Origin of the sequence: Streptomyces californicus (assembly GCF_000717645.1) — a bacterium.
GTDB classification, from domain to species: Bacteria; Actinomycetota; Actinomycetes; order Streptomycetales; family Streptomycetaceae; genus Streptomyces; species Streptomyces californicus.
On record NZ_JNZZ01000010.1, the window covers coordinates 1 to 113,868 of the forward strand.

Below are 113,868 nucleotides of genomic sequence, written 5' to 3' on the forward strand. Positions count from 1 at the left end.
CTCCAGGACGACGGTTCCGCACGCCCGGTCGCGCATGTGCCCCAGCAGGTACTGGAGATCGGGCGATTCCGGAGTGCTGAGCACCGAGGGCGGCATCGGGATGACCTCGTCCCCGATCCGGCTGCCCGCGGTGCCGATCACTCCGACGCGGGCCTGCTCGGCGAGCCGCAGCACCGACTCGGTCATGTACGAGACGGATGTCTTTCCGTTGGTCCCGGTGATGGCGATCAGGTCCATCGCCCGGCCCGGTTCGCCGAAGTAGCGCGAGGCCACCACTGCGGCGGCCTTGCGGACATCGGGGACGCGGACGGCGCACACGTCGCCCACCGCGGCGGGCAGGGGTGGCGCCTGTTCGTCGACGAGTACGGCGACCGCGCCGCGTGCGACGGCCGGGGCGACGGCGTGCGGGCCGCCGGCGGCATGGCCGGGCACCGCGGCGAACACGGAGCCGGGGGTGACCCGGTCCGCGTCGAACGTCACGCCGGCGGTGACGTCCGTGCGGTCGGGGGTTCCCCGCAGCACGTGGTGGTCCTGTCCGGCCATGAGGTCGCTCAGCTTCACGGTGATCCCTTCGAGTGCGGCGTCGGCCGGGTGGTGCGCCATTGCCGGGAAGCGGCACGGGCGGGTGCGCCGTGGGCCGCGTGGTGCTGTGGAGCCGATCGTGGAACGCACGCCTCCGGCGGACGCCGGAGGCGACGGAGGCTCCGGAGCTCGGCGCGCCGGAGCGGTGGTGTCGGTGTGGGGGCGGCGGGGCGGGGCGGTCACGCCAGGGGCGTGGAATGCCGGATGCCGCTGCCGGGAACGGTCGCGAAGATCGCTAGCCGTGGCCGTGCAGCGCGGTACGGCCCGTTCCGGGCGCCGCGTCCGCGGGCGCCGGGGGCACGGCCGCGCGGGCGGCGAAAGGGGGCAGCGCGGAGCAGGCCCGGTGCGGGCACTTACTCGGCTCGGCGCTGTGTCCCATGGGCCGAGTGTACGGGGTCGAAGGAACGGGCCCCCTCCGCGTCGGTCCCCCCAGCGGCACCTGTGACCCGGTGACCTCGGTGATGCCCGACCGGCAGGGCCGGATCTGGTGGGTCACCGGGCTCGGCGGGCCCGGGGACGGCAGGCGGTTCTGCCGATGATCTCGGAATCACCCGGTGCGGCAGCAAAGAAGTGACCTGTGACGGCAGGAACGTGGGAGGCGATCAATTTGGCTGCTCAACAGCGGAGCCAGGTGCCTCATCGTGAGGTTCGTCCGCACATACGCGGTGACCAGCAGCGCCCGGTCCTCCAACGACACTCTCCACACGGCCGCCCCCAGCCTGAGGAGCCAACATCCTCACGACGCGGCGCGGTCAGCAACTTGCCGAAGGCGCCCGGACTCAACCCGGTAGAAGTGGCTGCCCGGAACGGCGCGCAAGCTGTGCTCACACCTGGCACCGGCGAGGTCACCGCAGAGCGAGATCACTTACGGGACAGCCCTCAGTGCCGGGCCATGTCCTCGATCAAGTGCCCGCGTTTGCTGAAAACGCGGTGCGTGCTGTGGCGGCCGCCTTTCGTCGGCTTCGTGATGAGTGGCAGCGAAGGTAAGGCCCGGTCGCAGCGCACGTCCCGGGTCTGTCCTCGCCCGGCGATGCGCTCCTCAGCGGAGCTGAGAGGGCAGGCGAGGGCAACGAGCCCACCCGCCCTTGCTCGCGCCGGCGAGGGCTTCCATCGCCGAAGCCGACAGGCGAGGGCTATCCTCGGGTTGCCTCAACGGAGTTTGGTGGACACGAACCGGGACAACCCGGAGCGCCAGGTCCGTCTGAGCTTTCTCGGCTGACCGAGATCGTTCAGCTGGGGCGTGCCGCCGATTACCGGTGATGGTGCCATCTTCGGTCGCGACCTCTCCGGGGACGGGCGCCGAGGTCTGCCGGACCGGATCCGCCCGTTCGGTGGCCGGTAGGAGGTGTCCTGCCGTCAGCCTTCCGTGGTGGTACGGGTCGCCTGGACCGCCTCCTCCGGTTCCAACCCGGTGCCTCGTTCGTACGCTTCACGGAACGCGGCCGGGCCCAGCGTGGCTCGGGTCGCCGTCGTGATGCGGTCGACGTCGGTGCGTTCGGCGAGAGGCAGCGGGGCTCCGGCTCGTCGCCGGGCTGCCGCTGCCGCGCCCAGGAGGATGGCCGCTCGGGTGGCGGTGGAGGTGTGGGCCGGGAGGGCGGACGCGCCGGCCAGGCCTTCCAAGGAGAGAGCCAGGGCCCGAGGTTCGCGCAAGGTCCTGGCGATCTCCAGGCCGGCGAGATGGTGGGCCTCCGCCGCGTGTGCGTCGCCGCGCAGCTCGGCGACGAAGCCGAGTTCGGCCAGGAGGAGGTGGTCGCCCGCCTGGGAGGAGACGTCTGCGTAGCCGTCGCGGAGGTGCAGCAGGTGGGCCTCGGCCGCGTCGAGGTCGCCCGAGCGGCGGGCGCCGAGGGCCAGGCCCATCCCGGAGTGGATCTCGCCGTACTTGTAGCCCTGCTCGGTGGCGATCCGGCGCGCCTGTTCGTGGAGGTCGCGGGCGCGGTCGAAGTCGCGGGCCAGCAGCGCCAGCCGGCCGAGGCCGGAGTGCCGCGCCGACACCTCCGCCTGCAGCCCCAACTCGCGCGCCATGACGAGTCCTTCGTGCTGGCGGCGCTCGGCTTCCTCGTAGGCTCCCTTGATCTCCGCGAGCGCGGCGAGCGGCGAGACCGTCTGCAACTCTCCCCACGGGTCGCCGAGTTCGCGGAGCATGCGCGCGCTGCGGCTGCCGTCCCGGCCGAGGCCGGCGAGGTCGCCGCTGACCAGCGCCAGCGTGGCGCGCAGGCCGAGTGCGGCGGCGGTGCCCCACGGGTCGCCGGCGGTGGTGAACAAGGTGAGTGCGCGCGTGTTCAGCGCGGCGCTGCCAGTCGCGTCACCCGCGCTGAACAGGCCGTACGAGAAGAGCCAGAGAGCGCGAGCCCGGCGCACGGGGTCGGGGACGGCCTCGGACGTGGAGGTGGCGCCGCGGCCGTCCGCCGTGTCGGCCGCGGCGGCTTCCGGGGCGCCGGTGAGGAGCGCGAACGCGGAATGCAGGAGCACGAGTTCAGCGCGGCCCTCGGTCGCGCCCAGCACTGCGGCCAGGCTGCGGCGGGCCTCGGTCAGGCGGCCGCGCAGCAGCCACCACCAGGCCAGCGCGGTGACCAGCCGGACAGCCTCCTCCGGCTCCGTGCCCGCCCTGCGCACCGCCTCGTCGAGCGCGGTCCGCAGGTTGCCGGCCTCCGCGTCCAGCCGGGCCAGCCAGGGCCGTTGTCCGGCGCCGCGCAGCCGAGGCCCGGCTTCTTCCGCCAGTTGCCGGTAGTGCACGAGATGGCGGTCGCGTACGACGGCGAGGCCCTCCGTCTCGTTCAGCCGCTCTGTCGCGTACGCGGTCACGGACTCCAGGAGCCGGTAGCGCGGGCCGGTCGGTCCGTGTGTCACGACCACCAGGGAGCGGTCGACCAGCCGCGTGATCAGGTCCAGCACCTCGCCCCGGGCAACGCCGTCCCCGGCGCAGACCGCTTCGGCTCCCGCCAGGTCGCAGCCGTCGCTGGGGCGGCGAGGCGGCGCAGGATGATGCGTTCGGGCGCGCTGAGCAGCTCCCAGCTCCAGTCGATCACCGCTCGAAGCGTCTGCTGGCGGGCCGGTGCGCCGCGCTGCCCGAAGGTCAGGACCCCGAAGCGGTCGTTGAGCCTCGCGGCCAACTCCCGTACTCCAAGGGCCCTTACCCGGGTGGCGGCGAGCTCCAGCGCGAGCGGGATGCCGTCCAGGCGCCGGCAGATCTCGGCTACGGCCCGGCGCTCGGGCTCATCCGGCGCGTCCGGGTCGCGCGGGAAGCCGGGTGCGGATGCGGCTGCCCGTTCCATGAACAGTTCCACCGCGTCCGCCGGTTGCAGCGGTTCGACGAGGAAGACCGCCTCGCCCGCCAGGCCGAGCGGCTCCTGGCCGGTTGCGAGGACCCGCAGGCCCGGGGCGGTGTGCAGGAGGAGTTCGGTGAGTTGGGCGGCGGAGTCGACGACGTGCTCGCAGTTGTCCAGGACGAGCAGGGCACGGCGGTCGCGCAGTGCGGCGGTGAGACGGTGCGGCAGGGAGGGCGTGGGGACGCCGGTGCCGGGGAGCGCGCGCGGTGCGTCGTCGCGGATGCCGAGTGTGGCGGCGACGACCTGTGCGAGGTCGGCGGGAGTGCCGTGGCGCATACCGGAGAACTCCACCAGCCAGGTTCCGTCGGGCAGTTCACCCAACCGCGCACGGTCCTGCTCGGCGGCGGCCGCCGCCACGGCGAGTCGGGTCTTGCCCACGCCACCGGGGCCGGTGAGGGTCACCAGACGGGTCGCGGCGAGGAGCCGGGCCAGGTCGGTGAGGGCCTTGCCACGACCCACGAGGTGGGTCAGAGGGGCGGGGAGGTTGGAGCGGGGCGTTGTGGTGGAGGGCGTGAGCGTCGCTGTGCCCGTTGAGCCGTGCACCGGAATCCGCAGGCCGTCCTCCCCCTCGCAAGCGCCCGCGCTCAGCCCCGGCTCCTGCCTCAGCATCGCTCCGTGCAACGTGGTCAGTTCGGGGCCGGGGGCGACGCCCAGCTCCTCGGCCAGCCGCGTGCGCAGGGACTCGTACGACGCCAGAGCCTCGCTCTGGCGGCCCGTCGCGTACAGGGCCCTCATGCGCAACGCGTGCAGGCGCTCCCGTAGCGGGTGGAGTGCGACGAGGCCGGCCAGCTCCGCGGCCAGGAGCGCGTGGTCGCCCGTCTCCAGGCGGGCGCGGGCCTGGTCCTCCAGGGCGGTGAGGCGCTGCTCCGCGAGACGCTCGGCCGCCGGCCGTACGAAAGGGGCGTCGGCGAAGTCCGCGTACGCCGGTCCCCGCCACAGCTCCAGGGCCTCCGTCAGCAGCTCCGCCCGGACGCGCGGGTCTGCGACAGGACGGGCCCGGGCCACCAGGGCCCGGAAGCGTACGGCGTCCGTCTCGTCGTCGGTGTCGCCGAACCGCAGCCGGTAGCCCGGAGGCTGGCGCACCACGCGGTCGCGGCCGATGGCCCTGCGCAGCTGAGAGACCTTGGCCTGGAGAGCGCCCGCCGGGTTGGCAGGGGGCGCGTCGGCCCACAGGTCGTGGATGAGCCGGTCGGCGGAGACCGGTCCTCCGTCGTTCGCGAGCAGATCAGCCAGCAGGGCCCGGACCCTGGCCTCCGGGACCTTCACCTCTCGTCCCTCGCCGTCCCACACCACCAGTGGCCCGAGCACCCCCAACCGCATAGGCGCCACCGTACAGGCCCGGGAAACCGCGCCCCGGCCGCCGAGCACCGCCACTCCGGGCGCCGGACGGCCACGAAGGCCGCCCGAAGGCCGCTCGAAGGTTTCCCGAAGGTTCTCCGAAGCGGCCGGGCGCAGAGTCGTACCGACCGGGGGAGCGGAAGGAGCGGCAGGCCATGACCGAGTACGCGCGCCGGAAGGCTCTGGTCGTCGGTGAGTCCACCGGTATCGGCCCGGCCGTCGCCAAGCGGCTCGTGGAGGGCGGAGCGGGCGTCCTGCTGACCGCGCGCACCGAGGAGGAGCGTGCCCACGCGGTCGGTGAACTCGGCTCCGCCGCCCGTGCCGTCCCCTGTCCTCGGTCGTGAGCGGTTCCGGCTGCCCCTGAACCGTCCTCCGCCCCGCCCACCATCACCCCGTCCCTTCAGGAAACCTGGAGCACACCCCATGAGTACCGCACCCGACACGGCGTCCGCTCCCGCGGCGGAACCGGGCCCCACGGGTAGTGGCGCGAAAGCGCGCGAGCTCCCGCTCTTCGCTCTCCTGGCCCTCGCCACCGCCGTCTTCATCACCAGTCTCACCGAGACCCTACCCGCCGGTCTGCTGCCGTCGATCAGCCAGGATCTGCGGGTCAGTGAGTCCGCCACCGGGCAGACGGTCACGGTTTACGCGATCGGCACCGCTCTCACCGCGCTCCCGCTCACCGCCGCCACCGCTGGCTGGCAGCGCAAGAAGCTGCTGCTCACGGCCATGGCCGGGTTCGCCGTCGCCAACACCGTGACCGCCGTGTCGTCGGTCTACGAGCTGACGATGGTGGCGCGGTTCGTCGCCGGTGTGGCCGCCGGTCTCGCCTGGGCCCTGCTCGCCGGTTACGCCCGCCGCCTCGCTCCCGTACACCTCCAGGGCAAGGCGATGGCCGTCGCCATGGCCGGTATCCCCGTCGCGCTCTCCCTCGGCGTGCCCGCCGGTACGTTCCTCGGCGAGTGGCTCGGCTGGCGCGCGGCGTTCCTGTCGATGACCGGGCTCACGGTCGCGCTGCTGGTGTGGATCTTCGCCGGTGTACCGGACTTCCCCGGCCAGGCCCGCGGCGAGCGGCCGAAGCTCCTGCGCACCCTGACCGTCCCGGGCGTCGCGCCGGTCCTCTTCGTCACGCTGGTCTTCGTCCTGGCGCACACCATCCTGTACGCGTACATCGCCACGTACCTCGAGGACCTCGGCCTGGGCGGGCACACCGGCCTGATCCTGCTGGTGTTCGGCGCCGCCTCTCTGGCGAGCATCTGGATCGTCGGCGCGCAGATCAACCGCCGGCTGCGCGGTCTCACCGTCGCCGGCGCGCTGCTGGTCGCCGTCGCCTCGCTGATCCTGGCCGTCCTCTCCGACACCACCGCGCTCGTCCATGTGGCGGCGGTGCTGTGGGGCCTGGGCTGGGGCGGTGTGCCGACGCTGCTGCAGACCGCCGCCGGTGACGCGGGCGGCGAGTCGGCGGACGCGGCGCAGGCCATGCTCGTCACGCTCTGGAACGTCGCGATGGCCGGCGGCGGCATCGTCGGTGGCATCCTGTTGGACACCCTCGGCAGCGAGTCCTTCCCGTGGGCGGTCGTGCTGCTCCTGCTGCCGGTGATCGTGGTCGTGCTCCACGCCCGGAAGGCCGGGTTCCCCGCCCGCCGGCCGTCCCCGGAGGCGGAGGCCGAGGCCGGTGCTCCCGCGGCCTGACAGCCCGACCGCCGGAGGGCGCCCCTCCCCGTTCTTAGGGGGTCGGCTGCCCGTACGAGCCCAGCCCGCCGCCGGTGCGGACGGCGGCCGCGTACGCCTCAGGGGAGCCGTCGGCGGTCGCCGTGGTGAAGAGTCACGGGGTCGCCTTCGAGAACCGGGTGCGGTACGTCTCGCCGGTCCCGTCCACCAGTCAGGCGGCGGCTTCCGCGCCGGGGTCCGCCGAAGGCTCCGCGCCTGCCGCGACGGCATGAACAGCTCGTGAAGTAGGGCCGGTCGACCTGTGCAGACGGCACAGGTCGCAGGCACGCTCTGAGAGCCACCACCTCAACTCGGCACGCAGGCCGAGGACTTCGCGGAAGGAGACCGCACCGTGCCCGCCCCCGTCAAGAAACAGGTGCATCTCGCAGCGCAGCTGCCCGGCATCCACAACGTGACCGTCTGGTCGGACCCCCGCTCCGAGAGTCAGATAGCCATCGACTCCTTCATCCGGCTCGCGCAGACCGTCGAACGCGGCAAGTTCGACTTCTTCTTCCTCGCCGAAGGGCTGCGGCTGCGCGAGCACAAGGGGCAGATCTACGACCTGGACATCGCCGGCCGGCCGGAGAACCTGACGGTGCTCAGCGCCCTGGCCGCCGTCACCACGCACCTGGGCCTGGCCGCCACGGTGAACGCGACCTTCAACGAGCCGTACGAGGTCGCGCGCCGGTTCGCCACCCTGGACCGGCTCAGCGCCGGGCGGGCCGCCTGGAACGTGGTGACCAGCCACGACGCGTTCACCGGCGAGAACTTCCGCCGGGGCGACTTCCTCCCGGAGGCCGACCGCTATACTCGGGCCGCCGAATTCCTGACCACAGCGCGGGAGTTGTGGGACAGCTGGTCGGCCGGCGCTCTGAGGGCCGACGCGGCCTCGGGCGAGTTCATCGCCGCCGACGCCGGCCGCTTCGCCCACCGGGGCCGGCACTTCGACATCTCCGGCCGGTTCACGACTCCGCCCGGACCGCAGGGCCACCCGGTGATCATCCAGTCCGGCGAATCCGACGCGGGCCGGGAGTTCGCCGCGTCCGACGCCGAGGTCGTTTTCAGCAAGCACAACCGGATCGACGTGGCCCGGGAGTTCTACCGGGACGTGAAGCGGCGCCTGGCGACGTACGGCCGGAGCCCCGACGATCTGCTGATCCTTCCCACCGCCAACGCGGTCGTCGCGGACACCGACGAGGAGGCGGCGGCCTACGCGGAGGAGATCAGCCGCGAGCTGGTCAGCCCGCAGACCGCGATCGCCCACCTGGAGGCGGTCTGGGGTCGCGACCTGTCCGCGTACGACCCGGACGGGCCGCTGCCCGGCATCGAGCCCGAGGACGACGCCCACTTCCTGAAGGGGCACTCCGTCTTCCGCAAGGACCGGGCGGAGACCGCCCGGCAGTGGCGCGAGCTCGCGGAGGAGCGGAACCTCTCCATCCGGGAGCTGGTCATCGAGGTCGGCGGCCGCCAGACCTTCGTCGGCAGTCCGCAGACGGTCGCGGACGCCATCGACGGCTACGTGCAGAGCGACGGCGCCGACGGCTTCGTGCTCGTCCCCCACCTCACGCCGGGCGGCCTGGACGACTTCGTGGACCGGGTGGTGCCGATCCTCCAGGAGAGGGGCGTCCACCGCGACGACTACTACACCGGCACCACGCTCCGCGACCACCTGGGCCTGGCCACCGCACCCCGCCCGGCCGCCTGGGGCGGCCCCGGCCGGCCCCTGCGCACCGGGCACGACGAGAAGGAGAACACCGTATGACCGGCACGACGGGTGACGCATCAGGTGCCGCGCACGGTACGACCGGTGCCACCGACCCGACCGGCGCCCCGGCCACCGCCTCCGAACCCACCGCCTCCCTCCATCTCGCCGTCGCGCTCGACGGCGCCGGCTGGCATCCGGCCGCCTGGCGCGAGGAAGGCGCCCGGCCCGGCGAGCTGCTCGACGCCGACTACTGGGCCGATCTGGTCACCGAGGCGGAGCGCGGCCTGCTCGACTTCGTCACCTTCGAGGACGTGCTCGGCCTCCAGTCCGCCGCCTTCCACCTGCCCGACGACCGCACCGACCAGGTCAGAGGAAGCATCGACGCGGTGCTGCTCGCCGCATACCTGGCACCGCTCACCCAGCACATCGGCCTGGTCCCGACCACCAACGTCACCCACACCGAACCGTTTCACCTCGCCATCGGCATCGCCACGCTCGACCACGCGAGCCGGGGGCGGGCCGGCTGGCGCCCGCAGATCGCGTCCCGGGCCGCCGACGCCGCACTCTTCGGGCGCCGCACCACACCTCAGCTCACCGAGCACGACGTGGGCGACTCCGCGTCGATCTCCGCACCGCTGCGCGCGCTCTTCACGGAGGGCGCGGAAGTGGTGCGGGCGGCACGGTTGCTCTGGGACAGCTGGGAGGACGGAGCGGAGATACGGGACGCGGCGACGGGCCGCTTCCTCGACCGCGACAAGATTCACCCCATCGACTTCCGGGGCACGAACTTCAGCGTGAAGGGCCCGTCCATCACCCCGCGCACCCCCCAGGGGCAGCCGCCGGTGGTGAGTCTGGCGCACGCCGCCGTCCCCTACGAGTTCGCCGCCCTCAGCTCCGACGTCGTCGCCATCACCCCGCACGGCCGGGCGGGCACGGTGGCGATCCTCGCGGAGGTGGCCGAGGCGGTGGAACGCACCGGCCGGGACGTGAGCGAGCGGCCCCTGCGCACGTTCGCGGACCTCATCGTCCTCCTCGACGACGAACCGGGCGCCGCCGCCCGGCGCAAGGCCCGCCTGGACGAGCTGGCCGGGGCCGAACTCGTCTCGGACGCCGAGGTCTTCACCGGCACCCCCGCCGAACTGGCCGACCTCCTCGTCGACCGGCACTCCACCGGCCTGGACGGCTTCCGCCTCCGCCCGGCCGGGCTGCCGCACGACCTCACGGCGATCACCCGGGGCCTGGTCCCTGAACTCCAGCGGCGCGGAGTGTTCCGTACGGAGTACGCGTCCACCACCTTGCGCGGCCACCTCGGCCTGGCCCGCCCCGCCAGCCGCTACGCGAAGGGGGGTGACGCGCGGCACCCGGAAGACAGCGCGTGACAAGTCGACCAGGTCCTGCTGGTCCACACCCCCGACGGAGGGGTCAAGAGGCCCGGCGCGACCGGCTCGCGGCGACCGCGCCCAGGCCGCCGCCGACGGCCAGCACGATGAGCCCCCTCAGCCAGACGTCGTGTTCGATCCGGGTGGCGAGCAGGACGCAGGACAGGGCCCCGAGGACCGGTACGGCGGTCGGCACCCGGAAGTGGGGCCCGGGCGTCGTGTCACGGCGCAGGACGAGGAGCGAGGTGTTCACGAGGAAGAACACCACCAGGAGCAGCAGCACCAGCGTGGAGGCCAGCGTCGACACGTCCCCGGTCAGCGCGAGCAGCAGCGACAGCGCGGTCGTCGTGGAGATGGCGGCCCACGGAGTGCGGCGGCCGGGGAGAACCTTGGTCAGGAAGCGGGGGAGCAGGCCGTCCCGCGCCATGCCGTACGCCAGACGCGAGGACATGATGCCCGTCAGCAGAGCCCCGTTCGCGACGGCCACCAGGGCGACGACGCCGAAGAGCCCGGGGGGCACCCCGCCGGCCGCACGGACGACTTCGAGCAGCGGTCCGCTCGAGTCCGTGAGCTTCTGCTGCGGTACGGCGGCGGACGCGGCCGCGCCCACCAGGGCGTACACCGCGCCCGCGGTGAGCAGTGCGCCGAAGAGCGCCCGGGGGTACGAGCGGCGGGGCTCACGGGTCTCCTCGGCCACGTTGACGGACGTCTCGAACCCGACGAACGAGTAGTAGGCGAGTACGGCCCCGCTGAGCACCGCCGCCGCCGGGCCCTCGCGTGACGTGCCGAGCTCGGTGAGCCGGCCGGGGTTCCCGTCGCCGCGCAGCACGATCCAGACGCCGAGGCCGATCACCAGCAGCAGTCCGCCGACCTCGATCACCGTGGCGACGACGTTGGCCCGGGTGGACTCGCTGATGCCCCGCGCGTTCAGCAGCGCCAGCAGGACGAGGAAGACGATCGTCACCAGCACGACGGGGAGGGTGACGAACTCGGTGAGGTAGTCGCCGCCGAATCCCCGGGCCAGGGCAGCCACCGACACCACGCCGGCGGCCAGCATGCAGAAGCCGGCGAGGAACCCCAGGAACGGACCGTAGGCCAGGGTCGCGTAGTGAGAGGCGCCGCCGGCGCGCGGATACTTGGTGACCAGCTCCGCCTAGGAGGCGGCGGTCAGGAGGGACAGGCACATGGCCACGAGCAGGGGCACCCAGACGGCGCCCCCGGATTCGGCGGCGACTTGGCCCACCAGAACGTACACACCGGCGCCCAGGACGTCGCCCAGGATGAAGAAGTAGAGCAACGGGGTGGTCAGGGCCTTTTTGAGCGGTGCCGGAGAGCTCGTGGACGGGGCCGGCGCGGGAGGCGTTTTCACGGAGCGCCGGGTACCCGGGCGCCCGCCCGGCAACCGCTCGCCCCTCGGATGCTCTGCTGTGCCGCGCTGCCGCTCGTCACGAACCGCCGTGCGGTCCGACCGGTGTCGGCCGGTCGGAGCCCACACCAGATGGCTCACTCCGGGGCAGCGCCGTCCCGTTCCTCGAACACACGGCGTGCCGAAGCACCCTCGTCGTCGACCAGGCCGCCGCCGGCAGGGGAGAACACGGCACCGCAGTGTTCGCAGAGCTTCTCCGTTCCGGCGGGGGTGCCGCACGCCTTGCAGAACCGCTGCTTGCCCTCTGCCTCCGATATGGCGTTCATGGCGTTCCTCTCGGTTGGTGGCTACGTCTCGTACCCGTATCCGGCGGGACGAGTGACCGGAAGGCGGTCGGCGGCCGTGGGCGCCGCCCGCCTCGGGCCGATCCCCCGCCGAGGGGGACGGGCCCCGTGTTCGCGTCCTTCGCGGCCCCGGCGGTTCCGCACGTGGGCGGGACCGCCGGGAAGGGGTCAGACAGCGGGGGTGAACCGCTCCCAGGCCCGGTGTCGGGCCAGTGCGTCGGTGAGCGCCTCCAGGACCGCGGTCGGATCGGCGGCGGTCACGACACCGGCCGCGTCGGGCACGATGCCGGCGGTCCTGAGCGTTTCGAGGCCGTCGGACCAGGCGCCGATGGCCTTGCCGTGCCGGAACGCCTCGGTGAGCAACAGCACCACCCGGGGGTCGATACCGGTGGATACCGCCACTCTGTCATCGACCTTGGCGTCGCGGGCGCCGTAGCCGTCGGCGCCGGGAGCGGGTGCGCCGGCGACGAGGAGGGCGTCGAACTCGATCGAGCGTGCGGTGGTGAAGGTGCGCTGAACGGTGACGGGGTCGTCATCCGGTCCGAGGGCGCCGCCGGCCGGGGCGATGACGAGCGGGACCATGCCACCGTCCAGTACTGCCTGCCGTACGGACCTGACGCCGTCCAGGTCCGAGTCGGCGTCCGCGACGATGCCGATGATGCGGCCGTCCAGCGGCCAGGTCTGCCCGAGCTGGGAGAGTGCGGGGCTGGGGGCGGGGTCGGTGAGCCGGGCTTCTGCCGCCGGTGCGGGAAGGCCGAGACCGGCGGCGACCTGGGTGCAGAGCTCGGTGTCGATGTTGGCCAGGACGGTCAGGGCGCGTTCCTTGACCGCCTGTTCGTAGCACTTGCCGAGCTCGAAGGTGTAGGCGGCGATGATGTGTTCGCGCTCGGTGGGGGTCATGCTGAGCCAGAACAGCCGCGGCTGGCTGTAGTGGTCGTCGAAGGACGCCGGCGCCTTGCGCTCCTTGACGCTCGCGGCGATCTCGGCGGGCACCTCGACGAACGCGCCGGTGTCCTCGCCGGCGAGGAAGGGGCAGCCGCCGTCGAGGCTGTTGGGCCGGTAGGGGGCGACGCCGCGGTGGACGGCGGTCTGGTGCATGCCGTCGCGCAGCATGTCGTTGACCGGGGCGTGGGTGCGGTTGATCGGCAGCTGGCCGAAGTTGGGGCCGCCGAGCCGGGTGAGCTGGGTGTCGAGGTAGGAGAAGAGACGGCCCTGGAGCAGCGGGTCGTCGGTGACGTCGATGCCGGGGACGAGGTGGCCGAGGTGGAAGGCGACCTGTTCGGTCTCGGCGAAGTAGTTCGACGGGTTCGCGTTGAGGGTGAGCAGCCCGATCGGCTGGACCGGGGCCATCTCCTCGGGCACGATCTTCGTCGGGTCGAGCAGGTCGATCCCGGCGAAGTTCTGCTCCGGGGTGTCGGGGAACGTCTGGATGCCCAGCTCCCACTGCGGGAACGCGCCGGCCTCGATCGCGTCGGCCAGGTCGCGGCGGTGGAAGTCGGGGTCGACTCCGGCGGCGATCTGTGCCTCTTCCCAGACCAGGGAGTGCACGCCGAGTTTGGGCTTCCAGTGGAACTTCACCAGCGTGCTGTCACCCTCGGCGTTGACGAGGCGGAAGGTGTGGACGCCGAAGCCCTCCATCATCCGGTAGGAGCGCGGGATGCCCCGGTCGGACATGTTCCACAGGGTGTGGTGCGTCGCCTCGGTGTGGAGGGTGACGAAGTCCCAGAAGGTGTCGTGGGCGCTCTGAGCCTGCGGGATCTCCCGGTCGGGGTGGGGCTTGCCGGCGTGGATGACGTCGGGGAACTTGATCGCGTCCTGGATGAAGAAGACGGGGATGTTGTTCCCGACCAGGTCGAAGACGCCTTCCTGGGTGTAGAACTTCGTCGCGAATCCACGGGTGTCGCGTACCGTGTCGGCGGAGCCGCGCGAACCCAGGACCGTGGAGAATCGGACGAACACCGGGGTCTCCACGTCCTTGGCCAGGAACGCCGCCTTGGACACGGTCGACGCCGTACCGTAGGCCCGGAACACCCCGTGGGCGGCCGCGCCCCGGGCGTGTACGACGCGCTCCGGAATCCGCTCGTGGTCGAAGTGGGTGATCTTCTCCCGCAGATGGTGGTCCTGCAACAGCACCGGCCCCCGGGCCCCCGCCTTCAACGAGTGGTCGGTGTCGTACAGCCGCGCCCCCTGAGCGGTCGTGAGATACGCCCCGCGCTGCGCCACGTCCTGCTGGGGGGTTCCGGTCTCCTGCCCGGTCGGGCTGTAGGTGTCCGGTCCGCGCTGGTCGTGCTTGGGCGGCAGGGGCTCTGTCGGAGAGGTCGGCTCGTCGACGGGAGGCGGTACCGGCCCGGGGGCGCCGGGGATGTCGTTCCCGGGTGCGACGGCGTCCTGGACCTTTTCGACGACCTTCTCGGCCGCGGCCTTCACGGGGTTCTTCTTCTCGCTCATGAGATTCCGTTCGTTGCGGAGGGTGTGTCACCGGAGGGCGGGCGCCCTTCCTGCGTGTACGGGGGGCCTGGGTGCCACTCGCTGCGTCCACCGGCCTGTTCGGGCTTGGGGCCGGGGCACCAGCGGCCCGTGGCCGGGTCCCGGTGGGCGAGGCCACGGGCGGCGAACGCGTCGAGCCAGTCGGCCATCGGCCACCAGCCCCAGCGGCGGTGGAAGGTCGCCGCGTTGCGCAGGATGTCGTGCACGTGCGCCACGGGAGGGTCGGAGACGGGATGGTGCTGGTGGTAGGCCGGGGCGCCGCCGACCCAGGCGATCGGGACCCCGGCCGCACGGGCCTGCTGCCCGTAGTCCGTGTCCTCGCCGCCGTACCCCTCGTACTCCTCGCAGAATCCGCCGACGGCACGCCAGGTTTCCGCCGTCACGGCGAAGGACAAGGACCAGAACAGCTGGTGGTCCTCGCTGCGGCGGACCTCCCCCGACGCGGGTGCGGGTCGGCCCGGGTGAGGACCGGCGAGTGCGGGTAGGTCGGTCAGCCGGTATCTGCCCGGGCCCGGAGGCGGCAGGTAGGAGACGGTGCCGCAGAGCAGCGAGTGCTGGTGCTCGGCGTCGAGCGCGACCTGTCGGTAGCGCTCCAGCAGACGTTCACCGGGGACGCAGTCGACGTCGAGGAAGACCAGCAGTTCGGCGCCGCCTTCGAGGGCGCGGAACGCTCCCATGTTCCGGGCGCGGGCCAGCGGCAGGCGCCCGTTCTCCATGGGGCAGTCGACGACCGTCGCGGCAGGCTTGCTGCAGTCCACCACGGCACCGAGTTCCGGGTCGTCCATCGCGACGACCACGTATTGTTCCGGCGGACGTGAGCCTGCCGCGAGCCCGCGTTGCTGCAGTGCCAGGTGGCGGTGGCGTCCGGAGACCGGGGTGATGACCGCTGTCCGCATCAGGCGGCCTCCCTACGACTTACCACATCGGCGAGAGCGCGGGCGGCGCGGGCGGCTCCGTCACCGGGAGCCCATCGGGACCAGCGGTCCCCACCGCGGGCGTATGCCTGTTCGAGGAGTGCGGCCCAGTCGGCGGCGTCCGGCCACCGGGTCGCGACGACGGCCAGACGGTCGCGGGCGAGGGCGCGTCCGGTGGCCGCCTGCTCGCCGAACGGGCGTTCCTGTGGCACCACGACGTCCGCCGCACAGAGCGCGGGCCACGGGTCCGCCTCCCACCGCCCGTCCGGGCCGCCGAGGGTCGTCCACCGCCAACCGGGACTGGCGGCCCGCGCCGCAGCGATCTCGGCGGCGGAGACATCGCGTCCGCCCGACCCCATCAGCAGGAGCACCCGCCGGGCCCGTGTCCGGTCCGCCCGCGCTTCCGGCGGCGCGGGGGAGCGGCCGTCGAACCGGGAGAACGCGCCCGTGTGCACGGTCTTGGCCCTCCAGTGCCGCGGCCACCCGGGTTCCGGCAGTGTCGACGGCCACGGGGCGAGAAGCAGCTCGGCCAGGTCGTAGGCGGTCCGGTGCGGCGCGTCCCCGCGCTCGCCCCGCATGGCCGCGACCGCGGTCGGTGTCCCCAGGAGACGTGCCAGCAGAGCGACTTCGACGGAGACGTCGGACACCAGGAGCGCCGGTGACGTCGCCGCGACCCATTCGGCGATCCGTGCCATACGTCCTCGAAGTCCCGCGTGCAGGACCGGTGCCCAGTGCAGCCGCCCGCCGGCAGTCACGTCGCCGAACGTGGCCGGATCGCCGTCGTCGTCCCTCGGCAGGCTCACCCAGGGGCCGGGCCAGCCTTGGGGGGCCGGGAGCGAGGAGAGCCCGGTGACCGGGAAGGGGGAGTGGGCCGCGATGGACCGGGCGCGGTGGAGATGCCCACTGCCGTGATGGTGCACGTAGTAGCCGATCATGCCGCCACCGACCGGTAGAGCTGCTCGTAGCTGCGGGTCATGGCGTCCATGGAGCAGAAGGTTTCCGCGTGCCGTCGGGCATCGGCCCGGGAGAGGGCGATCGTGGGCTCGACGGCTTTCGCGAGGGCCGCGGTGTCGCCGGGCGGCACCAGGCGGCCGCACTCACGCGTGACGACCTCCGGGAGTGCGCCCCGGGCGAAGCCGCAGACCGGTGTGGAGCAGGCCAGTGCCTCCGCCACCACCAGTCCGTACGGCTCGTCCCAGCAGGGCGTGACGACGGCCGCGGCCGAGGACCCGACCAGCTCGCACAGATCCGGCTGGTGGAGGTGGCCCTCGTAGGTGATGGTGCGGCCGAGCCGGGGACGCACGAAAGCCTCGAAGTAGTCGGTGTCGCCCATCGGTCCGGCGATCCGCAGCCCCCGGCCGGACAGCTCCGCGGCCTCGATCGCCAGGTGTGCGCCTTTCTCGGGGACGATCCGGCCCGACCAGACGAGGTCCTCCCCGCCGGGGCCGGGCGTCCAGCGCCGGGTGTCGACGCCGTTGTGGACGACTGTGGCCGAGGGCACGATGTGCCGCCAGGCGTCGGCGGTGTGGGCGCTGACCGCGCTGAAGTGGACCGGGCAGCGCGGTGCGACCTGGATGGCCGACTCGATCCAGGGCGTGGGCGGGGTGTGGAGCGTGGTGACGACCGGGACGGAGAGCGCGGCGGCCATGGCCACCGGCAGGTAGTTGAGGCTGTTGTTGTGCACGAGGTCGAACTGCGACGGCTCGTGCGCCAGTTCGAGCATCAGCTGGAGGTACGCGTGGTGCTCCTCCAGCCAGGGCGCTGCCACCATGCTCGTGTCCCGGCAGGCGCTCTCACTGATCCGGGCCGCCCGCAACGGCATCTCGATCACGCCCAGCCCGGGATCGGAGCCGGGCCCGGCGAAGACGGTGACCTCGTGGCCGCGAGCACGCAGGGCCGTGGAGAGCGTCCAGGTGTGCGCTTCGAGACCGCCGGCGAAAGGCTCGGCGATCGGGTGCCGCGCTGAGGCGATCAACGCGATGCGCAGGGGTGCCGTCGAGGGTGCGGCCTGCGGGAAGCCGGTCACAGCAGGTCCGCGTAGAGGAGCTCGTGGGCCCGGGCGATCCGGACGCGTTCGGCGCCGCGCTCCACCGGGTCGGCACGCGGGCCGGGGCGCTCCTCGTAGGCCCTTCGCAGCGCGTCGCGCAGGGAGGCTGCGTCCAGACCCCGCCGGTCGTGTCCGTAGGTGAAGCACGGGCGCTGCTGGGCGTAGAACCCGCAGGACGGGGCGATGACGGCGGTGCCGAGGTCGTAGCACGCCTCCAGCCATCCGGAGTGGGTGCCGAAGCGGTAGGGCAGGACGGAGACGTCCAGGCCGATCAGGTAGTCCCACAGCGCGTCGTCGTCGAAGTAGTCGTGCACGCTGAGTTCCAGCCGTCCCTCGCGGCTCATACTCCGCAGTTCATCCAGGACTCCGGGCGCGTACCAGTGGCTTTCGGCATCGTCGACGTCCGGGTGGCAGTCGACGCGGAGCACCGCGCCCGGGAGTTCGGCCACCGCGTCGGCGAGCACGCGGACCACGGGCAGGGGGGCCATGTTGGGGCGGATGCTCTTGGCGTGCAGGCCGACCCTGAACGTGTCGTGCGGGGGCCGGGGGCGCAATAGTCCGTCGGGTTCCACGACGTGAGGGTGCGGCAGGACCGTGGCGGTGCGGCCCCAGCGTGCGGCGATCTCCCGGGCGGCGCCCGGGGTGAGGGTGATGAGCCGGTCCGCTCCGGGCACGAGTACGTCGAGCTGTGCCCGGTGCTCGCCTTCGTCGTGGTGGTGGGGGTTGGCCAGGTCATGGACGGTGTAGACCAGCGGCTTCCCGTTCCCGCGCAGCGCTGTGAGGAGGTCGTCCAACCTCGACGGGGTCTGCGCGTCGAAGCCGAAGTGGAGGTGGAAGACGTCGAAGGAGTCGGCGTGTTCGTCCACCCAACCGGGGTCGAGCATGACGGGCGGCCACCACTGCTGTGAGCCGCTGGGGGCGCCGCACGGACGCGGGTCGGCGAGCCGTGTCACGCGGTCGCCCTCGGGCGGGGACAGGTGGCGCACATAGACATGGCCGGCCGGGACCGACGCGACCCGAATGGTGCCGTCCGCCGGCGCGGCAGCCGACCGGCGCCCGGGAGCATCCGCCGTCCGCTCGCCCCGCCGGACGCCGGGGGTTCGTCGCGGTGAGTGGCCCGGACGGTGATGGCCCGGCGGTTCGGCCACGGTGGTCTCCTCGTCTCTTCGGTTGCTTCACACCTCGTCCACCCCGCCTGCCCCGCCGCAGAGGCGAGGGCCGATCCGCGCACACGAAGGCGGAGGCGCCGACGCGCCCGCTGCCGGCCCGCTCAGCGGCGGATCGGAGGAGGCGAAGGGCCCGGGTGCGCGTGCTCGGGGTCGAGTCCCCCGGGTTCCCAGAACGCAGGGTTCAAACGCGCTCCGGCGAAGGAGTCGCGAGGCAGGCGAAACCAGCACTCCTTCGGCTCCTGCCGGGGAGGGGACGAGAACGGGACTCCGAAAGCTTCCGTCTCCGCCGCTGGACGCCGGCGCCCTCGACCGCCTGGGACCCGGTCCGGGCACGGGTGGCGAACCGACTGCTCGCCCTGACCCTGACGCTGTGGGAGACGGCATCCGAGCACCGGGGCCTCCCGCGCGGCCCCCGGCCTCCGCGCTGGGCGTGCTCGGGCGGCTCCGTCGGCAGCGGTACAAGGAGGTGAAGCAGGTCGGTCGATCATGGTGGACGGGGCGGTGCGGGCCAGGACCGGCGGAACTCGGCCCTGGCCGAAGCATTCCAGGTGCTCGGCCCCCTACCAGGTCACTCCGCCCGCAGACGCGGTGTGCGCGGCGGTTCCGTGCGCCGGTCGCCGGTCTTCTCGAAGGCCGCCGCGAGGGACAGCAGGGCGTTGTCGTCGTAGGCGCGCCCCGCGAAGGTGAGCCCGACGGGCATGCCGGTGTCCGTCATGGTGCCCATGGGCACGGTCACGGTCGGGATGCCGAGATGGCGGGGGACCAGGTTGCCGTTGGCGACCCAGACGCCGTTGCGCCAACCGAGATCGGCGGACGCCGCGTCGACGTCCATGTCCGCGGGGCCCACGTCGGCCACGGCGGGGAAGACCACCGCGTCCAGACCCAGGTCGTCCATCCACAGCTCCAGGTCGACGCGGCGCGTCTCCTCCAGGCCGCGCAGTCCCTCCTCCAGAAGCGGCATGTCGGCGAGGGACGCGTACGGCCGCTCGCGTGCGAAGCGCGGGTACTCGCTGATCGTGTCGTCGAAGCCGTCGTACCGGTCGGGCAGTTCGCCCTCCTGCTTGGGCCAGATGCGGTCCCCGTCGACGTCGGCCAGGGTCGAGAGCGCGGGGTCGCCGTTGGTGCGCAGGAAGTCGTCCCAGGACCAGGCGGACAGATCCTCGATCTCGAAGGTGAGGTACTCACGGCTGACCAGTCCGCGGGTGAACACCGAAGGAGCTCCGGGGCGGTCGGACTCGTAGTTGGTGACCGCGGGGAAGTCGACCTCGACCACCTCGGCGCCGGCGGCCTCCAGGTCGCGGCGGGCCGCTTCCCACAGGGCGATCACGGAGGAGCGCGTGTCGACGCGTTGTCCGGTCTGGCCGCCGATCCCGCCGTCGGGGTTCGTGCCGGCGGCGGGATCGGCGTTGATGTACATCCGGGGTACGCCGATCCGCTGGTCGGCGAGCGCGTCGGACGCGGCCCCGGCGTCGGCGGGCGCGAGGGCCGGGTAGGACGCGGGGCGCACCTGCGAAGGCGAGGGCAGCTTCACCCACGGCTGGGCGCGCCACAGGTCCCCGCGCGTGTGCGGATCGTCGGCGACGACGACGTCGAGCAGTTCGAGCAGGTCGGCCATGGTGCGGGTGTGCGGGACCACGACGTCCATGGTCGGTACGAGGGGCCAGTTGCCGCGGACCGAGATCACGCCGCGGCTCGGGGTGTAGGCGCACAGCGCGTTGTTCGAGGCGGGGGCCCGGCCCGAGGACCAGGTCTCCTCACCGAGGCCGAACGCGCCGAAGGACGCCGCCGTCGCCGTGCCGGAGCCGTTGGAGGAGCCGGAGCCGTACGCGCTGGTGAGCCAGTCGGCGCTGTACGGGCTCTCCGCGCGGCCGTACACGCCGCGCTGCATGCCGCCGTTCGCCATCGGCGGCATGTTGGTCAGGCCGATGAGGACCGCGCCGCCCGCGCGCAGCCGCTCGACGGCGAAGGCGTCGTGCTGGGCGACGAGGTGTTCGAACGCCGGAGAGCCGGAGGCGGCCGTGAGCCCCTTGGCGAGGTAGCTGTTCTTGGCGGTGTACGGGATGCCGTCCAGCGGGCCCAAGGTCTCGCCGCGGGCGCGGCGGGCGTCGGACGCCTCCGCTTCGGCCATCGCGTGCGGATTCATCACGACCATCGCGTTCAGGGCGGTGGCCGTACCGGGCCGGTCGTACGCGTCGATCCGTGCGAGGTAGGCGCCCAGCAGCTCCGCCGAGGTCGTCTCGCCCTTCTCCAGCGCTGCGCGCAGGTCGGCGATACAGGTCTCCACGACGTCGAATCCACGCGTCATGCGGGTGCCTCCTGGGGTGGGTGGGGTGGGCGGGACGCCGACTGCAGAGGCGACCGACCGTGCACGGGGCGGCTGTGACGCTTCCTGTCGTGCCCGTCTAGATTTTCAGTCTAGATTAAGGATCTAGACTGCTGAAACCTAGACTGGGGGCCTGGAATCCCGAGCCGGAAGTGAGCCCATGCCGACGTCAGAGACCGGATCCGCGCTGCCCGGCCCCCTTTCTCCGCCGAGTCGCGGGATCGGGGCGGCGGGCGTCGGGGGCCGGGCCGACTCGCGGCCCGCGGCGCGGGTGCCGATCGACAGGAAGCGTCAGTCCAGCGGGGACGAGGCACGCGAGCGGGCCATGCGGGCCGCCATGGGCGTCATCGCCGAGAAGGGTGTGGCGGCCGTGCGGATGTCGGACATCGCCGCGCGGGCCGGTATGAGCACCGGGCACATCCTTTACCACTTCGGCAAGAAGGGCCGACTCCTGCTGGAGGTACTCGCCTGGAGTCAGGCGGACCTCTGGGGCCGGTTCCAGGAGGCCGTCGACCGGGCCGCGTCCCCTGCCGAGAAGCTGGACCTGTTCGTCCGCTTCTATCTGCCCCGCCATGAGGGCGACGAACGCTACGCGCTGTGGACGCAGGTGCTGGCCCAGCGCCATGACGAGGCGGGTCGGCAGATTCTCACAGAGCTGTTGGACGGGTGGGACGCACGGCTGGAGGCCATTCTCCGTGAGGGCCGGGACGCGGGGGACTTCGCCGACGTGGACCTCCCCGAGTTCACCGTACGGGCCGTGGCCATGTTGAGCGGGCTCTCGGAAGACGTGATGTTCGGGCGCTCCCGCTGGCGGCACGCCTCCGTGAACGCGTTCGCCCTGTCCGCCCTCCGACGCGAACTGTGTCCTGCCGGTCAGGAGTGATGACGGGGAGCCGCCGACGGCGACGGTACGGCGATCCGCGACCGGGCCCGCTGGAGGACGGGCCTGGTCGGATAGCGTGACCGGCTGCCGCGCGGAACGTCCACGCGGCAGCAGGCCGGCCCGGACGCGGGGCCGCGGCCGTGAACGGGAGGCATGCGATGAGTGGACCGACGAAACCCGTGGTCGAGGTTCCCGAGGGAGCCGCGCCCCAGGAGCTACTGGTGCGGGACCTCGTGGTCGGGGAGGGGGACGAGGCGCTGCCGGGCCGCGTCGTGCGGGTTCACTACGTCGGCGTCACGTTCGCCTCCGGTAAGGAGTTCGACTCCTCCTGGGAGTCGGGAGCACCGTTCAAGTTCGCCGTGGGCGGCGGCAAGGTCATCAAGGGCTGGGACCGAGGCGTGCGGGGGATGAGGGCCGGCGGCCGGCGCGAGATCATCGTTCCGCCGCGGCTCGGTTACGGCAAGCAGTCGCCCACCGCGTCGATCCCGCCCGGCTCGACGCTGGTCTTCGTCGTGGACCTGCTGACGGTGGTCGGCCCGCCCACGCGCCCGGGCGGCGCCTGACCACAGCCCCGTCGCCCTCCACCCGCGTACCGCCCCGGCTCGCACCCGCCACGCGATGCCGGTGCCCGCCCCCTCGCACACTCGTCCCACCCGCGCCGTGTGTTTCACGGGGCATGCCCAGGGAACCCGGCTCTCTCGTTCGCGAACAACGGCGAGAGAAGGAGCGGGACCGTGCGCGCATTGACGTATCAGGGAAAGCGGGACGTCCGGGTCGAGACGGTCCCGGACCCACGGATCCAGGAGCCGACGGACATCATCGTCAGGATCACGTCCACCGGGATCTGCGGGTCCGATCTGCACCTCTACGAAGTGCTCGGGCCGTTCCTCGACCCCGGCGACATCCTGGGGCACGAGCCCATGGGAGTGGTGGAGGAGGTAGGGCCCGAGGTGAGCGCCGTCGCGCCGGGGGACCGGGTCGTGGTCCCCTTCAACGTCTCCTGCGGGCGCTGCCACATGTGCGGGCGGGGACTGCACTCCCAGTGCGAGACCACACAGGTTCGGGAGTACGGCACCGGCGCGTCGCTCTTCGGGTACACCAAGCTCTACGGGCAGGTGCCCGGCGGCCAGGCCGAGTACCTGCGGGTGCCCTTCGGCAACGATCTGCCGGTCAAGGTACCTCACGGCCCCTCGGACGATCGGTTCGTCTACCTCTCCGACGTCCTGCCCACCGCCTGGCAGGCCGTGGAGTACGCGGACATCCCGCCCGGCGGCAGCGTCACCGTCCTCGGCCTCGGCCCGATCGGCGCCATGGCCGCCCGCATCGCCCTGCACCGGGGCGCCGGTCTCGTGATCGGGGTGGACCTGGTCCCCGAGCGCCTCGACCGGGTGAGCGGGTACGGCGCCACCTGCCTCGACCTGCGTCGCCACGGCAAGGACCTCGGCGACGCCGTCCGCGACCTCACCGACGGCCGCGGTACGGACGCGGTGATCGACGCCGTCGGCCTGGAGGCCCACGGCGCACCCCTGGCCAAGGCCGCGCACGCGGCGGTCGGCCTGCTCCCCGACGCGGTGGGGCAGCGTCTGATGGAGACGGCCGGGATCGACCGGCTCACCGCCCTCCACACGGCGATCGACCTCGTCCGCAGGGGCGGCACCATCTCCGTCTCGGGGGTGTACGGCGGCGCCGCCGACCCGATGCCGCTGCTGACCATGTTCGACAAGCAGATCCAGCTCCGCATGGGGCAGGCCAACGTTCACCGCTGGGTGGACCACCTGCTGCCCCTGCTGGTCGACGACGATCCGCTGGGCGTCGACTCCTTCGCCACCCACCACCTGCCGCTGGAGGAAGGGCCGAAGGCGTACGAGACGTTCCAGAAGAAGGCCGACGGCATGATCAAGACCCTGCTCATCCCGTGAGACCCGCGGTGCCGCGCCCGGGACGCCCGGGCCGCGACGCCCGTGACGCGACCGCGCGTGCCGTACGAGCAGCTCCACGATGGGGAAGAGGACAGTCATGGCGAGCAACAGTGAACAACCGCAGGACCCGAACCGGCTCCACCCCCGCCCCGACTTCCCGCAGCAGGACCAACAGCATCCCGGCTGGACCGGCCCCATGGACCCGCCGCCCGACCACGGTGAGGAGTCCTACCGCGGCTCCGGCCTGCTCGACGGCCGGAAGACGGTCATCACGGGAGGCGACTCCGGCATCGGCCGCGCGGTCGCCCTGGCGTACGCCCGCGAGGGCGCGGACGTGATGCTGACGCACCTCCCCGAGGAGGAGAAAGAGGCCCACGAGACCGTTCGGCTGGTCGAACAGGCCGGCCGCAGGGCGATCGCCGTCCTCTGCGACATCCGGGACGAGAAGCAGTGCCGCTCGCTCGTCGAGCGCGCCGTCTCCGCGTTCGGGCGCATCGACGTCCTGGTCAACAACGCGGCCTACCAGATGTCCCAGCCCGACGGGATCTCCGCCATCTCCACCGAACAGTTCGACCGCGTCATGCGCACCAACCTGTACGGGATGTTCTGGCTGTGCAAGAACGCCCTGCCGCACATCCCGGCGGGCGGCTCGATCATCAACACCACGTCGGTGCAGGCGTACAAGCCGAGCCCCCACCTGCTGGACTACGCGATGACGAAGGGGGCGATCGTCACCTTCACCCAGGGGCTGGCCCAGATGCTGGCCTCCGACGGCGTCCGCGTCAACGCCGTCGCCCCCGGCCCGGTCTGGACCCCTCTCATCCCGGCGACCCTGCCCGACACCGCCGAGTTCGGGAAGCAGAGCCCGCTCGGCCGGCCCGCCCAGCCGGCGGAGATGGCGCCCGCCTACGTCTTCCTCGCCTCCGCGAACGCCTCCTACATCACCGGCGAGGTCATGAACGCCACCGGCGGCACCCCGATCCCGTGAACCCCTCTCCCGTGACCCGACGGCTCGGACCGCGTCCGGCGCTCCGGAGCCGCGCGGACTCCGCGCTGTTACGCGTCGCCCCCCACCGGGAAGCCGGACTGTATGGACCACTCCACCGCTCCCGTACTCGACGCGCTCCAGGCGTACCACGACCAGGACCAGCTGCCCTTCACGCCGCCCGGACACAAACAGGGGCGCGGGGCCGACCCGCGGGTGCGGGCCGTGCTGGGGGACGCGGTGTTCCGTGCGGACATGCTGGCCGTGTCCGGCCTGGACGACCGCACCACCTCGCACGGGGTACTGGAGCGGGCGGAACGCCTGATGGCCGACGCCGTGGGCGCCGAGCACACCTTCTTCTCCACCTGCGGCAGCTCGCTCTCGGTCAAGGCCGCCATGCTCTCCGTCGCGGGGCCGCACGAGAAGCTGCTGGTCAGCCGCGACGCGCACAAGTCGGTGGTCTCGGGCCTGATTCTGGCGGGCATCCGCCCCGTATGGGTCGATCCCCAGTGGGACCCCCGACTGCATCTGGCCCACCCGCCGGCCCCGGACGCGTTCCGGGCGGCATTCGAGGAGCACCCCGACGCACGCGGGGCACTGCTGACCAGCCCGACCCCGTACGGGGCCTGCGCCGACATCGGAGCCGTCGCCGCCCTGTGCCACGCGCGCGGGGTGCCGCTGATCGTGGACGAGGCATGGGGCGCGCACCTGCCCTTCCACCCCGACCTGCCCACCTGGGCCATGGACGCCGGGGCGGACGTGTGCGTGACGTCGGTGCACAAGATGGGGTCCGGGCTCGAACAGGGCTCGGTCTTCCATCTGCAGGGCGACCTGATCACCCCGCAGACCCTCGCCTCTCGCGCCGATCTCCTGGACACCACCAGCCCCTCGGTCCTGGTCTACGCGGCCCTCGACGGCTGGCGCCGCCAGATGGTGGAGCACGGCCACGAACTCATGGAGGAGTCCTTGGCACGGGCCCGGCGGGTCCGGGCGGCCGTCCAGGACATCGACGGGCTGCACGTCAACGGTCGCGACGACTTCTGCGGACCCGGGCGCGCCCATGACCTGGACCCCCTGCAGATCTTCATCGACCTCAGCGCCCTGAAGTTCAGCGGCTACGACGCCGCCGACTGGATGCGCCGCCACCACCGCGTCAACCTGCACACCTCCGACCACCGGCGGATCAACGCCCAGCTCACCCACGCCGACGACGAGACGACCGAGGCCCGCCTCCTCGACGGCCTGCGTGACCTGGTGGCCCACGCGGACGAGCTGCCGCCGTGCCCCGGCATCCACGTCCCGGACCCGGGCGACCTGCGCCTGCGGCAGGTGACGCTTCCCCGGGACGCGTTCTTCGGGGAGGTGGAGCAGGTTCCGGCGGACGAGGCGGTCGGCCGTGTCTGCGCGGAGATGCTGACCCCGTACCCGCCCGGCATCCCGGCCGCGCTCCCCGGGGAACTGCTCGACCGGGCGGTGGTCGACTACCTGCGCACCGGAGCGGACGCGGGGATGCTGATTCCCGACGCCGCCGACAGCACGATCGCCACCATCCGTGTCTCCGTGCACGACGTGGACGCCGACTGAGCGGGGCCCGCCCGTCACTCTAAGCGGTCGGGCCGGCCGTCCCCCTCGCCGTACCGGACAGGGCCGGGGCGGCGCTGAACAGGGCGTGGACGGCGGAGGTCACCTGGGCGGCGACGGTCTCGGGCGAGGAGGAGTCCAGCTTGCCGTCGAGGTGCAGGAACGCGAGGCCGTGGACGAGGGCCCAGACCGTGGTCGACAGCGCCTCCGCGTCCACACCGGGGAAGGCGGCCCCGACGATAGTGCGGACGTACGCCGAGATGGCCTCGGTCGCGGCGACCCGTTCCTCGCTCGTGGGGTCGCAGGGTTCGGCGAACATCGCCCGGAACAGGGCGGGGTGCTCCAGCGCGAACCGTACGTAGGCCACGGCCACGGCGGCGAGTTCGTCGGGGGTCGACGGCGCAGGGTGGGCCCGGGCCAGGTGTTCGGCGAGCTCCCGGTACCCCTCGGCGGCCACGGCCGAGACCAGCGCCTCGCGGTCGGAGTAGTGGCGGTAGGGGGCCGTCGCCGACACCCCGGCGCGCCGGGCCACCGCACGCAGCGAGAGGGCGGCGCTGCCGTCCTCCTCCAGGAGCTCGCGCGCGGCACGGAGGCAGGCGGCCCGCAGATCCCCGTGGTGGTACGTGTTGGGCCGGGGTCGAGGCATGGGCACGCTCCTGTGTTCGCCGGGTTCACATCTCCTCCCAGATGTGAACGATGCATACACCGTAGGTGATCGGCACGGCAGAGGAAAGCCGCTCCCGGCCGGAGCGCGGCTCCAGGAGTGGGGGCGCTGTGCCGGCTCTGGCGGCACGGAAATGTAAGCTTTGTAAACATGGTCGCGTGCGCAGCGTGTCGCGCCGCGGCGTACGGGTGGGCCGTGAGGCCGTTTCCGTACGCGGGTGCGGAGGTCGCCCGCCGAGGGCTCCGGGCGGATGATGGGGGCGTCGGGATGTATGGCGCATATCGGACGGCCGGTGGTGGGGAAGTGACTGCAGGGGCGGCGAGCGGCCCGTTCCGGGACGGGCAGAAGGAGGGGTTGTCATGACGAAGGCGCTGTTCGTGGTGTCGGCGGCCGACCGCTGGACGCTGAGGGACGGAGAGGTGCATCCCTCGGGGTACTGGGGTGAGGAACTGGCCGTGCCGCACAAGGTCTTCACCGAGGCCGGATGGGACGTCACCATCGCGACCCCGGGCGGGAAGCGCCGACGCTGGACCGGCTCAGCATGTCGAAGACGGCGGGATGGCCGTCGAAGCTGCGCGAGGTGGCCGCGTATCTGGACGGCATCGACGCGGAGCTGCGGCGTCCCCGGGTGCTGGCCGAGATCGACCCGGACGAGTTCGACGTCGTGTTCTACCCGGGCGGCCACGGCCCGATGGAGGACCTCGCGGTCGATCCGGTCAGCGGCGCGCTGCTGACCCGCTTCCTCGCGTCGGGCAAGCCGCTCGCGCTGCTGTGCCACGCTCCGGCGGCGGCCTTCGCCGCGAGGAACGAGGACGGGTCATGGCCGTTCACGGGGTACCGGATGACCGGCCTGTCGAATCTGGAGGAGAAGTTCAACAGCTTCGGCCGCAAGGCGATCTGGCTGCTGGAGGACCGGCTGCGGGAGAGCGGGGCGGTGTACTCCAAGGCCCGGCTGCCGCTGCGGCCGTACGTCGTCGTGGACCGCAACCTGTACACGGGGCAGAACCCGCCGTCCTCCGAGAGCCTCGCCGAACGCGTCGTCGCCGACGTGAACGCGACGGCGACGCGGTAGACCACACCGCGGGGCGACCCGCCGGGTGACGCAGCACGGCAGGCCCTAAGCTGCCGCCGTGAGCAAACGGGGGAGCGGCTGCCGGCGCGTCGGACCGGCCGAGCGGAGGGACGCGGTCCGGCCGGGCGGCGGGCACGGGGACGGCCGGGCCGAGCGCCTCGCCGCCACCGCCGACCGGGTGCGCTCGGTCTTCGGTCTGACGGGCGTCGTCCTCTTCCCGCGCCACGACGCACCGCACCACCGTCTCGACGACCGGACCGCCCTCTTCCTGAGCCGCGTCGGCCTCCCCGACACCGTGTGGTTCATGGCGCGGGCGAGCCTGCGCGCGGACGACCCCGTCGACCTCGCCGGCTGGTACGGCGGTCGGGGCTCCGTGCCGGCCCGGTGCCGGCACTGGCTCGTTCTCGCCCTCTTCGCCGACACCACGCTGGCGCTCGACCCGGACGACGGAGCCGTGTACGCCCTGGCCGAAGGGGAGGAGCACCTGGAGTACCGGCCGCTCCACCGCGACGTGGCGTCCCTGGTGTGTGCCCTGACCGCGTTCGAGGTGCTGCTGGGGGAACGGGAGGAGGACGGCGGGGGCGTCGGGGAACGCGCGGACGCGCTGCGGGAGGAGATCACCGCGTTCGACGCGCTTCCGTTCGCCGACGAGGATTCACCGTGGAACCTCGCCCTCGAAGAGGTCGTCGACGGCATCTGGTAGACCGGCGGAACGGAACGCGCGCCCGCCCGGCCGCCCCGTCCGTCAGCGGTCGGCGAGGCGGAGGCTGAGCTGGAGGCCCGTCTCCTGGAAGCCGAGGCTGTGCGCGATCCGCCGCGAGGCCGGGGAGCGCGCCCTCCACTGGGCGAGGAGGCCCTGGTCGAGCGCGTCCGCGACGGCGGCCGAGGCGACCTGGGCGGCCAGGCCGCGGCGGCGGAAGCCCGGGTCGGTGAGGATGCTCAGGTGGGCCGTCCCGTGCGGCCAGAGCTCGTGCCCCGCCGCGGCGACGATCACGCCGTCCTGCCGGACCGCCTTCGCCGTGCTCGTGATGCCCGCGAGCGCGCTCTCGGCGGCGTCCCCGGGGCCGCAGCGGTCCAGCAGGGCCGGCAGCTCCGGGTCGTCGCCGGAGACCCGCTCGACGTCGGCGGTGCGCGCGGCCGGACGGAAGAGGGCCGGCGCGAGGAACAGCAGGTGCGCGGGGCCCAGCAGATCGTGGAACGGCAGCCGCTCGCGGAGCCGGCCGGGTTCCGCCAGTTCCCCGGCCAACTCGTCGGGGCCGAGGCCCTGGAGGGCCGCGGTGACGAGGCCGGCCGTGGGGGAGTCGGGCACGGTCACCAGCGCGGCGTCCCCCAGGACGACCAGGCCGGTCCAGCCCGGCGGGCTCAGCAGGGAGGCCGGGGCGACGGCCACGTTCGTACGGCCGGGGGCGAATTCGGCGTCCGTTCCCGTCAGACGGGACCAGACCGCACGAGCGCGGTCCAGGACCGAAGGGGAGACGGCCGCGGGATCGTGGGTGGTCATCGGCTCCTGTGCTCCTGGTGTGCGGCCGGAGATGGGCGCCTCCGGGGCGTACGGGTCCAGGCCGAGCGTACCCACCGGACGGTTTCCCGGCGCTGATCGGCCGCCCGGCGGCGCCTTCGTACGGACGCTCGCAGGCGCCGGGCCGGCGGCGGTCACGGCCCGTCGACGTCTCCGAGCCGAGGCTCGCGGTCGGAAGGCTCAGAGAATGCTCTGAATTCGGGTGCGTCCGGGCCGGGGCGGCCCCGCCGGGGAAACCATCCGGGGAAAGGGGAATCGGGGGGATCGGTATGACACAGTCCGAGGACCGGGCCGAAGCCCGTGACGGGGAAGGCGGGCCGGGCCACTTCGCCCATGCCTTTCTGGCAGGTGGCCGTCGTCGCGTCGTCGAGTGCGCCGTCGTCTCGCTCGTCGAACAGGGGGCGCTGTCGCTGCGGGCCGCCCGGCTCCGCCCGACGGGCGACGTACGACCCGGCCACGCGATCGAGCAAGCGGTTCTGGCCGCCTGCCCGCGCAGCAGACGGGTCCGGGACGTGCTCGACGCCGCCGCCCGGTCGCAGGCCGTGGACGACCTCGCCCGACGCCTGGCCGACCTCGGCCTGCTGAGCCGCCGGCGGCAGCGGCCCACCCGTGCGGGCCGGCGACTGCTGGCGGCCGCCGCCGCGGAGGAGTCCCTTCCCCCGTACGTACGTCACGGGCCGGCCGCGCTCGCTCCCGGGCCGGTCCGTCAGGGGCTGCTCGGCGGCGACACGGTCCCCGACGGCCTCGGCCGCGCCCTCCGCCGGATGGGAAAGGCCCTCGACGACGACCACGGCCGGGACGCGGACGGGACCGGAGAGGGCGCGTCCGGCGGAGGCTTCGGCTGCGGTGGCTCGTCGGGCGGCGGCGACTGAGGCACGGTCGGCGGGTCCCGACCGGCCGGCCTGTCCGCGATCGGCCCGCCGGTCGGGCGGGGAGGGGCTTCGAGCTCTTCCGGCAGGGCGGTCGTCCGGGGCGGCGAACGTGCTCCGGCCCTTCCGCGGAGGCCGTACAGGGCGATGGGGCCGGTGCGGGTGTGCACCGGCCCCATCGCGGGAGCCGTACCGGCCGACCCTGACGGATCAGCGGGGGCCGGACGTGATCAGACCAGGTCGAAGCGGTCCAGGTCCATGACCTTGGCCCACGCGGCGACGAAGTCCGTCACGAACTTCCGCCGCGCGTCGTCGCTCGCGTAGACCTCGGCGAGGGCACGCAGCTCGGAGTTGGAGCCGAAGACCAGGTCGGCACGGGTGCCGGTCCACTTGACCTGGCCGGAGGCGTCGCGGGCCTCGAACTCGTCCTGTGCCGACGACGTCGACTTCCAGGTGATGCCCAGGTCGAGCAGGTTCACGAAGAAGTCGTTGGTCAGCGTGCCGGGACGCTCCGTGAGGACGCCGTGCTTCGAGCCGCCGGTGTTGGCGCCCAGCACCCGCAACCCACCGACCAGCACGGTCGTCTCCGGGGCGCTCAGCGTCAGCAGGTTGGCCCGGTCCAGGAGCAGGTACTCGGCGGGCAGCCGGGCGGCCTTGCCGGCGTAGTTGCGGAACCCGTCGTACGCCGGCTCCAGGGCGGCGAACGACTCGACGTCCGTCTGCTCCTGCGAGGCGTCGACGCGGCCCGGCGTGAACGGGACCTCGACCTCCACACCGGCGTCCGCGGCCGCCTGCTCGACAGCCGCGTTGCCCGCCAGGACGATCAGGTCGGCCAGCGAGACCTGCTTGCCGCCCTTGCCGTTGAAGGACTCCTGGATCCCCTCCAGCGCGCGCAGCACCTGGGCCAGCTCGTCCGGGTCGTTCGCCTCCCAGCCGCGCTGCGGCTCCAGGCGGATCCGGGCGCCGTTGGCGCCACCGCGCTTGTCGCTGCCGCGGAAGGAGGCGGCCGAGGCCCAGGCGGCCGAGACGAGCTGTCCCACCGTCAGGTCGGTCGCGAGCACCTGCTCCTTGAGCGCGGCGGCGTCCGCGGCGTCCAGCGTCTCACCCGTGCGCTCGGGCAGCGGGTCCTGCCACAGCAGCACCTCGGAGGGCACCTCGGGGCCGAGGTAGCGCTGGACCGGGCCCATGTCGCGGTGCGTCAGCTTGAACCAGGCGCGGGCGAAGGCGTCCGCGAACTCCTCCGGGTTCTCGTGGAAGCGGCGCGAGATCCGCTCGTACGCCGGGTCGAAGCGCAGCGACAGGTCGGTCGTGAGCATCTGCGGCTTCTGCTTCTTCGACGCGTCGTGCGCGTGCGGGATGGTCGCCTCGGCGTCCTTGGCGATCCACTGGTGCGCGCCGGCGGGGGACTTGGTCAGCTCGTACTCGTAGGCGAAGAGGTTGTGGAAGAACTCGTTGCCCCACTGGGTCGGCGTGCTGGTCCAGGTCACCTCCAGACCGCTGGTGATGGCGTCCCCGCCCTTGCCGGTCTTGTACGAGCTGCGCCAGCCGAGGCCCTGCTCCTCCAGCGGGGCGCCCTCGGGGTCCGCGCCGACGTTCTCCGCCGGGCCCGCCCCGTGCGTCTTGCCGAAGGTGTGGCCGCCGGCGATGAGGGCGACGGTCTCCTCGTCGTTCATCGCCATCCGGCGGAAGGTCTCGCGGATGTCGCGGGCGGCCGCGATCGGGTCCGGGTTCCCGTTGGGGCCTTCGGGGTTGACGTAGATCAGGCCCATCTGCACCGCGCCGAGCGGGTTCTCCAGCTCACGGTCGCCCGTGTAGCGCTCGTCGTCGAGCCAGGTGGTCTCCGGGCCCCAGTAGACGTCCTCCTCCGACTCCCAGACGTCCTCGCGGCCGCCGGCGAAGCCGAAGGTCTTCAGCCCCATCGTCTCCAGGGCGACGTTGCCGGTGAGGATCAGCAGGTCGGCCCAGGAGAGCGCCTGGCCGTACTTCTTCTTGACCGGCCACAGCAGGCGGCGGGCCTTGTCCAGGTTGCCGTTGTCCGGCCAGCTGTTCAGCGGGGCGAAGCGCTGCTGTCCGGCGCCCGCGCCACCGCGGCCGTCGCTGATGCGGTACGTGCCGGCGCTGTGCCAGGCCATCCGGACCATCAGCGGCCCGTAGTTGCCGAAGTCGGCCGGCCACCAGTCCTGCGAGGTGGTGAGCACCTCGGCGATGTCCCGTTTCACCGCCGGCAGGTCGAGGGCCCGGAACGCCGCCGCGTAGTCGAAGTCCTCGCCCAGCGGGTTCGCCACGCCGGGGTTCTTGGCGAGGATCTTCAGGTTGAGGCGGTCCGGCCACCACTGGCGGTTCCCGCCGCCCTGCGTGGGGTGCGGCGCGCGGCCGTGGGCCACGGGGCAGCCGCTCGCCTGCGCCTCGGGCACCTCGGGGACGGCCGTCTCGGGCGAATCCGGGGTGACGGGGTCGAAGACGTGCGACTCGTGGTTCTCGGTCATGAGATGTCCTTCCGGACCCGGCGGCGGGTCGTGGGGCGCTGAACGGGGGAGGAGGGTTCGGGCCGTGCGGGAGGGGCACGCTGTTGTCCAGGACGTCGCCGCGGACCGGGCCGGTCGCCTCACGAGCCGGGGGGCCGGGCGGCCCCGGGGCGGTGCGGACGGCGCCGGGCCGGCAGTCGGCACCGCCCGGTCGAACGGCGGTGTCCCGTCAGGTGTCTCTGCTGCCGTGCCGGAGCCTTCCTGTCTCTTGGATGTCGCCGGGATCGATCCTACAATGGACTTCGTCCAAGTCAAGAAGCAGGCTAAAGCCATGACGGCCGGGGCATGGCGCTGCCGCACATCTGGCGAGAATCGAGCCCCGGCGGAGCGAAGCGGAGCGGGTGAAACGGATGAGCGACCTCCTTGAACGGCTGCGGGGCCGCGGCTGGCGGCTGACCTCGCAGCGCCGTGTCGTCGCGGAGGTCCTGAACGGCGACCACGTGCACCTGACCGCGGACGAGGTGCACGTGCGGGCCGCCGCCCTGCTGCCTGAGATCTCCCGCGCGACCGTCTACAACACCCTGGGCGAGCTGGTCGCGCTCGGCGAGGTGCTGGAGGTCTCCACCGTGGGCCGGGCCAAGCGCTACGACCCCAACGCGCGCCGCGCGCACCAGCATCTGGTGTGCTCCGGCTGCGGCACGGTCCGCGACGTCCACCCGATGGGCGACGCCCTGGGCGACCTGCCCGAGACCGAGCGCTTCGGCTTCACGGTCGGCGCGGTGGAGATCACCTACCGCGGCCTGTGCCCGGCCTGCGCCTGAGCGGGGCGGGGCATCCGCGCCGGATGGGAGATCAGGCGCGGGCGTCGCGGATGGACGTCACGTCGTAGACGAGCGCCGAGCCGTTGGCCGGGCCGCGGCAGGTCAGGCGGCGCGGCGGTGTGCGGTGGGAGCGCACCTCGACGTCGAACTCCCGGGCGCGGTCCGTCCGGTCGCTGACGCGGATGCGCCAGCCCTGCTGGTCGCGGACCGTCCCGACGACGTCGTACGCGTACCGGCTCGCCGGGCCGAAGCGCCCGAGCACCCCACCCACGGCCGCCTGCTGCGGCGGGTAGAGCGTGGTGTAGCCGCGCAGATGGTCGGCGTGGACGCGGTCGGCGAGGTGCTCCTCGACCACGGTGACCGCCGACGCCGCGTCCAGGTTCCCGTAGTAGACCCCGTCGGGCACCACGACGACGTTGGCGGCGAACCGGTCGCCGCCCACGTGCGTGCACTCCCACACCAGGTCGGGCCAGCGGGCGCTGAGCGCCGCGCCCACCGGCCGGCCGCGCACCGCGCAGCAGGTGTCGTGCGTGCCGTGGGCGCAGACGAGGACGACCGGCGGGCGGCCCGCCTCGCCGGGGGAGTCCAGTGCGGTGGCGATGTTCAGCAGGTCCTCGTCGCGGCGCCAGTGGCCCCACTGCTGGCGCGGACCGCCGAGGCCGTCGTGGCGCAGCACCGCCCACCGGCCGCCCTCCTCGACGCGGCGTCGCCCATGCCGCCGGACCAGCAGGATCCTGGCCCGGTGCGTCTGGGCGGCGGAGTACACGAGGGCCTTGGTCCCCGGATCGAGGGCGAGGCCGTCGTAGCCGTTGGCGGGCCAGCCGCGCCGGTACTCGATGAGCACCCAGACCGTGCCGTACGGAGCCGTGCCGACGAGCGCGTCGCCGCGCTCCCGGGCGGCGTCGGCGCAGAAGAACCGGCCGGGCTGGATCACCGGTCCGCGGGCACCAGCACGCCCGCCCGCAGCAGCCGCCCGGCCAGGGGCAGACCGAGGTCGCCGGCGGTCCGGACCCGGCCGTCGAGCAGCCGGGCCACGGGGGCGACGTCGTCTGCCGGAAGGTCCAGATAGCCCACACGGGTGAACAGGCGGGCTCCGTCCAGCCGTGGCGCCAGCGCCTCCCGCAGCCGGATCGGCGAGGCCGGGCCGAGGCGGTGCAGAGCGGCGAGCTGGGCCAGCGGCCCCAGGGGCGCCGGTCGGGCGCCGGAGCGGTGGGCGCGGTGGAACAGCGGGGCGGGGTCGGCATCGGCGACGGCGGCCAGCAGGCGTTCACGGACCAGGTCCGTCAGGACGTCCGGGGCGTCCGTGCCCAGCGGGAGGCTGCGGCGCATCGACGGATCGGCGGCCAGCTCCGCCAGGGCCGCTCGCATCAGGTGTTCCGCCAGGGCGTAGCGCGTTCGGACGTGGATACCGAGGGTCAGATGGACCGAGACCTCGCCCTGGGCCCGCGCGGAGTGCAGCCAGCCGCGCGGCAGATACAGCACGTCGCCGGGCCGGAGCATCGTGTCCAGGTGCGGGGCGACGTGCGCGGCCCGCTCGGCGACGGCCGCACGGTGACCGGTCCACGGCTGGTCGCGCAGGGGGTCGGGCACCACCGGCTCGTGGACGACCCACCGCTTCGATCCGGCGATCTGCAGGACGAAGACGTCGTGCACGTCGTAGTGCGCGTCGAACCCGCGGTTCTGCGGCGGGGTGATGTACGCGTTCGCCTGTACGGGGTGCCCCAGCTCCGTACCGAGGGCGGAGACCAGCTCGGCCACCGGCTCCCAGGTGCGGTGCAGCGCCTGCAGGACCAGCGTCGCCCCGTCCTCGAACGCTCGCCACAGCGCCGTGTCGTCGAGCTGGTCGGCGACGGTGGCCCCCACCCCGGCGGGCGCGGTGAACGACGACTCGGGAAGCGTGGAGCCGTCCTTGGCGACCCGGAGGAACGGCGTGCGCAGCCCGCGCCGGGAGATCAGCTCGTCCACGGCGCCCGGGGAGAAGACGTCGGAGAAGTCGCTCGCCCCGCGCGTCAGCACCGCCGTCCGGCCCCAGACGTCACGGGCGAACTCCTCGCGGCCGAGCCGGGTCAGGCGGGACTCCAGGATTCCGGCGCCCTGACGCGCGCCGGAATCCTGGGCCTCGGTCCGGGCCATGCTCAAGAGCGGCTGCCCCCGTCGGCGCTGCCGTCCGCGCCGCCGTCGTGGACACCGGGGGTGCCGGCCGCTCCGCCGTCCGCGGGTCCTTCGGCTCCGCCGTCCGCGGGTCCTTCGGCTCCGCCGTCGGCGCCGCCGTCGTGGACACCGGGGGTGCCGGCCGCTCCGCCGTCCGCGGGTCCTTCGGCTCCGCCGTCGGCGCCGCCGTCGTGGACACCGGGGGTACCGGCCGCGCCGCCGTCCGCGGGTCCTTCCGCGCCGCCATCGGCTCCGCCGTCGTGGACGCCCGGGGTACCGGCCGCGCCGCCGTCCGCGGGTCCTTCCGCGCCGCCGTCGGCTCCGCCGTCGTGGACGCCCGGGGTGCCCGCCGCTCCGCCGTCCGCGGGTCCTTCGGCTCCGCCGTCGGCTCCGCCGTCGTGGACGCCCGGGGTGCCCGCCGCACCGCCGTCCGCGGGTCCTTCGGCTCCGCCGTCCGCGCCGCCGTCGTGGACGCCGGGGGTGCCGGCCGCACCGCCGTCGGCGGGACCTTCCTGTCCGCTCGCGTCATCGTGCCGGGTCATCGTGCCTCCTGTGGATCGCACCATGGACGGCCGGCTTTCCGCTGAACGGAAGCCGGTGCACCCAGGGCATGGATATGCGGGTGAATTGCCCGTAATCACCGTATATCCGTGTCCCGGAACTATCGATTCGGGCCGCGAGCTGTGCTCCGAATGCCGAAAGAGGTCCCGGGCGGGATGCCGAAGAGGTCTCTGGCGGGGCGCTGCCCGTGCACGGTCCGACCCCTTCCCGCGCATGCGAAGGCCCCGGTGGTGGCTCCGTTCGACGGAGCCGCCACCGGGGCCTTACGTGACAGCGGCGCTCAGGGCTTGACGCCGACCCCCGCCAGCAGGCTGATCTGCGCGTCCGGGATCTCCTTGCCGTCCGGGTCGAGCCCGTCCGACCGCCACCGGTGGCAGCAGGTGATGCCGGGTTCGATCAGATCGAGCCCGTCGAAGAAGCGGGCGACATCGGCGTGCGAGCGGAACTCCACCGGCGTCCCCGAGTTCGTGTACGACTCCGCGACCCGGTTCCAGGTGTCGGGGTCGAAGTCCGGGGTGCAGTGGTTCATCGCCAGGGCGCTGCCCGGAGCGAGCCGGTCCAGCAGCCGGCGCACGATGTCGTACGGGTCGTGCGGGGCGGTGACGAAGTGCATGAGCGCGTTGAGCGTGAGGGCGACGGGCCGGTCGAAGTCCAGCACGCCCGCTTCCTCCACCGCGCCCAGCAGGGCGTCCGGCTCCCTGGCGTCGGCCTCCACATAGGCCGTGCGCCCCTGCGCCGTGCTGCGCATGAGGCGTTCGGCGTACTTGAGGACGAGCGGGTCGTTGTCCGCGTACACGACCCGGGCCTCGGGCACCACCGACTGGGCGATCTGGTGCAGATTCGGCTCGGTCGGGATGCCGGTGCCGATGTCGAGCCACTGCCTTATGCCGTGCTCCTGCGCCAGGACCCGGGTGGCCCGGCGCATGAACGCCCGGTTCTCGCGGGCGGTGACGTAGAGACCCGGGTGCGCCTCGGCGGCGGCCAGGGCCGCCTGCTTGTCTATCTCGAAATGGTCCTTGCCGCCGAGGAAGTAGTCGTACATCCGGGCCGAGTGCGCCCTGCTCGTGTCGAGGTCCCGGCCGGCCTGCCTGGTGGTCATGTTCTTCCCTTCACGTGTGTCTCCGCCGGCCCGCCTGGCCGGGTCGGGGTCGGGGCCCACGGGGCGCCCCTGCCGCTCCCGCCGGGTCATCCGACGGCAAGATGGTCAGCCAGCCCCTCCTTGACGCCCCGGACGAACGCGGCGATCTCCTCCGCCGCGTAGATCAGCGCCGGTCCGGCCGGATCGGTCGACTGCCGGAAGGCGACACGGCCGTCGGCGAGCTGCTTCGTCTCGACGCACTGGCCGCCGTTCGGCCCGCTCCAGGGGCGCTCCCAGCCCTGCTCCCCGAGGTCGGCGGCCGGCATGCCGTTGTAGATGCTCCCGTCGTGGGCCGTCATGAGTACTCCTTGCGCATGCGGTTCAACAGCGCGGTGCTGTCCTCGGACGACGTCATCAGCGCCATGCGGGTGTGCGCCTCCAGGTGGGAGACGACGTCCGCGCGCTGGTCGAAGTAGACGGCGGCGGACAGAAGCTCGCTGTAGACGATGTCGGGCAACTCCGGTTCCTCGAACCGGAAATACGTGAACGGAGCGCACGCGCCGCTGTGGGCACCGGCCGAGAACGGCACGATGTCGATGCTGACGTGCGGCAGTTCGGAGAATTCGAGCAGCCGCTCCACCTGCTCCCGCATCACGTCGGGACTGCCCACGGCCCGGTGCAGGACGGCTTCCTCCATCACCACCCACAACGTGGGGGCGTCCTCCCGCTCCAGCAGGTTCTGGCGGCGCAGCCGCAGCTCCACCCGGCGGGTCAGCTCCTCCTCGCCGCCGTTCGGCAGACCGCCGCGCAGCACGGCGCGGGCGTAGTCCGGGGTCTGCAACAGCCCGGTGACGTACTGGGGTTCGTAGGTGCGCAGCGTCTTCGCGCCCGACTCCAGGCTGACGTAGGCGGTGAACCAGTCCGGGACGGCGTCGCGGTAGGAGTGCCACCAGCCGGGCTTGTTGGCCTGCTCCGCCAGGTCGACGAACTCGTCGATCTCCCGGCGGTCCGCGCCGTAGGTCTCCAGCAGCTTCTCGACGTAGAGAGGCTTCAGCGCGACCTCGGCCTTCTCCAGCCGCCGGATCGTCAGCGTCTTCACGCGCAGCGCCCGCGCGGCGTCCTCCAGCGAGGCACCGGCGCCCAGGCGCCGGTCCTGCAGCCGTCGGCCCAGGATCATGCGCAGGACCGTCGGCGCGCTGGTGCCGGAACGGGCTTCGCTCACGCCCCACCTCCTGAGGAGCCGTCAAGAGAGCCATTGTGACATCGACTTGTTGGGGAGACCAGGTTGATACGGGCGCTGCTGAAATTATCAGGGAGTCGGTTGCAGCATGAGTGTGATCACGCGCATAGTGGTCGCGTGAGCGGTCACGTCATATCTCCGACGCAGGATCCGGACCGGAGGGGACGCGCGATGCCGATGGTGTCGCCGGCGCCCCGTCGCCGGGACCCTGCCCCGGCGCACACCGTTCACCGAACGAGCGGAAGCCCTCACCCCCTCACCGCGCCCACCCCCCTGAACGGCGCTGGAAGGCGACACCCGTGACTCTCTCCACGCCCGCAGCCCAGGCCTCACCCCCCGGCTTAGCCGGAATCGCCCCGCGCCGGGAGCACTGGTTCGGGCTGCCCGCCCTGCGGACCAGCGTGAGATCCGCCCGCGACACCGCGCGCGACCTGCTGCGCGCCTGGCAGCTGCCCGGCGACACCTGCTGCGACGCGGTCCTGCTGATCTCCGAACTGACCACCAACGCCGTGCTGCACACCAGCAGCGGCCAGGTGCTGTGCGGCCTCACGCTGACCGGTGACGGGCGTCGCCTGCGCATCGAACTGCACGATGAGGACAGCACCCCGCTCAGCCCGCCCGAGCGCGAGGCCGGCCCCGCCGAGGAGAACGGGCGGGGGCTGCTCCTGGTCAGGCAGCTCGCGGCGAGTTGGGGCTCCACCCGCTCCACGAGAGCCGGGGGAAAGGTCGTCTGGGCGGAACTGGCGGCGCACTCCTGATGGGACGCCGCGACGATCCGGCCGGGGCGGCCGCTCGGGCGTGTCCGGCCGATGGAGGAGCGCCCACGGCCTCCCGCGGCGGCGGCGCGCCCCCCGTCGTGCTGTACGTGTGCGCCGACCGGAGTCCGGGAGCGCCGAGCGAGGCGACCCGCCGCGCGGAGCGGGAAGGGTACGCGTTCGCCCGGGAGCGCGGGCTGGCGATCGCCGAGGTCGTCACCGACACCTACGGCGAGCCCGACCCGGTCCGGCGCAGCGGGTGGCGGCGGGTGCGGCACCTGGCCCGGTCGGGCCGCATCACGGCGGTGCTCGTCCGCTGGCCCAGCGCCATCGCCCCGGAGTCGGCGTGTGAGCTCCGCCACCGCGAGGCGGCCTGGCTCCGCGACCGGGGCGCGCCCGTCCGCTACACCTGGGCCCCGTTGTCCGCACGGAGCGCCCGGGTCGGCTGACCCGCTTCCGTCGTGTCCGCGTCGACCAGTACCGCCTGTGTGCCGAGGCGGCCCGGCGCTGATGCCCCGACCGGGGGTGGACCGCTGCCCGCCCGGGGTGCGTCATGCCGTCAGCCGGTCACGTCGAACCGCAACTGGAAGTCGCCCTGCACCCTCTTGATGGCGCCGCCCGAGATACGGAACTCCCGGTCGCCGGCCAGGTGCTTGATCTGGTTGAACGTGTGGACGATGTTCATGGTCAACTTGCCGTTGACGGTCTTGAGGACCGATTGGTAGACGGTGTCGTTCTCCTGGAAGGTCACGGTGTCGGCCCCCTCGGGGATCAGTGCGCCGAGGGTCTCCTTGGCGGCGTCGCCGGAGACGTTCTGCCGGAAGATGCTGTCCGGCAGACGGTCCGGCACGTCCTCGGGCTTCGTCGGGACCTTGAGCGCCCCCTTGTCGAAGCCCCCCCCCGCGTTGAACATCGCCACGGCTCGAGACCACTGGTGAATGAAGGCCTCGCTCGCGGTGTACTTCTCGTCGCGGCTGCGGTCGTTCTCCATCATGACGGCCAATGCGCCGTCGTCGTTCCGGCCGTAGAGGTTCTCGAAGTGCCCGCCGGCCTCCGGGGGCTTGCTCTGCGGACTGTCGGAATCCGGCGTGTAGTCGGCGCTCTGCTCGTCCATGTCGACCAGGTTCTGCGGAATCGCCCGTCCGAACGCGGTGAGCGCCGGCGACCGCCTCGCCTCGCTCACCGAGCGCCCGCCCTTCCCCATGGTCTCGACGTACGTCCCCAGACGTTCGTCCGCAGGGGGAGAGCGCGTTGGACGGTCGCGTCCCGGGCGGCCCGCTCGCGCCCCAGTGCGACGCCGACGGCGGCGTTGCCGATGCTGTGTTGCAGGGCCGCCAGACCCGTCCGGGCCGGTGAGGTGGCCGACGCCGGGCGCCGGCTGCCGTTGCGGTGACCGGGGCGGAGGTCATCCGATCGTTCGTCGTGGGCGCGCATGGCTGGTCGGTCTCCCTGGAGATGGCTGGACGTCCGTCCAGGGTCGGTGTGCGAACGGCCGTCGGGAAGAGGCGAGCGGGCAGTGGTGGGGCAGGGTGGATGCCTGTTGCGGCAGGCCGTGTTGCCCCGGGGCCGGGCGAATCCCGAACCGGGGCGCACCAGCTGCTCGCTCGGCCTCCTCGCCGTGTCGATCCCGGCTCCTCCCAGCGCCTGCGCCCTGCCGCTCCTCGTCGACCTTCCCGCACACCGCACGGTCGGGACGACGCTCCCCGCCCGTCCGCGCTTCCGGCTGGAGCACGGCACGCCGGGAGGCGTACGTGAACGGCCTCGGGCAGGGCACCGGCCCGGGGGCGGCCACCCGCCCGCAGGGGACCGGCGCCGGTCCTGCCGTCAGGGCTTGTGGGCGAACACCCACCGGTTGCCGGCCAGCGCGTCGTTCGGCTCGGGCAGCGGCCCGCGTCCGAGCAGGCGGGTGAAGTCGAAGGGAGTGCGGACCGAGGTGGACCAGCCCCGGCCCGCCAGACGCCCCGCGGAGTCGGGTCTCGGCTCCCGGTCGAACAGGTCCAGCAGGTCGATGCCGATCCGCCGCCGCGTGGCCGTGTACAGGGGGCTGTCGCGGTACGCCAGCAGGTCCTTCTCCAGCTTGACCTCGTACGCCAGCGCACCGCCCCCGGGGGTCAACCGGTCGACCGTGTCGATGAGATACGTCTCCGCCGCGGGCGGCAGGTAGAACAGCAGGCCCTCCACCAGCCAGACGCTCGGCGCGGCGGGGTCGAAGCCGGCTCCGGGGAGGGCGCCCGCCCAGTCGGAGCGCAAGTCCATCGCGAGCGGCACGCGCGCCGCCGACGGGACGGCCGAAAGCCCGCCGAGGACCCGGTGCTTGAACGCCAGCACCTCCTCCCGGTCGATCTCGAAGACCACACAGCCGGTCGGCCACTCCAGCCGGAACGCCCGCGTGTCGAGACCCGCCCCGAGCACGACCACCTGGCGGGCGTTTCCGTGGTGCGTGGAGTGCAGGAGGAAATCGTCGAGGACCCGCGTCCGCAGCCCGAAGTACCGGGCGAACCGCCCCCACAAGGGGTCCGTCTCACCGTCCCGCACCTCCAGGGGACGGACGGGCCAGCCCTGGGACGCCTGCGCGGCGAGCACGAAGTGCTCCGCGTAGACGTCCCGCGCCAGAGCGTCGGGCCGGTGGGTCTCGATCGCCCGGGCGGCGGCCACCAGGAGAGCCGTCACACCGACCCCTCCCGCCACGCCCTCCGTACCGGTGTTCGCCTGCGCTGTATCGACCATGTGCACTCCCTGGGGACGCGTGGGGACCGGTCACGGAAACGGGAACCGGCCGTGGATGCGGACGCCGCCGAACGACGGCTAAGGGCGCCGACGGCGAAGGGCGACGCCGATGGGTGACCGCCGATGAGTGACTGCGGAGAAGCGGCCACGGGGAACGGCGGCCGGGGAATCCGGCTACGGAACGAGGACCGGTTTCACCACCCGGCCCGCCTCGCAGTCGCGTTCGGCCTCATTGACCTCGGCGAGGGGGTACGTACGGATCAACCGGTCGAAGGGGAAGCGGCCGGCCCGCCACAAGCCGGTCAGCCGGGGGACCATCAGGGCCGGCACCGCGTCCCCCTCGCAGATGTGGGAGATGCTCCGGCCCCGGTCCAGCGTTCCCGGCTCCAGCGCGAGAGCGGTGTGCAGCCGCGCCACCAGCCCCAGACGGCCCATCGGACGCAGCCCCCGCAACGCGTCGTTGATCAGCCGGACCGAGCCCGTCGTGTCGAGGGCGTACCGCGCGCCGCCGTCCGTCAGCCGCCGGACGCGGTCCGGCAGACCGGGGGAGTCGCCGTGCACGGGAGCGGCGCCGAACTCCTCGGCGAGCGCGAGACGTTCGGGGTGCCGGTCGACCGCCACCGTCACCGCCCCCGCGGCGGCCGCCGCCATGACCGCCGCCAGCCCCACCGCCCCCGCGCCCAGGACCACGACGGGGTCGCCGGGGCCCGCGCGGAAGGAGTTGAGGACCGCCCCCGCCCCGGTGAGGAAGCCGCAGCCCAGCGGCCCGAGCAGTTCGAGGGGGAGCGAGGGATCGACCCGTACGGCGTTGCGGGCCGGGACCAGCGCGTACGCGGCGAACGACGACTGGCCGAACCACCGGGGGGCCAGCGCGCCCCCGGCGGCGTCGGTGAACCGGTCCGCGTTCCCGGGGCGCCCGCCGAAGAGGTTGAGCGCGGCGAAGGTGTCGCAGTAGGCGGGGGAGGCGCCCAGACAGCTTCGGCAGCGCCCGCAGGAGTCGAAGCTCAGCACCACATGGTCGCCGGGGCTCAGGCCGGTGGCCGGGCCGCCCGTTTCCACGACCACCCCGGCCCCCTCGTGGCCGAGGACCGCGGGCAGCGGGGAGCGGCCCGCGGAGCGGCGGACGGCGAGATCGGTGCGGCACATGCCGGACCCGGCGATCCGGACCAGGACCTCGTCCTCGGCCGGACCGGTGTGCAGGACGACCTCCTCGACGGTGAACGGGTCCTCGTACGAGCGCAGCACCGCCGCGTCGAATCTCACGACGGGTCCGGTCGGAGACGGTGGACGACGAACGGGCTGAGGTTGCCGTACAGCCCCCACGGCCCGCCCGCGACGCCGACCCCGCTCTCCTTGACGCCCGCGAACGGCTGGGCGAGGGAGAGCTCGGCGTGGTGGTTGATCCACGCCGTACCGCATTCCAGCCGTCCGGCCACCTCCTCGGCCCGGTCCTCGTCGGTCCCCCAGACCGAACCGCCCAGGCCGAACCGGGTGCCGTTGGCCGCCTCGACCGCCTCGTCGAGACTCCCGTACGGCAGCACCGGCAGGACCGGTCCGAACTGCTCCTCCACCACCACCGGGCTGCCGGGCGGCACGTCGGCCAGGACGGTGGGGGCGTGGAAGTAGCCCGGCCGGTCCAGCCGGTGGCCGCCCGCCGCGGCCCGCGCCCCGTCCGCCAGGGCCCGGTCCGTGTACCGCTCCACCCGGGCCAGCTGGGCCGCGTTGTTCACCGGCCCCAGCTCCGTACCGGGGTCCAGACCCGGCCCGACGACCGCGGCCTTCGCGCGTTCCGCCAGCGCCTCGACCACCCGGGGGTACAGCCGCCGGGGCGCGTAGACGCGTTTGACCGCCATGCAGACCTGCCCGCAGTTGCGGAAGGCCGCCCGGAACAGCCGGTCCGCGATCCGCTCCACGTCCACGTCGTCCAGCAGGATGGCGGCGTCGTTGCCGCCCAGCTCCAGGGTGACCCGAGCGAGACCGCCCGCCGCGCCCGCCGCGACGGCCCGGCCGGTGGCGGCCGAACCGGTGAACGTCACATGCCGGACCCCCGGGTGCGAGGCGAGGAGGGCGCCGAGCGGGTCACGCCCGGTGACGACCGTCAGTACGCCCTCGGGAAGGACCGAGGACAGCACGGACCCCAGCAGCCGGGTGGCCAGCGGGGTGTACGGGGAGGGCTTGAGCACCACTGTGTTGCCCGCCGCGAGCGCGGGGGCGAACTTCGCCGAGGCGAGCTGGAGCGGGAAGTTCCACGGGACGACGGCGGCGACGGGACCGAGCGACCGCCAGCGCAGCTCGCTGCGCACGGGCCGGCCGTCCGTGATCGCCCGGGGCTCGGGGGCCGCCGCGGCGAAGTGGCGCAGCCGGGCCGCCGTACGGGCGATCTCCGCGTACGACTCGGGCAGGGGCTTCCCCTGCTCCCGGGTGAGCAGGGGGGCGAGGTCCGCCCCGGCCGCCTCCACGGCGTCGGCGGCGGCGAGCAGGGCCGCGGTCCGCGCGGCGGGGTCGGCGCGCCAGCTCCGCCAGGCGTGGTGCGCCCGGGCGACCGCCGCGTCCACGTCCCGCGCGCCCTGGTCGGGAGCCTCGCCGAACGCCTCGCCCGTGGCCGGGTCGAGGACGGCGAACCGCCCGCCGGCAGGCGGCCGGCCGGAGCCGTCGCGTCTCAGCTCCACGCCGGCGGTCAACGCGCGGCCGTGGTGGCCGCGAACTCCTGGGCGTGCCGGTCCATCTCCGCCCGGAAGGAGGCCACCAGCCGCGGCTGGATCCTTCCGGTGTCGCGGTCGCCGCCCTCGCAGACCGCTCCGCGCACGCCGACGATGTCCGTCCCGATCCGGGTGAGCGTGGCCAGGTCCTCCCGCTTCACGCTGCCGGCGAGGGCGGCGAGCAGACCGGCCGCGTGGGCCTGCTGGACGAACCGGGCGCAGGCGTCCGGCGGCACGTGGTCGAACAGCCGGGTGCCGTCCTTGACCGCCGTGTCGAGCATGGCCGCGTCGGCGCCGGCCCGGTGGGCGATGTCGGGCAGCGCGAGCGGGTTCACACAGCCGATCCGGTGGGCGTCGGCGTAGCCCGAGGCGACGACGAACGCGTCCGGCCGGAAGTCCTTCACCGCCCGGACGACCCCGCGCATCACCTCGATCGCCTGGTCGGGCGTACCGCATCCGTAGAGGCCGACTTTGATGTACGTGGCTCCGGAGACGGCCGCGCCGAGCGCCGCCTGGGCCACCGTGCCGGGCTTGTAGGGCACGTCGCCGACCGTGGCGGAGACCGGCTTGTCCGCCGGGACCGCCGCGCGGATCTCCCGGATGACCCAGGGGAAGTTCGCGCCGAGCGAGCCCTCGTCGGGCTTCTTCACGTCGACGATGTCCAGGTGTTCCGCCGCCTCGGCGCACGCCAGGGCCTCTTCGACGCCGTCCGGGGAGATGAGGAGCAGCAACGTGGATTCCTTCCACCGCGGAGCCACCCGCCGCGGGGGCGGGGCGCGGATTCGACGGGAGGTGTGCGGTCGGCCCACATCCTCACCGTTCGCCGCGATCACCCGGCAGGGCGCGAGCGATGGCGAACGGGGCACTGCCCCGACGAACTCACGCCCCCCGCGGTGCGCCCTTCACCTCGTACGGCGCACCGCGCTGCCCGGCGCGCCGTACGCCTCGCCCCGGCGGGATCTTCGCCCGTGCGGCGGGCCGCCGGACAGGTCCGGCGGCCTCCACCTGCGGCGGGGACCTGCTTGATCGTTCCCGGGTGGGGTAGCGAAACGGTATGACCACTGACAGAACACCGCCCGCGCCCACCGGATACGTGCAGCCGGAGATCGACGTCAAGGCGCTCGGCGCGCTGCTGGACGGCGAGTACGCCGAGATCCGCGACCTGGTCCGGGCCAACCTGGTGACCCACGCCCCGGTCCTCGACGAGGCCGAGGAGCTCGACATCGACGCGTTCCGCGAGCGGGTGCGCGAACGGGTGGTCGAGATGGCGGCGACGGGCCAGACCGGTATGGGGTTCCCCACCCGGTACGGCGGGGGCGGGGACGTCGGGGCCTCGATCGCCGCGTTCGAGACGCTGGCGCTCGGCGATCTGTCGGTGCTCGTCAAGGTCGGCGTGCAGTTCGGCCTCTTCGGCGGCGCGATCCTGCACCTGGGCACCGAACGCCACCACGACGCCTATCTGCCCGACCTGATCACCGGGAAGCTGATGGGCTGCTTCGCGATGACCGAGACCGGACACGGCTCCAACGTGCAGGCGCTCGGCACCGTCGCGCGGTACGACGCCGCCGCCCAGGAGTTCGTCATCACCACCGAGGGCGACCAGGCGCGCAAGGACTACATCGGCAACGCGGCCCGTCACGGAGAACTGGCTGTCGTGTTCGCCCAGTTGGAGATCGACGGCACGAGCGAGGGCGTGCACGCGTTCGTCGTGCCGATCCGGTCCGGCGGCGAGAGCGCCCCGGGCGTCGCCATCGAGGACGACGGCCGCAAGATGGGCCTCAACGGCGTGGACAACGGACGCATCCGGTTCGACGGGGTACGCGTCCCGCGCGAGGCCCTCCTCAACCGCTTCGCCGACGTCACCCCGGAGGGCGTCTACGAGAGCCCGATCGACAACCCCCACCGCCGCTTCTTCACCATGCTCGGCACCCTGGTGCAGGGCCGGGTCTGCGTCGGCGGCGCCGGGGTCAACGTCTCCAAGACCGCGCTGGCCATCGCCACCCGGTACGCGCTGCGCCGCCGGCAGTTCGCCGCGGGCGCCGAGGGCGAGGAGCAACTGCTCCTGGACTACGGGCTGCACCAGCGGCGGCTGCTGCCGCTGATCGCGCGCACATACGCGCTGCACTTCGCGCAGGACATCGTCCGCACCCAGCTGCACGACGTCTTCTCCGGCGCCGAGGACGACCCTCAGGCGCGCCGTCAGCTGGAGGCCCGCGCCGCCGGGACCAAGGCGCTCGCCACCTGGCACGCCACCCGGGTGGTCCAGGAGTGCCGGGAGGCGTGCGGCGGGGCCGGATACCTGGCCGTCAACCGGTTCGCCGCGCTCAAGGCCGACAGCGACATCTTCACCACCTTCGAGGGCGACAACCACGTCCTGCTGCAACTCGTCGCGAAGGGCCTGCTGACCCACTACGCGAGCGAGTTCGAGGACCTGGACCAGCTCGGCATGGTCCGCCACGTCACGGGCCTCGCGGTCGAGGCGGTCATCGAGAAGACCTCGGCCCACAAGCTGCTGGAGCGGGTGCGCGACCTGCTGCCCGGCGGCGACGAGTGGGACCAGGAGGCCGGCCTGCTCGACTCCGAGTACCAGCTCGCCATGGTCCGCTACCGCGAGGAGCACATGCTCGCCGGGGTGGCCCGCCGGCTCAAGCGCGGAATGGACCAGAAGCGGGACCCCGGCACCGTCTTCTCCGAGGTGCAGGACCACGTCATCGCCCTCGCCCACGCCCATATGGAGCGGCTGGTGCTGGAGGCGTTCGTCGACCGGGTCCGCGCGCTCCCGGACGGCGGCGACAAGGTGGCCCTCGGCCTGCTGTGCGACCTGCACGCCCTGACGACGATCGAGGCGGACCGGGCGTGGTTCATGGAGCACGGCCGGCTGACGGTCCAGCGGTCCAAGTCGATCACCCGCGAGGTGAACGACCTCTGCCGCAAGATCCGGCCGCTGGCGGGCGACCTCGTGGACGCCTGGAACATCCCGTCCGCGGTGCTGCGCGCCCCGGACCTGGTGGGCGAGGTCTGACAGGGCCCAGCCGGGCCCTGTCCCCGCCCGGCCCGGCTTTCGACGGGCCGGGCGGGGACAGGCTCACGCTCAGCCGGTGAACAGCTGGGTGGCCTTGCGGACCAGCTCGTACAGCCCGTAGGCGAGCGGTACGCCCACCCACAGCCAGGTGAACGCGATCAGCGGCCGCCGGTCCTTCCCGGTTGACGCCTCAGGCGGACTCTGCGCGTTCGTGCCGGACATCGGGCGCTCCCTTCCGCGCCGTCGCGGCGCCGACGTGGTGGGACGGATGGACGGGGCGGACCAGCTCGTTGGCGACGAAGCCGACGACGAGCAGGCCCATCATGATGAGGAGCGAGGTTCCGTACAGCTCCGCGCCGTGCTTGCCCGCCGCCTCCTGCCGGTCCGCGATCCAGTTCACGATCAGCGGCCCGAGCACACCGGCGGTGGACCAGGCGGTGAGCAGCCTGCCGTGGATCGCGCCGACCTGGTAGGTCCCGAAGAGGTCCTTGAGGTAGGCGGGGATCGTGGCGAACCCGCCGCCGTAGAAGGAGAGGACGACCAGCGCGCACAGCACGAACAGCGGCTTGGAGGAGCTGCCCACCAGGGCGATGAGCGCGTACATGAGCACGCCGACGCCGAGGTAGACGCGGTAGACGTTCTTGCGTCCGATCAGGTCGGAGGTGGAGGACCAGCCGATGCGCCCGGCCATGTTGGCCGCCGAGAGCAGGGCGACGAACCCGGCGGCGGAGGTCGCCGACACCGGGACGGAGGTGTCCGCGAAGAAGTCCGTGATCATCGGCGTGGCCTTCTCCAGGATGCCGATGCCCGCGGTGACGTTCATGCAGAGCACCACCCACAGCAGCCAGAACTGCGGGGTGCGCAGGGCCTGGCGGGCCGACACCTGCGGCCCGTCGGCCGCCGGGGCGGGGCCGCCCCCGTGCTCGGCGGGGCGTGGGCGCGGCACCCGGACCAGCAGGACGCCGAGCAGCATGAAGACGGCGTAGGCCAGGCCGTGGACGAGGAAGGCGGCCGCGATGCCGGAGCTGTCGCCGCCGAAGGACTCCAGCATCCCCACCGACCAGGGCGAGGCGATCAGCGCGCCGCCGCCGAACCCCATGATGGCGATGCCGGTGGCCATGCCGGGCCGGTCGGGGAACCACTTGATGAGCGTCGACACGGGCGAGATGTAGCCGATTCCGAGGCCGATGCCTCCGACGAACCCGTATCCGAGGACGATCAGCCAGAACTGCTGGGTCGCCGCGCCGAGCGCGGAGACCAGGAATCCCGAGGAGAAGCAGATCAGGGCGACCGTCATGGCCCAACGGGGCCCCCGGCGTTCGACGAGCGTGCCGCCGAACGCGGCCGAGAGGCCGAGCATGACGATGCCGAGCTGGAAGGGCAGGGCGCTCTGCGTGCCGCTGAGGCCGAGCGTGTCCTCCAGCGGTGTCTTGAACACGGACCAGGCGTACGCCTGTCCGATGGAGAGGTGGATCGAGAGCGCGGCGGGCGGGACCAGCCAGCGGCTCCAGCCCACGGGTGCGATGGGGGGACTCATGGGTCCCTCACCGTAGTGATCGTGAAGGCGGTTGAGAAGGCTGATGGTTCATCCTTCACCTTCTCTGCCCGGTGCCGTACGTCCGCCTCTTCGTCCGGCGGCGTGCGCTGCCGTCCCGTCCTGGAGTACACGCGGTGAGCCCGCGGGCGTGGGCGCTGTCGGGCTACCGCCGTTCCATCGCCGCGAGGACCAGCTCCACGCAGTGCGCCTCCAGCCGCTCGCGCGGTACGGCGAGCGTGCCCCGCAGCCATCCCGCGAAGAGGCTCGCCAGCCCGCCGACCAGGGCGTGCGCGGCCATCCGGCGGTCGGCGTCGTCCACCGCCCCGGGGAGCTGGCCCCCGACCAGCTCGGTGAAGACGGCCATGAGCCGGTGGCTGTGGGCCCCGAGGGCTGGATCGGCGAACGGCTCCAGGAGCAGCAGACGGCCCTTGTGCGGCGCGGCCAGGACCAGGGCGACGAAGGCGGAGACGGCGGCGCGGGCCCGGACGTCGGGCTGCGCGGCGCTGAGCGCCACGGCCTCCTCCAGGGCGCTCCTGGCCTCGTCGGCCACCCGCTCGAAGGCGGCCAGGAGCAGATCGTCGCGGCCGGCGAAACTCTCGTAGAAGTAGCGGTCGGTCAGCCGTGCGGCGCGGCAGACGGACCGGACCGTGACGGCCGCGGCGCCCTCCTCGCCGGCCAGCCGTTCGGCGACGTCGAGGAGGCTCCGGCGGCGGGCGGCGCGGCGATCGGCGAGCGTGGTGCCGCCCCAGCTCCGTTCCGTCAACGTCCTTTCCTCCACGTCCTGTTGAAGCGATTGACGACACCTGTCCGCACATCTTAACCTGATGACAGGTGTCCTCAGATTGCTCTCGTCGCAGCTGCGGACCACCGCCCACGCCTCTGCGCCGACGCCCCGCCGCGCACCGCCACGAACAGCGCCACGCACCGTGCCCGGAACAGCGCCACGCACCGCTCCGTGCTCCGCACCGCTCCGTGCCCGGAACGGCTCCGTCTCCCGTAGCGCTCCTGAACCCCCAGCCAGCGGAGGTACACGTGACACCGTCAACTCCCGGCCCCGACCGCCCGAGAGCCCCCGGGCCCCCCGAACCCCTCGGCCCCGACTCCCTCACCTGGCGCTGGTTCGGCGACTGGCGAGGGCTGCTGCTCGCCCCCTGGGCCGGGTCGATGCAGAACATGCACCCCGGACTCGGCGCGGGCGTCGCCGAGCACTCGCGCTTCTTCGAGGAGCGCTGGGAGCGCCTCTTCCGCTCGCTGTACCCGATCGGGGGCGTGGTCTACGACGGCCCGCTCGCCGCCCGGACCGCCCGCGAGGTGCGCGGCTACCACGCCGCGATCGGGGGGACCGACGCCCGGGGCCGCCCGTACCACGCGCTCGACCCGGACACGTTCTACTGGGCCCACGCCACGTTCTTCATGCTGACCGTGCACATCGCCGAGCGCTTCGACGGCGGCCTCACCGAGGCGCAGCGGCGCACGCTCTTCGACGAGCACGTCCGCTGGTACGCGCTCTACGGCCTCTCGATGAGGCCCGTACCCGGGAGCTGGGAGGAGTTCCAGGCGTACTGGGACCACATGTGCGCCGACGTCCTGGAGGACAACCGGCCCACCCGGGACGTCCTGGACATGCGCCGGATCGCCCGGCCGCCCCTCCTGCGCCGGCTGCCCGCGCCACTGTGGGCCGTGCTCCGCGTCCCGCTCGTCCGCTCCACCCTGTGGCTGACGGTCGGCCTGTACCCGCAGACGGTCCGGGACCGCCTCGGGCTGCGCTGGACGCCCCGCGACGAGCGGCTGCTGCGGCTGGTGGGCGGGCTGATCCACCACGCCTGGCGGTACGTCCCCGAGCGGCACCGCTTCCACCCGCGCGCCCGCGCCGGCTGGGACCGCGAGCGCGGACGGCCCGCGGCGGCGCCGGTGGAGACGCCCGCCCGGAACCTGCCGCCCGGGGAACGGCAGGGGCTGCCCCAGCACTACGTACCGAAGCGGCACGGCGTACCGCGGGGGCACGGGGCCCAAGGAGCACGGGGAGCCCGAGGAGTACGGCGTAGCTGAGCATCACCGTGTGCCGACGACGGACCGGGCCGGGCGGTCACCGCGCTGACCGCCCGGCCCGGTCCGCGCCGCCGCGGGGCCGGGGCCCGCCGCGCCCTCGCGGCGGACGGTCCTTCCGGCTCCGGAGCGCCACCCGCTTTGCCCGCCCCCACCTGCCTGCGACTAGTTTGTGTGCAGGACGGACGAGTGGGCCCGGTGCGGCGAAGACGCACGGGGGACGGGAGGTGGGGGAGCGTGTCGCTGCGCGGAGGCGATCCGGAGGAGATCGGCGGCTACCCGCTGGAGGAACGGCTCGGCTCGGGCGGCATGGGCACGGTCTTCCTGGCCCGTACGAGCTCGGGCCGGCCCGTCGCGATCAAGCTGATCCACCAGCATTTCGCCGGGGACGACGAATTCCGCATCCGGTTCCGGCAGGAAGTGGCCGCCGCGCGGCGGGTCAGCGGCGCGTTCACCGCCGCCGTGGTGGACGCCGCGCCCGAGGCGGACCAGCCGTGGATGGCGACGACGTACATCGAGGGGCCCACGCTCGCCCAGCGCATCGGCGACCGGGGACCGCTCGACGGCGCGGAGTTGCGGAGGCTGGCCATCGGGCTGGCCGAGGCGCTGCGTGACATCCACCGGGTGGGCGTCGTCCACCGCGATCTGAAGCCCTCCAACGTCGTGCTCTCGCCCGAGGGCCCCCGCGTCATCGACTTCGGCATCTCGCGCGCGGCCGACCAGGAGACCCTGACGATGACCGGGCGGGTCATCGGCACGCCGCCCTTCATGTCGCCCGAGCAGTTGCGGGCCCCGCGCGGGGTGGGGCCGCGCTCCGACGTCTTCTCGCTGGGGACGCTCCTGGTGTACGCGGCGACGGGCAGCGGGCCCTTCGACGCGGACAGCCCCTACATGACCGCGTACCAGGTGGTGCACGAGGAGCCGTCGCTGGACGCCGTGCCGCCGGCCCTGCGGGCGGTCGTCGAGCCGTGCCTGGACAAGGAACCCGAGGGACGCCCCTCGGCGGACGAACTCCTGGTCCTGCTGCGGGACCTGCCGGCCGACCTCGGCGGGCCGGTGCCCGCCTCCGGAGGGCCGGCCGCGGGCCGGACCCGCGACATGATCACCCAGCACCACCAGGCCACTCCGTCGCCCGCCGCCCCGGCCGTGCCCGAGACCTCCGAAGCCATCCCCGAGCCCTCCGAAGCGGCCCCCGCCCCCGACCCGGCCGTCGCCGTCCCGGCCGTCCCCGCCACCCCGGCGCCCTCCGGCACGGGGAGCACCCCGGCCCCGGTCGGCGGCCGGCTGCGCCGCCGGTGGCGGCCCGTGCTCGCGGCGGCGGTCGCGGTGACCGCGATCGCCGGGGGAGTGGCCGCCCTCAACGCGAGCGGCGGCGGCCCGGACGGCGGCGGGGACACCGCGCCGACCGCCCCGGGCGGCACCCTTCCGTCCGGCTTCGAGCCCTGGCGTACGACCGTGCTCGGCGGCCGCGAGGACATCCCCGACGAGCTGCGCTGCGTCACGCACGACGACGACGCCCTGTTCTGCGGGGGCGGCGGCGTGATCGCGACCCGGCTGAACGCCGAGGACGGATCGCCGGTGTGGACGGCGAAGAGCCCGGGCGTCCCCGCCCAGGGCATGCATCTGGTGGGGGCCACCGACGACACCGTGGTCGGCTACCGCATCGCCGACCAGGACGATCCGCAGGGCCCGCCCAACGAGGTGGTGGCGCTCGACGCGGACAGCGGGAAGGAGCTGTGGGCCACGCCGTCCGGCGCCCAGTCGACGGCCGTCACCGGCCGGACCCGGGACGCCGTCGTGGCCGGCTCCGCCGTGGTGACGGTCGACGCCTCCAACTCCCGCTTCGAGGCCCGGGACGCCCACAGCGGCGAGGTCGCCTGGACGGCGCCCTTCCCCGACGGCACGCAGTGCGCCCCCGTCCCCGAGGGCCCGCGGCTCCTCGCGATGTGCGCGACCGACGCGGAGGTGGACGACCTCGGACCCGGCCGCTCCACCCTGCGCACGATCGCCCTCGACTCCGGGGAGTTCGGCGGGGCCATCGAGATCGAGGGCCCCGCCGAGCCGGTCGGCGAGGCCGACGGCTCCCTCGTGCTGCTCTCCCCGCACTACGAGGGGACCGCGCGGGTCGGGTACGACCGGGTGGTCCGGGTCGATCCGGCCTCGGGCGAGGTCGCCTCCTCCCGGTTCGACAAGGTGTACGCGGGCACGCCCGGCATGGCGGACGGCACTCTCTACGTGAGCGGGCAGACCGGCCTGGTCACGGCGTTCGACCCGGTGTCCGGCCGGAAGAAGTGGGTGCGGCAGACGGGCGTGGAAGGGGCGTCGGGGCCCGCGGCGGGCGAGGGCGCGGTGTACTTCAGCTCGGCCACCGGCCGGGTGGCCGCGCTCTCCCCGGACGACGGGACGTCGCTGTGGGCGACGGATCCGCAGGCCGACGGGCTGACCGGCCAGGAGGGCGCCAGCCCGCGGGTGGCCGTGGCGGGCCGTGCGGTGTTCGTGGCGGCGGCGGACAACACCCTCTTCGCCTTCGACGCGCGGAACCCGCCGAAGTCCGGCTGACCCCGGCCGGGCCTCCTCCGCATACGGAAGAGCCGCCGGGATCCCAGCGATCCCGGCGGCTTTCCGCCCGCCCCACCCCCGTGAGGGCGGTGCTCAGGCCCGGCGCAGGACCGTGGCCTCCGTGCCCCAGCCCAGGGCGACGGTCCGCTCGACCCGCCAGCCCGACCGCTCCGCGAGGGCGGCGACGGCCGCGGAGTCGCGGAGCGGGCTGCCGGTCGCGGTGTACGCGTGCAGCGCCGCCTCGGCCGCGTGCGGGCTCAGGTTGTCGGGGCGCGACGCCTCCACGAGGACCGCGGTAGAGGTCCACTCGGCCAGCCGGGCGAGGAGGGCGACGGCCTCCTCGTCGGTGCGGTGCGCGAGGGCCTTCGCGGCGACGGCCACATCGGCGGGCCCGGCCGACCACGCGACGCGGTCCGGGGCCGGAACGTGGCCGCGCAGCACCTCGGCCGGTCCGGCGTCCTCCGCGATCAGCAGCCGGGGCCGTCGCCCGGCGTCGTCGAGCGCGGCGGCCACCGAGGCGCTCCCCGGGCCGGTCAACAGGCAGCTCCCGACGCCCTCCCACAGCGGATCGGCCGTCAGACCGTCCAGCAGGAAGACCAACTGCTCGCACTCCTCGACCAGTTCGCCGTAGCGTTCCGCGTCCCCGGTCACCGCCTCGTGCAGGGTCGTGCCGGAGGCGAGCCGCCAGGGCGACGTGCCCTCCTTGAGCGCGGGAGCCAACTGGGAGAGAGCGAGCAGCAGTTCGGCCTCGTGGCCGGTGTACTCCTCGCGCTCGTGGTCGTCCAGCAGCTCCTCGCCCGCCGCGCCCAGGCGCAGCCCGGTCCCGTCCCCGGCGTCGACCACCACGTCGTACGAGGCGAGCAGCGGGAGCAGGACGCCGAGACCCGGTCCGGCCACGCCCACCCGGGCCGCGAGAGCGTCGGCGGAGAGCCCCGGCGCGTCGGCCACCGCGTCGACCACGCCGAGCCGCAACGCGGCCCGCGCGACCAGCCACGGCAGGGGAGAGGGGATCGGGGCGGCGGCCTGCGCGCCGGGAGCCTCGGCCGCGTCCGGGGCCTGGGGGGCGGCGGCCTCCTCGCGGTGCCAGTACCCCGTGATGTTCACCCGGTCCTTGGGGAGCTTCCGCTCCCGCTGGAGGTACCGGCGTACCGGCAGCAGCGCCCGGCTCTCCGCCGCCGCCCAGACGTACCCCTCGCCCGGCGGTACCGGGAGAGCGCGCACGGCGGCCTCCAGCGCGGCCGCGTCGCCCGGCTCCGCGACCACCCAGGTGACCGTGTCGCCGTCGCGCAGCGCCAGCTCCTGGCGCGCCTCGTCGTGCGAGACGGTGACCAGGACGTGCGCCGGGGCGTCGAGCGGGCGCTCGTCGAGGAACCGGCCGATCGCGGGCAGCGCCGTCTCGTCGCCGACGAGGTGGATCCAGTCCAGCCGTTCCGGAAGCCGGAGCGAGGACTTGGGGCCGACGAACCACAGCTCGTCGCCCTCCCGGGCCGACGCGGACCAGGACTCGGCGGGACCGTCGCCGTGCACCACGAAGTCGAGGTGCAGCTCACCCGCCTCGGTGTCCACCCGCCGCGGCGTGTAGTCGCGGGTCACCCGGTGCTCGGCCGGCGTCCACTCGATGCCGTGCGGCAACTGGGCGGGGAGCGCCGCCCGCACGTCCCCGTCGGACGCCAGGATCAGCTTGACGTGGTCGTCGAAACCGGGGGCGGCGAAGGCGGGGCGGTCGATCCCGTCGCGGGTGAACGCGGCCAGGTCCGCGCCGCCGAGGACGACCCGCCGCATCCGGGGGGTCACCTCGTGGACGCGGCGGACGGTGACCCGGCGCAGGACGAGCGGGTGCGTCGTGTACGCGCGCTGGGCGGCCATCAGGAGAACTGCTTCTCGATGATGTCGAGCAGCGCCATCGACTCGTCGTAGTCGCCGCGCAGCACCCAGTACGGCAGGTCGTACGCCTGGTTCGCCTTGAAGGCGGGCAGCGCCCTGTAGACCGGGTTCTTCTTGAGGGTGGCGACGTCGGTGGTGTCCGCGTTGAAGCCCATCACGAAGACGGACGGCTGCGTGATGGTCTGGCCGACCTTCTCGGTGGACAGCTCGAACATGTCGCCGCCCTGGCCGTACACCTTGAAACCGCCGTCGGCGAAGACCGGGGCCGGCTCGATGCCGACCTTCTTCAGCTCGCTGGGCAGGCCCACGCTCTCGACCAGGCCGAAGGCGGTGCCGTCACCGGTGTAGGTGAGGTAGGAGACCGGGCCGGCCGGCGGCTTGATCGCCTGCTTCACCTCGTCGATCCGCTTGTCGTAGGCGGCCAGGTGCTCCTTGTAGACGTCGGGCTTGCCGAACACGTCGTCGGCGAGGAACGAGAACTGGGCCCGCCAGTCGCCGAGCTTCTTGCCCACGAGAACGGTCGGGGCGATGTCGGAGAGGTCCTTGTACACCTTCTCCGCCTGGAACAGCGGGAAGCCGATGCCGCCGCCGACGATGAGGTCGGGGTCCAGGGCGAGGATCGCCTCCAGGTCGAAGCCGTCGACGCTCCACGGCAGGAACGTCGTGCCGTCCGCCTTCGCCTCCTTCTCCCAGTACGGGGAGAACTCGCCCTTGCCGTCGGCGTCCTCGGGGATCGTGGCCGTGACCGGCACGTCGAGGTCGTACATGTACCCGGCGAGGGCGTGGTTCAGCACGACCACCCGCTTGGGCTCGGTCGGCACCTTCACCTTGCCGTAGTCGGTCGTGACGGTTCGGGTCTCGGCGGCGGACGTCTTGTCCCCGTCACCCGAGAGGTCGGAGGCCGAGCAGCCGGTGAGGGCCAGCGCGGCGACGACCGCGACGGCGAGAAGGCGGGCAGGAGCATACATGGGACCTCATGAGAATGGGCAGGCTCGGAGATTCGAGCTGTTGGTAAGGTGAGGCTAACCTCGCTGGTCCCGCTGCGTCGATCCGAGTACGACATCGTCAGTGACGGACACGACGCATCGCACAACGGGAGGCACCCTTGCCGACGACATCCCTCGGCACCGTGGTCGCCGAGAACGCCATCCGCTTTCTGGGACACGACACGCACCAGCACGACGAGCCGCACCTCGTCTACGTGGTCACCGGCAGCGCCCGGCTCACGGCCGACGGCGGGCAGTGGCGACTCGGCCGGAACGAGGCGCTCTGGCTCGCCCCCCGCGTCCCGCACGCCCTGCGCATCGACCCGGGCGGCATGGCGCTCGGCCCCTTCCTCGACCCCGCTGACCAGCCACGATGCCGCATCCAGCCGCTCGGGGCGGTTTTTGCGCTTACCGAGGTCATGACCACCGCGCTCGGGGCCGCGCCCACCACTCCGGAGCAGGTCGAACCGTTCCGGCAGGCGCTCGGACGGGTGCTGCGCGGGATCTCCCGCCAGTACTTCCCGGTCGTCCTGCCCGTCCACCCCGCCGTCCGCGCCCTCGCCCGCGAGGCGCTGCGCACCCCCGCCGCCACGCTGGAGAGCCTCGCCGAACGGCACCGGATGAGCGCCCGCCAGGTGCAGCGCGTCTTCCTCGACGAGACCGGGCTGCCCTTCACACGGTGGCGCAACCGGGCCAGGATGAACGCGGCCGTCGAACACCTCCGCGGCGGGGGCGAGCTGACGGCGGCCGCCCGGGCGGCCGGCTACGCCACCCGGGCCGGACTGCTGCGCGCGCTGAGCCGCGAGTCGGGGGTGCCCGTGAACGCGCTCACCGCGGACGCGGTGGGGGCGCTCGGCGGCGGCTGAGCCGACGCCGGAAACCCCGTACGGTCCCGGCGGACCCCGCAGTACATGTACGTCGATCACGCGCGCCGCTCCGGCCTGCCCGGGGGCGCGTCGCTCAGGGAGAACAGATGGCACAGGCGCTCGCGCCGACGACCGCGCCCCCACCGACGGGGCCGTCGCACTCGGCACGCCGCAGGACGCGCCGCCTCGTCGGGCTGGGCGTCGCGCTCGGCCTGCTGCTGGTGGCGGTGGTCCTCAGCGTCGCGATCGGCTCCGCGCTGCTTCCGCCGGACGTGGTGTGGCAGGCGCTCACCGCGCCCGACGGCTCCGCGTCGCACGCCACGGTCAGCGGCTCCCGGGTGGACCGGACGCTGCTCGGCATCGTCGTCGGGGTCGCCCTGGGCGTGGCGGGCGCGCTGATCCAGGCGCTCACCCGCAACCCGCTGGCCGACCCCGGCGTCCTCGGCGTCAACGCCGGGGCGAGCTTCGCCGTGACCCTGGCCGTGGCCGTCCTCGGCGTCACCCGCATCGAGCAGTACCTGCCGTTCGCCTTCGTCGGGGCGATCGCCGGCTCGGCGGTGGTCTACCTCGCCGCGAGCGGCGGGCGCGGCGGGCCCACCCCGGTGCGGCTCACCCTGGTCGGGGTGGCGTTCACGGCGGTCCTGGCGGGCATCTCCCAGACGCTCGCCCTGATCGACACCGACACCTTCGACCGCATGCGGTTCTGGGGAGCGGGCACCATCACCGACCGCCCCGCCGGCACCGTCGGCGACATCCTGCCCTTCGTCCTGGCCGGCCTGGTGGCCGCCGCCCTCTGCGCCCGCCCGCTCAACGCCATCGCCCTCGGCGACGACGCGGGGCGCGCCGTCGGGCTGCGGGTCGGCGCGGTCCGGTCCGGCGTGGTGATCGCGGTCGCCCTGCTCTGCGGTGCGGCGACCGCGGCCGCCGGACCGCTGATGTTCGTCGGCCTGATGGTCCCGCACGCCGTGCGCTGGCTCACCGGCCCCGACTGGCGCTGGATCCTCGCCTACTCGGCCGTCCTCGCCCCGGTCATCGTGCTGGCCGCTGACGTACTGGGCCGGCTGATCGTGATCCCCGCCGAGCTGCAGGTCGGCGTCATGATGCCGTTCATCGGCGCTCCCGTCCTGATCCTCCTGGTGCGCCGGAACCGGGTGAAGGAACTGTGAGCGGAGCACTCGTCCTCAGGGCGGGATCCCTGAGTCTGCGCGCGTCCCGGCGCTCGCTCCTCGTCTGCGGGGCGCTCACGGCCGCGCTGGTCGCCCTGGCGCTGTGGGCGTTCACGCTCGGCAGCTTCACGCTGAGCCTCGCCGACCTGGCCTCGGTCGCCTCCGGTACCGCCCGCGGCAGCGTCCGCACGGTCGTCCTGGAGTGGCGGGCCCCGCGCATCGTCGCGGCCGTCCTGTTCGGGGCCGCCCTCGCCGTGGGCGGCGCGGTCTTCCAGTCCCTCACCCGCAACCCGCTCGGCAGCCCCGACGTCATCGGCTTCACCACCGGCTCGTACACGGGCGTCGTCCTCATGCTGCTGGCGGGCGCGACCAGCTACACGGCGCTCGCCGCGGGCGCGGTGACCGGCGGGCTCGTCACGGCTCTCGTCGTCTACCTGCTGGCGTTCCGGCGGGGGGTGCGCGGCTTCCGGCTGATCATCGTGGGCATCGCGGTCGGTGCGCTGCTCTCCTCGGTCAACACGTGGTTCTCGGTCAAGGCCGACGTGGACACCGCGCTACGGGCCGCGGTCTGGGGCGCCGGCTCCCTGAGCGCGGTCGGCCTGCCCGCCCTGGCGACCGCCGCCGTCCTGATCCTGGGCGTCGCGGTGGCGGCCCCGGTGGCGCAGCGCCGGATGCGATGGCTCGAACTGGGCGACGACACGGCGGCGATGCTGGGCGTACGCGTCGAGCGCACGAAGCTGCTGCTGGTGGTCCTCGGCGTGGCAGCGACCGCCGCCGTGACCGCCGCGGCGGGCCCCATCTCCTTCGTCGCCCTGGCCGCCCCGCAGATCGCCCGCCGCCTCACCGGGCGCGGCACCTCCGTGGACCTGGCCGCCTCCGCTCTCGTCGGCGCGCTCCTGCTCCTCGGGGCGGACATCGCGGCCCAGCACGCGATCCCGGACGTGGTCCTGCCGACCGGCGCGGTCACGGTGTGCGTGGGCGGGGCGTACCTCCTGGTGCTGCTGGTACGGGAGTCCCGCCGGGGGGTGTGAGGGGACGGGGGCGGAGCCGGTGCGGCCTCACCTCGCGGCACCTCGCCCGGCCCCGTTCAGTCGCCCAGGACGCGCTCCCACAGCAGCCCGTCCCGCCAGGCTCCGTCGAGGAGGATCGCGGCGTGTGCGACGCCGTACGGGGTGAACCCGTTGCGGCGCAGCACCCGTTGCGACGGCAGGTTCTCCAGGTTGGTGGACGCCTCCACCCGGTGCAGGCCGAGTTCCTCCCGCATCACCCGCAGGGCGAGCCCGACGGCGTCGCCCGCGTGTCCGCGGTTCTGGGCGACGGTGGCGATCCAGTAGCCGAGCGAAGCGCGCCGCAGATGCGGCTGCGGCAGGATGCCGCCGACGGTGACCTGACCGATCACCTCTCCGTCAAAGAGCACCACGCCCGGCCAGACCGTGCCGGCCCGGTGTCCGGCCAGCAGCCCCTCGATCCGCTCCGCCTGCCCCCGGGCGGTGAAGTAGTCGGGCGGCTGGGCCGGCTCCCACCGCCGGAACGCCTCCGCGTCCCGCACCCGGTGGGCGGCGATCGGCGCGGCGTCGGCGGGCTCGATCAGGCGGATCGTGGTGCTGGTGCTGGTGCTGGTGCTGGTGCTGGTGCTGGTGCTGGTGCTGGTGTCGGACATGCGTCGGGCCGGTCCTTGTCGGAAGGGGACGGGACCGGCCCAACCTACGTGCGGGGATCCGGCCTCACCCGCACGGGTGGGGCCGGACCGGCCTCGGCGACGGGTCAGGGCACCTTCACCCAGTCCAGGGTGCGCTCCACCGCGCGCTTCCAGCCCTCGTACCCCTCCGCGCGCTGGTCCTCGGTCCACTGGGGCGTCCAGCGCTTCGACTCGTGCCACTGGCTGCGCAGTTCGTCCGTGTTCTGCCAGAAGCCGGTGGCGAGTCCGGCCGCGTAGGCGGCGCCGAGCGCGGTCGTCTCGGCGACGACGGGGCGGCTGACCGGGACGCCCAGGACATCCGACTGGATCTGCATGCAGAGGTCGTTGGCGGTCACGCCCCCGTCCACCTTGAGCACGTCGAGATGGACCCCGGAGTCCTGCTCCATGGCCTCCACCACGTCGCGGCTCTGGTAGCAGATGGCCTCCAGAGTGGCCCGCGCCAGATGGGCGTTGTCGTTGTACCGGGCGAGGCCGACGATCGCGCCGCGGGCGTCGGAGCGCCAGTACGGGGCGAACAGGCCGGAGAACGCCGGGACGAAGTACACCCCGCCGTTGTCCTCGACGCTGCGTGCCAGCTCCTCGCTCTCCGGCGCCGACTTGATGATCTTCATCTGGTCGCGCAGCCACTGCACCGCGGAGCCCGTGACGGCGATGGACCCCTCCAGCGCGTAGACCACCGGGTCGTCGCCGAACTGGTAGGCCACCGTGGTGAGCAGGCCGTTCTGCGAACGGACCAGCTCGTGGCCGGTGTTCAGCACCAGGAAGTTGCCGGTGCCGTAGGTGTTCTTGGCCTCGCCGGGGGAGAAGCAGACCTGGCCGACGGTGGCCGCCTGCTGGTCGCCGAGGACGCCTCCGATCGGGACGGCGGCGCTCAGCGGCCGGGACGTACGGGTGGAACCGTAGGCGTCCGCGTCCGAGGACGGGTTGATCTTCGGGAGCATCGACCGGGGGATGCCGAAGAAGCCCAGGAGTTCGTCGTCCCAGTCGAGGGTCTCCAGATCCATCAGCATGGTCCGGCTCGCGTTGGTGACGTCGGTGGCGTGGATGCCGCCGTTCGGCCCGCCGGTCAGGTTCCACAGGACCCAGGCGTCCGTGTTCCCGAAGACCGCGTGACCGGCCTCCGCCGCCTCCCGCACGCCGTCGACGTTCTCCAGGATCCACTGGATCTTGCCGCCCGAGAAGTACGTCGCCGGCGGCAGCCCGGCCTTGCGGCGGATGACCTCGCCCTTGCCCGAACGCTCCAGCTTCGCCGCGATCGCGTCCGTGCGGGTGTCCTGCCAGACGATGGCGTTGTAGTAGGGCCGCCCGTTGCGGCGGTCCCACACCACCGTGGTCTCCCGCTGGTTGGTGATCCCGATGGCCGCCAGATCGGTCGGGGACAGACCGCCGTACCGCAGCGCGTTCTGCATGACCGAGTTGGTGCGCTCCCAGATCTCCACGGGATCGTGCTCCACCCAGCCGGACCGGGGCAGGATCTGCTCGTGCTCCAGCTGGTGCTTGGCGACCTCGTTGCCGCCGTGGTCGAAGATCATGAATCGGGTGCTGGTGGTCCCCTGGTCCACCGCGCCGATGAAGTCCGCCATGATGTGCTGCCTCTCCGGCCGGTGTGGGTCAGTCCTTGCCCGCCGGGACACGGCCCGGCGGTTCGGGCTCCGCGGACGGCAGGAAGCGTCCGACGAAGACCTTGTAGAGGCCCGCTCCCAGCAGACCGCCGATCAGCGGGCCGATGATGGGCACCCAGAAGTAGAGATTCCCGTACTGATCGCGCCACGCCCCGCCGTACCCGGTGAGGAAGCTCGCCAGCCGGGGCCCGAAGTCACGGGCCGGGTTGATCGCGTACCCCGCGTTGGTGCCCCACGCCATACCGATCGCGACCACGATCAGGCCGATGACGAACGGCCCCAGGTTCGAGCCGGGCGGGGTGTTCAGCAGGTCGGTGACGGCCAGGATCAGCAGCAGCAGGATCGCGGTGCCGATGACCTGGTCGCGGAAGGCGCCCCACTCGTGCACCGGCAGTGCCGGGTTGCCGTTGGCCGGCAGCGTGGAGAACACCGACTGCGTCTTGATGGTGTGTCCGGGGTCGGCCTTCGCCAGCGCCTCGCTGTAGTTCCAGCGGACGACGAGCGCGGCCACGAAGGCGCCCGCCGTCTGCGCCAGCGCGTACGGGGCGACCTTCTTCCAGGGGAACCCCTTGAACGCGGCCAGCGCGAGCGTCACCGCGGGGTTGAGATGCGCCCCGCTCAGCCGCGCCGCCACGTAGACGCCCAGCGTGACGCCGAGCCCCCAGGCCCACGCGATGCTGTCGTGGTCCCCGAGTCCGCCGGCCGGATCGGTCAGGGCTCCGCCCGCCGCCACCTGGGCCACGACACCGCATCCGAAGAGGATGAGGATCAACGTGCCCGCGAACTCGGCGGACAACTCACCGAGCAGTCCGGACTTCTTGCGTGGTTCGACCATGGAAGCTCGCCCTCCGCCGACGGCGCCGGCTGTCTCCTACCCGAGCAGTGTCAGCAGGCTAAGCCGATTCGCGAAAGCGGGCATATCGGGGCGAATTTCTGAGCAGGCGGGCAAGGGCGGCGGTGGACTGATCAGGTGAGGGCCGGGAGGGCATCAGCCGGCCGTCGCGGCCGCACGGCCGGGAGCGCCCGTACGCCGGTCACCCCGGTTCAAGGACCGCCGCACCCGTCTGAAACGCTGGCCACCCGCTCACCAGGCCCGCTGTGCCGCGCGCCCCCGATCCACCAGCTGGGAAGACATGCAGGGAGTCCTCACCGGATTCACGGTGATCGCCACCGTGATCGCCGTCGGATACGTCATCGGGCGGCGCGGATATCTGGGGCAGGACGGCCGCACCGTACTGACCCGGCTCGCGTTCAACGTCGCGACCCCGGCCCTGCTCTTCACGATGCTGGCGGGCGCCGACCTCTCCGTCGTCCTGTCCGGGCGCCTGCTGGTCACCGCCGTCGCCATGGCCGCCACGGCCGGGATCTTCGCCGTCGTGGCCCGGTTCCTCCTGCGCTGGCGGGCCGACCGGATCACCATCGGCGCCCTGTGCTCCTCCTACGTCAACGCCGGGAACCTGGGCATCCCCATCGCCGTGTACGTCCTCGGCGACGCCTCGCTCGTCGCCCCCGTCCTGCTCCTCCAGCAGATCGTGGTGACCCCGCTGGCCCTGACGGTCCTCGACCTCAGCCGCCCGGGGGAGCCGGTGTCGGCCGCCCGGCGGCTGACCACGCCCCTGCGCAACCCGATGGCGATCGCCTCCCTGGCCGGGGTCGCGGTGGCGGCGTCCGGACTGCCCCTGCCGGGGCCGCTGCTCGAACCGCTCGTCCTCATCGGCAACATGTCGGTCCCCGCCGTCCTCCTCGCCTTCGGGATATCCCTGTACGGCGGCGAGCGGCCGGGGCGCGGGGAGGACCGGGGCGCACTCCATCTGTCCGTCGCCCTGAAGTCGCTCGTGCAGCCGGCCGTGGCCTGGGCCGTCGGCGCGGGACTGTTCGGACTGCGCGGCGAGGCGCTGCTGGACGTCGTCGTGATCGCCGCCCTCCCCGCCGCCCAGAACCTCTTCACCTACGCCACGCACTACCGGGTGGCCGAGCGGTTCGCCCGGGAGTCCGTCCTGCTGTCCACCCTGCTCTCGGTCCCGGTGCTCTTCACCGTCGCGGCGCTGCTGGGGCCCTGAGGCGTGTTCCGAGAAACGACCTGATCACTGGGGACATGGACCTGGACTCCACCGCGGCCCGGGCGCACCAGCACGCCGAGGATGCGCGGAAGAGGGGGTCCCCGAAAGGAGCCGCCCGGCGGCGTCGCCGTCGAGCCGGACGACCACGGGCTCGGCCGCTCGCGCGGCGGCCGGCCGCCCGGGTTCGACAAGGCCGACCACAAGGAGAGGCACGCGGTGGGGTGCGGCGTCAACCGTCAGCCGGCGTGGAGGAGCCGCAAGCGGTCGGGTTCCGCCGGGTCCCGGTCGACGACTTGGGCGGGTGCCCAAACCCATTGCCACACGCCGATGCCCGGCGTGCGGGAGAACCGGATCGGCCCGCGGGTGCCCTCGACCGCCACGCGCGGCCATGACGCGGCGACGGCCGCCCGGTCCGTGCCGTGGGAACGCAGCACCGCGGCGAGGACGGCGACGGTGTCCCAGCCCTCGAAGGCGACGAAGGAGGGCGCTTCGCCGAGCCGCTCGCGGAGCTCCTTCCCGACGCGTTCGCCGAGCGGACCGAGGCGCTCGGGCAGGTAGCGCAGGAACGGGACCCCGGCGCCGTCCTCGCCCAGCGCCGCGGCCCATTCGGCGAACTCCGGTTGTCCGGCCGGCGCTCCGATGAGGATCTCCGCGAGCCGCCGGTCGCTCCGGACGGCCCGGACGACCGGCACCGCCGGCTCCGGGTGGCCGACCAGCAGGAGGAGCGCCGTCGCGCCATGGTCGACGAGCGCGTCGCACAGGGCCTCGGGCGTGAGCGACGCGTCGAGTTCGAGGACGGTGCCGCCGCGGGGGGCGAGGTGGTCCCGCAGGACGCGGGTCCCGGACGTCCAGTAGACGCTCGGCTGGGTCGCCACGGCGATCCGGCGCCGGCCCGCGCCGAGGAGGAAGTCGGCGTAGATCCGCCAGCCGTGGGACTGGGCCGGGGCCAGACGCGCGACCCACTCCGTCGGCTCCTCGGTGAGCGCGTCGAGCACCGCGGACGAGCAGAGGAACGGCACGCCGAGGGCGTCGGCGCGGGCGGCGGCGGCGCGGGCGACCACGCTGTGGTACTCACCCACCACGGCGGCCACGCCCAGGTCGGCCAGTTCGTCCACGGCCGCCGCGGCCCGCTCCGGATCGGCCGCGGTGTCCCGGACCACCAACTCCAGCGGTCTGCCGTCGATCCCGCCGGCGTCGTTGACCTCACGAACGGCCAGATCGAGTCCTGCGAGCAGGTGCCGGCCCGCCTCGGCCCAGCCGGGCCGCGTCAACGGGACGAGAGCACCCAGGCGGATGGGCGACCCGCCCGTGTGCTCCGCTCCGGACGGCGATGGTGGCGTGTTCATCGGGTGGCGTCTCCTCGGGGGCGATGCGGTCGCGGTCTGCCCGGATCGCGCGTCGGCCGCTGACGGTGCGCGATCATCGCGTCCCGCCGGGGCGGACCCGCCCGGGTGAGCATGCCGGTCATTGGATCCAACACCCGCGCCCCTGCGCAACCGGGATTCTCCGCGCTGAGCTGCCGGGCTTCACCGTCATCGGCACCGGCGGGCCCGCGCCCGGACGGCCGCTTCCGGAACGCGCCCCACAGCCCGTCGGTCAGGAACGCGTCGCGGTGTCGCAGCGCCCGTCCTCCCGCTGCCGGTCCTCGATCGGCCCGCTCCGGTCGTATGGGTCGACGGACCGCCCGTCGTCGCTGGCGGCGCCGGTGCGGTCGACGCGGAAGGCGGGGTGCAGATAGCCGTCATGGACGTCGCAGCCGCCGTTGGTGGTGTCCAGCTTGTAGGAGACGATGGAGAACGTCCCCGGCTCCGTGACGATCTTCTCCGGGTCGTCCCAGTTCACCACCGTCTCGCGGCGCACGATGACGCGCGCCACCTCGTCGTCGTTCCCCGAGGCGCGCCTGACCGGGTAGACGTAGGTGACGTCCGCGGAGACCCGCACCGCGCCCTTCTCGCCCTCCCGGAAGGAGATCCGGCCGCGCGTCCTGACCACGTCTCCGACCGGACGGACCTCGGCGGAGCGGAAGCGGCTGAACAGGAGGAGGGGGTCGTTCTCGCGGTCGGGCGCGGTGAACGCCCTCTTGAGGTAGGCCCGGACGTCCGTCTGGTGCGGGTTGACGAGCGCGATGGCCTTCTCGGGCTTCTCGCCGCTCAGCACGGCGGAATCGAGGCTGGAGGAGACGAGGAAGTCCCGCGTCCGCTCCAGTGCCCGGGCCACCTCCGCCTCGCTCATCCAGCCGGTCGCCCGCGCCTGCGGCAGATGGATTCCGGCCGCTCCGTCGCTCCAGCGCTCGGCCGGCGATCCTCTGAACGGCTCGGCCGGCGTGGGCTCCTGATCCGAACCGCCCGCTGCGGGCGGCCCGTCCGGGCGCTCCGACTCCGCGGCGAGCGGGGTGGTGTCCGCCGTGCCGCCGCCGTCGGACAGGCCGGGAATCCGCCCCGGGGCGGCGAAGACCGCGATCAGCAGCACCACGGCGACCGCCAGGCCGAACACGTACCAGCCCTTGCCGCGCCGCCGGGCCGGGGCGTACGTCCGCCACGCCTCCGGGCGGCCCGGCTCCTCCTGGAGCCGCCTCGTCACCATCCGGGCCCGTGCCGACGGCTCCTCGGGCGCCCCCGGGCTCCCGGCTTCGGACTCCCTGAGGAAACGCTCCCACTCGTCGTCCGGTATGGACGTCCCGCCCCTGCTCAACCCGCCGCTCCCGTCGCCCGGTTCGCCCCCGGGCCCTCCCCGGGCCCCGGCGTCGTACGGGGCATCATCACACGGGGCGGTGACAGCGGGCGCCCGGCCGGTGGCCGGTCACCGGCCGGGCGCCCCCGCGCGCAGGCCGTCCATGACGAGGTCCAGGAGCCGGCCCGCCCTCGGCTCCCAGTCCTCGTGCGGATCGATCTGCCACAGACCGGCGATGGCGAGGAAGAAGTCGTCCGGACTCACCCCGGGGCGGACGGCTCCGGCGGCCTCGCAGGCCTCCAGGAGCGTCCCGGCGGCGTCCATGACCGGGGTGGGCCCCGGCTTGGCGGGACCGCCCGGTGCGCTGGTGACCAGCCGGATCGCGTCCGCCAGACCCGCCTTCGTCATGGCGAAGGCGGCGAGGCGGTCCATCCACTCGCGCAGCGCCCGCTCGGGCGGACGGTTCTCCAGCAACTCGTGGGCGGCCTCCGCGACCTGGCGCATCTCATAGCGGTACACCTCCAGCACGAGCGCCTCCCGGTGCGGGAAGTGACGGTAGAACGTGCCCTGCCCGACGCCCGCCTTCTTCGCGATGGCGCTCAGCGGTACGTCGGCGCGGCGCGTCAGCTCCACCGTGGCGGCCCGCAGGATGCGCTCCCGGTTGCGCTGCGCGTCCGAACGCCGGTTGCGCCGCACGTCCGGGGGCGGAGGAGCGGCGGAGTGCGGGGGAGCGGCGGAGGGCGGAGTAGGGGAGGGGGGCGGAGGAGCGGCCGGGCGCGCGGGAGCCCCGGAGCCCGCGGGGGCGTCCGGGCTCGGGGGAGCGTCGGAGCTCCGAGTGGTGCCGGAGCTCGGGGGAGCGTCCTTCTTCGGCTGCGACACGGTGCCTCCTCGCGGGTTCGTGGCCGAAACCCGTCCTTGTTAACCGGACAGCTGTCCGTTACGTTCTCCAGGTAAGCGGACAGCAGTCCGGTTAGGGCTACCTTACTGCCGACCGGGGCCGCCGGTCACCGGCCGACGCCCCGGTTCCTCGTCACCCGACACCAGAGAAGGCTGAACATGGCCCCAGCGACCTCGTCGACGTCCAGCGCCATCACCCTGAACATCAACGGCGAGAAGCACCACCTGCCCGTCGACCACCGCACCACCCTGCTCGACGCCCTGCGCGAGCGCCTCGACCTCACCGGCACCAAGAAGGGCTGCGACCAGGGGCAGTGCGGAGCCTGCACCGTCCTGGTGGACCAGCGGCGCGCCGTCTCCTGCCTCACCCTCGCGGTCGCCGCCGAGGGGCGCGAGATCACCACCATCGAAGGCGTGGCCGAGGGCGACGAACTGCACCCGGTCCAGCAGGCGTTCCTCGACCTCGACGGCTACCAGTGCGGCTACTGCACGCCCGGCCAGATCTGCTCCGCCATCGCCGTCATCGAGGAACACGCGGCCGGACGGCCGAGCGCCGTCACCGAGGACCTCAGCCCCGAAGCGGCCCCGCAGCCGCTGACCCCCGAGGAGATCCGCGAGCGGATGAGCGGCAACCTGTGCCGCTGCGGTGCCTACGTATCGATCGTCCGGGCCGTCGCCCGCGCCGCCGAGGCCCACGCCGAGACCCGCACCGCGGGCGCGAAGGAGACCACCGCATGAGGGAGTTCGGCTACCAGCGAGCCCACGACGTCGCCGGGGCGGTCGCCCTGCTCGCCGCCGACCCCGACGCCCGCTACCTCGGCGGCGGCACCAACCTCGTCGACCTGATGAAGACCGGCGTGGAGCGCCCCGCCCGGCTCGTGGACGTCCGCGAACTCCCGCTGGATCGCGTCGAGTCCACCACGGACGGCGGCCTGCGCATCGGGGCGACCGTCACCAACAGCGACCTCGCCGCCGACCCCGACGTCCGCCGCCGCTACCCGGCGCTCGCCCAGGCCGTACTAGCCGGAGCCTCCGGCCAGCTGCGCAACATGGCGACCGTCGGCGGCAACCTCCTCCAGCGCACCCGCTGCGGCTACTTCACCGACCTGGCCGCGCCCTGCAACAAGCGCGCCCCGGGCGCCGGTTGCTCCGCCGTCACGGGCGAGCACCACAACCACGCGGTCCTCGGCGCGAGCGACCACTGCGTGGCCGTGCACCCCTCGGACATGGGCGTCGCCCTGACGGCCTTCGACGCCCGGATCTCCTACGAGAGCCCCGACGGCCCCGGCGAAGCCCCGATCACCGACTTCTACCTCCCCGTCAGCGACACCCCGCACCGGGAGACCGCGCTGCCGCCCGGCGCGCTGATCACCCACGTGACCCTCCCCGCCGCGCCCGTCGCCGCCCGCTCCCGCTACCGCAAGGTGCGCGAACGCGCCTCGTACGCCTTCGCCATCGGCTCCGTCGCCGCCGCGCTCACCGTCGAGGACGGCGTCGTACGCGAAGCACGCCTCGCCCTCGGCGCCGTCGCCTCCCGGCCCTGGCGCGCCCGCGCCGCCGAAGCCGTCCTGACCGGCGCCCCCGCCGACGGCGCCTCCTTCGCCGCCGCCGCCGACGCCGAACTCGCCGCGGCCCGGCCGCTGCCCCACAACGGATACAAGGTGACCCTCATGCGCAACCTCGTGGTCTCCGTCCTGACCGAACTCGCCGGGGAGGACGCCCGATGACGACCACCACCCCGGGCCCCTCCGCCCTCCGCGGAGCCGTCGGCACCGCCCACACCCGGATCGAGGGCCGTGACAAGGTCACCGGCGCGGCCCGCTACGCCGGCGAGATCCCGTACCCCGAGCTGGCCCACGGCTGGCTCGTGCTCTCCACCGTCGCCCGCGGCCGGATCCTCGACGTGGAGACCGGCCCGATCCTCGCCATGCCGGGCGTGCTCACCGTGCTGCACCACGGCAACGCCCCCCGCCTCCACACCGACTACATCGGGATGCTCGGCGTCCCGCCGGACCCGACCTCCGCCGTCTTCCAGGACGACCGGGTGCCGTTCGCCGGCTGGCCGGTCGCGCTCGTCGTCGCCGAGACCCCCGAAGTGGCCCGGGAGGCCGCCGAGGCGCTGGTGGTGACGTACGAGCGGGAGCCGCACGACACCGAGCTCGTCGCCGGGCACCCCGGGGCCTACGCCGCCGACGGCCACATGCCGGCCGAGACGGAGAAGGGCGACCTGGAGGCCCGGCTGGCCGACTCCGCGTTCGTCGTGGACGAGGAGTACACCACCCCCGAAGAGCAGCACAGCATGATGGAGCCCCACGCCGCCACCGCCCGGTGGGACGGCGGCCGGCTGGAGGTCGTCGACTCCAACCAGGGCGCCGGCTGGGTCCAGAGCGAGCTGGCCACGATGTTCTCGCTCGACGCCTCCGCCGTGCGGGTGCGCTCCGAGCACATCGGCGGCGGCTTCGGCAGCAAGGGGCTCCGCGCCCACCAGGTGTCCGCCGTGATGGCCGCCACCGCCCTGCAGCGCCCCGTACGCGTCGTGCTGACCCGGCGCCAGACGTTCTCGCTCGGCGGCTACCGCAGCCCCACCGCCCAGCGGGTCCGGCTCGGCGCGGACCCCGACGGCCGGCTCCTCGCCCTGGAACACCGCTCGCTGAACCAGACCTCGACGGTGTACGAGTTCGTCGAGCCCAGCGCGGGCGTCGCCCGGGTGATGTACGACGCCGAGGCCCACCGCACCGCCAACCACGTCGTACGCCTGGACGTGCCGTCCCCGACCTGGATGCGGGCGCCGGGCGAGGCCCCCGGGTCCTTCGCCGTCGAGGTCGCCCTCGACGAACTCGCCGCGCGCGCCGGCCTCGACCCGATCGACCTGCGCCTGCGCAACGAGCCCGAGGTCGGCCCGGTCTCCGGACTGCCCTTCAGCAGCCGCAACCTGGCGGCCTGCCTCCACGAGGGCGCGCGCCGCTTCGGCTGGGCGGACCGCGACCCGCGCCCCGGCGTCCGGCGGGACGGCCGGTGGCTGCTGGGCACCGGCACGGCGGCGGCCTCCTTCGGCGCCGGCGCCGCCCCGTCCACCGCCCTGGTCACCGCCGAGGCGGACGGCTCCTTCACCGTGCGCATCACCGCGGCCGACATCGGGACCGGAGCCCGCACCGCGCTCACCCTCATCGCGGCCGACGCGCTGGAGACCACGCCCGACCGCGTCCGGGTCCGCATCGGCGACAGCGACTTCGGCCCCGCGATGATCGCCGGCGGCTCCATGGGCACCCGCTCCTGGGCCTGGGCGGTCACGGCGGCCGCCGCCGACCTGCGCGAACGGCTCGCCATGACGACCGGGATCCCGCCGGAGGGGATCACGGTGCGGTCCGACACCACCGAGGCCCTCGGGGCCCTCGCGCAGAAGGAACGGCACTCCTACGGGGCCCAGTTCGCCGAGGTCGCCGTGGACACCGCCACCGGCGAGATCCGGGTCCGCCGCATGCTCGGCATCTTCGCGGCGGGTCGCATCGTCAACCCGCTCACCGCCCGCAACCAGCTCGTCGGGGGCATGACGTGGGGCATCTCCATGGCCCTGCACGAGGAGGCGGTCCGGGACCGGAACACCGGCGGCCACTACGCCCCCGACCTCGCCGGCTACCACGTCGCCACCCACGCCGACGTCCCGGACATCGAGGCGGACTGGGTGGACGACCACGACCCGGACGACCCCGTCGGCATCAAGGGCGTCGGGGAGATCGGCATCGTGGGCGCGGCGGCTGCCGTCGCCAACGCGGTCCACCACGCCACCGGCGTACGCCACCGGCACCTGCCCATCCGGCCGGACCGGGTCGTCGCCGCGGCGGGGTCCGCCGGGGGTGCGGTGGATGCTTGACATCGCGGGCGAGCTGCACCGATGGATCGAGGAGGGCCGGGAGTTCGCCGTCGGCACCGTCGTCTCCGTCGGCGGCAGCGCCCCGCGCGGCCCCGGGGCCGCCCTCGCCGTGGACAGCGCGGGCACGGCGATCGGCTCGGTCTCCGGCGGCTGTGTGGAGGGCGCGGTCTACGAACTGTGCGCCCAGGCCCTCCAGGACGGCGGGACCGTGCGCGAACGGTTCGGCTACAGCGACGAGGACGCCTTCGCCGTGGGGCTGACCTGCGGCGGGGTCCTCGACATCATGGTCACGCCGGTACGGGCCGACTCTCCGCAGCGGGAGGTGCTGCGGGCCGCGCTGGCCGCAGCCGTCGCCGGCGGGCCGGCGGCCCTGGCCCGGGTGGTGGACGGCCCGGACGCGTTGCTGGGGCGGGCGCTGCTCGTCCGGGCCGACGGCTCCGCCGAGGGCGGACTCGGCGGCCACCCGGAGCTGGACCGTACGGCGGCGGCCGGGGCCGCGGCCCTGCTGGACACCGGCCGTACCGGCACCATCGCCCTCTCCGAGGACGGCTCGCACTGCCCCGGCGGGCTCACCCTGCTCGTCGAGTCCAGCGTGGAGCCGCCCCGGATGATCGTGTTCGGCGCGGTGGACTTCGCGGCGGCGTTGGTGCGGGCCGGCAAGTTCCTCGGCCACCATGTGACCGTGTGCGACGCCCGGTCCGTCTTCGCCACGGCCGCCCGGTTCCCGGAGGCCGACGAGGTCGTCGTCGACTGGCCCCACCGCTATCTGCGGCGCACCCGCACCGACGCCCGTACCGTGCTGTGCGTCCTCACGCACGAGGCCCGGTTCGACGTGCCGCTGCTCACGGAGGCGCTGCGGATGCCCGCCGCCTTCATCGGCGCGATGGGCTCGCGCCGCACCCACGAGGACCGGACGCGGCGGCTGCGCGAGGCGGGGGTGAGCGACGGTGAGCTGGCGAGGCTCCGTTCTCCCATCGGGCTGGACCTCGGAGCCCGTACGCCGGAGGAGACGGCCCTGTCCATCGCGGCCGAGATCGTCGCGGCCCGGCGCGGCGGCACGGGCCGCCCGCTGACCGGGGGAGCGGAGCCCATCCACCGCGAGCCGCGGGCCGGGGCAGCGGAGCCCGCCCACCGCGAGGCCCGCGCCGTCACTCCGGGCTGAGGCCGGCCCGGACCTCGGCGACGACCGAGGCGACGAGCTGGTCGAACTGCTCGTCCGGGGTGGGGAGCGGCAGCGCGGCGGCCTCCCGGAGCGTCGGGATGTCCAGGTCGGCGTGGGCGGCGAGCCAGTCCTCGGGGACGAGCCCGCTCCGGCCGTCCCCGGCCCGGTCCGCCGGCCCGTCGACCAGGAGGACGAAGGACAGCACGAGCAGAGAGAGCCGGCGGTGCGCCGCCAGCGCCGCCGGCAGCTCCAGGCCCACCTCCCGCAGGAGCCGCAGGAACTGGTCGAGGTTGCGCAGGCGGTTGGGGTGGACCGAGGCCGGGGGCGTGTCCTCGTCCAGGGAGACCAGCAGGGCGCGGGGCCGTCCGCGGTAGAGCGCACGCAGGGAGGCGGCGTACGCGGCGACGGACTCCTGCCAGGTCGCGGCGTGCAGCGGGGGCGGGTTCCAGGAGGTCAGCAGGGCGTCCACGGCCAGCTGGACGACGTCCTGCCGGTCCTCGACGTGGTTGTACAACGCCCGTACGGTCACGTCGAGTTCGGCGGCGAGGGCGCGCATCGTGAGAGCGGCGAACCCCTGGTCGCCCGCCATCTCCAGAGCCTTGGCGGCGATGATCTCGCGGGTCAGGACCGGGCGTCCCTTGCGCGTGGCGGGGCGGCGGCGAGGCGTGGCGGGCATGACGACAGGGTACGGCCCGCTTGAACTTCACACATGTTGACTTTAGTGGGGCGGCCCTTCACGCTGGCCACGTCACGGGTCGTCCGGGCGGCTTCGAGCCACCCGGTCCTGTCCGTGCTGCCCGCAGGTCCGCAGGTCCGCGAACGCCTGTGCCCGTCCACGCCCCGGAGGCCGGTTCCCCATGTCCGCCCGTCAGAAACCGCGCCGTCTCCCGCCGTTCAGCGGGGTCCTGGTGCTCGTCATGGCCTCCACCGGACTGGTCGTCGTCGATCTGACGATCGTGGCCATCGGCCTTCCGCTGATCAGCGCCGACATCGCGGACGGCGCCTCGGCCGAGTCCGTGGTGGTGACGTACATGGTCGCCACGGGCGCCCTCACCCAGATCGTCGGGAGCCTGTCGGACCGGTGGGGGCGGCGGTCCCTCTTCCTCGCCGGAATCGGCGTGTTCACCCTGTCGTCGCTGGCCGCGACCGCGGCGCCGGACCTGCTGTGGCTGAACATCGCCCGCGTGGCCCAGGGCGCGGGAGCCGCCGCGATCATGGCGAACGGCATCCCGCTGCTCGCCGACCGCTACGCGGGCGAGGAGCGCGACCTCGCCATCGGCGCCTGGGGCTCCTTCGCGACGGCGGCGGGACTGCTCGCCCCGGTCTTCGGCGGGGTCCTGGCGGAGACCTTCGGATGGCGGGCGGTCTTCGCGGTCAACCTGCCGCTCGGCGCGGCCGCCTGGGCGCTGGCCGTACGGGTGCTGCCCCGTGCCCCGGGGACCGGCGGCGCGGGAGCTTCCGGGGCCGGGGCGGCCCGGCGGACCGACTGGCTCGGGGGTCTGCTGCTCATGCTCGGACTCGGCGCGGCGACGCTGCTGATGCTCCGCCCCGGCGAGACCCCCTGGTCCGCGCGGGACACCGCGGTGCTGGTCACCGCCTGCGCGGCGTCGGCAGCCTTCCTGGCCGTCCAGCTCAGGGCGCCCGCGCCGACGCTGGAGCTGCGGATGTTCGCCCGCCCGGCGTTCTCCGGCGCGATGCTGGCCGTGCTGCTCTCCCGCGTCCTGACCATCGGCGGTTCGGTCTACCTGGTGCTGTACTTCTCCGACGGCCTCGGCATGAGCCCGACCGGGGCGGGCCTGCTGATGACCCCGATCTTCCTCGCCCAGATCGTCATGGGCATGGTCGGCTCCAAGCTGATCGGCACACGGCCTCCCGGCCTGGTGATCGGGGCCGGGTACGCGCTCAAGGGCGTCGGCTTCGCCGCGCTGGCCCTGCTGATCACGCCCGGTACTCCTTGGTGGGCACTCGTCGTGCCGCTGCTCGCCTGGGGAGCGGGCGGCGGGATCGCCGGAGCGCCCGTCATGGCGGTCGCCGTACGGGTCACGGCCCCCGAACGTGTCGGCATGGTCGCCGGGACGGTCTCCACCCTGGCCTCCCTCGGCGCCGGTGTCGGCACCGCGGCGCTCGGCGCGGTGTTCGCCCTCCGGGGCGGTCCCGGCGCCGAGGCGGTCACCGACGGGGCCCGCGCCGTCCTGGGCGTGTCCGCCGCACTCGCGGCCGTCGCCGTACTCGTCGCCGTCACCCTCATCGGCCCGCGCCGCGTCCCCGGCCGCGCCCCGGCCCCCGCGGCGCAAGGCCCCGCACCTGCGGAGAGACGCCCCGTGCCGGGAACGGAAGACCCCGAGTCGCCGGCGGAAGAGGACGACGAGGACGACTCCTTCCGCGCCCGGACGTGAGGGCGACTCCTCCCGGGCCCGGACGTGGGGGCTACCGGGGCGCGCTCGCCCGGGCTCCTGCCGGCGCACCATCTCGGCGATCCAGACCGGGGCGTACGGGGAGGTGCAGCCCGGGGACACCGGATAGTCCTTGAGGACCTCCAGCCGCTCACCGATGGCGACGGCGCGGGCGCGGAGTCCGGGGTGGTCGATGCCGATCCGGGCCAGGCAGTGGTTCATCGCCCACTGCAGACGGTCCGGAGCGTCCCGCATCCGTGCCTCGATGACGTCGAGGAGTCCCGCCAGGTCGAGGCCCTCGGGCTTCTTTCCGACGCGCTCCGTGGTGAGCGCCCAGCCCGCGCTCGCCACCACCGGGTCGGGATCGGCCGACCAGGCGACGCGCAGCTCCTCGGCGTGGGGACTCTTCCTGACGACGTAGTTCACGAGCCAGTCGTGCACCTTGGGGGCGCGGGCCTCGCGCAGCATCCGGTCCAGCTCGTCCCGTCCGAACGCCTTGGGGCGGCAGATCAGCAGCGCCAGCAGCTTCGCCGCCGTGTCGTCGGTCTCCCACAGCCGCACCGCGAGGTCGTGTTGCGTCCTGAGCCGTTTCGCGACGGCCCGCAGCTTGCCGAGGTTCACCCCGTGGTCGTCGCCGTGCCTCTCGTTCACGGCGCGGGCCCGGGGGTCCTCCAGGGCCGCCAGCTCGGCCATGACCTCCGCCGCACTCGCGTCGGCCGGCGTCCGTGCGGCTGTCACGGCCTCCTCCGCGTGCATCCCTCGCGCATCCTTCGTACCTCTCTGTGGGACTCCGCCCGGCTCGCGCGGCCGGAACGGGGAATTCAGCGTACGACGACCGACGAACGGCGCGTCCGGCGTTTGACGGGGCCGTACAGGGTCACTCCGGTACAGCGGCGCGAGCCCGTACGGGAACCGGACCGGCCGGTGACGGACTCCGGCCCGCCCCGCGAACGAGGAGACATGAACCGCTCGACCGTGGAACGACTGCTGACCGCACAGGAGGACACGATGCGTGACGTGGGCAGGCTCCTGCGGGCCAAGATCCTCAAGGCCCGCGGACTGGCGAAGGAATCCGACGGCAAGGCGCTGGACGACCCGGGCCGCAAGGACGAGGGCCGACGCCGACAGGAGGAGGCCGACCGCCTGGAACGCCGGGACCGCCCCGACGGGACCGGCGGCCGTTGAGCACGCGAGGGGTACGGCTCTCCGAGGGCGAGGACGAGCCGCTGACCCGGGAGGCCCTCCCGGGTGCCGCGCCCACGTCCGCGCCGGTCGGGCACACCCCGGGGCAGGGCCGTTTCGTCCGGTTCCCCGGGGTCTACCGGCCGCAGACCGACACGCTGCTGCTCGCCCTCGCCATGCGCCGCGAGGGGATCGGCGCGGGCACCGACCTGCTGGACCTGTGCACCGGGACCGGCGCCCTGGCCCTGCACGCGGCCCGGCTCGGCGCCCGCGTCACCGCCGTGGACATCAGCCGCCGGGCGGTGGCGTCCGCGCGGCTGAACACCGCGTTCGCCCGGCTGCCCGTCACGGTGTGCCGGGGCGACCTGCTGCGGGCTCTGCCGGGCCGTACGTTCGACGCGGTCGTCAGCAACCCTCCGTACGTCCCCGCCCCCGGCCTCTCGCTGCCGCGCCACCGCGCCGGCCGCTCCTGGGACGCGGGGCCCGACGGCCGGATGATCCTCGACCGGATCTGCGACGACGCCTTCACCGCCCTGCGTCCCGGCGGACTGCTCCTGCTCGTCCAGTCGGGGCTCAGCCGCCCCGAGGAGACCGTCGCCCGGCTCTCCGCGGCCGGGCTCGACGTGTCCGTGACGGGCAGGGTGACCATCCCGTTCGGCCCCGTCACCCGGGGCCGGGCCGGCTGGCTGCGGGCGCGCGGACTGCTGGGGGACCGGCTCGACAGGGAGGAACTGGTGGTCATCCGTGCCCGGAAGGAATGAGGAGCCCCGCCGTGTGGTGCTGAACCGCGAGGGCCCGGTCCTGGTCGAGGGCCCGGTCGAGGTCGTGGGCGACGACGGCACGACGGCCCGGTCCGACCGCTTCCTCGTGGCGATCTGCACCTGCCGCCGCAGCCGCGCCTACCCCTGGTGCGACACCAGCCACCGTCGCCGCAAGCCGGCCGAGCCCCGGGAGAGCCGCCCCGACGGACGATCGCGCCAGAACCAGAACCACGACCAGGACCAGGAGGGCGAGGAGGCATGACGACCGCGACGAACCGGTCCACCCCGGCACCCCACGACACCGGGAGCCCCGCGCTCCCCGCCGCACGCGGCCCGTTGAGCGAGAGCGTCATCGGCGTGCTGGTGGGGAGCGGCCTCCGGTTGCCCGACGCCGCCGCGATCCGCCGCGCCGACCCGTACGGGGACGACCTCCACCTGCTCCTCTACGTCCTGTACGAGCTCCACTACCGGGGGTTCGCCGGGGTGGACGAGCGCCTGGAGTGGGATCCCGCCCTGCTCGGCGTGCGCGGCGCGGCCGAGGACCTCTTCCTGGACGCCGTGCGCCGGGACGGCGGCTCGGGCGGCGACGACGTGGCGGGGGCGGTGGACGCGCTCCAGCTCGAACCCGTCGGGGACGACGGCCACGGCGTCAGCCACCACCTCCAGCGGGAGGGCGAACTGTGGCAGCTGCGCGAGTACGCCGCCGTGCGCTCCCTGTACCACCTCAAGGAGGCCGATCCGCATCTGTGGGTCGTTCCCCGGCTGCGCGGACGGGCCAAGGCGGCGATGGTGGCGGTGGAGTTCGACGAGTTCGGCGCGGGCCGGGCCGAGGACGTCCACGCCCGGCTCTTCGCCGACCTCATGGGCGACCTCGGCCTTGACGCACGGTACGGCCACTATCTCGACGCCGCCCCCGCCCAGGCCCTCGCCACGGTCAACCTGATGTCGCTCTTCGGCCTGCACCGGCGGCTGCGCGGCGCCCTGGTCGGCCATTTCGCCACGGTGGAGATCACCTCGTCCCCCGGATCGCGGAGGCTGGCCGACGCGCTGCGCCGCGCGGGCGCGGGACCCGCCGCCCAGCGGTTCTACGACGAGCACGTGGAGGCCGACGCGGTGCACGAGCAGGTGGTGCGCCATGAGGTGATCGGCGGTCTGCTGGAGGACGAGCCGGGGCTGGCGGCCGACATCGTGCTGGGCATCGAGGCGACCGGGCACCTGGAGGACCGGCTTGGCGACCACCTGCTGGCGGCCTGGCGCGAGGGCCGCTCCGCCCTGCGTACTCCGCTGGTCCTCTGAGCCCGGGGGCGCTGCGGGTTCAGAAGGAGACGTCGTCGGCACCGACGACCGCGGCGCCCATATTGCGCTCCATCATGCGCAGCGCGGCATCGGCGAGGTCGCTGTGGATGTGCGCCACGGCGTCCCTCGGCACGGTCACGCGCAGATGCCGGATGTGCGCGTCGAGCGCCGAGTACAGCACGCACTGCTCCGTGACCTGTCCGCAGAGCACCACATGGTCCGCCCCCAACTGGGAGAGCAGGTAGGTCAGCGGTGTCTCGTAGAAGATGGAGTGCCGGGCCTTGACGACGAAGAGGGAGTCGTCGTCCGGGAGCACGGGCTCGACGAGTTCGGCGTTCTTTCCGGCGAGCGTCCTCTCGATGATCTCCCCGTGGTGCGAGCGCCACTGCCCGAAGTTGTCGTTCGCGTAGACGACGGGGACGTGCTCCGAGCGGGCGCGGTCGATCAGCCGCTCGATCGGCGGAAGCGCCGAGTGGACCGACGGCACGAGCAGATCGGCGTCGGGGTGGTCGTACGCGTTGATCATGTCGATGACGATGAGCGCGCTGTTCCCCATGGCCCTCTCTCCCGGTCGGCTGTCCCCGTCCGTCAGACGGCTCCCTGGAGCACTCCGTCGCGTACGCGTGCGCAGGACTGGCTGAGCAGGCGCGAGACGTGCATCTGCGAGATGCCGAGGTGTTCGGCGATGCGGACCTGGGTCATGTCCTGGAAATAGCGGAGGTACAGGATGGTGCGCTCCCGCTCCGGCAGTTCGCGCAGCCCCGGCTTGACGGACTCGCGGTCCACGGCGACGTCCAGCGCGCTGTCGCAGGAGCCCAGCCGGTCGACCAGGGGCATACCGCCCTCGGAGCCGGCCGGCTCCGCGTCCAGGGAGAGGGCGCTGTAGCTGTCCAGGGCCTCCAGGCCGAGCACCACGTCCTCCTCGGCGAGGCCGGTGGCGGAGGAGATCTCGGCGCAGGTCGGGGCTCTGCCCGAGGAGGTCTGGGCGAGCTCGCGGCGGGCCACCCTGACCCGGTTGCGCAGGTCCTGCACCCGGCGCGGGACGTGGACGTCCCAGGTGTGGTCGCGGAAGTGCCGCTTCAGCTCCCCGGTGACGGTGGGCACGGCGTACGTCTCGAACGCCTTGCCGCGCTCGGGGTCGTACCGGTCCACCGCCTTGACCAGCCCCATCGCGGCCACCTGCCGCAGATCGTCCATGTTCTCGCCCCGGTCGCGGAAGCGGGTCGCCAGTCGGTGGGCCATCGGCAGCCAGCCGCAGATCGTCTCGTCCCGCAGCGCGTCCCGCTCCGGCCCCGGCGGCAGCGCCCGCAGCCTGCGGAACGCGGCGGTGCGCGCCCGGTCGACGGGGCCGGGGTCCGGCTGGGGGGCAAGGGAATCCTGCATGGCGGTCACTCCTCGACGGCGTAACGACGATGGCGTTGGTCGCCCGTGGGAGCACCGAGCGGAAAGGGGGCGCCGCCCGGAATTCCCGCGGGCGTACCTCCTGTCCGAAGCACAAACAGGCCCATACCCGGGCATAAACGAACTAAACCCGATGAGGGGCGGAACGGCACCTCGGACGTGTCCCGCCCTCGGCCGCTCGGGGTGCCCGCCTGCCACCCCGAGGCGCGCCCGACCGCCCAGCCGGTCCACGCGGGGCGGCCGTACCCGCCGGTCCACGCGGGACGCTCGGACCCGCCGCCTCACGGGCGACGGCCGTACGCCGGCGGTCTCCGCCGGTCCGCCGACCGGATCAGCCCGCTCCGTCCTGACCGGATTCAGGGCCGCGGCCAGGGCCGAAGGGGCTGCCGTCGAGACGGTCGAGCAGCTCCGCGACGTCCCGGTAGACCCCCTGCGCCCCCGCCCGCTCCAGATCGGCGCGCGGAATGCCGCCCGACAGGAGGGCCACCGCGCCGACCCCGGCCCGGGACGCCGCCTCCATGTCCCACACCGTGTCGCCCACGAACACCGCGTCGCCCGGATCGACGCCCGCCAGACGGCAGGCCAGCTCCACCGGCTCCGGGGCCGGCTTGCCCTGCTCCACGTCGTCCGAGCTCGCCGTGGCGAGAATCGCCTCGTCGGCGTCGATCGCCCGCCGCAGCGCCGCCAGCTCCGCCCCGCCCGCCGAGGTGGCGAGAACGACCCGCCAGCCGCGTCCGTCCAGCGTGCGCAGCAGCTCGCCCGCGCCCCGGAAGGCGGGGATGCGGTCGAAGTACGTCCCGTAGAGCACGGTGTGCGCGGAGCCGATGGAGTCGTCCTGCTCCCGGTCCCGGTCCTCACCCAGCAACCGCTCGATCAGATCACCGGACCCCAGGCCGACCGAACGCAGGATGTCCGGCATCGGCACGGTGTGCCCGGCCTGCCGGAACGCCTCCCACCACGCCACCACGTGAAGGTGGTTGGTGTCCGTGAGGGTGCCGTCCACATCGAAGATCGCCGCGCCTGCCATGCTCTCCCGCTCTCTCGTCCCCGCCGTCCTGCCGCTGCCGTTGCCCCCGGCCCCGGCGGGGCCGGGGCCGTGAACCGTCGCACGGGCTCGGTTCAGGGGGCCTCGTCCTCGTCCGTCACGTGGACGGCGGCCTCCTCGGCCGACGCCGCGCCGCCGTCGATGCCCACGTCCTCGGCGAAGACGTCGGTCTCCCGACCGGTGGGATCGTCCGCCGGGGTGAGCCGGCCGGCCCTGGGCTCGCGCTCGGAGCCCTCGACGGGTTCCCCGTCGCCCCCGGCCAGATCGCCGATGCCGTCGCCCGGCGGCGGCTCCACGTCGTCGACCTCCTGGGCGAGTCGCTGGTCCAGGGACTCGCCGCGACGCTCCTCCGCCCCCGTCGTACCGAACCTGTCGACACCGAGCGGGCGCTCCGGAGGGGAGTAGCCCTCCTCCATCTGATCGTCCAGGTCCCGTTCGCCGAGCGTGTTCTCCAGGTCGAGATCGTCGTTCGGCGGGTCCTGGCCGTCGTCGTCCTGCGGCTGGTACACATCGTCGCCGCGTGCGTCTGCGGGCATCTGTCCTGCTCCTCGCTTCCTACGGGCCGTCTGCTCCGGTGGCCGGGACGCGTCAGCGCCCGAGCGCCTCGCGGAGCTCCTCCTTGTTCATGGAGGAGCGCCCGTCGATGTTCTTCTTCCGTGCCTCCGCGTACAGCTGGTCCTTCGTGGGACCCTGCGCGCCCTTGTGGGAGCGTTCGCCGCCGCGCTGGTAGGCGGACTTCCTGTCCTGGGTCGACGTCCTGCTCGCCGTTTTCGACTCGCCGGAGCGGGCGCGCTCCTTGTTGACGGTCCGGGCCGCGATCTCCTTCGCGCGGCCCTCCGAGGCGCCCTGCTCCTTCTCGCTCTCCTTGATGTGCTCGTACTGCCGCTCGCGCTTCTTGCTGGATCCAGCAGGCATGACGTGCTCCTCCGCTTCGGTGACGCGGGCGTCGGGCGCGGAGGCGTCACCGGTGTGATGACGTCCCGTACCCGGTGGACGCCCACCGCGTTTCCCGTACGGATCCCACTAAACAACGCACAACGGGAGGGCGCTCCCGGGGGCGGGAGCGGGGGTGACGCCCTGCCGCCGGGCGGGCGGCGCCGAAGGCTGTTTTCCCAACCGGACGGCGCCTCAGCTCCGCGTACGCCGGATACCTGTTGCTGGAGTACCCACGCAGCGGACACCAAACATCGCCCCGCCGGCCTCATCGGTCCTGCTCCGGGCCACAGGGCTCGTCACGGGGCGGTGCGCGGCGGTCTCACGGCCGGGGGCGCAGCCGGCCGCCCTCCGGCGGGGGGCCGCCCGAGACGCTGGAGACCAGTTGGGTGCAGAGGTCGCGGAGCTTGACGTTGCGGTGCTGGGAGGCCGTGCGCAGGATGCGCAGAGCCTCCTCCGAGGTGCAGCGCCGCTGCTGCATGACGATGCCGGCCGCCTGGTCGATCACGGCGCGTGACTGGAGGGCCGCCTCCAGGTCCTCGGTGAACGTACGGGTGTCGGCGAGCCGCTGGGCCAGTGCGACGGCCCCAGTCACCTGGGCGGCGAGGGCGCGCAGGGCGGTCAGGTCGACGCCGGTGAAACCGTTCTCCTTGGGCGAGTACAGATTGAGGGCGCCCGCCGTGTGGGAGTGCGCCGCGATCGGTAGGGACAGCGACGACAGGGTCCCGGAGGCGACCGCGAAGGCGGGGTAGCCGTTCCACCGGTTCTCCTCGCGCATGTCGCCCACGCTCACCTCGTGGCCCTCGCGCAGCGCCTCCAGACAGGGCCCGTCGTCCTGTCCGTACTGGGCCTCGTCCAGTGGCGGCGCGCTGACGCCAGCGCTGGCCACGGTCAGCGGGCGGCCCTGACGCTCCAGCGTGACCCCGCAGCCGTCGGCGCCGGGCGACATGAGCAGGGCGCTCCGTGCCAGCGCCCGCAGGAAGTCGTCCAGGGTGTCGGTGTCCAGCAGGAGCGAGACGAGGTCGGGCGGCCCCGGGGTGAGGGCTCCGTCGTCGGTCATGGTCGCTCCCTTCCGGGCGTGAGCCCTGTGACCAGCATTGCACTATACGGCCCGCGCCGCGTCTGCCCTCAGGCCACGCGGGACCCGCCGCGCCCCCGCCCCGGCGCGTGGAAGCGTCCGCGTCTGCGGGCCGGGGAGTCCGCAGGCCGGGGAGGAGGTGTCGATCGCCGCCGGACGGGCATACGCGAGCCACGAGGTCAGGAAGCGGCCGCGCTCTTCGCCATGCCTTCCTGGAGGGCCCATGTTCCTGCTCAGCTACCACCTGGACTCCGCGCACCTGGTCGTCGAACTGGGGGAGACGGTCGACCTCGACAACGAAGCCGCCGTCGAGCGCGAGATCCTCCGCCTGCTGCCGTGCTGCGGACCCCGCGCGGTCATCGTGGACCTCCTCACCCCCTTGCTCACCCCACGGGCCCTCGGCGTCCTCCTGCGCGTCAGGAGCCAGGCGGAGGAGCGCGGCGTCATGCTCGCGGTGGCCGCCGGGCACGACACGGCCCGCGAGACGCTGCGCGCCGCCGGACTCGACCGCGTCCTCCGGGTGGCCTCCACCCTCCAGGGCGCGGAACTGCGCAGCCGGGGCTGCCGCCCGTCGGCGGACGGGGAACGAGCGGGGACGTCCGACGGCCGCCGCGGCGCGCCGCCCTCTCCTCGAACGTCCGGGACGCTCGGCCCGTACGCCGACACCTCCCGCCCCCGCGTCCCGGGGCGGCGCCGGCGGGCGGGCTCCGACGCCCGGCGCCGCGGGCGGAGCTGACGAGGGTTCGGCATCGGGAGGCCGGACCCACCTCCGCCGGGGGAGAGGGCATAATGAACGGCTGGAGGTCAGGAAACGGCCCTTGAGAATTCTTCCTGTCTCCGTGGAGTGTCCCGTGAACCTCTGTCCTCGCTGCCCCCGCGCCGCCCGTCCGGCCCCGGCCGCCCGCGCCCCGCACGCCCAGGTACGCGCGGTCCTCGCCCGGCCACCCCGGCAACGGCTCCACCCCGCAGGCGCACCACCGACCCCCGTCGCGCCGACGCCCGGTCGCGTGCCCGCGCCCCGGTTGCCCTCCCGCGACGCCTGAGCTCCCTCGCCCGCCCCACGCCCGGAGCCGACCGGCCCGGCGCGTAGGTGGCGGCTGCCCTGTCCCGGCGGCCCGGACCGCCGCCCAGCTCTGCTCCGCCCCTTCTTCGGGGCGGACCACGCCCAGAACGAGATGATCATGACTGACAGGCCCGTGGCCGAGGCGCCGGACACGACCGCACTGCTCCTGGAGACCTCGTCGCTCGACGAGTTCCTGCACGCCCTCGCCGGCAGTGCCATCGCCCTGGTGGAGGGGGCCGACGGCTGCGGCATCACGCTGGAGCGGCAGGGACGCCCCGTCACCGTGTCCAGCGTCGGGGCCAGCGCCACGAAGCTCGACGAGGCCCAGTACGGTCAGGACGACGGGCCCTGCCTCCAGGCGATGCGCACGGGCCTGGAGGTCAGCGTGCCGGACACCCTGCGGGAGACCCGCTGGGCCGACTACCCCGCCTACGCGGCGGTCTGCGGCGCCCGCTCGTCGCTCTCCCTGCCCATCGCACCCCACAGCCACACCTCCGGCGCTCTCAACCTGTACGCGCCCCTGCCCCACGCCTTCGACACTGCCGACCTGACGGCGCTGCGGCTGCTCACCGCGCAGGCCACCGGGGCCATCGCGCTGGCCCAGCGCATCGCGGACACCGAGGAGTTCGCCGCCGATCTGGAGGCGGCCCTGCGCTCGCGCACGGTCATCGACCAGGCGATCGGGGTGGTCATCGGCCAGCAACGCTGCTCCCCGGAGAAGGCGTTCGACGTCCTGCGCACCGCCTCGCAGCACCGCAACATCAAACTGCGTGACCTCTGCGCCGAGTTGATCGCCAGCATCACCGGAGAGGTCCCGCCCGAGGGCCGTATCCAGCCCCGCGGCTGAACCCGGCGCCCCGCACCCCCCACGGCCTGCGGCGCGTCCCGTTTGGGCGGGCGCACCGGGGTACACGGCGCAGAACCTTTCAGCGTCGGGGAGTCGCGGGAGCACGGCGTGGCCGCCGGACCTCCTCCCGTACCCGGAACGCGCCCCCCGGGGCGGGCCCGGCCCGACGACCCGGCGAGGAGGATGAGCGCGGACGTGTCGATCACCACCGAGGGCGCGGTGTACGGATGCCTCGGCATCGGGGCCTTCCTGGCAGCGGCGCTGCCCCGGCTGCTGTCCCGGCGCCCGGTCTCCGTGCCGATCGTCTTCCTCGCCGCCGGGGTCGTCCTCTACCTGGTCCCGCTGCCGCTGCCCGAGGTCGACCCGGTCGACAGCCGGATCTGGGTGCACCACCTCACCGAGCTGTGCGTGATCGTCTCGCTGATGGGCGCGGGCCTCGCTCTCGACCGGCCCTTCGGGCGCCGCTCCTGGGCCGCGACCTGGCGTCTGCTCGGTGTCGCGATGCCGCTGACGATCGGGGCGACCGCCCTCGCCGCCTGGGCGCTGCTCGGCTGGCCCGCCTCGGCCGCGCTCCTGGTGGCCGCCGTCCTCGCGCCGACGGACCCGGTGCTCGCCGCCGAGGTGCGGGTGGGGGAGCCGTCCGCCGACAAGGACGACGAGGACGAGGTCCGCTTCGCGCTCACCAGCGAGGCCGGTCTCAACGACGGCCTCGCCTTCCCGTTCGTCCTCGCGGCCGTCGCCCTGGCCGCCGCCGGGAACAACTGGACCGGGGGCTGGGCGGCCCACTGGCTCTGGAGCGACGTGCTCCTGCGCGTCGGCGTGGGCGTCGCGACCGGTCTCGCCGTCGGCCTCCTGCTGGGGCGCGTGCTCTTCCGGTCCCGCGCCCGGTCCCTGCGCCTGGCCGAACAGGGTGAGGGGTTCGTGGCGCTGGCGGCGACCTTCCTGGCGTACGGCGTCACCGAGGCGCTGCACGGCTACGGCTTCCTCGCGGTGTTCGCCACCGCGTGCGCCCTGCGCAGGTCCGAGCACAGCCACGGCTACCACCGGGTGATGCACGCCTTCGTCGAGCAGATCGAGCGCCTGCTGATGGCGCTCCTCCTTTTCGGCGTCGGCGCCTTCATCGCCTCCGGCGGACTGGCCGCCCTCACCTGGCGGGGCGCCGCGATCGGCGTGCTGCTGCACCTCCTCATCCGCCCGGCCACCGGCCTGATCGCCCAGCTCCGTGGCCCCGGCCGCCCGAACGAACGCGCGGCCGTCGCCTTCTTCGGCATCCGGGGCATCGGCTCGTTCTTCTACCTGGCCTACGCCTTCGGGGAGGGCGGCTTCGGACCGTACGAGCGGGAGATGTGGGCGGTCGTCGTCTTCGCCGTCCTGATATCCGTGGTGGTCCACGGCGTCGCGGCGGCCCCGGTGACCCGCTACCTGGACCGGCGCTCGGCCGAGGCGCCCGCAGAGGTGTCCCGTACGTCCTGAGCACGGGTGAGCCGCGTCTCACCGACCCGCCGCGCCTTGCCTATGCAACGAGTTGCATACGAGGATCACGGCATGGCCCTCGACCACGCGATCCTCGTCTCCCTGCTGGAGCGGCCCGGCTCCGGCTACGAGCTGGCCCGGCGGTTCGAGCGGTCCATCGGACACTTCTGGACCGCCACCCACCAGCAGATCTACCGCGTCCTCGGGCGGATGGTGGCCGACGGCCTCCTGCTCGTGCGCGAGGTGGAGCAGCAGGGCCGGCCGGACAAGAAGGAGTACTCCGTCACCGCGTCCGGCCGCACCGTCCTCGCCGCCTGGCTGCACAAGCCCATCGAACCGGAGAGCCTGCGGCACGACCTCGCCGTCAAGATCCGGGGCGCGGCCTTCGACGACCCGGCCGCCCTGATCCAGGAGGTCGAGCGCCACCACCGGGCGCACCGGGACCGGCTCGCGCACTACCTCGCCGGGGAGGAGCGCGACTTCACCGGCCCCGAGGCCCCGGCGCCGCCGACCCCGGGCCAGGAGCTCCAGCACGTCGTCCTGCGCGGCGGCATCGCGTACGAGCGCATGACGATCGCCTGGCTCGACGACGTACTCGCCACGCTCCACCGCCTCGCGACGCCGCCGGGCCCCGGCTCCTGAACAGCCCCCGGCACTCCCCGTCCACACCACCGACGAACCCTCACCCTCCCCGGAAGGCGACCTCATGGCCGAGTCCACCTCCCTCCTGTTCAACCCGCGCACGTACGACCCCGCGCACTTCGACCCGGAGACCCGCAGGCTGCTGCGCGCCACGGTCGACTGGTTCGAGGCGCGCGGCAAGCGTCGGCTGATCCAGGACTACCGCTCCCGCGTCTGGCTGGCCGACTTCCTCGAATTCGCCGCGAAGGAGGAGCTGTTCGCCACCTTCCTGACCCCCGCCTCGGCTGCGGCCGGCGACGGCGACCGGCGCTGGGACACCGCGCGCATCACCGCGCTCAACGAGATCTTCGGGTTCTACGGCCTGGACTACTGGTACGCCTGGCAGGTGACCGTCCTCGGACTCGGACCGGTCTGGCAGAGCGACAACGCCGACGCCCGCGAGCGGGCCGCCGGACTGCTCGCCCAGGGCGAGGTGTTCGCCTTCGGGCTCTCCGAGAGGACCCACGGCGCCGACATCTACTCCACCGACATGCTGCTGGAACCGGACGCCGACGTCCCCGGCGGCTTCCGGGCCACGGGCTCCAAGTACTACATCGGCAACGGGAACGCCGCCGGCCTGGTCTCCGTGTTCGGCCGCCGCACCGACGTCGAGGGCCCCGACGGCTACGTCTTCTTCGCCGCCGACAGCCGCCACCCGGCGTACCACCTGCGGAAGAACGTCGTCGACTCCTCCAAGTTCGTCAGCGAGTTCCACCTGGAGGACTACCCGGTGGCCCCCGCCGACGTCCTGCACACGGGCCGCGCCGCCTTCGACGCCGCGCTCAACACCGTCAACGTCGGCAAGTTCAACCTCTGCACCGCCTCCATCGGCATCTGCGAGCACGCGATGTACGAGGCCGTCACCCACGCGACCAACCGCATCCTCTACGGCCGCCCCGTCACCGCGTTCCCGCACGTGCGCCGCGAGCTGACCGACGCCTACGTCCGGCTCGTCGGGATGAAGCTGTTCAGCGACCGCGCCGTGGACTACTTCCGCTCCGCCGGCCCCGACGACCGCCGCTACCTGCTCTTCAACCCGATGACGAAGATGAAGGTGACCACCGAGGGTGAGAAGGTCATCGACCTCATGTGGGACGTCATCGCCGCCAAGGGGTTCGAGAAGGACACCTACTTCGCCCAGGCCGCCGTCGAGATCCGCGGGCTCCCCAAGCTGGAGGGCACGGTCCACGTGAACCTCGCGCTGATCCTGAAGTTCCTGCGCAACCACCTGCTGGACCCGGTCGACCACCCGCCCGTCCCCACCCGCCTCGACGCCGCCGACGACGCGTTCCTCTTCCGGCAGGGACCGGCGCGCGGTCTCGGCTCCGTACGCTTCCACGACTGGCGCACCGCGTTCGACGCGTACGCCGAGGTGCCGAACGTCGCCCGCTTCCGGGAGCAGGCCGACGCCCTGTGCGCCTTCGTGGAGACGTCCGCCCCCGATGAGGAGCAGAGCCGCGACCTCGACCTCCTCCTCGCCGTCGGCCAGCTCTTCGCCCTGGTCGTCCACGGGCAGCTGATCCTGGAGCAGGCCCGGCTGACCGACCTGGACGAGGAGCTGCTCGACGAGCTGTTCGCCGTCCTCGTCCGCGACTTCTCCGCGCACGCCGTCGAACTGCACGGCAAGGACTCCGCCACCGAAGCCCAGCAGGAGTGGGCCCTGGGCGCGGTCCGCCGCCCCGTCGTCGACACGGCCCGTTCGACCCGGATCTGGGAGCGCGTGGAGGCGCTGTCCGGGGCGTACGAGATGGCGCCGTGACCCGGTCCGGCCGGGGCGTCCGCCGACGCCCCGGCCGAGAGCCGAGTCGGGGAGGGCTCCGTTTGCGGGGTGGTGGACATCGCGTTTCAGTGAGAGAGGCCCTGTCCCCGCCCTCTGCCCTGGAGCTGGCATGTCGATGGCGTTCGGTTCTTCACCTCTCGGTCCGTCCGATCCGTTCAGCGACCTGCTGAACCGCTTCTTCGGTATGTCCCCGGCGTCCTCGCCCCCCGCCGTGCAGCGGGTCCCGATCGGGCGGCTGCTGACGGACTCCTCCCACGAGCTGCTGGGCCGGGCCACGAGCAAGGCGGTCCAGGACGGCACGGCCGACCTCGACACCGAGCACCTGCTGTGGGCGGCGACCCAGGTCGAGCCCGCGCGCGGACTGCTGTCCCGGGCCGGGGTCGATCCCGACGCGCTGGCCGCCCAGCTCGACGAGGTGCTGCCCCGGGAGTCGGCCGAACCGTCCGCCGAGCCCGGGCTCACCCCGGCGGCGAAGCGGACGCTCACCGCCGCCTACGCCCGCTCGCAGGCGGCCGGGGTGTCCTACATCGGCCCCGAGCACATCCTGGGCGCACTCATCGACGACGCGGACTCCGGCGCCGCCCGCTTCCTCGGCTCGGACGACCTCGACGTCGGACGGCTCCGCGGCGCCGCGGACCGGGCGGCCGGACCGGAGGGCGCGTCCGGCGGCGGGAAGCAGCCGTCGACGACCCTGGACGAGTTCGGCAGGGACCTGACGGAGGAGGCGAAGGCGGGGAAGCTGGACCCGGTGGTCGGGCGGGCGGAGGAGATCGAGCAGACCATCGAGATCCTCTCGCGGCGCTCCAAGAACAACCCGGTCCTCATCGGCGAGCCCGGCGTCGGCAAGACCGCCATCGTGGAGGGCCTCGCGCAGAGCATCGTCTCCGGCGAGGTGCCCGACACCCTGAAGGACAAGCGGGTCGTCTCCCTCGACCTCTCCGGCATGGTGGCCGGCGCCCAGTACCGGGGCCAGTTCGAGGAACGCCTCAAGAAGGTCATCGAGGACGTGCAGAAGGCCGAGGGGGAGATCATCCTCTTCATCGACGAGCTCCACACGGTCGTCGGCGCGGGCGCGACCGGCGAGGGCTCCATGGACGCCGGCAACATGCTCAAGCCCGCGCTCGCCCGCGGCGAGCTGCACGTCGTCGGCGCGACGACGATCGACGAGTACCGCAAGCACATCGAGAAGGACGCCGCCCTGGAGCGCCGCTTCCAGCCCGTCCTCGTCCCGGAGCCGACCGTCGAGGAGACCGTGCAGATCCTCGAAGGGCTGCGGGACGCCTACGAGGCCCACCACCAGGTCCGCTTCGCCGACGGGGCGCTCACGGCGGCGGCCGAACTGTCCGACCGCTACGTCAGCGACCGCTTCCTCCCCGACAAGGCCATCGACCTGATGGACCAGGCCGGGGCCCGGGTACGGCTGCGCAGTGCCAACCGCTCCACCGAGGTCGTCAGCCGTGAGGACCGCCTCGCCAAGCTGCGGCGCGAGAAGGACGAGGCCGTCGCGGGCGAGGAGTTCGAGAAGGCGTCCGGGCTGAAGCGGCAGATCGCCGAGGTCGAGGGCGAGCTGGCCGGCATCGAGGAGCGCCGCGAGGGCGTCGTCTCGGTCACCTCGTCCGACATCGCCGACATCGTCTCCCGCCGCACCGGCATCCCGGTCTCCCAGCTCACCGCCGGCGAGAAGGAGAGGCTCCTCAAGCTGGAGGAGGAGATGCACGCCAGGATCGTCGGCCAGGACGAGGCGGTCACCGCCGTCTCCGAAGCCGTACGGCGCAACCGCGCGGGCATGGGCGACCCGAACCGGCCCGTGGGCTCGTTCCTCTTCCTCGGCCCGACCGGCGTTGGCAAGACGGAGCTGGCCAAGACCCTCGCCGAGCTGCTGTTCGGCCAGGAGGACCGGATGATCCGGTTCGACATGAGCGAGTTCCAGGAGAAGCACACGGTCGCCCGGCTCGTCGGAGCACCCCCCGGCTACGTCGGCTACGACGAGGCGGGCCAGCTCACCGAGAAGGTGCGGCGCAACCCCTACAGCGTCGTCCTGTTCGACGAGGTCGAGAAGGCGCACCCGGACGTCTTCAACACGCTCCTGCAGATCCTCGACGACGGCCGGCTCACCGACGGGCAGGGCCGCACCGTCGACTTCCGCCACTGCGTCGTCATCATGACGTCCAACATCGGCGCGCACCGCATCCTCGCCCACCAGGGCGACGCCGCCGAGTTGAAGGACGAGCTGATGGAGGAGCTGCGCGGCCGGTTCCTGCCCGAGTTCCTCAACCGCATCGACGACATCATCGTCTTCCACAGCCTCACCGAGGACGACCTGTCCACGATCGTGGACCACCTGCTGGACCGCAGCAAGCACCGCGTCCACGCTCAGGGCATGACGCTGGAGGTCACCGAGGCGGCGAAGAAGCTGCTGGTCGACCACGGCTACCAGCCCGAATTCGGCGCCCGCCCGCTGCGCCGCACGATCCAGACCGAGCTGGACAACCGCGTCGCCTCCCTGCTCCTGAGCGGTGAGGCCGACCCGGGGGACACGATCGTCGCGGACGTGGAGAAGGACACCCTGCACTGCTCCGTCCGCAAGGGCGAGGCGGCGACGGACGCGGCCGGGGCCACGGCCGAGACCCCCGAGGCGGCGGGCGACGCCGGGGCGGCCGGCTGAGCCGTACGGACGGTCCGCACATCAGGAGGGCGGCGGCCCCGGGTGACTGCCCGGGGCCGCCGCCCTCCTCCGTGCCCGCCCCCGGTCAGCCGCCGGCCGCCGGGACGATCGTCACCTTCACGTGCTTCATGATCGGCTGATCGCTCTGGGTGCTGTAGTCGCCCAGGGCGCACAGCACGTTCATCTCCGGCATGTAGCCGGCCGCGCAGCCGCGCGGGATGTCGTACGGAACCGCCGTGTAGCCCTTCAGGCACCGGTGGCTGCCGTCCTTGGCCGTGCTGGTGATGTCGACCGCGCCCATGTCGACGATGCCGCGCTCGCGCATGTCGGCCCGGTTCATGAAGACCAGCGTGCGCAGGTTCTTGACGCCCCTGTAGCGGTCGTCGTCCGAGTAGATCGTGGTGTTCCACTGGTCGTGCGAGCGCATGGTGCCGAGCGCCAGGGTGCCCGGCTCGGGCACGACGTCGGGCAGGGCGGCCGTGGAGAACTCGGCGCGCCCGGACGGGGTGAGGAAGACCAGCTCGCGGGCGGGCTGCTTGATCCGGAAGCCCAGCGGCAGCCGCACCCGGCGGTTGAAGTCCTCGAAGCCGTCCAGCGCCACGGCCATCGTGTCCCGGATGCGGTCGTAGTCCTCGATGTACCAGTCCCAGGGCGTCTCGCTGTCCGGGAGGGCGGCGCGGGCCATCCCGGCGACGATGGCCGGCTCGGACAGCAGGTGCGGGGAGGCCGGCCGCTTCATCCCGAGGGACAGGTGGACCATGCTCATGGAGTCCTCGACGGACGTGCGCTGGACGCCCTTGCGCTGGTGGTCCTTCTCCGTGCGGCCCAGGCACGGCAGGATGAGCGCCGCCCGGCCGTGCACGACATGGCTGCGGTTCAGCTTCGTGCTCACCTGCACGGTGAGGTCGCACGAGCGCAGCGCCGCGTACGTGGCGGCGGTGTCGGGCGCGGCGAGCGCGAAGTTGCCGCCCATGGCGACGAACACCTTCACCTCGCCGTCCCGCATGGCCTGGATCGTCCGGACGGTGTCCAGCCCGTGCTCACGGGGCGGGTCGATCCCGCACGCGTCGGCGAGCCGGTCCAGGAACGCCTCGGTGGGGCGGTGGTCGATGCCGCAGGTGCGGTTGCCCTGGACGTTGCTGTGGCCGCGTACGGGGGAGGGGCCCGCGCCCTCCCGTCCGATGTTGCCGCGCAGCAGCAGGAGGTTGACGATCTCGCGGACCGTGTCCACACCGTGCTCGTGCTGGGTCAGGCCGAGGCACCAGCTCACGATGGAGCGGTCGGCCTCCGTGTACACCCGCGCGGCCCTGAGGATGTCGGCGCGGCTCAGCCCGGACTGGCGCTCCAGCTCCTCCCAGGGGGTGGCCGCGCACAGCGCCCGGTACTCCTCGAAACCGGCGGTGTGCCGCTCGACGAACGTGGCGTCGAGCGCCTTCGGGTCGCTCGCCGACTGTTCCAGGACCGCCTTGGCCATGCCGCGCAGCAGCGCCATGTCGCCGCCGATGCGCGGCTGGAGGTTGAGCGTGCTGGTCCGCGTGGACTTGAACAGGGCCATGTAGAGGAACTCGTGCGGCACGATGGTGCGCGTCGCCGCCGCCTCGACCAGCGGGTTCACATGCACGATCTGCGCGCCCCGGCGTTCCGCCTCGGCGAGCGCGGTGAGCATGCGGGGCGCGTTGGACGCGGCGTTGACGCCCAGGATGAACAGGGCGTCGGCGGACTCCCAGTCCCTGAGGTCGACCGTCCCCTTCCCGGTGCCGAGGGCGGCCTGGAGGGCGCGGCCGCTGGCCTCGTGGCACATGTTGGAGCAGTCGGGAAGGTTGTTCGTGCCCAGCTCACGGGCCATCAACTGGTAGAGGAAGGTGGCCTCGTTGCCCAGCCGCCCCGAGGTGTAGAAGGAGGCGCGGTTCGGGTCGTCGAGCCCGCGCAGGGCGGCCCCGACCACCTCGAACGCCTCCTTCCAGCTGATCGGGACGTAGTGGTCGGACTCCGGGTCGTACGCCATCGGCTCGGTCAGCCGGCCCTGGTTCTCCAGGTCGTAGTCGCTCCAGCCGGCCAGCTCGGTCACCGAGTGCGCGGCGAAGAACGCGCGGTCCACGCGCTTGCGCGTCATCTCCCAGGTGACGTGCTTGATGCCGTTCTCGCAGATGTCCAGACGCAGGCCCTTGGTGTCGTCCGGCCACGCGCACCCCGGACAGTCGAACCCGCCGTTCTCGTGGTTCATCCGCATGATGGCGCGCGGACCGTCCACCAGCTCGCGTTCCTCCACCAGGACGCGGGTGACGCTCTTCGCCGCGCCCCAGCCCGCGGCGGGGTGGTGGTAGGGCCGGACCTGGGGTGCGGCGTCGGGCGTGGGCCCGACCCGGGGCTCCAGGGGCTCCGGGGACTGCCGGGATTCCTGCGGCTCCTGTGCTGCGTTCTCGGTGCTCACGGCGGTTCCACCCTTTCACCGGCGGGATCGACGGGCCCGCTGGGCATCATGGGGCGAAACGGGTCCTTCGGGCAGGCTATGCCGGGCGATTCGGGGCTGCCAGTCGCCGCGGGACCCGTGGCCGGGCCTCCGTCCGGTACCCGCGACAGCCCCGCCACCGCCCTGCGACGCGTCCGGGGCCCGGCCTGCGGGCCGGGGCGTCCGCGCATACGCTGACGGGGCCCGGCCGCCGGGAGTTCCCGCGGATCACGGCCGGGCATGTGTCCGGCGGCGCGGACCCGGCCGGGATCCGCCCAGAACGCCCCGGGCCGCCCGGTCAGCCATGGGAGGCCCCATGAACACCTACCGCCGGCTCCTCCTCCCCGCCGTCCCCCGGCTCGCGGGTTCCGTGCTGGCCGGCACGGCCGCCGGAGTCCTCGCCGGCGTCCTGGTCGGCAACGTCCCGCTGGGGCTCCACGTCGGCATCGCCGCCGCTGACACCCTCTTCGTCGTCGCCGGCTGGTGCGTCCTGTGGCCGATGGGCGCCGCCGCCACCCGGACCAACGCCCGGCGCGAGGAGTTCCGGCCCGTCGCCGAGGAGGTCGTCGTCGTCACGGCCGCCCTGTCCGGCCTGGTCGGCATCGTGGTGCTGCTCCTGATCGGCCACACCGACCTGAGCCACGCGGCGGCCGCCCTGGCCCTCTGCGGGGTGTTCATGTCCTGGGCGGCTCTCCATCTGATGTACGCCGCCCGGTACGCGTACCTCTACTACCGGACCCCCGGGGGCGGCGGGATCGACTTCAACACGGAGGAACCGCCGCGCTACATCGACTTCCTCTACTTCAGCTACAACCTGGGCATGACCTACCAGGTCTCCGACACCGACGTCTCCACCTCCGAGATCCGCGCGGTCGCCCTCCGGCACTGCCTGATGTCGTACGTGTTCGGCGCCACCATCCTGGCCACCACGATCAACCTGATCGCCGGCATCGTCACCGGCTGAACCCCTGCCCGGAGGCCGGAACGGGGCCGCCGCTCCGGCCGGGCGGACCACGATGATTCATGGATTGCGCAATGGATAAACTGTCGTCATGGAGAACCACGACACCGCGCGCTGGGAGTCCGCCGTGCTCGACGGAGGCCCCGCCCACGGCCTGCGGACGCGCGTCGCCGACCGGCCGCACGTCCTGCAGGTGACCCGCCCGTGCCCACCGGACGGGCCCGGTGACGAGGTGCGTGTATCGGCGCTGTACGTCTACCGGCGCGACCCCCGCACGGACGACGCGCCCCTGCGGTACACCTTCGACGTGGCCAGCCCCTGACCCGCGCCGGACGTTCGGCCACGGGAACGGAGCAGGGGCGGTCGGCCGGGGTCAGCCGCCGACCAGGGCGCCGTCCCGGGCGACGATCCGCCCGCCGCGCACCACCAGCTCGCGCTGCGGCAGATCGACCACGACCTGCGGCAGGCACTCCCCGCGCACCAGCAGGAAGTCGGCCGGCGATCCCGGCTCCAGGTCCGCCTCCGGCAGCCCCATCAGCCGCGCCCCGCCGTCGGCCCCCGTACGGAACGCGGCCTCCAGCTCCTCGTCCAGGCGGGCGTCCCGCACCCGGGCCAGCAGATGCGAGCGGTGCAGCATGTCCGCGTCGCCGAACGGGCTCCATCCGTCCCGTACGCCGTCCGAGCCGAGGCCCACCTCGACCCCGTGCTCGCGCAGCCGGTCGACCGGCAGCACCAGGTCGGACGAGGGGGCGACCGTGGTCAGGGAGATCCCCGCCCCCGCCAGCGCGGACGCCAGTTCGTCCAGGTCACGCCCGGTGAGCCCGGGCACGCAGAAGACGTGGCTGACGGTCACCCTGCCCTGCAGCGACAGCGCCCGGGTGCGGTCGATGACGGCGCGCAGCGAGGCCAGCCCCGTCGCGGCCCGTTCGTGCAGGTGGATGTCCACGCCCACACCGTGCCGGTCCGCGATGCCGAAGACGATGTCGAGCTGTTCGTCGAGGGCCCCGTCGAAGCCGGCCGGGTCGATGCCGCCGACCCGGTCGACCGCCCCGCTCCGGGCCGCCTCCTCCAGCAGCTCCCTGGTCCCCGGCGTCCGCACGACCCCGTGCTGCGGGAACGCGACGATCTCCACGTCGAGCGCGTGCCGCAGCGCCTCGCGGGCCGATCCGACGCCCTCGACGCCCTCCAGGCCGTAGACGGGGGCGACATCGACATGGGCGCGCATCGCCCGGGTGCCCCGGGTGACCGCGTGGCCCATCAGCCGCTCCGCGCGCTCGCCCACGGGCGTCTTCAGCGCCCGGTACAGCCGTACGTCCTCGGCGGTGTACTCGGCGAGGGAGCTCGCCGGCTTCCGTGACGCCCAGGGCTCGCCCCACGCCGTCTTGTCCGGGTGGATGTGCGCGTCGACCAGGGTCGGCAGCGCGATCCCGCCCCCGCAGTCGACGACCTCGGCGCCGTGCGGAGCGGGCTCGGCGGTGACCACACCGTCGACGACCGTGAGATCGACGGGCCGCCGCGCCCCGCAGGGCCGCACGTTCCGGAACACCGTGGCGGGCGCGGGGCCCGAACGCGACGTGGCCCGGGCGGAGGACAAAGCCGCCGGACCGGCGGACTCGGGGCGGGGCGAGGGCTCGGGTCGGGGCGAGGCGGGCATCGAGTGCTCCTTGGGGCTGGGGAAGGCGGGGCGAAGGTGTGGGGGCGCTCCGGCGGGCCCGGTTCTGGTCCGCCGGAGCGCTCTGATGGTCAGGCCGCGGGTACCGGGAAGCCTGCTCGGACCACGTGCGCCGGGCGGCTCAGCACGCCGAGGTCGGCCAGCGGATCGCCGTCCACCACCAGGACATCGCCCGCGTGGCCCCGTGTCAGCCGACCCGCCGTGCCGGTGAACCCGAGGAGGCGCGCGGCCCCCGTGGTCGCCGTGCGGATCGCGTCCAGGGCGGAGAGCCCGGCCGCGTGCATCAGCTCCACCTCCCGGCCGATCGGATCCACCGCCCCGCCCGAGGAGTCCGTGCCCGCGGCGAGGGGGACCCCCAGCTCGTGCGCCGCGAGGACCGCGCGCTTCAGGACCGGGAGATAGGTACGGCCACGCTCCGCCAGGACCGGGTCGGAGGACTCGGCCAGCCCGGCGATGGCCGTGAGCGTCGGCGTGAAGTACGTGCCCCTGCGGCGCATTTCGCGCAGGGTGCGCTCGCCGACGAACGCCCCGTGCTCCAGCGAGCGGATGCCCGCGGTGACCGCGTCGTGGCAGCCCTTCTCGCTGTAGCTGTGGCAGAGCACCCCCTTTCCGCCGCGCCGGGCCGCCGCCACGATCGTGGAGAGCTGCTCGTGGTCGTAGACCTGGACCAGCGGGTCCTGCTCGGGCAGGCCGGCGCGCTCGTTCACCCGGGTCTTCACGGTGTCGGCCCCGCGTGCGAGGTTGATCTCGACCACCCGGCGCAGCGCCTCGGGCGACCGCACCCCGTTCCGCAGCCGGGCGAGGGGCGCGAGGTCCGGGTCGGCGAGGATCGTGTCACCGAGATCCGGGGTGACGAAGATGCCCGCAGCCCTCAGCCGGGGCGCCCGTTCCGGTGCCTGCCGGGCCAACTCCCGTACCGCGACGTCCTGGTAGAAGTTGGTCGAGCCGCTGCGCGCGCTGGTCGCGCCCTTGAGGACCGCGTCGCGGGCCTCGGCCGCCGTGTTGAGGTGGATATGGGCGTCCACCAGCCCGGGCAGCACCCACTTCCCGTGGGCCCGCAGCACCGGCACGCCGGAGGGCGCCGTCTTCCCGACACGGCTGCGGGGGCCCGCCGCGCGGACCACGCCACCGGAGATCACGACGACCGCGTCCTCGGTGACCTCGCCGGTCAGCGGATCGAGCAGCCTGCCGCCCTCCACCACCAGGTCCCCGCCCCGGGCGGAGGGCCCACCCGGCGCGGCAGGTGCGGCGGAGGCCGACGGGGCGGCCCGGGCCAGCACGGCGGAGGTGCCCGCCAGGGCGGCGGCGCCCGCGAGGACGCCCCGCCGGGTCAGTCGGCCGGACGGCGGAGGGGTGTTCTCGACGCACATGGGAGGTCTCCTCGGATCGCACGGGCATACCGGAGAGCATTTTGTATACCAGGTGCGTCGAGATTCTGGGAAGGGGTGATTCCGCTTCCTGTCCTCGCTCCGGAAGAAGAGGGAATGTGCGGGTGACGCGATGGTCTCGGCGGCGGCGCGAACGTTCTGGTATACAAAAGGTCGGATGTCGTCGGACTCGGGCGTCGTCGGACTCAGGCGTCGTCGAACAGGGAGCGCAGGGCCACGGTCCGGCTGTCCCGTACGTGCAGGAGTGTGCTCGCCGCCGCCGACTCCTCGTCGCCCTGTGCGATGTACCGGAACATGACCGCGTGCTGGGCCCGCATGTGCTCGGGCTCCTCCCGCATCCCGAACAGCAGCCGGAGCTGTCCGCCGAGCCGCTCCATCGTGCGGGCCAGCATCGGATTGCCGCTCAGGGCCACGATGTCCTCGTGGAACGCGGTGTGCGCCGCCACCTCCCGCGCCCCCTCGGGGTCGGACGCCGCCTGCTCCGCACGGTCCAGGGAGGCCCGGAGCGCGGTGACGCCCGGCGGCTCCACCGGGGCGGACCGTGCCACCCGCCGCGCGGCGAGCCGGGACGCCTGCACCGCGAGCGGCTCCCAGACCTCGTACAGGTGCTCCACGTCGGCCCGGTCCAGCCGCCGCACCCGGACCCCGCTGTGCGGCAGCAGTTCGAGGAGCCCTTCGCCGACCAGGGCGCGCAGCGCCTCGCGGACCGGGACGCGGGACATCCGCAGCTCCTCGGCGACCTCGCGCTCCACGAGCCGGGCCCCCTGGGGGTAGGTGCGGTCGGCGATCCGCTGCCGGATCGCGTCCCGGGCGCGGACACTGAGCGACGTGCGCTCCGGGGCGCCCGCCCGCTCGGCACCGTCCGGCCGCTCGCCGCCGGAGCCGTGCCCGGGGCCTCCGCCCGGGCCGCCCGGCCGTGCCCGCTCCCGTCCCGCGCTGCTGCCCGTCACGTACGCCATCCTCCGCTCGGCCCGTTCCGGCCGAGGATACGCCGGGGCGCCTGCCGTCAGGACGCCCCGGGAGTCCGGCCGTCCGGCAGGAAGAGGACCGAGTTCAGGTACCGCTCCCGGTGCGGGAGGAAAGCCCGGCGCAGCAGCCCCCGGTGGACCAGGTGCTCGGTCCGTGCCTGACGGGCCACCAGGTCGAACCCGTCGAGCGTGATCCAGCGCCGGCCCGCCAGCAGCCACCCCGCGTACCCCAGTTCCGCCAGCAGGCCGACGGCGGGTGCGATCGGGCCGAGCCGGCTCTCCAGCTCGACGAGGACCGCCGGACGGTCCCGGCGCAGCAGCTCCGCCGCGCCGAGCAGCGCCGCCCGCTCGCCCCCGTCGACGTCCATCTTCACGAAGACGACCCCGCGCAGCCCGAGCCCGTCGACGGTGATCGACGGCACCTCCAGGCAGTGCGCGTGGATGTCGCGGCGGGCCAGCGACGACACGCCCCGGTCGCCCCGGTCGCCCGCCGGGAACCACAACCGGGCGGTGCCCTCCCGGTCGGTCGCGGCCCCCTCCACCACCCGGGCGTTGGACGGGAGGGTGCGCCGCAGATGCCCGGCGAGATGCGGCACCGGCTCGACGGTCACCACCTGCTCGCAGCGGGCGGCCAGCCGCCGGGACCAGGGCCCGTACCAGCCACCGATGTCGAGGGCGACACCGTGCGGCGGGCAGAAGTCCGCCAGCCGGCGGAGCTCAGGCTCGAAACGCGGATACAGGGCGACGGCGGCCGAGCCGACGAGGCTCCCGGGCAGCCGGGACGCCACCGCCGCGGCGAACGTGGTCATCCGGCCGCGACCTCGATCCGGGCGAGCAGCCGCTCGTGGTCGTCCGCCGAGACCTTCCGCCCCGAGGACGGCAGCAACTGCGGGACGCCGTCCACGACCGGGTATCTCAGGCGCAGCCGGGGGTTGTACAGGGCCCCGCCCTCGTCCTCGGGCAGCAGCGACAGCGAGCCCTTGTCGAGCGGACAGGCCAGCAGGGCGAGAAGGGGGTCGTCGGGGGTCATCGCGGGCTCCTCGGTGTCGGGGGGAGTGGACGGGGGGGCGTCGGTCGGGTACGGGCCGGGGCGGTGGTCAGGAGGGGCGGCGGGCGGCGGGTCGTGGCGCGGCATGGCGAGCAGGACGGAGAGCGCGAGCGCGGTGCCGCCCACCCGCAGCGCCACCAGCAGCGGATCGTCGGGCAGCGACTCGCCGAACGCGAGCGTCCCGAGGACCGCCGTGAACACGCAGGTCACCGTGGTGCACACCGGCACGATGAGGGAGGCCCGGCAGCGCTGGAGCGCCGCCTGGGACATGACGAGACCGGCCACCGAGGTGAACAGCAGCAGGTACGGGTACGGGGAGCCCAGCAGCGACAGCGCCGCCTCGGCGGGACCCGCGCCGGTGGTCAGCCTGCCGGAGGTGCCCTTGATCGCCAGCGAGCTGACCCCGTACAGCAGCCCCACCGCCACCCCGTAGCCGATACCACTGGTCGGGACCCGGTGCCGCTTCGTCGCGCGGCTCTCCACCCGTACGTACAGCCAGACGCCGGCCGCCAGCGCCGGTAGGCAGACCAGCAGTACCAGCGTCCAGGGCGCTCCGCCGCTCACCACGTCCTCGCCCTCGCGCACCGAGCCCACCACCATCAGCAGCGCGAGCAGGACCCCGCCCAGGGCGTACCGTTCGCGCCCCGTCGCCTCCTCGCCCAGCACCGCCGACGACAGCAGCAGGAGCAGCACCAGACCGGAGACGAAGATCCCCTGCGCCGCGGCGATCGGCAGCGCCCGGTAGACCACGAGCTGCGCCACGAACCCGGCCGCCAGAGCCAGCGCGCCGACGATCCACAGCGGGCTGGTCGCCAGGACCCGGACGACCCGCAGCGGCCGGTCCGCCGAGAGCGCGGGCAGCGAGCCCAGAGCCCGCTTCTCCACCACGAACCCCACGCTGTACAGCGCGTTGGCGACCAGGGCCGCGCCGACACCCCACCACACGCGGCTACCTCCGCCGCGCGTGGGCCAGCAGGATGGAGGACGCGCCCGGCACCGCGCACGCCGCCCGGTCCAGCAGCCGCAGCGGACGCGGCACCCCGTGGAACGGGGCGCCCCTGACCGTAACGTCGGTGAAGCCGGACGCCGTGAGGAACGAGCGCAGCGCGCGGGCGGTGTACAGCCGCAGATGGCCGACCACCTCCGAACCGGGGCGCCCGTGGATCCCGCGCAGGCTGACCTCGGAGAACACCGGCTGCACCCCGGCGAGCAGCAGCGCCCTGTTGTACCAGGCCGCCAGGTTCGGGGTGGAGAGCATCAGATGGCCGCCGGGCCGCAGGACCCGCCGCAGCTCGTCCAACGCCTGGTCCGGGTCGACCAGATGCTCCAGGACCTCGCTGAACAGCACCGCGTCCGCGCACCCGTCGGCCAGCGGCAGCCCGCCGTGCTCCAACTCCCCGCGCACCACCGCGCCCATCCGGGGCCGGGCCCGCCGCAGCGCGTCCTGCGACCAGTCGACGCCGATCAGCCGGTGCCCGGTGAGGAGCGGGGCCGCCGTCGCCGCCGCCGTACCGTCGCCGCACCCGATGTCCAGGATCACCTGCCCCGGCGTCGTCCCCAGCGCGGCGGCCAGCAGCCGGGCCTGCCGCAGGGTGCGCCCGTCGCCCGAGGCGACGGGGACGGCCGGGTTCTCGTAGAAGTCCCGCAGGCCCTGCGGGGGAGTGGCGGTGCCGGTCATACGGTCTCCGAGGAGGTCGAGGCCAGGTGCCGGGTGAACAGCTCGCGCAGCCGCACGCCGTCCTCGTCCCCCAGCAGGGTGCGCGACCAGCGGAGCGCCAGGTGGAGCCGGCCGCCCGTGGACGCGGTGGTGAAGGTCAGCCCCCGGGGCATCCGGGCGGGCGCGGAGAACCACACGGCCGTCGCCCGGCCCGCCTCCCCGAAGTCCAGCGGGTACGGCAGCCGGCCGATGTTGCTCAGCAGCGTCGTCGAGGTCCACGGCCCTGCCAGGACCCGCAGCCCCCGGGTGGCCGCGGCCCGGACCGCCACCGGCAGCAGCGGCGCGGTCAGCAGGGAGGCGGAACGGCCCAGCGGGGGCCGGCGGACCGCCTTGAGCGCCCGGGTCCGCGCGGCGGTCGTCCGCAGCAGGGCGGCGACGTCCACGCCGGGCAGCAGCTCGGACGCCGCGAAACCGGCCTCCACCAGCCGGGTGCCGTTCCCGATGGGCATCTCGGGCCCCCGGGGGCGGTCGTCGACCGGCATGGTGATCCGCAGCGGCCGGCGGTCGGCCCCCGGCGCCCCCTGCGTCCGGTTCCAGTCGGCCACCGTCAGCGCGGTCGCCACCATCAGCTGGTCGTTCACCGTGTACGGAGCACCGGACTCCCGGCGGGGCACCGGGAGTTCGGCCAGCAGCAGGGAGTTGCCGGGCACCGCCCCGGGCCCCGGCGAACCCGCCGCGATCCGGACGGGACGCGCCGCCGACGCGGCCGGGGACCCCCCTGAGGACGGCGCGGACGCCGGGCGTGCAGGGGCCGGGGCGGCCGGTGTGCGACACACGCCGTAGACCTCGGCGGCCGTCGCCGCCAGCCGCATGCACGCCGGGCCGTCCAAGGCCGTGTGGTGGAGGGTGAACACCAGCACGCAGCCGTCCGTCCCCGGTTCCCGGACCACCTCCAGCCGCAGCGGCGGTGACGCCGTCAGCGGCGGGGCGACCGCCAGCGCCCGCGTCCGGGCCCGGTCCAGCGCCCCGGGCTCCGGCGGCGGGAAGGAGAGCGGGTCCACGTCGGCGGCGCCGGTCAGCTCCCACTCGTAGCGCCGGGCGAGCGGTCCCCGGGGCCGCTCCCGCATCAGCGCCCGGGGGTGCCGCGCGAGCGCCTCGGCGAACGCGGCGCGCAACCGCCCCTCGTCCACCGCGCCCGGCAGATGGATCTCGATGTGCACCGTGTTCGGCTCGGCGTCCTGGGCGCAGTGCCGGGCCACCTCGTCCACGACCGGGAACGGCACCCGGTCCACCGCTCCGGGCCGGGGCGCGCCGCCCCGGGCCCGGGTGTGCCGCGCGGTCGCCATCAGCCGCCCCCGCCGGGGTGCGCCGGGGGCCGGCCACCGCCGGGGGGCGGCGCGGGGTCCGTACCGTCGTCCCCGCCGCCCGGTCCCGAGGCGTGCCCGCCGCCCGTCGCGGAGCCGTATCCGTGTCCGCCGCCGGGCGCGGGCGGCGGGGCGCCCTGCGGGCGCTTCGGATCGGTGGAGACGGTCCGTCCCGAGACGGAGGCCGCCCGCGCCGCGACCGTGGGAGCCTCCTCGCCCGCCGCGCCGGGCGCGCCGCCGCCCCGGTCCCCGGCGGCCCGCTTGCCGAGCGGGCCGCGTCCGGCCGTGACCAGTGCGGCGAACAGGCCGATCAGTGCGAGGAGTTGGGCGCTCGCGCTGAAAGCTCCCTCGCCCGCCGCCGTGGTCTCCCCGGTGCCCACCGCCGCGACGACGCCCGCCGCGGCCATCGCCGCGAACGCGACCGGCGCGAGGAGCCGGGGCCGCAGGTGGGCCACCACGGCGAGGACCGGCACCGCCAGGGCCACGGGCCCCGCGATCACCACCCCCACCAGGGTGAGCGCCACCGTGCCGAGGACCGGGCCGGGACCCGGCGGCACCGACCGCCCCTCGGCCGCGTACGGCTCCGCGTCCCGCCGCCGCCCAAAGGCGAGCCCCGCCAGCACCAGGAGCAGCACCCCGGCGCCGATGAGCCCCACCTGGTAGATCCGGGCCGGCTCGTACTCCAGGGTGACCGTGCCGCCCTCGCCCTCCGGGACCAGGAACGCCTGCTGCCAGCCGTCGATCCGCAGCGGCGCCAGCTCCTTCCCGTCCAGCGTGGCCTTCCATCCCTCGTTGTGGTTCTCGTGGATCTGCAGATAGGACGCCTCGCCCGCGCCGACGGAGACGGTGCGCCGGTCGCCGTCGCCCCGCACCGACTCCACCGGCCGGGGCGTGGCCGCGGCCCCGGAGTCGCCGGTGCCCAGCGTGACGTCGGTGATCACGAGCGGGCCCGCGTCCCCGGCCTCGACGGTGGTGGACGTGGCGGCCAGCTCCACCGTGCCGCCCTTCGTGCAGGGCGTCACCTCGATCGGACGGCGCTGCGTCAGATCCCGTACCAGGCCCTCGGCCCGGGTCTCCAGGAACGTGCCGCCGACTGACAGCACCGGGCCCTTACCGCAGGGCAGCTCGAAGGCCGTGCCGGGCTTCGGCTGCGGCGTGCGGTACTCCTCCAGCGCCGGGATGTGGATCTCGCTCAGCCCGACCGGCAGCTGCAACCGGTCGTCGGCCACCGGGTTGTGGACCGTCAGCGGAGCCTGCCGCGAGATGGTGATGTCCAGCCGGTCGGTCCTGATCGGGGAGAAGCGGGCCATCCCGTTCTCGTCCACGGCGGCCACCGCCGTCCCGTCCGGCGAGCTGATCTGCACCTGTTCGGGACGGGTGGAGAGCCCGCCCGCCGCGGCGAAGACGATCTCCCCGACCTCCTTCTTCTCCGGCCACGACAGATGCAGGACGGGGCGTTCGCCCGCGATCCACGCCGTGGTCAGGTCCCCGTCGGTCAGATTGCGCGCGCTGAGGCCGGTGCCGAGCCGCGCCGTGGAGTCTGCGCTCACCTCGATCCGGTCCCGCTCGCCCGTCAGCTCGAACAGCAGCTTGTCCAAGGCGTCGCCGGGCACCGGCACCGCGCTCGCCGAGAGCCGGTACGCGCCCGGCTCGCGCGGGGTGAACTGCCGGTGCAGGCCCACCTCGGCCGCCACCGACGACAGTCCGCCCGGGTCGCTGCCCCGCCGCAGCGAGTAGACCGTCGAGTCGGCCCCCTCACGCGGCGCGTCGGACGGCAGCTCCAGCATCCGGGTCACCCGCACCCCGGGGATCGCGATGTCGGTGAACCCCGCGCCCGTCAGCCCCGGCCGCCCCTGCTGGGACTCCAGGATCGTCACCTTCAGCCAGGCCGCCCGCCCCACGGGCGCGGCCACCGTCTGCGCGGAGCCGTCGGGCCGCAGCGGGCTGTCCGCGGAGCCCTGGTCGGTCTCGACCCGCACCACGGTCGGCGCGGCCCGCACGTCGGCGCTCGGCAGCGGAGTCACCTGGAGCGAGCCCGGGACGTCCGTGGGGCCCGTGAAGTCGATCCGCACCCACTCGTTCTCGGGCGAGCCGGGCGACCCCTCCGCCCAGCCGGTCTCCGGGTCGCCGTCGAAGGCGTTGACCGGGTCGTACTGCGGCAGATGGAACAGCCAGTTGCCCACCGAGGAGGCGCTGACCCCCTTCGCGCCCCGCAGCACGGCCGTCGTCTGGTGCTCCGTACCGGCCGACGGCAGGATCTGCCGGGGAGCGCGGCCCGGGTCCTGCGCTGCCTGCGCGGCGTTGCGCTCGTCGGCGGTGTACGTGTACGAGGTGTTGGAGTTGACCAGCCCGAACCGGGTGTCGGCGCGCCGCAGCCCGTCGCCCGCCGCGTACAGCGACGGCCGCCCCAGGCCCGGGTGCGCGTCACCGGCCAGCACGGCCGGCCGTCCTTCCAGCGCCCCGCCCGCCGACAGCGGCAGCAGCGACTCCGGCCCGCCGGACACGACGGCCGTCGCGGCCACCGGCGCGGTGCCCGCCCGCCCCGGGCGCTCCGTCCCGGCGGGCGGCGCGTAGATCTCCACGGCCCGCTGCCGGGGGTAGAGCCCCTCGACCTGCACGGGGGTGTCCGCCGCGATGCGGCCGCCGGTCATCACGGGGCCGAAGCCGGTGACCCGCCGGTACCCGGACGCCTCCAGCGTGCGCTTCACCGTCGCCGTCGGGACGTAACCGAGCTGGTCGGGGTCCAGATCGTTGCGGACCACCACGTGGTGCAGCCCGGCCCGGTTCAGGAACCGGCTCAGCCCGGGCACTTCGCCGCCCGTCGTCAGGGCCTGCTCGACCGCGTCCATCGCCCGCCGGTTGCCCGGCGTGCCGAAGGGCACGTAGTCCCGCTGCCCCCACGGCGAGTCCGCCAGCACGTCGAGCGGCTGGTCGATGGGGGAGCCCCAGGTGTAGAGGCCGTGCGCGGTCGCGGGGACCACCAGGGCCCGGTCGTCGGGCGCGTTCTTCTCCAGCCACTCACCGGTGGTCTCCCAGTACGCGGGCAGCCTCTCGAACGAACCCGGCTGCAGGATCGAGCCGTTGACGTACGGCCAGACGAGCCCCGGCAGCACGATCACGGCGGCGGCCAGCGGAGCCAGCCGGCCCGACCGGGGCGCGCCCCGTCCGCCGCGCGCCGCGGCGGCGGCCGAAGCCACCGCCGTCAGATGCGCGAGCCCCAGCGCCAGGGCGAGCGCCACGCCCGTCTGGAACTTGTAGATGTTGCGGAACGGCACCAGCCACCCGTCCAGCCAGCTCTGGACGGTCCCGTGGAACAGCCCGCCCAGCGCACCGCCGTACCCGGCGAGCGTGACCAGCGCGACGCACAGCACCGTCAGCACCAGCCAGCGGCGCTCGGGCAGATCGCGCCGGGCCAGCCCCGCCAGCCCCAGAGCGGCGGCGAGCGCCGACCCGAGGACGGTGACGGCCGCCGTGGCGACGGTCCAGCCGGCGGGCAGCCACGCCTCGCCGAAGTTCAGATAGCCCACCCAGTTGCCGCCGCCGCGCAGCATCTCCGTCGCCGACATGGTCGTCGTCGTGGTGTACGAGGACTCCACGTACGGCATGAAGTTCTCGCCGAACGTCCCGAGCAGCAGCAGCGGAACGATCCACCAGGCGGTCGCCAGGACCACGCCCGGGATCCACCACGCCAGCAGCGCGCGCTTGCGCGGACCGCCCGGCCGGGACAGCAGGTACAGCCCGACCGGCAGCAGCGAGGCCAGTGTGGAGGCGGCGTTGACCCCGCCCATCAGCGGGATCAGCAGCGCCGACCGCGCGGCCGCCGGCCTCGGCGCCAGACGCGGGTCCGTCAGCGGCAGCAGCACCCACGGCAGCAGCGCTCCCGGCAGGGCCGCCGCCGAGGTCGAGCCCACGACGATCGTGAACGTCGGCCACAGCCCGTACACCGCGGCGCCCAGCAGCCGGGTCGCCGGGGAACCGACGGCCAGCCGCTCCGCCAGCCGCAGCGCGCCCCAGAACGCCGTCGCCACGATCAGCGACAGCCAGAGCCGCTCCGCGAGCCACACCGGTACGTTCAGCAGGTCGGCGGCCCCGTAGTACGGCAGCATCGGGACGGCGTAGCCCACGTACTGGTCGGCGATCCCGCCGAACCCGGCCCGGCTGTGCCACAGTTCGCCCAGATCGCTCAGGAAGCGCCACGGGTCCACGACGACGCCGAGCTTGGTGTCGAACGTCATCCGCCCCGGGGACACCGCGAGGAACGCCGCGAACACGGCGGCCCAGAAGCCCAGCAGCCACCGCCGGGAGCGCGGCGGGGGCGGGCCGGCGGCCGAGCCGGGCTCCACGGGGCCCGTGCCCCCCGGGGCCGTGGACCGGGGTGGGAGGACAGCGCTGGTCATGAACACCGCCGGAGAATGAGGAGGAGGTTCCAGGTGGCGAACTCCCGCAGGAGGGGGATCCGCGGCACGAGCTGGGGGAGGACGGGCCAGTAGCGCGACCGCGCGGAGAGCACCGCCACGTCGGAGCGGCCCCGGACGTGGCGCAGCGTCTCGCCGACGCCGATCGCGAACAGGTTCTCGCCGAGCCGGTGCTTGGCGGGCCTCCCGGTGCGCCGCTCGTAGCGGCGCCGGGCGCGGTCGGCGCCGAAGTAGTGCCAGGGCGCCCACTCGTGGCCGCCCCACGGGGAGAGCCAGTTGGTGTACGAGACGTAGATGAGGCCGCCGGGGCGGGTCACCCGCGCCATCTCGCCGAGGAAGGTGTGCGGATCGGCGACGTGCTCCAGCACGTTGGAGGAGAAGCAGACGTCGGCCGCGCCGTCGGCGAGCGGCAGCAGATAGCCGTCGGCGACGACGGTGTCCGCGCGCTGCCCGGGGCCGATCTCCGCCGGATCCGGCTCGAAGAGGTAGCCCTGGGCGCCGCGCCGCCGGAACTCCCGGGTGAAGTAGCCGTCGCCGCCGCCGACGTCCACGACGACCTTGCCCCGGAGCGGGGTGTGCCGTTCGACCTGGTCGGCCGCGTCCCGGGCGAGGAGGGTGTACGCGGTGGCGGGGTCGGCCCCCTCGCGCAGGAAGGCGCGGAACAGGGCGGCCGACCGCCGGAACGAGGGGTCCTTCACGCGCTCGCGCCCATCGCCGGGGCCTTCGCGCCGGCCGGCGCAGCGGCCGTCGCCTCGGCGGCCACCGCGGCGAACCGGCGCACGCTGGAGGCCCACCGGTACTCGGCGGCGCGCTCGCGGGCCGCCCTGCCCATCGCCTCGCGCCGCCCGTCGTCCAGCGCCAGCGCGCACCAGGCGGCGGCGAAGGAGGACGCGCCCCGCGCGAGGACGCCGGTGACCCCGTCCTCGACGGAGTCGCGCAGCCCCGGCACGTCGAAGCCGAGGGTCGGCGTGGACCGGGCCGCCGCCTCCGTGACGACGAGCCCCCAGCCCTCCACGGCCGCCGGGTGCAGCAGCAGCCAGGAGGCGCACAGCAGCCGGTGCTTCTCCGCCTCGGTCACATGACCGGCGAACTCCACGCCAGGACCGGCCAGTTGCTCCAACCGGGCGCGCTCGGGGCCGTCGCCGACGATGACGAGCCGGCCGCCCGTGACCGGCCGGACCCGCTCCCAGAGCTGGAGCAGCAGATCGATGCGCTTGTAGTCGACGAGCCGGCCCAGCGCCACGAACAGCGGCGTGGCGGAGCGCTCGCCCTGCGGGGCGGGCTCCCGCACCCCGTTGTGCACCACCCTGATCCGGCTGGCGGGGACGCCCAGTTCGCGCAGGGCGCCCGCCGTGGACGGGGAGACCGCGATCATCAGGTGGTCGCGGTAGGCGCGGGAGAGCGCCCAGTGTTCGAGCCTGCGCCCGGCACGGGCCACGGGCGCCGGGAACCGCATGTCCCACAGGTCGGTGTGCACGTGGTTGACCAGGCAGACCGTCGGCCCCCGGTGCCAGAGCGGAGCCAGGTACGGCATGCCGTTGCAGACCTCGACGAGCAGGTCGCACGAGCCGATGTGCCGGGCGAACGCGGACCGCGCGCCGACGTAGTGCCCCAGCGCGGAGCCCGCCGACACGACCCGGTAGGGCCGGCGGGCGGCCCGCCCGCCGCAGAGCAGCGTGACGTCGTGGCCCTGCTCGGTGAGACCGAGGGCGAGCTGGTCGACCAGCAGCTCGGAGCCGCCGGCGGCCGGGTTGCCCAGGTCGCGGTGGGCGAGGAAGACGATCCGCCCGGGGGCCCCGGGGATCCGGGACGGTGCCGGGCCCTGATCCGGGTGGGGGGCGGCGTCGAACAGTGGGGGAGATACGTGCTGGGGCATGCGTGCTCCAACTCGGCTCAAGGTAGGGGGAAGCGGCCCACGGGGGGCGGGGCCGTACGGAAGGGAGGGTGGGGCTCGGGGTGGGGAAGAGGGCCGGGCGACAGAAGAGGGAGAACGACGGGCAGGGACGAGACCGGGGGCCGTGCTCTGGTGGGGATAGACAGTTTTGGGCACCGGTACGCCCCCGGCTACTCACCGGTGCAACAACTTGCCGGTGACTCAGGCGCGCGGAATCGTCACCATGTGAGTGTTCTCCTCGTCCGGCTCCGGTCGGCGGCCCCGGACGAGGAGAACGACGCCCGCGAGGGCGAGCACACCGCCCACCGACGCCGCCCCGGCCGGAGCGGCCGTACCGAGCAGCGCCAGCCGGTCGCTGTCCGCCGACGCCAGCTCGACCTGCTCGCGCTGGGTCTCCTCGGTGAACTCCACCCGCCCGCTCTCCAGCAGCACCACGGCGTCCTTCTTCGAACCCGGGGCGCGCAGCGTCTTCTTCGGGCCGATCGCCGCGTTGATGATGCGGCCGGTCCGCCGGTCCACGACCAGCTCGATGCCGCTGTTGGAATACCACTCCTCGGCCAGCACCTGAGGCGTCTTCTTCCGGCCCACGAGGACCCCCGGCACCTGGCGGACCCCGGTCCTGGCCGGCTCCACCTCGCCCGTGAAGAGGTAGCCGGAGTAGCCCTGGACCTCGCGCTCCCCGGCGTACGCGAGGCGCACCACACCGCCGAGCGTGCTGTCCCACCAGCGGTAGGAGCGCCGCTCCACGTCGAAGGGGAACTTGAGGTACGCCTCCCCGTCGAAGGTCGGGGACTCCTCGCAGCAGTGGACCGGTTCGTTGGTGGAGCGGTCGGTCACCCACCGCTCCAGCGTCCACTGGAGGGCGTCACGCGGGTCCGACGCGGGCAGGGTGCCGTCGTGGTCGACCGAGGTGGACACGTCCCACACGGCGTTGCCGCTCTTCTCGCTGTCGGCCACGTCACCGCGCACCCGCCGGGTGATGGTGATCGTCCGGTCCTCGACCGTCTCCACCTCGGAGGTGTCGAAGTAGCTGCCGGTCCCCGTGAAGACGGTGGTGGCGTCGGTGTCGATGGGGGTGCGCTTGGCGTGCGGCTGGACGTAGTGGACGAGCAGCGGAGCCAGTACGAGCAGGAAGACTCCCGCCCCCAGCAGGACAAGCGACAGGGGTGAAGCATTGCGGCGCATCCGGGCACTCCTGGGTCGAATCTCTTCGCGGAGGTGCACGGGCCCCGGGCCGGTCAGCCCTTGATTGGCGTGAACAGTAAGCAAAGCCTTGACGGAATGTCAATGTGCTGTCGACACTGTGTCCGAGCCGGAGGGCCGGGCTGAAGGGGTGGGGACCGTCTTCAGCGAGGAGCTGACCCGACCATGCGCAGAATCGTCGCCGCCGCAGTCACCGCCCTGGTGGCCGCCACGCTCGCCGTGGGCGCTGCAGTCGGTGCCGTGGCACTGCTCGACGCCACTCCCGACCAGCCCAACACCCCTCTGATCAGCTATGACACCTCCCCGGCGGCTCCATGACCCGCCCGGCCTGGCAGGACGTCCCCCGCTCCAACCTCGACCGCTTCGAGGAGATCGCCCGGTCCGAGGCGCCGGAACTCGCCCACACGATCCTCTTCCAGATCCGCCGGGAGTACCCCTATCTGCACCTGGTCGAGGACGAGTCCGGTGAACCGCTGGCCCTGGTCGGCATCCGCCGCGCCATCGAGGGCTTCGTCAGCAACCTCACCGCCGGCGCCCATCCGCGCGTACCGCCGGAGATGTTCCAGGAGTTCGGCCGGGGCGAGGGGCTGGAAGGCCGCAGCCTCGACGCGCTCCAGGCCATCTACCGCCTCGGCGTCCGGCTCACCTGGCGCAGGCTCGCCGAGATCGGCCAGCAGGCCGACATCCCCGCGCCCGCCATGTACGAACTGGCTGAATCGGGGTTCGAGTACCTGGACGGGCTGGTGGAGCAGTCGGTACGGGGCTACGCCGAGGCTGCGGCCCGGCGCGCCAGCGAACGGCTGCGCCTGCAGCGTCAGTTGATCGAGCTCCTGCTGATGGAGCACCGGGGTGACGTCTCCATGACCCTGGCCGAGCGGGCCGCCCGCATCGGCTGGGAGCTGCCGGAGACGATCGCGGTGGGCGTGCTGATGCGCCCGGCGCGCGAGGCGGTGGCCCCGGCGGTGGGCCAGGGCGTCCTGCTGGAGATGGAGAGCGAGCAGCCGCGCATGGTCATCCCGGAGCCGGAGACCGCCGGGAGGGCGGAGACCCTGCGGCGGGCGACGGCCGGCTGGTCCGGGGCGATCGGCCCGCCGGTCCCGCTGGCCGCCGCGGCGACCTCGCTGCGCTGGGCGGAGACCGCCGTCCAGCTGATCAAGAAGGGGCTGCTGCCGCAGGGCGAGGTGCTGTACTGCACCGAGCGGACGGAGGAGCTGCTCCTGCTGCCCGCCGAGGACCTGATCGACGCCGCCGCCCGGCGCTGCCTCGCCCCGCTCGACGGCCTCAGCGCCACCCAGTCGCGCCGGCTGGCCGAAACCCTGCTCGCCTGGATCGAGACCCCCGGCGGCGCGCCCGAGGTGGCCGCCCGGCTCGGTGTCCACCCGCAGACGGCGCGCTACCGGCTGCGGCAGATCCGCGAGCTGTGGGGCGACGCCATCGACGAGGCGGACCAGCGCTTCGAGATGCTGCTGGTGCTGCGCGCCCTGCGGCTGCGGGGCGACCTCGCCCCGGCCCAGGACTGAACCGTACGCCGGGCCCCGGGGCCGAGACCGTGCGCCGTACGCCGGGCCCCGGGCCCCGGGCCCCGGGCCGAGACTGTACGCCGGGCCCCGGGCCGAGACCGTGCGCCGGGCCTGGGCCCGGGGTCGACGCCGTACGCCGGGCCGGGACCGGGCCGCGTACGCCGGGCCCCCGGCCGGGACGGGCTCCGTACGCCGGAGTCCGGGTCCGGGAGCGGGTGCCGCGGACCCGGGGCGCCCGGCGGACGGGATCAGACGGGGGTGACGTAGGCCCCGGCGATCCCGCCGTCGACCAGGAAGTCCGTGGCGTTCACGAACGACGAGTCGTCGCTCGCCAGGAACGCCACGGCGGCCGCGATCTCCGTCGGCTCGGCGAACCGGCCGACCGGGATGTGGATCAGCCGCCGGGCCGCCCGCTCCGGGTCCTTGGCGAACAGCTCCTGGAGCAGCGGGGTGTTGACCGGCCCGGGGCACAGCGCGTTGACCCGGATCCCGTCGCGCGCGAACTGCACGCCCAGCTCGCGCGACATCGCCAGCACCCCGCCCTTGGACGCGGTGTACGAGATCTGCGAGGTGGCCGCGCCCATCCGGGCCACGAACGAGGCCGTGTTGATGATCGATCCCTTGCCCTGGGCGCGCATGTAGGGGATGGCCGCCTTGCAGCAGAGGTAGACGGAGGTCAGGTTGACCTCCTGCACCCGCTTCCACGCCTCCAGGCCGGTCTCCAGGATGGAGTCGTCGTCGGGCGGCGAGATCCCCGCGTTGTTGAACGCGATGTCGACCGAGCCGTAGGTGTCGAACGCGGCCTTGAAGAGGGCCTCCACCTGCTCGGCGTCGGTGACGTCGGTACGGACGAAGATCCCGGCGGCCTCCTCGGCGGCGGCCTTGCCGCGCTCCTCGTCCACATCGGCGCAGACGACGTGGGCGCCCTCGGCGGACAGCCGCCGGACCGTGGCCAGGCCGATGCCGCTGCCCGCCCCGGTGACGACGGCGGTGCGGCCGACCAGGCGGCGGCAGACGGGGGAAGTGTCGGTCATGGTGCTCATGCCTCCGTGCTGATGAAAACGTTCTTGGTCTCGGTGAAGGCGGCCAGGGCGTCCGGGCCGAGCTCGCGGCCCAGACCCGACTGCTTGTAGCCGCCGAAGGGGGTCGAATAGCGCACGCTGGAGTGCGAGTTGACGGAGAGGTTGCCGGCCCGCAGCCCCTGGCTCACGCGCAGCGCGCGGCCCACGTCCCGGGTCCAGACGGAGCCGGAGAGCCCGTAGTCGGTGGCGTCGGCGAGATGCAGCGCGTCCGCCTCGTCCTCGAACGGCAGGACCACCGCGACCGGCCCGAAGACCTCCTCCACGGCCACCGGCGCGTCGGGCGCGACCCCGGTGAGGACGGTCGGCGGGTACCAGAACCCGGGGCCCTCCGGCGCCGTACCCAGGATCGCCCGTACGCCGTCGGCCTCCCGGCCGCCGTCGACGAGTGCGCGCACCCGCTCCCGCTGGACCGCCGAGATCAGCGGTCCCATCTGCGTCTTCTCGTCGGCAGGGTCGCCCACCACCACGGCGGACAGGGCCGGGACGAGCAGGTCGAGGAACCGGTCGTACACGGACCGCTCGACCAGGATCCGGGTCCGGGCGCAGCAGTCCTGGCCGGCGTTGTCCAGGAAGGACATCGGGGCGGCGGCGGCCGCGGCCTCCACGTCCGCGTCGGCGAAGACGATGTTGGGGCTCTTGCCGCCCAGCTCCAGGGTGACCCGCTTCACCCGCTCCGCGCAGCGCGCCATGATGTGCTTGCCGGTCCGGGTGGAGCCGGTGAACACGATCTTCGCGACGCCCGGGTGCTCGACCAGGGCGCTTCCGGCCACCGGGCCCTCGCCGGGCAGCACCTGGAACAGGCCCTCGGGAAGCCCGGAGGCCAGGGCGAGTTCGGCCAGCCGGAGGGCGGTCAGCGGGGTCGTCTCGGCGGGCTTGAGGAGGACGGCGTTGCCCGCCGCCAGCGCCGGGGCGAGCCCCCAGGCCGC

At 73.7% G+C, this 113,868-nt stretch carries 93 protein-coding genes and 7 pseudogenes (1 of these 100 only partly in view); 42 read left to right on the top strand and 58 right to left on the bottom strand.

Annotated features, from left to right (window positions below):
• Together IF19_RS0114900 and IF19_RS01000000134750 are read right to left on the bottom strand one after the other, a co-directional pair.
• Positions 1-561: Mur ligase family protein (locus IF19_RS0114900; protein WP_032752234.1), on the bottom strand; the 561-nt coding region annotated here is incomplete at its 3' end.
• Positions 562-1,938: 1,377 nt separating this feature from the next.
• Positions 1,939-5,228 (bottom strand): annotated as a pseudogene (locus IF19_RS01000000134750) (AfsR/SARP family transcriptional regulator).
• Between the two features lie 173 nt (positions 5,229-5,401).
• Between IF19_RS01000000134750 and IF19_RS0114910 the strand changes: the two are divergent.
• The 4 genes from IF19_RS0114910 to IF19_RS0114925 all read left to right on the top strand — a co-directional run bounded on the left by IF19_RS0114910 (position 5,402) and on the right by IF19_RS0114925 (position 10,037).
• Positions 5,402-5,590 (top strand): SDR family NAD(P)-dependent oxidoreductase, encoded by a 189-nt coding sequence (locus tag IF19_RS0114910; RefSeq protein ID WP_030112266.1) that lies wholly within the window; start codon positions 5,402-5,404, stop codon positions 5,588-5,590.
• A 79-nt stretch (positions 5,591-5,669) separates the two neighbouring features.
• Positions 5,670-6,935 carry an MFS transporter gene (locus IF19_RS0114915; RefSeq protein WP_030112267.1) on the top strand — a complete coding sequence of 422 codons (1,266 nt, stop codon included), beginning with the start codon at positions 5,670-5,672 and terminating at the stop codon, positions 6,933-6,935.
• Positions 6,936-7,305: 370 nt separating this feature from the next.
• A complete protein-coding gene (locus IF19_RS0114920; RefSeq protein ID WP_030112268.1) occupies positions 7,306-8,715 on the top strand; it encodes an NtaA/DmoA family FMN-dependent monooxygenase in 1,410 nt (469 codons plus the stop codon).
• The gene (locus tag IF19_RS0114925) at positions 8,712-10,037 is read left to right on the top strand and encodes an LLM class flavin-dependent oxidoreductase (protein ID WP_030121010.1); all 1,326 of its coding nucleotides are present in this window, start codon (positions 8,712-8,714) and stop codon (positions 10,035-10,037) included. The genes IF19_RS0114920 and IF19_RS0114925 overlap by 4 nt, the downstream gene beginning before the upstream one ends.
• A gap of 43 nt (positions 10,038-10,080) precedes the next feature.
• On the opposite strand, the pseudogene IF19_RS01000000134755 reads toward IF19_RS0114925, so the two are convergent.
• The 8 genes and pseudogenes from IF19_RS01000000134755 to IF19_RS0114965 all read right to left on the bottom strand — a co-directional run bounded on the left by IF19_RS01000000134755 (position 10,081) and on the right by IF19_RS0114965 (position 20,669).
• Positions 10,081-11,406, bottom strand: a pseudogene (locus tag IF19_RS01000000134755) (APC family permease).
• Positions 11,407-11,540: 134 nt separating this feature from the next.
• Positions 11,541-11,729: a hypothetical protein gene (locus IF19_RS0114935; protein WP_030112271.1), complete on the bottom strand. Its 189-nt coding sequence runs from the start codon at positions 11,727-11,729 to the stop codon at positions 11,541-11,543.
• Positions 11,730-11,915: 186 nt separating this feature from the next.
• Positions 11,916-14,195, bottom strand: coding sequence for a catalase (locus tag IF19_RS0114940; RefSeq protein WP_030112272.1), 2,280 nt, complete (start codon positions 14,193-14,195; stop codon positions 11,916-11,918).
• Entirely contained in the window at positions 14,192-15,130 is a 939-nt protein-coding gene (locus IF19_RS0114945; protein ID WP_078580616.1) for a glycosyltransferase family 2 protein, read from the bottom strand. The genes IF19_RS0114940 and IF19_RS0114945 overlap by 4 nt, the downstream gene beginning before the upstream one ends.
• The gene (locus IF19_RS0114950) at positions 15,130-16,083 is read right to left on the bottom strand and encodes a hypothetical protein (RefSeq protein WP_030112274.1); all 954 of its coding nucleotides are present in this window, start codon (positions 16,081-16,083) and stop codon (positions 15,130-15,132) included. Before IF19_RS0114950 ends, IF19_RS0114945 begins: the two co-directional genes overlap by 1 nt.
• Complete coding sequence (locus tag IF19_RS0114955) at positions 16,080-17,174, bottom strand: glycosyltransferase family 4 protein (RefSeq protein ID WP_050493999.1); 1,095 nt, start codon at positions 17,172-17,174, stop codon at positions 16,080-16,082. Before IF19_RS0114955 ends, IF19_RS0114950 begins: the two co-directional genes overlap by 4 nt.
• Positions 17,171-18,079: a glycosyltransferase family protein gene (locus tag IF19_RS0114960; RefSeq protein WP_324604011.1), complete on the bottom strand. Its 909-nt coding sequence runs from the start codon at positions 18,077-18,079 to the stop codon at positions 17,171-17,173. Before IF19_RS0114960 ends, IF19_RS0114955 begins: the two co-directional genes overlap by 4 nt.
• 853 nt (positions 18,080-18,932) lie before the next feature.
• The gene (locus tag IF19_RS0114965) at positions 18,933-20,669 is read right to left on the bottom strand and encodes an amidase (RefSeq protein ID WP_030112277.1); all 1,737 of its coding nucleotides are present in this window, start codon (positions 20,667-20,669) and stop codon (positions 18,933-18,935) included.
• Between the two features lie 178 nt (positions 20,670-20,847).
• On the opposite strand from IF19_RS0114965, the gene IF19_RS0114970 reads away from it, so the two are divergent.
• The 5 genes from IF19_RS0114970 (at position 20,848) to IF19_RS0114990 (ending at position 26,058) form a co-directional block, all read left to right on the top strand.
• Positions 20,848-21,570, top strand: a complete 723-nt coding sequence (locus IF19_RS0114970) for a TetR/AcrR family transcriptional regulator (RefSeq protein ID WP_030112278.1) — start codon at positions 20,848-20,850, stop codon at positions 21,568-21,570.
• 158 nt (positions 21,571-21,728) lie between these two features.
• Positions 21,729-22,133, top strand: a complete 405-nt coding sequence (locus IF19_RS0114975; RefSeq protein ID WP_030112279.1) for an FKBP-type peptidyl-prolyl cis-trans isomerase — start codon at positions 21,729-21,731, stop codon at positions 22,131-22,133.
• 171 nt (positions 22,134-22,304) lie between these two features.
• Entirely contained in the window at positions 22,305-23,489 is a 1,185-nt protein-coding gene (locus tag IF19_RS0114980; protein ID WP_030112280.1) for an alcohol dehydrogenase catalytic domain-containing protein, read from the top strand.
• A 97-nt stretch (positions 23,490-23,586) separates the two neighbouring features.
• The gene (locus IF19_RS0114985) at positions 23,587-24,477 is read left to right on the top strand and encodes an SDR family oxidoreductase (protein WP_030112281.1); all 891 of its coding nucleotides are present in this window, start codon (positions 23,587-23,589) and stop codon (positions 24,475-24,477) included.
• Between the two features lie 102 nt (positions 24,478-24,579).
• Positions 24,580-26,058, top strand: coding sequence for an aminotransferase class I/II-fold pyridoxal phosphate-dependent enzyme (locus IF19_RS0114990; RefSeq protein ID WP_030112282.1), 1,479 nt, complete (start codon positions 24,580-24,582; stop codon positions 26,056-26,058).
• A gap of 19 nt (positions 26,059-26,077) precedes the next feature.
• On the opposite strand, the gene IF19_RS0114995 is transcribed toward IF19_RS0114990, so the two are convergent.
• Entirely contained in the window at positions 26,078-26,701 is a 624-nt protein-coding gene (locus IF19_RS0114995) for a TetR/AcrR family transcriptional regulator (protein ID WP_030121013.1), read from the bottom strand.
• A 377-nt stretch (positions 26,702-27,078) separates the two neighbouring features.
• Here IF19_RS0114995 and IF19_RS01000000134760 point away from each other — a divergent pair.
• Both IF19_RS01000000134760 and IF19_RS0115005 read left to right on the top strand, forming a co-directional pair.
• Positions 27,079-27,791, top strand: a pseudogene (locus IF19_RS01000000134760) (type 1 glutamine amidotransferase domain-containing protein).
• 58 nt (positions 27,792-27,849) lie between these two features.
• Complete coding sequence (locus tag IF19_RS0115005) at positions 27,850-28,494, top strand: SUKH-4 family immunity protein (protein WP_078580620.1); 645 nt, start codon at positions 27,850-27,852, stop codon at positions 28,492-28,494.
• Between the two features lie 42 nt (positions 28,495-28,536).
• Here IF19_RS0115005 and IF19_RS0115010 read toward each other — a convergent pair whose 3' ends face one another.
• A complete protein-coding gene (locus tag IF19_RS0115010) occupies positions 28,537-29,367 on the bottom strand; it encodes a GNAT family N-acetyltransferase (protein ID WP_234310344.1) in 831 nt (276 codons plus the stop codon).
• A gap of 212 nt (positions 29,368-29,579) precedes the next feature.
• Between IF19_RS0115010 and IF19_RS1000000138675 the strand changes: the two genes are divergently transcribed.
• Complete coding sequence (locus tag IF19_RS1000000138675; protein WP_030276563.1) at positions 29,580-30,182, top strand: TIGR04222 domain-containing membrane protein; 603 nt, start codon at positions 29,580-29,582, stop codon at positions 30,180-30,182.
• Positions 30,183-30,409: 227 nt separating this feature from the next.
• Here IF19_RS1000000138675 and katG read toward each other — a convergent pair whose 3' ends face one another.
• A complete protein-coding gene (katG, locus tag IF19_RS0115020; RefSeq protein WP_030112289.1) occupies positions 30,410-32,665 on the bottom strand; it encodes a catalase/peroxidase HPI in 2,256 nt (751 codons plus the stop codon).
• A gap of 389 nt (positions 32,666-33,054) precedes the next feature.
• Here katG and IF19_RS0115025 point away from each other — a divergent pair, with 389 nt between their 5' ends.
• On the top strand, positions 33,055-33,465 hold the full coding sequence (locus IF19_RS0115025) for a Fur family transcriptional regulator (protein ID WP_030112290.1): 411 nt from the start codon (positions 33,055-33,057) through the stop codon (positions 33,463-33,465).
• Between the two features lie 31 nt (positions 33,466-33,496).
• Here the strand turns inward: IF19_RS0115025 and IF19_RS0115030 are convergent, their stop codons facing one another.
• The 6 genes from IF19_RS0115030 to IF19_RS0115055 form a co-directional block, all read right to left on the bottom strand.
• Positions 33,497-34,399 (bottom strand): ferredoxin family protein, encoded by a 903-nt coding sequence (locus IF19_RS0115030; RefSeq protein WP_170757354.1) that lies wholly within the window; start codon positions 34,397-34,399, stop codon positions 33,497-33,499.
• Positions 34,396-35,598: a cupin domain-containing protein gene (locus tag IF19_RS0115035; RefSeq protein ID WP_199807292.1), complete on the bottom strand. Its 1,203-nt coding sequence runs from the start codon at positions 35,596-35,598 to the stop codon at positions 34,396-34,398. Before IF19_RS0115035 ends, IF19_RS0115030 begins: the two co-directional genes overlap by 4 nt.
• Positions 35,599-35,600: 2 nt before the next feature.
• Complete coding sequence (locus IF19_RS1000000136145; protein ID WP_078580622.1) at positions 35,601-36,158, bottom strand: BatC protein; 558 nt, start codon at positions 36,156-36,158, stop codon at positions 35,601-35,603.
• A 299-nt stretch (positions 36,159-36,457) separates the two neighbouring features.
• Positions 36,458-37,276 (bottom strand): SAM-dependent methyltransferase, encoded by an 819-nt coding sequence (locus tag IF19_RS0115045; protein ID WP_030112294.1) that lies wholly within the window; start codon positions 37,274-37,276, stop codon positions 36,458-36,460.
• Positions 37,277-37,362: 86 nt separating this feature from the next.
• Positions 37,363-37,614 (bottom strand): DUF397 domain-containing protein, encoded by a 252-nt coding sequence (locus IF19_RS0115050; RefSeq protein ID WP_030112295.1) that lies wholly within the window; start codon positions 37,612-37,614, stop codon positions 37,363-37,365.
• Complete coding sequence (locus IF19_RS0115055; protein ID WP_030112296.1) at positions 37,611-38,477, bottom strand: helix-turn-helix domain-containing protein; 867 nt, start codon at positions 38,475-38,477, stop codon at positions 37,611-37,613. Before IF19_RS0115055 ends, IF19_RS0115050 begins: the two co-directional genes overlap by 4 nt.
• 407 nt (positions 38,478-38,884) lie before the next feature.
• Here IF19_RS0115055 and IF19_RS0115060 point away from each other — a divergent pair, with 407 nt between their 5' ends.
• Both IF19_RS0115060 and IF19_RS0115065 read left to right on the top strand, forming a co-directional pair.
• Positions 38,885-39,253, top strand: coding sequence for an ATP-binding protein (locus IF19_RS0115060; protein ID WP_267933180.1), 369 nt, complete (start codon positions 38,885-38,887; stop codon positions 39,251-39,253).
• The gene (locus tag IF19_RS0115065; protein ID WP_223857853.1) at positions 39,253-39,699 is read left to right on the top strand and encodes a hypothetical protein; all 447 of its coding nucleotides are present in this window, start codon (positions 39,253-39,255) and stop codon (positions 39,697-39,699) included. The genes IF19_RS0115060 and IF19_RS0115065 overlap by 1 nt, the downstream gene beginning before the upstream one ends.
• A 110-nt stretch (positions 39,700-39,809) precedes the next feature.
• On the opposite strand, the gene IF19_RS0115070 is transcribed toward IF19_RS0115065, so the two are convergent.
• The 5 genes from IF19_RS0115070 to IF19_RS0115090 form a co-directional block, all read right to left on the bottom strand.
• The gene (locus IF19_RS0115070) at positions 39,810-40,433 is read right to left on the bottom strand and encodes a hypothetical protein (protein WP_136975137.1); all 624 of its coding nucleotides are present in this window, start codon (positions 40,431-40,433) and stop codon (positions 39,810-39,812) included.
• Between the two features lie 641 nt (positions 40,434-41,074).
• Positions 41,075-41,977 (bottom strand): class I SAM-dependent methyltransferase, encoded by a 903-nt coding sequence (locus IF19_RS0115075; RefSeq protein WP_030112300.1) that lies wholly within the window; start codon positions 41,975-41,977, stop codon positions 41,075-41,077.
• Positions 41,978-42,151: 174 nt separating this feature from the next.
• Positions 42,152-43,240 (bottom strand): NAD(P)-dependent alcohol dehydrogenase, encoded by a 1,089-nt coding sequence (locus IF19_RS0115080; protein ID WP_030121020.1) that lies wholly within the window; start codon positions 43,238-43,240, stop codon positions 42,152-42,154.
• Positions 43,237-44,646, bottom strand: coding sequence for an aldehyde dehydrogenase family protein (locus IF19_RS0115085; protein WP_050494000.1), 1,410 nt, complete (start codon positions 44,644-44,646; stop codon positions 43,237-43,239). Before IF19_RS0115085 ends, IF19_RS0115080 begins: the two co-directional genes overlap by 4 nt.
• 8 nt (positions 44,647-44,654) lie before the next feature.
• Positions 44,655-45,407, bottom strand: a complete 753-nt coding sequence (locus IF19_RS0115090; protein ID WP_030112304.1) for a (5-formylfuran-3-yl)methyl phosphate synthase — start codon at positions 45,405-45,407, stop codon at positions 44,655-44,657.
• A 323-nt stretch (positions 45,408-45,730) separates the two neighbouring features.
• Here IF19_RS0115090 and IF19_RS1000000138925 point away from each other — a divergent pair.
• Both IF19_RS1000000138925 and IF19_RS0115095 read left to right on the top strand, forming a co-directional pair.
• Positions 45,731-46,099 (top strand): annotated as a pseudogene (locus IF19_RS1000000138925) (acyl-CoA dehydrogenase family protein); the annotation flags it as partial.
• 129 nt (positions 46,100-46,228) lie between these two features.
• Positions 46,229-47,698, top strand: a pseudogene (locus IF19_RS0115095) (acyl-CoA dehydrogenase family protein); the annotation flags it as partial.
• Positions 47,699-47,767: 69 nt separating this feature from the next.
• On the opposite strand, the gene IF19_RS1000000137655 reads toward IF19_RS0115095, so the two are convergent.
• The 3 genes from IF19_RS1000000137655 to IF19_RS0115110 form a co-directional block, all read right to left on the bottom strand.
• Entirely contained in the window at positions 47,768-47,920 is a 153-nt protein-coding gene (locus tag IF19_RS1000000137655; protein WP_167398077.1) for an MFS transporter small subunit, read from the bottom strand.
• Positions 47,889-49,235: an OFA family MFS transporter gene (locus IF19_RS0115105; protein WP_030112307.1), complete on the bottom strand. Its 1,347-nt coding sequence runs from the start codon at positions 49,233-49,235 to the stop codon at positions 47,889-47,891. The genes IF19_RS1000000137655 and IF19_RS0115105 overlap by 32 nt, the downstream gene beginning before the upstream one ends.
• Positions 49,236-49,398: 163 nt before the next feature.
• Positions 49,399-49,998 (bottom strand): TetR/AcrR family transcriptional regulator, encoded by a 600-nt coding sequence (locus IF19_RS0115110; protein ID WP_030112308.1) that lies wholly within the window; start codon positions 49,996-49,998, stop codon positions 49,399-49,401.
• A gap of 269 nt (positions 49,999-50,267) precedes the next feature.
• Here IF19_RS0115110 and IF19_RS0115115 point away from each other — a divergent pair, with 269 nt between their 5' ends.
• On the top strand, positions 50,268-51,284 hold the full coding sequence (locus IF19_RS0115115) for an oxygenase MpaB family protein (RefSeq protein ID WP_050493997.1): 1,017 nt from the start codon (positions 50,268-50,270) through the stop codon (positions 51,282-51,284).
• A 234-nt stretch (positions 51,285-51,518) separates the two neighbouring features.
• Positions 51,519-53,840, top strand: a complete 2,322-nt coding sequence (locus IF19_RS0115120; protein ID WP_030276556.1) for a protein kinase domain-containing protein — start codon at positions 51,519-51,521, stop codon at positions 53,838-53,840.
• A gap of 93 nt (positions 53,841-53,933) precedes the next feature.
• On the opposite strand, the gene IF19_RS0115125 is transcribed toward IF19_RS0115120, so the two are convergent.
• A complete protein-coding gene (locus tag IF19_RS0115125) occupies positions 53,934-55,706 on the bottom strand; it encodes a siderophore-interacting protein (protein ID WP_030112312.1) in 1,773 nt (590 codons plus the stop codon).
• Positions 55,706-56,692 carry an ABC transporter substrate-binding protein gene (locus tag IF19_RS0115130; protein WP_030112313.1) on the bottom strand — a complete coding sequence of 329 codons (987 nt, stop codon included), beginning with the start codon at positions 56,690-56,692 and terminating at the stop codon, positions 55,706-55,708. Before IF19_RS0115130 ends, IF19_RS0115125 begins: the two co-directional genes overlap by 1 nt.
• Positions 56,693-56,829: 137 nt before the next feature.
• Here IF19_RS0115130 and IF19_RS0115135 point away from each other — a divergent pair, with 137 nt between their 5' ends.
• From IF19_RS0115135 to IF19_RS0115145, 3 genes are all read left to right on the top strand, one after another.
• Complete coding sequence (locus IF19_RS0115135; protein WP_030112314.1) at positions 56,830-57,576, top strand: helix-turn-helix domain-containing protein; 747 nt, start codon at positions 56,830-56,832, stop codon at positions 57,574-57,576.
• A gap of 107 nt (positions 57,577-57,683) precedes the next feature.
• Positions 57,684-58,742 (top strand): iron chelate uptake ABC transporter family permease subunit, encoded by a 1,059-nt coding sequence (locus tag IF19_RS0115140; protein WP_030112315.1) that lies wholly within the window; start codon positions 57,684-57,686, stop codon positions 58,740-58,742.
• The gene (locus IF19_RS0115145) at positions 58,739-59,773 is read left to right on the top strand and encodes a FecCD family ABC transporter permease (protein ID WP_030276553.1); all 1,035 of its coding nucleotides are present in this window, start codon (positions 58,739-58,741) and stop codon (positions 59,771-59,773) included. Before IF19_RS0115140 ends, IF19_RS0115145 begins: the two co-directional genes overlap by 4 nt.
• Positions 59,774-59,829: 56 nt before the next feature.
• Here IF19_RS0115145 and IF19_RS0115150 read toward each other — a convergent pair whose 3' ends face one another.
• From IF19_RS0115150 to IF19_RS0115160, 3 genes are all read right to left on the bottom strand, one after another.
• A complete protein-coding gene (locus IF19_RS0115150) occupies positions 59,830-60,402 on the bottom strand; it encodes a GNAT family N-acetyltransferase (RefSeq protein ID WP_050493996.1) in 573 nt (190 codons plus the stop codon).
• Between the two features lie 104 nt (positions 60,403-60,506).
• Positions 60,507-62,024: a glycerol kinase GlpK gene (gene glpK, locus IF19_RS0115155; RefSeq protein WP_030112319.1), complete on the bottom strand. Its 1,518-nt coding sequence runs from the start codon at positions 62,022-62,024 to the stop codon at positions 60,507-60,509.
• A 28-nt stretch (positions 62,025-62,052) separates the two neighbouring features.
• Positions 62,053-62,898, bottom strand: a complete 846-nt coding sequence (locus IF19_RS0115160; protein WP_030112320.1) for an MIP/aquaporin family protein — start codon at positions 62,896-62,898, stop codon at positions 62,053-62,055.
• A 298-nt stretch (positions 62,899-63,196) separates the two neighbouring features.
• Here IF19_RS0115160 and IF19_RS0115165 point away from each other — a divergent pair, with 298 nt between their 5' ends.
• Positions 63,197-64,123, top strand: coding sequence for an AEC family transporter (locus IF19_RS0115165; protein ID WP_030112321.1), 927 nt, complete (start codon positions 63,197-63,199; stop codon positions 64,121-64,123).
• Between the two features lie 236 nt (positions 64,124-64,359).
• Here IF19_RS0115165 and IF19_RS0115170 read toward each other — a convergent pair whose 3' ends face one another.
• The 3 genes from IF19_RS0115170 to IF19_RS0115180 all read right to left on the bottom strand — a co-directional run bounded on the left by IF19_RS0115170 (position 64,360) and on the right by IF19_RS0115180 (position 67,489).
• Positions 64,360-65,469, bottom strand: a complete 1,110-nt coding sequence (locus tag IF19_RS0115170) for an ABC transporter substrate-binding protein (protein WP_030121026.1) — start codon at positions 65,467-65,469, stop codon at positions 64,360-64,362.
• Positions 65,470-65,719: 250 nt separating this feature from the next.
• Entirely contained in the window at positions 65,720-66,814 is a 1,095-nt protein-coding gene (locus IF19_RS0115175) for a hypothetical protein (protein ID WP_030121027.1), read from the bottom strand.
• A gap of 108 nt (positions 66,815-66,922) precedes the next feature.
• On the bottom strand, positions 66,923-67,489 hold the full coding sequence (locus IF19_RS0115180; protein ID WP_030112325.1) for a TetR/AcrR family transcriptional regulator: 567 nt from the start codon (positions 67,487-67,489) through the stop codon (positions 66,923-66,925).
• Between the two features lie 360 nt (positions 67,490-67,849).
• Between IF19_RS0115180 and IF19_RS0115185 the strand changes: the two genes are divergently transcribed.
• Genes IF19_RS0115185 through IF19_RS0115200 form a run of 4 tightly spaced genes read left to right on the top strand, consistent with a single transcriptional unit; the run spans position 67,850 to position 72,723 of the window.
• Positions 67,850-68,428, top strand: coding sequence for a (2Fe-2S)-binding protein (locus IF19_RS0115185; protein ID WP_030112326.1), 579 nt, complete (start codon positions 67,850-67,852; stop codon positions 68,426-68,428).
• Positions 68,425-69,417: an FAD binding domain-containing protein gene (locus tag IF19_RS0115190; RefSeq protein ID WP_030112327.1), complete on the top strand. Its 993-nt coding sequence runs from the start codon at positions 68,425-68,427 to the stop codon at positions 69,415-69,417. Before IF19_RS0115185 ends, IF19_RS0115190 begins: the two co-directional genes overlap by 4 nt.
• Positions 69,414-71,561, top strand: coding sequence for a xanthine dehydrogenase family protein molybdopterin-binding subunit (locus IF19_RS0115195; RefSeq protein ID WP_030112328.1), 2,148 nt, complete (start codon positions 69,414-69,416; stop codon positions 71,559-71,561). Before IF19_RS0115190 ends, IF19_RS0115195 begins: the two co-directional genes overlap by 4 nt.
• Positions 71,554-72,723, top strand: coding sequence for an XdhC family protein (locus IF19_RS0115200; RefSeq protein WP_030701629.1), 1,170 nt, complete (start codon positions 71,554-71,556; stop codon positions 72,721-72,723). The genes IF19_RS0115195 and IF19_RS0115200 overlap by 8 nt, the downstream gene beginning before the upstream one ends.
• On the opposite strand, the gene IF19_RS0115205 is transcribed toward IF19_RS0115200, so the two are convergent.
• Positions 72,710-73,399 carry a TetR/AcrR family transcriptional regulator gene (locus tag IF19_RS0115205; protein WP_030112331.1) on the bottom strand — a complete coding sequence of 230 codons (690 nt, stop codon included), beginning with the start codon at positions 73,397-73,399 and terminating at the stop codon, positions 72,710-72,712. The genes IF19_RS0115200 and IF19_RS0115205 overlap by 14 nt on opposite strands.
• Before the next feature lie 181 nt (positions 73,400-73,580).
• On the opposite strand from IF19_RS0115205, the gene IF19_RS01000000134765 reads away from it, so the two are divergent.
• The gene (locus IF19_RS01000000134765; RefSeq protein ID WP_078580627.1) at positions 73,581-75,119 is read left to right on the top strand and encodes an MFS transporter; all 1,539 of its coding nucleotides are present in this window, start codon (positions 73,581-73,583) and stop codon (positions 75,117-75,119) included.
• Positions 75,120-75,167: 48 nt separating this feature from the next.
• Here the strand turns inward: IF19_RS01000000134765 and IF19_RS1000000136155 are convergent.
• Positions 75,168-75,872 (bottom strand): annotated as a pseudogene (locus IF19_RS1000000136155) (DNA alkylation repair protein); the annotation flags it as partial.
• A 204-nt stretch (positions 75,873-76,076) separates the two neighbouring features.
• Between IF19_RS1000000136155 and IF19_RS0115220 the strand changes: the two are divergent.
• From IF19_RS0115220 to IF19_RS0115235, 4 genes are read left to right on the top strand one after another with little or no spacing between them, the layout of a single operon-like run.
• The gene (locus IF19_RS0115220; protein ID WP_030112334.1) at positions 76,077-76,301 is read left to right on the top strand and encodes a hypothetical protein; all 225 of its coding nucleotides are present in this window, start codon (positions 76,077-76,079) and stop codon (positions 76,299-76,301) included.
• Complete coding sequence (locus IF19_RS0115225; protein ID WP_030112335.1) at positions 76,298-77,059, top strand: HemK2/MTQ2 family protein methyltransferase; 762 nt, start codon at positions 76,298-76,300, stop codon at positions 77,057-77,059. The genes IF19_RS0115220 and IF19_RS0115225 overlap by 4 nt, the downstream gene beginning before the upstream one ends.
• A 13-nt stretch (positions 77,060-77,072) precedes the next feature.
• Complete coding sequence (locus tag IF19_RS0115230; RefSeq protein WP_030112336.1) at positions 77,073-77,321, top strand: CDGSH iron-sulfur domain-containing protein; 249 nt, start codon at positions 77,073-77,075, stop codon at positions 77,319-77,321.
• The gene (locus tag IF19_RS0115235) at positions 77,318-78,355 is read left to right on the top strand and encodes an iron-containing redox enzyme family protein (RefSeq protein ID WP_030112337.1); all 1,038 of its coding nucleotides are present in this window, start codon (positions 77,318-77,320) and stop codon (positions 78,353-78,355) included. Before IF19_RS0115230 ends, IF19_RS0115235 begins: the two co-directional genes overlap by 4 nt.
• 19 nt (positions 78,356-78,374) lie before the next feature.
• Here the strand turns inward: IF19_RS0115235 and IF19_RS0115240 are convergent, their stop codons facing one another.
• The 6 genes from IF19_RS0115240 to IF19_RS0115265 form a co-directional block, all read right to left on the bottom strand.
• Positions 78,375-78,911 (bottom strand): cysteine hydrolase family protein, encoded by a 537-nt coding sequence (locus tag IF19_RS0115240; RefSeq protein WP_030112338.1) that lies wholly within the window; start codon positions 78,909-78,911, stop codon positions 78,375-78,377.
• A 32-nt stretch (positions 78,912-78,943) separates the two neighbouring features.
• A complete protein-coding gene (locus IF19_RS0115245; RefSeq protein ID WP_030195729.1) occupies positions 78,944-79,738 on the bottom strand; it encodes a SigB/SigF/SigG family RNA polymerase sigma factor in 795 nt (264 codons plus the stop codon).
• Between the two features lie 349 nt (positions 79,739-80,087).
• On the bottom strand, positions 80,088-80,783 hold the full coding sequence (locus IF19_RS0115250) for an HAD family hydrolase (protein ID WP_030112340.1): 696 nt from the start codon (positions 80,781-80,783) through the stop codon (positions 80,088-80,090).
• 92 nt (positions 80,784-80,875) lie between these two features.
• The gene (locus IF19_RS0115255; protein ID WP_030112341.1) at positions 80,876-81,337 is read right to left on the bottom strand and encodes a DUF5709 domain-containing protein; all 462 of its coding nucleotides are present in this window, start codon (positions 81,335-81,337) and stop codon (positions 80,876-80,878) included.
• A 52-nt stretch (positions 81,338-81,389) separates the two neighbouring features.
• Positions 81,390-81,716: a hypothetical protein gene (locus IF19_RS0115260; RefSeq protein ID WP_030112342.1), complete on the bottom strand. Its 327-nt coding sequence runs from the start codon at positions 81,714-81,716 to the stop codon at positions 81,390-81,392.
• Between the two features lie 340 nt (positions 81,717-82,056).
• Positions 82,057-82,794: a GAF and ANTAR domain-containing protein gene (locus tag IF19_RS0115265; protein ID WP_030112343.1), complete on the bottom strand. Its 738-nt coding sequence runs from the start codon at positions 82,792-82,794 to the stop codon at positions 82,057-82,059.
• Positions 82,795-83,035: 241 nt separating this feature from the next.
• Here IF19_RS0115265 and IF19_RS01000000134770 point away from each other — a divergent pair, with 241 nt between their 5' ends.
• The 6 genes from IF19_RS01000000134770 to IF19_RS0115295 all read left to right on the top strand — a co-directional run bounded on the left by IF19_RS01000000134770 (position 83,036) and on the right by IF19_RS0115295 (position 91,321).
• On the top strand, positions 83,036-83,548 hold the full coding sequence (locus IF19_RS01000000134770; protein ID WP_050493382.1) for an STAS domain-containing protein: 513 nt from the start codon (positions 83,036-83,038) through the stop codon (positions 83,546-83,548).
• Between the two features lie 445 nt (positions 83,549-83,993).
• Positions 83,994-84,722 carry a GAF and ANTAR domain-containing protein gene (locus tag IF19_RS0115275; RefSeq protein ID WP_030112345.1) on the top strand — a complete coding sequence of 243 codons (729 nt, stop codon included), beginning with the start codon at positions 83,994-83,996 and terminating at the stop codon, positions 84,720-84,722.
• Positions 84,723-84,905: 183 nt separating this feature from the next.
• Positions 84,906-86,195 (top strand): cation:proton antiporter, encoded by a 1,290-nt coding sequence (locus IF19_RS0115280; protein ID WP_030112346.1) that lies wholly within the window; start codon positions 84,906-84,908, stop codon positions 86,193-86,195.
• A gap of 72 nt (positions 86,196-86,267) precedes the next feature.
• On the top strand, positions 86,268-86,837 hold the full coding sequence (locus IF19_RS0115285) for a PadR family transcriptional regulator (RefSeq protein ID WP_030112347.1): 570 nt from the start codon (positions 86,268-86,270) through the stop codon (positions 86,835-86,837).
• A 64-nt stretch (positions 86,838-86,901) separates the two neighbouring features.
• Positions 86,902-88,635 carry an acyl-CoA dehydrogenase family protein gene (locus IF19_RS0115290; RefSeq protein WP_030112348.1) on the top strand — a complete coding sequence of 578 codons (1,734 nt, stop codon included), beginning with the start codon at positions 86,902-86,904 and terminating at the stop codon, positions 88,633-88,635.
• A gap of 130 nt (positions 88,636-88,765) precedes the next feature.
• Positions 88,766-91,321 carry an ATP-dependent Clp protease ATP-binding subunit gene (locus IF19_RS0115295; RefSeq protein WP_050493906.1) on the top strand — a complete coding sequence of 852 codons (2,556 nt, stop codon included), beginning with the start codon at positions 88,766-88,768 and terminating at the stop codon, positions 91,319-91,321.
• Between the two features lie 85 nt (positions 91,322-91,406).
• On the opposite strand, the gene IF19_RS0115300 is transcribed toward IF19_RS0115295, so the two are convergent.
• Positions 91,407-93,752, bottom strand: a complete 2,346-nt coding sequence (locus IF19_RS0115300) for an FdhF/YdeP family oxidoreductase (RefSeq protein WP_050493907.1) — start codon at positions 93,750-93,752, stop codon at positions 91,407-91,409.
• A 334-nt stretch (positions 93,753-94,086) separates the two neighbouring features.
• Here IF19_RS0115300 and IF19_RS0115305 point away from each other — a divergent pair, with 334 nt between their 5' ends.
• Both IF19_RS0115305 and IF19_RS0115310 read left to right on the top strand, forming a co-directional pair.
• Positions 94,087-94,734 carry a DUF1345 domain-containing protein gene (locus tag IF19_RS0115305; protein ID WP_030277085.1) on the top strand — a complete coding sequence of 216 codons (648 nt, stop codon included), beginning with the start codon at positions 94,087-94,089 and terminating at the stop codon, positions 94,732-94,734.
• An 88-nt stretch (positions 94,735-94,822) separates the two neighbouring features.
• Entirely contained in the window at positions 94,823-95,053 is a 231-nt protein-coding gene (locus IF19_RS0115310) for a hypothetical protein (RefSeq protein WP_030112353.1), read from the top strand.
• Positions 95,054-95,104: 51 nt separating this feature from the next.
• Here IF19_RS0115310 and IF19_RS0115315 read toward each other — a convergent pair whose 3' ends face one another.
• The 12 genes and pseudogenes from IF19_RS0115315 to pgfA all read right to left on the bottom strand — a co-directional run bounded on the left by IF19_RS0115315 (position 95,105) and on the right by pgfA (position 110,322).
• Positions 95,105-96,385 (bottom strand): amidohydrolase family protein, encoded by a 1,281-nt coding sequence (locus IF19_RS0115315; protein WP_030112354.1) that lies wholly within the window; start codon positions 96,383-96,385, stop codon positions 95,105-95,107.
• A gap of 89 nt (positions 96,386-96,474) precedes the next feature.
• Complete coding sequence (locus IF19_RS0115320; RefSeq protein ID WP_030112355.1) at positions 96,475-97,773, bottom strand: amidohydrolase family protein; 1,299 nt, start codon at positions 97,771-97,773, stop codon at positions 96,475-96,477.
• Positions 97,774-97,976: 203 nt separating this feature from the next.
• A complete protein-coding gene (locus IF19_RS0115325) occupies positions 97,977-98,750 on the bottom strand; it encodes a GntR family transcriptional regulator (protein ID WP_030121032.1) in 774 nt (257 codons plus the stop codon).
• Positions 98,751-98,797: 47 nt separating this feature from the next.
• The gene (locus tag IF19_RS0115330) at positions 98,798-99,568 is read right to left on the bottom strand and encodes an FkbM family methyltransferase (RefSeq protein WP_030112358.1); all 771 of its coding nucleotides are present in this window, start codon (positions 99,566-99,568) and stop codon (positions 98,798-98,800) included.
• Positions 99,565-99,789, bottom strand: coding sequence for a Trm112 family protein (locus IF19_RS1000000136160; RefSeq protein ID WP_030701612.1), 225 nt, complete (start codon positions 99,787-99,789; stop codon positions 99,565-99,567). Before IF19_RS1000000136160 ends, IF19_RS0115330 begins: the two co-directional genes overlap by 4 nt.
• 72 nt (positions 99,790-99,861) lie before the next feature.
• Positions 99,862-100,752 (bottom strand): annotated as a pseudogene (locus IF19_RS0115335) (hypothetical protein); the annotation flags it as partial.
• A 4-nt stretch (positions 100,753-100,756) separates the two neighbouring features.
• The gene (locus IF19_RS0115340) at positions 100,757-101,485 is read right to left on the bottom strand and encodes a class I SAM-dependent methyltransferase (RefSeq protein WP_030112360.1); all 729 of its coding nucleotides are present in this window, start codon (positions 101,483-101,485) and stop codon (positions 100,757-100,759) included.
• A complete protein-coding gene (locus IF19_RS0115345; RefSeq protein WP_030277090.1) occupies positions 101,482-102,810 on the bottom strand; it encodes a condensation protein in 1,329 nt (442 codons plus the stop codon). Before IF19_RS0115345 ends, IF19_RS0115340 begins: the two co-directional genes overlap by 4 nt.
• Positions 102,810-107,225, bottom strand: coding sequence for an alpha-(1->3)-arabinofuranosyltransferase domain-containing protein (locus tag IF19_RS0115350; RefSeq protein ID WP_030277091.1), 4,416 nt, complete (start codon positions 107,223-107,225; stop codon positions 102,810-102,812). Before IF19_RS0115350 ends, IF19_RS0115345 begins: the two co-directional genes overlap by 1 nt.
• Positions 107,222-107,941 carry a class I SAM-dependent methyltransferase gene (locus IF19_RS0115355; protein WP_030112368.1) on the bottom strand — a complete coding sequence of 240 codons (720 nt, stop codon included), beginning with the start codon at positions 107,939-107,941 and terminating at the stop codon, positions 107,222-107,224. Before IF19_RS0115355 ends, IF19_RS0115350 begins: the two co-directional genes overlap by 4 nt.
• Entirely contained in the window at positions 107,938-109,119 is a 1,182-nt protein-coding gene (locus IF19_RS0115360) for a glycosyltransferase family 4 protein (RefSeq protein ID WP_030112369.1), read from the bottom strand. The genes IF19_RS0115355 and IF19_RS0115360 overlap by 4 nt, the downstream gene beginning before the upstream one ends.
• A gap of 219 nt (positions 109,120-109,338) precedes the next feature.
• Positions 109,339-110,322, bottom strand: a complete 984-nt coding sequence (gene pgfA / locus IF19_RS0115365; protein WP_030112370.1) for a cell envelope lipid trafficking protein PgfA — start codon at positions 110,320-110,322, stop codon at positions 109,339-109,341.
• A 183-nt stretch (positions 110,323-110,505) separates the two neighbouring features.
• Here pgfA and IF19_RS1000000137660 point away from each other — a divergent pair, with 183 nt between their 5' ends.
• Both IF19_RS1000000137660 and IF19_RS0115375 read left to right on the top strand, forming a co-directional pair.
• Complete coding sequence (locus IF19_RS1000000137660) at positions 110,506-110,658, top strand: hypothetical protein (RefSeq protein WP_167345078.1); 153 nt, start codon at positions 110,506-110,508, stop codon at positions 110,656-110,658.
• Complete coding sequence (locus IF19_RS0115375; protein ID WP_030277098.1) at positions 110,655-111,860, top strand: PucR-like N-terminal domain-containing protein; 1,206 nt, start codon at positions 110,655-110,657, stop codon at positions 111,858-111,860. Before IF19_RS1000000137660 ends, IF19_RS0115375 begins: the two co-directional genes overlap by 4 nt.
• 248 nt (positions 111,861-112,108) lie before the next feature.
• Here IF19_RS0115375 and IF19_RS0115380 read toward each other — a convergent pair whose 3' ends face one another.
• Together IF19_RS0115380 and IF19_RS0115385 are read right to left on the bottom strand one after the other, a co-directional pair.
• Positions 112,109-112,894 (bottom strand): 3-oxoacyl-ACP reductase, encoded by a 786-nt coding sequence (locus IF19_RS0115380; RefSeq protein WP_030112373.1) that lies wholly within the window; start codon positions 112,892-112,894, stop codon positions 112,109-112,111.
• Positions 112,895-112,899: 5 nt separating this feature from the next.
• Positions 112,900-113,868: the 3' portion of an aldehyde dehydrogenase family protein gene (locus IF19_RS0115385; RefSeq protein WP_030112374.1), read on the bottom strand. Its footprint extends 414 nt past the window's final position; the window shows 969 of its 1,383 coding nt (coding positions 415-1,383); its start codon lies beyond the right edge, outside the window; it ends in the stop codon at positions 112,900-112,902.

What these genes read in the sequence shown, in the direction of transcription:
- IF19_RS0114965 (WP_030112277.1), bottom strand. Translation starts at nt 20,669, where the DNA reads ATGACGCGTGGATTCGACGTCGTGGAGACCTGTATCGCCGACCTGCGC.
- IF19_RS0115035 (WP_199807292.1), bottom strand. Translation starts at nt 35,598, where the DNA reads ATGGCCCGGACCGAGGCCCAGGATTCCGGCGCGCGTCAGGGCGCCGGA.
- IF19_RS0115295 (WP_050493906.1), top strand. Translation starts at nt 88,766, where the DNA reads ATGTCGATGGCGTTCGGTTCTTCACCTCTCGGTCCGTCCGATCCGTTC.
- IF19_RS0115255 (WP_030112341.1), bottom strand. Translation starts at nt 81,337, where the DNA reads ATGCCCGCAGACGCACGCGGCGACGATGTGTACCAGCCGCAGGACGAC.
- IF19_RS0114970 (WP_030112278.1), top strand. Translation starts at nt 20,848, where the DNA reads ATGCCGACGTCAGAGACCGGATCCGCGCTGCCCGGCCCCCTTTCTCCG.
- IF19_RS01000000134770 (WP_050493382.1), top strand. Translation starts at nt 83,036, where the DNA reads ATGTTCCTGCTCAGCTACCACCTGGACTCCGCGCACCTGGTCGTCGAA.
- IF19_RS0115350 (WP_030277091.1), bottom strand. Translation starts at nt 107,225, where the DNA reads ATGACCAGCGCTGTCCTCCCACCCCGGTCCACGGCCCCGGGGGGCACG.
- IF19_RS0115290 (WP_030112348.1), top strand. Translation starts at nt 86,902, where the DNA reads ATGGCCGAGTCCACCTCCCTCCTGTTCAACCCGCGCACGTACGACCCC.
- IF19_RS0115160 (WP_030112320.1), bottom strand. Translation starts at nt 62,898, where the DNA reads ATGGTCGAACCACGCAAGAAGTCCGGACTGCTCGGTGAGTTGTCCGCC.
- IF19_RS0115165 (WP_030112321.1), top strand. Translation starts at nt 63,197, where the DNA reads ATGCAGGGAGTCCTCACCGGATTCACGGTGATCGCCACCGTGATCGCC.
- IF19_RS0115125 (WP_030112312.1), bottom strand. Translation starts at nt 55,706, where the DNA reads ATGGCCGCCCAGCGCGCGTACACGACGCACCCGCTCGTCCTGCGCCGG.
- IF19_RS0115235 (WP_030112337.1), top strand. Translation starts at nt 77,318, where the DNA reads ATGACGACCGCGACGAACCGGTCCACCCCGGCACCCCACGACACCGGG.
- IF19_RS0115280 (WP_030112346.1), top strand. Translation starts at nt 84,906, where the DNA reads ATGAGCGCGGACGTGTCGATCACCACCGAGGGCGCGGTGTACGGATGC.
- IF19_RS0115340 (WP_030112360.1), bottom strand. Translation starts at nt 101,485, where the DNA reads ATGACCGGCACCGCCACTCCCCCGCAGGGCCTGCGGGACTTCTACGAG.
- IF19_RS0115150 (WP_050493996.1), bottom strand. Translation starts at nt 60,402, where the DNA reads ATGTCCGACACCAGCACCAGCACCAGCACCAGCACCAGCACCAGCACC.
- IF19_RS0115200 (WP_030701629.1), top strand. Translation starts at nt 71,554, where the DNA reads ATGCTTGACATCGCGGGCGAGCTGCACCGATGGATCGAGGAGGGCCGG.
- IF19_RS0115375 (WP_030277098.1), top strand. Translation starts at nt 110,655, where the DNA reads ATGACCCGCCCGGCCTGGCAGGACGTCCCCCGCTCCAACCTCGACCGC.
- IF19_RS0115240 (WP_030112338.1), bottom strand. Translation starts at nt 78,911, where the DNA reads ATGGGGAACAGCGCGCTCATCGTCATCGACATGATCAACGCGTACGAC.
- IF19_RS0114995 (WP_030121013.1), bottom strand. Translation starts at nt 26,701, where the DNA reads ATGCCTCGACCCCGGCCCAACACGTACCACCACGGGGATCTGCGGGCC.
- IF19_RS0115140 (WP_030112315.1), top strand. Translation starts at nt 57,684, where the DNA reads ATGGCACAGGCGCTCGCGCCGACGACCGCGCCCCCACCGACGGGGCCG.
- IF19_RS0115130 (WP_030112313.1), bottom strand. Translation starts at nt 56,692, where the DNA reads ATGTATGCTCCTGCCCGCCTTCTCGCCGTCGCGGTCGTCGCCGCGCTG.
- IF19_RS0115205 (WP_030112331.1), bottom strand. Translation starts at nt 73,399, where the DNA reads ATGCCCGCCACGCCTCGCCGCCGCCCCGCCACGCGCAAGGGACGCCCG.
- IF19_RS0115305 (WP_030277085.1), top strand. Translation starts at nt 94,087, where the DNA reads ATGAACACCTACCGCCGGCTCCTCCTCCCCGCCGTCCCCCGGCTCGCG.
- IF19_RS0115050 (WP_030112295.1), bottom strand. Translation starts at nt 37,614, where the DNA reads ATGACGGCCCACGACGGGAGCATCTACAACGGCATGCCGGCCGCCGAC.
- IF19_RS0114910 (WP_030112266.1), top strand. Translation starts at nt 5,402, where the DNA reads ATGACCGAGTACGCGCGCCGGAAGGCTCTGGTCGTCGGTGAGTCCACC.
- IF19_RS0114990 (WP_030112282.1), top strand. Translation starts at nt 24,580, where the DNA reads ATGGACCACTCCACCGCTCCCGTACTCGACGCGCTCCAGGCGTACCAC.
- IF19_RS0114935 (WP_030112271.1), bottom strand. Translation starts at nt 11,729, where the DNA reads ATGAACGCCATATCGGAGGCAGAGGGCAAGCAGCGGTTCTGCAAGGCG.
- IF19_RS0115045 (WP_030112294.1), bottom strand. Translation starts at nt 37,276, where the DNA reads ATGACCACCAGGCAGGCCGGCCGGGACCTCGACACGAGCAGGGCGCAC.
- IF19_RS0115065 (WP_223857853.1), top strand. Translation starts at nt 39,253, where the DNA reads ATGGGACGCCGCGACGATCCGGCCGGGGCGGCCGCTCGGGCGTGTCCG.
- IF19_RS0114945 (WP_078580616.1), bottom strand. Translation starts at nt 15,130, where the DNA reads ATGCGGACAGCGGTCATCACCCCGGTCTCCGGACGCCACCGCCACCTG.
- IF19_RS1000000136160 (WP_030701612.1), bottom strand. Translation starts at nt 99,789, where the DNA reads ATGACCCCCGACGACCCCCTTCTCGCCCTGCTGGCCTGTCCGCTCGAC.
- pgfA (WP_030112370.1), bottom strand. Translation starts at nt 110,322, where the DNA reads ATGCGCCGCAATGCTTCACCCCTGTCGCTTGTCCTGCTGGGGGCGGGA.
- IF19_RS0115195 (WP_030112328.1), top strand. Translation starts at nt 69,414, where the DNA reads ATGACGACCACCACCCCGGGCCCCTCCGCCCTCCGCGGAGCCGTCGGC.
- IF19_RS0115320 (WP_030112355.1), bottom strand. Translation starts at nt 97,773, where the DNA reads ATGTGCGTCGAGAACACCCCTCCGCCGTCCGGCCGACTGACCCGGCGG.
- IF19_RS0114985 (WP_030112281.1), top strand. Translation starts at nt 23,587, where the DNA reads ATGGCGAGCAACAGTGAACAACCGCAGGACCCGAACCGGCTCCACCCC.
- IF19_RS1000000137660 (WP_167345078.1), top strand. Translation starts at nt 110,506, where the DNA reads ATGCGCAGAATCGTCGCCGCCGCAGTCACCGCCCTGGTGGCCGCCACG.
- IF19_RS0115185 (WP_030112326.1), top strand. Translation starts at nt 67,850, where the DNA reads ATGGCCCCAGCGACCTCGTCGACGTCCAGCGCCATCACCCTGAACATC.
- IF19_RS0115315 (WP_030112354.1), bottom strand. Translation starts at nt 96,385, where the DNA reads ATGCCCGCCTCGCCCCGACCCGAGCCCTCGCCCCGCCCCGAGTCCGCC.
- IF19_RS0115380 (WP_030112373.1), bottom strand. Translation starts at nt 112,894, where the DNA reads ATGACCGACACTTCCCCCGTCTGCCGCCGCCTGGTCGGCCGCACCGCC.
- IF19_RS0115360 (WP_030112369.1), bottom strand. Translation starts at nt 109,119, where the DNA reads ATGCCCCAGCACGTATCTCCCCCACTGTTCGACGCCGCCCCCCACCCG.
- IF19_RS0115025 (WP_030112290.1), top strand. Translation starts at nt 33,055, where the DNA reads ATGAGCGACCTCCTTGAACGGCTGCGGGGCCGCGGCTGGCGGCTGACC.
- IF19_RS0115285 (WP_030112347.1), top strand. Translation starts at nt 86,268, where the DNA reads ATGGCCCTCGACCACGCGATCCTCGTCTCCCTGCTGGAGCGGCCCGGC.
- IF19_RS0115170 (WP_030121026.1), bottom strand. Translation starts at nt 65,469, where the DNA reads ATGAACACGCCACCATCGCCGTCCGGAGCGGAGCACACGGGCGGGTCG.
- IF19_RS0115265 (WP_030112343.1), bottom strand. Translation starts at nt 82,794, where the DNA reads ATGACCGACGACGGAGCCCTCACCCCGGGGCCGCCCGACCTCGTCTCG.
- IF19_RS0115075 (WP_030112300.1), bottom strand. Translation starts at nt 41,977, where the DNA reads ATGGTCGATACAGCGCAGGCGAACACCGGTACGGAGGGCGTGGCGGGA.
- IF19_RS1000000136145 (WP_078580622.1), bottom strand. Translation starts at nt 36,158, where the DNA reads ATGACCCGGCACGATGACGCGAGCGGACAGGAAGGTCCCGCCGACGGC.
- IF19_RS0115220 (WP_030112334.1), top strand. Translation starts at nt 76,077, where the DNA reads ATGAACCGCTCGACCGTGGAACGACTGCTGACCGCACAGGAGGACACG.
- IF19_RS0114940 (WP_030112272.1), bottom strand. Translation starts at nt 14,195, where the DNA reads ATGAGCGAGAAGAAGAACCCCGTGAAGGCCGCGGCCGAGAAGGTCGTC.
- IF19_RS0115310 (WP_030112353.1), top strand. Translation starts at nt 94,823, where the DNA reads ATGGAGAACCACGACACCGCGCGCTGGGAGTCCGCCGTGCTCGACGGA.
- IF19_RS0115250 (WP_030112340.1), bottom strand. Translation starts at nt 80,783, where the DNA reads ATGGCAGGCGCGGCGATCTTCGATGTGGACGGCACCCTCACGGACACC.
- IF19_RS01000000134765 (WP_078580627.1), top strand. Translation starts at nt 73,581, where the DNA reads ATGTCCGCCCGTCAGAAACCGCGCCGTCTCCCGCCGTTCAGCGGGGTC.
- IF19_RS0115260 (WP_030112342.1), bottom strand. Translation starts at nt 81,716, where the DNA reads ATGCCTGCTGGATCCAGCAAGAAGCGCGAGCGGCAGTACGAGCACATC.
- IF19_RS0115330 (WP_030112358.1), bottom strand. Translation starts at nt 99,568, where the DNA reads ATGACCACGTTCGCCGCGGCGGTGGCGTCCCGGCTGCCCGGGAGCCTC.
- IF19_RS1000000138675 (WP_030276563.1), top strand. Translation starts at nt 29,580, where the DNA reads ATGACACAGTCCGAGGACCGGGCCGAAGCCCGTGACGGGGAAGGCGGG.
- IF19_RS0115105 (WP_030112307.1), bottom strand. Translation starts at nt 49,235, where the DNA reads ATGAGTCCCCCCATCGCACCCGTGGGCTGGAGCCGCTGGCTGGTCCCG.
- IF19_RS1000000137655 (WP_167398077.1), bottom strand. Translation starts at nt 47,920, where the DNA reads ATGTCCGGCACGAACGCGCAGAGTCCGCCTGAGGCGTCAACCGGGAAG.
- IF19_RS0115325 (WP_030121032.1), bottom strand. Translation starts at nt 98,750, where the DNA reads ATGGCGTACGTGACGGGCAGCAGCGCGGGACGGGAGCGGGCACGGCCG.
- IF19_RS0115275 (WP_030112345.1), top strand. Translation starts at nt 83,994, where the DNA reads ATGACTGACAGGCCCGTGGCCGAGGCGCCGGACACGACCGCACTGCTC.
- katG (WP_030112289.1), bottom strand. Translation starts at nt 32,665, where the DNA reads ATGACCGAGAACCACGAGTCGCACGTCTTCGACCCCGTCACCCCGGAT.
- IF19_RS0114975 (WP_030112279.1), top strand. Translation starts at nt 21,729, where the DNA reads ATGAGTGGACCGACGAAACCCGTGGTCGAGGTTCCCGAGGGAGCCGCG.
- IF19_RS0115190 (WP_030112327.1), top strand. Translation starts at nt 68,425, where the DNA reads ATGAGGGAGTTCGGCTACCAGCGAGCCCACGACGTCGCCGGGGCGGTC.
- IF19_RS0114950 (WP_030112274.1), bottom strand. Translation starts at nt 16,083, where the DNA reads ATGATCGGCTACTACGTGCACCATCACGGCAGTGGGCATCTCCACCGC.
- IF19_RS0114925 (WP_030121010.1), top strand. Translation starts at nt 8,712, where the DNA reads ATGACCGGCACGACGGGTGACGCATCAGGTGCCGCGCACGGTACGACC.
- IF19_RS0115245 (WP_030195729.1), bottom strand. Translation starts at nt 79,738, where the DNA reads ATGCAGGATTCCCTTGCCCCCCAGCCGGACCCCGGCCCCGTCGACCGG.
- IF19_RS0115345 (WP_030277090.1), bottom strand. Translation starts at nt 102,810, where the DNA reads ATGGCGACCGCGCGGCACACCCGGGCCCGGGGCGGCGCGCCCCGGCCC.
- IF19_RS0114960 (WP_324604011.1), bottom strand. Translation starts at nt 18,079, where the DNA reads ATGCTCGACCCCGGTTGGGTGGACGAACACGCCGACTCCTTCGACGTC.
- IF19_RS0114915 (WP_030112267.1), top strand. Translation starts at nt 5,670, where the DNA reads ATGAGTACCGCACCCGACACGGCGTCCGCTCCCGCGGCGGAACCGGGC.
- glpK (WP_030112319.1), bottom strand. Translation starts at nt 62,024, where the DNA reads ATGGCGGACTTCATCGGCGCGGTGGACCAGGGGACCACCAGCACCCGA.